General features: G+C 60.7%; 99 protein-coding genes and 2 tRNA genes. 67 read left to right on the top strand and 34 right to left on the bottom strand.

All coding sequences use genetic code 11. The annotated features are described in order from the left end of the window. Nucleotides 1-176 precede the first annotated feature (176 nt). Nucleotides 177-2,171 carry a hypothetical protein gene (locus WC421_05270; protein ID MFA5161635.1) on the bottom strand — a complete coding sequence of 665 codons (1,995 nt, stop codon included), beginning with the start codon at nt 2,169-2,171 and terminating at the stop codon, nt 177-179. 542 nt (nt 2,172-2,713) lie between these two features. Here WC421_05270 and WC421_05265 point away from each other — a divergent pair. From WC421_05265 to lpxI, 12 genes are all read left to right on the top strand, one after another. Next, on the top strand, nt 2,714-4,276 hold the full coding sequence (locus WC421_05265) for a hypothetical protein (GenBank protein ID MFA5161634.1): 1,563 nt from the start codon (nt 2,714-2,716) through the stop codon (nt 4,274-4,276). 104 nt (nt 4,277-4,380) lie between these two features. Then, entirely contained in the window at nt 4,381-4,809 is a 429-nt protein-coding gene (nusB, locus tag WC421_05260) for a transcription antitermination factor NusB (GenBank protein MFA5161633.1), read from the top strand. Then, nucleotides 4,787-6,781, top strand: a complete 1,995-nt coding sequence (ligA, locus tag WC421_05255) for an NAD-dependent DNA ligase LigA (protein MFA5161632.1) — start codon at nt 4,787-4,789, stop codon at nt 6,779-6,781. Before nusB ends, ligA begins: the two co-directional genes overlap by 23 nt. Further along, nucleotides 6,778-8,277, top strand: coding sequence for a hypothetical protein (locus WC421_05250; GenBank protein MFA5161631.1), 1,500 nt, complete (start codon nt 6,778-6,780; stop codon nt 8,275-8,277). Before ligA ends, WC421_05250 begins: the two co-directional genes overlap by 4 nt. Nucleotides 8,278-8,322: 45 nt before the next feature. Beyond that, nucleotides 8,323-9,726, top strand: a complete 1,404-nt coding sequence (gltA, locus tag WC421_05245) for an NADPH-dependent glutamate synthase (GenBank protein ID MFA5161630.1) — start codon at nt 8,323-8,325, stop codon at nt 9,724-9,726. A gap of 128 nt (nt 9,727-9,854) precedes the next feature. Further along, on the top strand, nt 9,855-12,428 hold the full coding sequence (bamA, locus tag WC421_05240; GenBank protein ID MFA5161629.1) for an outer membrane protein assembly factor BamA: 2,574 nt from the start codon (nt 9,855-9,857) through the stop codon (nt 12,426-12,428). A gap of 3 nt (nt 12,429-12,431) precedes the next feature. Next, nucleotides 12,432-13,532, top strand: a complete 1,101-nt coding sequence (locus WC421_05235; GenBank protein MFA5161628.1) for an OmpH family outer membrane protein — start codon at nt 12,432-12,434, stop codon at nt 13,530-13,532. Next, nucleotides 13,529-14,560, top strand: coding sequence for a UDP-3-O-(3-hydroxymyristoyl)glucosamine N-acyltransferase (gene lpxD, locus WC421_05230; GenBank protein ID MFA5161627.1), 1,032 nt, complete (start codon nt 13,529-13,531; stop codon nt 14,558-14,560). Before WC421_05235 ends, lpxD begins: the two co-directional genes overlap by 4 nt. After that, the gene (gene lpxC, locus WC421_05225) at nt 14,557-15,375 is read left to right on the top strand and encodes a UDP-3-O-acyl-N-acetylglucosamine deacetylase (GenBank protein ID MFA5161626.1); all 819 of its coding nucleotides are present in this window, start codon (nt 14,557-14,559) and stop codon (nt 15,373-15,375) included. The genes lpxD and lpxC overlap by 4 nt, the downstream gene beginning before the upstream one ends. Beyond that, a complete protein-coding gene (fabZ, locus tag WC421_05220) occupies nt 15,372-15,857 on the top strand; it encodes a 3-hydroxyacyl-ACP dehydratase FabZ (protein ID MFA5161625.1) in 486 nt (161 codons plus the stop codon). Before lpxC ends, fabZ begins: the two co-directional genes overlap by 4 nt. A gap of 2 nt (nt 15,858-15,859) precedes the next feature. Continuing rightward, entirely contained in the window at nt 15,860-16,681 is an 822-nt protein-coding gene (gene lpxA, locus WC421_05215) for an acyl-ACP--UDP-N-acetylglucosamine O-acyltransferase (GenBank protein ID MFA5161624.1), read from the top strand. Further along, a complete protein-coding gene (lpxI, locus tag WC421_05210) occupies nt 16,674-17,507 on the top strand; it encodes a UDP-2,3-diacylglucosamine diphosphatase LpxI (protein ID MFA5161623.1) in 834 nt (277 codons plus the stop codon). The genes lpxA and lpxI overlap by 8 nt, the downstream gene beginning before the upstream one ends. An 86-nt stretch (nt 17,508-17,593) precedes the next feature. Here lpxI and WC421_05205 read toward each other — a convergent pair whose 3' ends face one another. From WC421_05205 to WC421_05190, 4 genes are all read right to left on the bottom strand, one after another. After that, nucleotides 17,594-18,022, bottom strand: a complete 429-nt coding sequence (locus WC421_05205) for a hypothetical protein (protein MFA5161622.1) — start codon at nt 18,020-18,022, stop codon at nt 17,594-17,596. Between the two features lie 196 nt (nt 18,023-18,218). After that, the gene (locus tag WC421_05200) at nt 18,219-19,973 is read right to left on the bottom strand and encodes a YgiQ family radical SAM protein (GenBank protein ID MFA5161621.1); all 1,755 of its coding nucleotides are present in this window, start codon (nt 19,971-19,973) and stop codon (nt 18,219-18,221) included. A 72-nt stretch (nt 19,974-20,045) separates the two neighbouring features. Further along, a complete protein-coding gene (gene murB / locus WC421_05195) occupies nt 20,046-20,915 on the bottom strand; it encodes a UDP-N-acetylmuramate dehydrogenase (GenBank protein ID MFA5161620.1) in 870 nt (289 codons plus the stop codon). A 52-nt stretch (nt 20,916-20,967) separates the two neighbouring features. Beyond that, nucleotides 20,968-21,369 carry a hypothetical protein gene (locus tag WC421_05190; protein MFA5161619.1) on the bottom strand — a complete coding sequence of 134 codons (402 nt, stop codon included), beginning with the start codon at nt 21,367-21,369 and terminating at the stop codon, nt 20,968-20,970. 258 nt (nt 21,370-21,627) lie between these two features. On the opposite strand from WC421_05190, the gene WC421_05185 reads away from it, so the two are divergent. Then, nucleotides 21,628-21,701 (top strand) — tRNA-Gly (locus WC421_05185). Nucleotides 21,702-22,019: 318 nt separating this feature from the next. Here the strand turns inward: WC421_05185 and thrS are convergent. Then, nucleotides 22,020-23,783 (bottom strand): threonine--tRNA ligase, encoded by a 1,764-nt coding sequence (thrS, locus tag WC421_05180; GenBank protein ID MFA5161618.1) that lies wholly within the window; start codon nt 23,781-23,783, stop codon nt 22,020-22,022. Nucleotides 23,784-23,937: 154 nt separating this feature from the next. Here thrS and WC421_05175 point away from each other — a divergent pair, with 154 nt between their 5' ends. The 5 genes from WC421_05175 to WC421_05155 are packed head-to-tail and all read left to right on the top strand — an operon-like array spanning nt 23,938 to nt 30,188. Beyond that, a complete protein-coding gene (locus WC421_05175) occupies nt 23,938-24,801 on the top strand; it encodes a hypothetical protein (GenBank protein MFA5161617.1) in 864 nt (287 codons plus the stop codon). A 1-nt stretch (nt 24,802) separates the two neighbouring features. Then, nucleotides 24,803-26,410 (top strand): ATP-binding protein, encoded by a 1,608-nt coding sequence (locus WC421_05170; protein MFA5161616.1) that lies wholly within the window; start codon nt 24,803-24,805, stop codon nt 26,408-26,410. A gap of 4 nt (nt 26,411-26,414) precedes the next feature. Beyond that, complete coding sequence (locus tag WC421_05165; protein MFA5161615.1) at nt 26,415-28,106, top strand: FecR domain-containing protein; 1,692 nt, start codon at nt 26,415-26,417, stop codon at nt 28,104-28,106. Then, nucleotides 28,103-28,900 (top strand): hypothetical protein, encoded by a 798-nt coding sequence (locus WC421_05160; protein MFA5161614.1) that lies wholly within the window; start codon nt 28,103-28,105, stop codon nt 28,898-28,900. The genes WC421_05165 and WC421_05160 overlap by 4 nt, the downstream gene beginning before the upstream one ends. Further along, on the top strand, nt 28,887-30,188 hold the full coding sequence (locus tag WC421_05155) for a hypothetical protein (protein MFA5161613.1): 1,302 nt from the start codon (nt 28,887-28,889) through the stop codon (nt 30,186-30,188). The genes WC421_05160 and WC421_05155 overlap by 14 nt, the downstream gene beginning before the upstream one ends. On the opposite strand, the gene WC421_05150 is transcribed toward WC421_05155, so the two are convergent. From WC421_05150 to dnaA, 14 genes are all read right to left on the bottom strand, one after another. Next, nucleotides 30,185-31,306 carry a radical SAM protein gene (locus WC421_05150; protein ID MFA5161612.1) on the bottom strand — a complete coding sequence of 374 codons (1,122 nt, stop codon included), beginning with the start codon at nt 31,304-31,306 and terminating at the stop codon, nt 30,185-30,187. The genes WC421_05155 and WC421_05150 overlap by 4 nt on opposite strands. Continuing rightward, nucleotides 31,269-32,030: a glycosyltransferase family 2 protein gene (locus WC421_05145; protein ID MFA5161611.1), complete on the bottom strand. Its 762-nt coding sequence runs from the start codon at nt 32,028-32,030 to the stop codon at nt 31,269-31,271. The genes WC421_05150 and WC421_05145 overlap by 38 nt, the downstream gene beginning before the upstream one ends. Continuing rightward, nucleotides 32,015-33,058 carry a pyruvate dehydrogenase complex E1 component subunit beta gene (locus WC421_05140; protein MFA5161610.1) on the bottom strand — a complete coding sequence of 348 codons (1,044 nt, stop codon included), beginning with the start codon at nt 33,056-33,058 and terminating at the stop codon, nt 32,015-32,017. Before WC421_05140 ends, WC421_05145 begins: the two co-directional genes overlap by 16 nt. Next, on the bottom strand, nt 33,033-33,995 hold the full coding sequence (locus WC421_05135) for a thiamine pyrophosphate-dependent dehydrogenase E1 component subunit alpha (protein MFA5161609.1): 963 nt from the start codon (nt 33,993-33,995) through the stop codon (nt 33,033-33,035). The genes WC421_05140 and WC421_05135 overlap by 26 nt, the downstream gene beginning before the upstream one ends. Next, complete coding sequence (locus WC421_05130) at nt 33,992-35,056, bottom strand: radical SAM/SPASM domain-containing protein (GenBank protein ID MFA5161608.1); 1,065 nt, start codon at nt 35,054-35,056, stop codon at nt 33,992-33,994. The genes WC421_05135 and WC421_05130 overlap by 4 nt, the downstream gene beginning before the upstream one ends. Beyond that, the gene (locus tag WC421_05125; protein MFA5161607.1) at nt 35,053-36,573 is read right to left on the bottom strand and encodes a PfkB family carbohydrate kinase; all 1,521 of its coding nucleotides are present in this window, start codon (nt 36,571-36,573) and stop codon (nt 35,053-35,055) included. The genes WC421_05130 and WC421_05125 overlap by 4 nt, the downstream gene beginning before the upstream one ends. Before the next feature lie 13 nt (nt 36,574-36,586). Beyond that, nucleotides 36,587-36,979, bottom strand: a complete 393-nt coding sequence (gene queF, locus WC421_05120; protein ID MFA5161606.1) for a preQ(1) synthase — start codon at nt 36,977-36,979, stop codon at nt 36,587-36,589. Beyond that, complete coding sequence (locus WC421_05115; protein ID MFA5161605.1) at nt 36,976-39,162, bottom strand: heavy metal translocating P-type ATPase; 2,187 nt, start codon at nt 39,160-39,162, stop codon at nt 36,976-36,978. The genes queF and WC421_05115 overlap by 4 nt, the downstream gene beginning before the upstream one ends. A 75-nt stretch (nt 39,163-39,237) precedes the next feature. Further along, nucleotides 39,238-40,086, bottom strand: coding sequence for a hypothetical protein (locus WC421_05110; GenBank protein ID MFA5161604.1), 849 nt, complete (start codon nt 40,084-40,086; stop codon nt 39,238-39,240). Nucleotides 40,087-40,229: 143 nt separating this feature from the next. After that, nucleotides 40,230-41,912 (bottom strand): response regulator, encoded by a 1,683-nt coding sequence (locus tag WC421_05105; GenBank protein ID MFA5161603.1) that lies wholly within the window; start codon nt 41,910-41,912, stop codon nt 40,230-40,232. Nucleotides 41,913-42,010: 98 nt separating this feature from the next. Further along, nucleotides 42,011-44,524 (bottom strand): DNA topoisomerase (ATP-hydrolyzing) subunit B, encoded by a 2,514-nt coding sequence (gyrB, locus tag WC421_05100; GenBank protein ID MFA5161602.1) that lies wholly within the window; start codon nt 44,522-44,524, stop codon nt 42,011-42,013. Between the two features lie 18 nt (nt 44,525-44,542). Next, on the bottom strand, nt 44,543-44,911 hold the full coding sequence (locus WC421_05095; protein MFA5161601.1) for a DciA family protein: 369 nt from the start codon (nt 44,909-44,911) through the stop codon (nt 44,543-44,545). Continuing rightward, the gene (gene dnaN / locus WC421_05090) at nt 44,889-45,992 is read right to left on the bottom strand and encodes a DNA polymerase III subunit beta (protein MFA5161600.1); all 1,104 of its coding nucleotides are present in this window, start codon (nt 45,990-45,992) and stop codon (nt 44,889-44,891) included. The genes WC421_05095 and dnaN overlap by 23 nt, the downstream gene beginning before the upstream one ends. Nucleotides 45,993-46,145: 153 nt before the next feature. Then, nucleotides 46,146-47,516 carry a chromosomal replication initiator protein DnaA gene (dnaA, locus tag WC421_05085; protein MFA5161599.1) on the bottom strand — a complete coding sequence of 457 codons (1,371 nt, stop codon included), beginning with the start codon at nt 47,514-47,516 and terminating at the stop codon, nt 46,146-46,148. A 589-nt stretch (nt 47,517-48,105) separates the two neighbouring features. Here dnaA and raiA point away from each other — a divergent pair. The 9 genes from raiA (at nt 48,106) to xerA (ending at nt 55,343) form a co-directional block, all read left to right on the top strand. Next, the gene (gene raiA / locus WC421_05080) at nt 48,106-48,627 is read left to right on the top strand and encodes a ribosome-associated translation inhibitor RaiA (protein ID MFA5161598.1); all 522 of its coding nucleotides are present in this window, start codon (nt 48,106-48,108) and stop codon (nt 48,625-48,627) included. A gap of 11 nt (nt 48,628-48,638) precedes the next feature. Next, on the top strand, nt 48,639-49,604 hold the full coding sequence (gene hprK / locus WC421_05075; GenBank protein ID MFA5161597.1) for an HPr(Ser) kinase/phosphatase: 966 nt from the start codon (nt 48,639-48,641) through the stop codon (nt 49,602-49,604). Then, the gene (rapZ, locus tag WC421_05070) at nt 49,601-50,503 is read left to right on the top strand and encodes an RNase adapter RapZ (GenBank protein ID MFA5161596.1); all 903 of its coding nucleotides are present in this window, start codon (nt 49,601-49,603) and stop codon (nt 50,501-50,503) included. The genes hprK and rapZ overlap by 4 nt, the downstream gene beginning before the upstream one ends. Then, entirely contained in the window at nt 50,451-50,867 is a 417-nt protein-coding gene (locus WC421_05065; protein MFA5161595.1) for a PTS sugar transporter subunit IIA, read from the top strand. The genes rapZ and WC421_05065 overlap by 53 nt, the downstream gene beginning before the upstream one ends. Continuing rightward, a complete protein-coding gene (locus WC421_05060; GenBank protein ID MFA5161594.1) occupies nt 50,864-51,328 on the top strand; it encodes a PTS sugar transporter subunit IIB in 465 nt (154 codons plus the stop codon). The genes WC421_05065 and WC421_05060 overlap by 4 nt, the downstream gene beginning before the upstream one ends. 235 nt (nt 51,329-51,563) lie before the next feature. Then, nucleotides 51,564-53,081, top strand: coding sequence for a hypothetical protein (locus WC421_05055; protein ID MFA5161593.1), 1,518 nt, complete (start codon nt 51,564-51,566; stop codon nt 53,079-53,081). Beyond that, nucleotides 53,082-54,032, top strand: a complete 951-nt coding sequence (locus tag WC421_05050; GenBank protein ID MFA5161592.1) for a hypothetical protein — start codon at nt 53,082-53,084, stop codon at nt 54,030-54,032. After that, entirely contained in the window at nt 54,029-54,487 is a 459-nt protein-coding gene (locus tag WC421_05045; protein MFA5161591.1) for a hypothetical protein, read from the top strand. Before WC421_05050 ends, WC421_05045 begins: the two co-directional genes overlap by 4 nt. Beyond that, nucleotides 54,465-55,343 (top strand): site-specific tyrosine recombinase/integron integrase, encoded by an 879-nt coding sequence (gene xerA / locus WC421_05040; GenBank protein MFA5161590.1) that lies wholly within the window; start codon nt 54,465-54,467, stop codon nt 55,341-55,343. Before WC421_05045 ends, xerA begins: the two co-directional genes overlap by 23 nt. 69 nt (nt 55,344-55,412) lie before the next feature. Here the strand turns inward: xerA and WC421_05035 are convergent, their stop codons facing one another. From WC421_05035 to WC421_05025, 3 genes are all read right to left on the bottom strand, one after another. Further along, a complete protein-coding gene (locus WC421_05035; GenBank protein MFA5161589.1) occupies nt 55,413-56,147 on the bottom strand; it encodes a hypothetical protein in 735 nt (244 codons plus the stop codon). A gap of 167 nt (nt 56,148-56,314) precedes the next feature. Then, the gene (locus WC421_05030; GenBank protein ID MFA5161588.1) at nt 56,315-57,478 is read right to left on the bottom strand and encodes a hypothetical protein; all 1,164 of its coding nucleotides are present in this window, start codon (nt 57,476-57,478) and stop codon (nt 56,315-56,317) included. Nucleotides 57,479-57,491: 13 nt separating this feature from the next. Further along, the gene (locus WC421_05025; protein MFA5161587.1) at nt 57,492-58,700 is read right to left on the bottom strand and encodes a pyridoxal phosphate-dependent aminotransferase family protein; all 1,209 of its coding nucleotides are present in this window, start codon (nt 58,698-58,700) and stop codon (nt 57,492-57,494) included. Between the two features lie 180 nt (nt 58,701-58,880). Here WC421_05025 and WC421_05020 point away from each other — a divergent pair, with 180 nt between their 5' ends. Then, nucleotides 58,881-59,174, top strand: a complete 294-nt coding sequence (locus WC421_05020; GenBank protein ID MFA5161586.1) for a DUF3467 domain-containing protein — start codon at nt 58,881-58,883, stop codon at nt 59,172-59,174. Nucleotides 59,175-59,439: 265 nt separating this feature from the next. On the opposite strand, the gene secA is transcribed toward WC421_05020, so the two are convergent. Beyond that, a complete protein-coding gene (gene secA / locus WC421_05015; protein ID MFA5161585.1) occupies nt 59,440-62,070 on the bottom strand; it encodes a preprotein translocase subunit SecA in 2,631 nt (876 codons plus the stop codon). A 339-nt stretch (nt 62,071-62,409) separates the two neighbouring features. Here secA and WC421_05010 point away from each other — a divergent pair, with 339 nt between their 5' ends. The 32 genes from WC421_05010 (at nt 62,410) to WC421_04855 (ending at nt 93,713) form a co-directional block, all read left to right on the top strand. Then, the gene (locus WC421_05010) at nt 62,410-63,027 is read left to right on the top strand and encodes a ribonuclease domain-containing protein (protein MFA5161584.1); all 618 of its coding nucleotides are present in this window, start codon (nt 62,410-62,412) and stop codon (nt 63,025-63,027) included. Continuing rightward, nucleotides 63,027-63,419 carry a barstar family protein gene (locus tag WC421_05005; protein MFA5161583.1) on the top strand — a complete coding sequence of 131 codons (393 nt, stop codon included), beginning with the start codon at nt 63,027-63,029 and terminating at the stop codon, nt 63,417-63,419. The genes WC421_05010 and WC421_05005 overlap by 1 nt, the downstream gene beginning before the upstream one ends. A gap of 80 nt (nt 63,420-63,499) precedes the next feature. Next, nucleotides 63,500-64,477, top strand: a complete 978-nt coding sequence (gene lepB / locus WC421_05000; GenBank protein MFA5161582.1) for a signal peptidase I — start codon at nt 63,500-63,502, stop codon at nt 64,475-64,477. Between the two features lies 1 nt (nt 64,478). After that, entirely contained in the window at nt 64,479-65,828 is a 1,350-nt protein-coding gene (locus WC421_04995) for a nodulation protein NfeD (protein MFA5161581.1), read from the top strand. Nucleotides 65,829-65,897: 69 nt separating this feature from the next. Further along, entirely contained in the window at nt 65,898-66,734 is an 837-nt protein-coding gene (locus WC421_04990) for an AAA family ATPase (protein ID MFA5161580.1), read from the top strand. Between the two features lie 2 nt (nt 66,735-66,736). After that, on the top strand, nt 66,737-67,606 hold the full coding sequence (locus WC421_04985; GenBank protein MFA5161579.1) for a ParB/RepB/Spo0J family partition protein: 870 nt from the start codon (nt 66,737-66,739) through the stop codon (nt 67,604-67,606). Nucleotides 67,607-67,743: 137 nt separating this feature from the next. Next, nucleotides 67,744-68,730 carry a hypothetical protein gene (locus WC421_04980; GenBank protein MFA5161578.1) on the top strand — a complete coding sequence of 329 codons (987 nt, stop codon included), beginning with the start codon at nt 67,744-67,746 and terminating at the stop codon, nt 68,728-68,730. A 304-nt stretch (nt 68,731-69,034) separates the two neighbouring features. Continuing rightward, nucleotides 69,035-69,715, top strand: a complete 681-nt coding sequence (locus WC421_04975) for an XRE family transcriptional regulator (protein MFA5161577.1) — start codon at nt 69,035-69,037, stop codon at nt 69,713-69,715. Next, nucleotides 69,712-70,518: a phosphoribosyltransferase family protein gene (locus tag WC421_04970; protein ID MFA5161576.1), complete on the top strand. Its 807-nt coding sequence runs from the start codon at nt 69,712-69,714 to the stop codon at nt 70,516-70,518. The genes WC421_04975 and WC421_04970 overlap by 4 nt, the downstream gene beginning before the upstream one ends. A 274-nt stretch (nt 70,519-70,792) precedes the next feature. Continuing rightward, nucleotides 70,793-70,867, top strand: a tRNA-Arg gene (locus WC421_04965). 37 nt (nt 70,868-70,904) lie between these two features. Then, nucleotides 70,905-72,296, top strand: a complete 1,392-nt coding sequence (locus tag WC421_04960) for an MFS transporter (GenBank protein ID MFA5161575.1) — start codon at nt 70,905-70,907, stop codon at nt 72,294-72,296. A gap of 50 nt (nt 72,297-72,346) precedes the next feature. After that, nucleotides 72,347-73,570, top strand: coding sequence for an ornithine--oxo-acid transaminase (gene rocD, locus WC421_04955; GenBank protein MFA5161574.1), 1,224 nt, complete (start codon nt 72,347-72,349; stop codon nt 73,568-73,570). A 209-nt stretch (nt 73,571-73,779) separates the two neighbouring features. After that, complete coding sequence (locus tag WC421_04950) at nt 73,780-74,523, top strand: hypothetical protein (GenBank protein MFA5161573.1); 744 nt, start codon at nt 73,780-73,782, stop codon at nt 74,521-74,523. Between the two features lies 1 nt (nt 74,524). Further along, entirely contained in the window at nt 74,525-75,298 is a 774-nt protein-coding gene (locus WC421_04945; GenBank protein MFA5161572.1) for an ABC transporter permease, read from the top strand. Next, nucleotides 75,295-76,059: an ABC transporter ATP-binding protein gene (locus WC421_04940; protein MFA5161571.1), complete on the top strand. Its 765-nt coding sequence runs from the start codon at nt 75,295-75,297 to the stop codon at nt 76,057-76,059. Before WC421_04945 ends, WC421_04940 begins: the two co-directional genes overlap by 4 nt. A gap of 115 nt (nt 76,060-76,174) precedes the next feature. Beyond that, entirely contained in the window at nt 76,175-76,756 is a 582-nt protein-coding gene (locus tag WC421_04935) for a hypothetical protein (protein ID MFA5161570.1), read from the top strand. A 112-nt stretch (nt 76,757-76,868) separates the two neighbouring features. Beyond that, on the top strand, nt 76,869-77,423 hold the full coding sequence (locus tag WC421_04930; GenBank protein MFA5161569.1) for a hypothetical protein: 555 nt from the start codon (nt 76,869-76,871) through the stop codon (nt 77,421-77,423). Between the two features lie 102 nt (nt 77,424-77,525). Then, complete coding sequence (locus tag WC421_04925) at nt 77,526-77,936, top strand: hypothetical protein (GenBank protein MFA5161568.1); 411 nt, start codon at nt 77,526-77,528, stop codon at nt 77,934-77,936. Nucleotides 77,937-77,965: 29 nt separating this feature from the next. Next, entirely contained in the window at nt 77,966-78,292 is a 327-nt protein-coding gene (locus tag WC421_04920; protein ID MFA5161567.1) for a hypothetical protein, read from the top strand. A gap of 16 nt (nt 78,293-78,308) precedes the next feature. Then, entirely contained in the window at nt 78,309-78,626 is a 318-nt protein-coding gene (locus WC421_04915) for a hypothetical protein (protein ID MFA5161566.1), read from the top strand. A 10-nt stretch (nt 78,627-78,636) separates the two neighbouring features. Further along, nucleotides 78,637-78,882, top strand: coding sequence for a hypothetical protein (locus WC421_04910; GenBank protein MFA5161565.1), 246 nt, complete (start codon nt 78,637-78,639; stop codon nt 78,880-78,882). Nucleotides 78,883-78,897: 15 nt separating this feature from the next. Beyond that, nucleotides 78,898-79,251 carry a hypothetical protein gene (locus WC421_04905; GenBank protein MFA5161564.1) on the top strand — a complete coding sequence of 118 codons (354 nt, stop codon included), beginning with the start codon at nt 78,898-78,900 and terminating at the stop codon, nt 79,249-79,251. Beyond that, the gene (locus WC421_04900) at nt 79,248-79,571 is read left to right on the top strand and encodes a hypothetical protein (protein MFA5161563.1); all 324 of its coding nucleotides are present in this window, start codon (nt 79,248-79,250) and stop codon (nt 79,569-79,571) included. The genes WC421_04905 and WC421_04900 overlap by 4 nt, the downstream gene beginning before the upstream one ends. Then, on the top strand, nt 79,529-79,963 hold the full coding sequence (locus WC421_04895; GenBank protein MFA5161562.1) for a prepilin-type N-terminal cleavage/methylation domain-containing protein: 435 nt from the start codon (nt 79,529-79,531) through the stop codon (nt 79,961-79,963). Before WC421_04900 ends, WC421_04895 begins: the two co-directional genes overlap by 43 nt. Next, nucleotides 79,963-80,784 (top strand): squalene/phytoene synthase family protein, encoded by an 822-nt coding sequence (locus WC421_04890; GenBank protein MFA5161561.1) that lies wholly within the window; start codon nt 79,963-79,965, stop codon nt 80,782-80,784. The genes WC421_04895 and WC421_04890 overlap by 1 nt, the downstream gene beginning before the upstream one ends. Then, the gene (gene dcd, locus WC421_04885) at nt 80,781-81,347 is read left to right on the top strand and encodes a dCTP deaminase (protein ID MFA5161560.1); all 567 of its coding nucleotides are present in this window, start codon (nt 80,781-80,783) and stop codon (nt 81,345-81,347) included. Before WC421_04890 ends, dcd begins: the two co-directional genes overlap by 4 nt. Before the next feature lie 23 nt (nt 81,348-81,370). Continuing rightward, a complete protein-coding gene (locus WC421_04880; protein MFA5161559.1) occupies nt 81,371-83,329 on the top strand; it encodes a tetratricopeptide repeat protein in 1,959 nt (652 codons plus the stop codon). Further along, nucleotides 83,326-85,233 (top strand): tetratricopeptide repeat protein, encoded by a 1,908-nt coding sequence (locus WC421_04875; GenBank protein MFA5161558.1) that lies wholly within the window; start codon nt 83,326-83,328, stop codon nt 85,231-85,233. Before WC421_04880 ends, WC421_04875 begins: the two co-directional genes overlap by 4 nt. After that, a complete protein-coding gene (locus tag WC421_04870; protein MFA5161557.1) occupies nt 85,230-87,143 on the top strand; it encodes a tetratricopeptide repeat protein in 1,914 nt (637 codons plus the stop codon). Before WC421_04875 ends, WC421_04870 begins: the two co-directional genes overlap by 4 nt. After that, the gene (locus WC421_04865) at nt 87,140-89,014 is read left to right on the top strand and encodes a tetratricopeptide repeat protein (GenBank protein MFA5161556.1); all 1,875 of its coding nucleotides are present in this window, start codon (nt 87,140-87,142) and stop codon (nt 89,012-89,014) included. The genes WC421_04870 and WC421_04865 overlap by 4 nt, the downstream gene beginning before the upstream one ends. Beyond that, the gene (locus WC421_04860) at nt 88,956-90,683 is read left to right on the top strand and encodes a tetratricopeptide repeat protein (protein ID MFA5161555.1); all 1,728 of its coding nucleotides are present in this window, start codon (nt 88,956-88,958) and stop codon (nt 90,681-90,683) included. The genes WC421_04865 and WC421_04860 overlap by 59 nt, the downstream gene beginning before the upstream one ends. Nucleotides 90,684-90,803: 120 nt before the next feature. Next, nucleotides 90,804-93,713 (top strand): PAS domain S-box protein, encoded by a 2,910-nt coding sequence (locus tag WC421_04855; GenBank protein ID MFA5161554.1) that lies wholly within the window; start codon nt 90,804-90,806, stop codon nt 93,711-93,713. A gap of 30 nt (nt 93,714-93,743) precedes the next feature. Here WC421_04855 and WC421_04850 read toward each other — a convergent pair whose 3' ends face one another. Both WC421_04850 and WC421_04845 read right to left on the bottom strand, forming a co-directional pair. Next, nucleotides 93,744-95,240 (bottom strand): FGGY family carbohydrate kinase, encoded by a 1,497-nt coding sequence (locus tag WC421_04850; protein MFA5161553.1) that lies wholly within the window; start codon nt 95,238-95,240, stop codon nt 93,744-93,746. Nucleotides 95,241-95,352: 112 nt separating this feature from the next. Beyond that, nucleotides 95,353-96,555 carry a PD-(D/E)XK nuclease family protein gene (locus WC421_04845; GenBank protein MFA5161552.1) on the bottom strand — a complete coding sequence of 401 codons (1,203 nt, stop codon included), beginning with the start codon at nt 96,553-96,555 and terminating at the stop codon, nt 95,353-95,355. 41 nt (nt 96,556-96,596) lie between these two features. Here WC421_04845 and WC421_04840 point away from each other — a divergent pair, with 41 nt between their 5' ends. Together WC421_04840 and WC421_04835 are read left to right on the top strand one after the other, a co-directional pair. Continuing rightward, nucleotides 96,597-97,535 carry a hypothetical protein gene (locus WC421_04840; protein ID MFA5161551.1) on the top strand — a complete coding sequence of 313 codons (939 nt, stop codon included), beginning with the start codon at nt 96,597-96,599 and terminating at the stop codon, nt 97,533-97,535. Between the two features lie 51 nt (nt 97,536-97,586). Beyond that, nucleotides 97,587-98,417: a TatD family hydrolase gene (locus WC421_04835; GenBank protein MFA5161550.1), complete on the top strand. Its 831-nt coding sequence runs from the start codon at nt 97,587-97,589 to the stop codon at nt 98,415-98,417. A gap of 40 nt (nt 98,418-98,457) precedes the next feature. Here the strand turns inward: WC421_04835 and WC421_04830 are convergent, their stop codons facing one another. The 8 genes from WC421_04830 to WC421_04795 form a co-directional block, all read right to left on the bottom strand. Further along, the gene (locus tag WC421_04830; GenBank protein ID MFA5161549.1) at nt 98,458-98,814 is read right to left on the bottom strand and encodes a response regulator; all 357 of its coding nucleotides are present in this window, start codon (nt 98,812-98,814) and stop codon (nt 98,458-98,460) included. Between the two features lie 11 nt (nt 98,815-98,825). Beyond that, nucleotides 98,826-99,446, bottom strand: a complete 621-nt coding sequence (locus WC421_04825; GenBank protein ID MFA5161548.1) for a hypothetical protein — start codon at nt 99,444-99,446, stop codon at nt 98,826-98,828. After that, on the bottom strand, nt 99,446-100,861 hold the full coding sequence (locus tag WC421_04820; protein MFA5161547.1) for a hypothetical protein: 1,416 nt from the start codon (nt 100,859-100,861) through the stop codon (nt 99,446-99,448). Before WC421_04820 ends, WC421_04825 begins: the two co-directional genes overlap by 1 nt. Before the next feature lie 78 nt (nt 100,862-100,939). After that, nucleotides 100,940-103,492, bottom strand: coding sequence for an alpha-glucan family phosphorylase (gene glgP / locus WC421_04815; protein ID MFA5161546.1), 2,553 nt, complete (start codon nt 103,490-103,492; stop codon nt 100,940-100,942). Continuing rightward, on the bottom strand, nt 103,489-103,875 hold the full coding sequence (locus tag WC421_04810; GenBank protein MFA5161545.1) for a hypothetical protein: 387 nt from the start codon (nt 103,873-103,875) through the stop codon (nt 103,489-103,491). Before WC421_04810 ends, glgP begins: the two co-directional genes overlap by 4 nt. Continuing rightward, nucleotides 103,872-104,879, bottom strand: a complete 1,008-nt coding sequence (locus WC421_04805) for a hypothetical protein (protein MFA5161544.1) — start codon at nt 104,877-104,879, stop codon at nt 103,872-103,874. The genes WC421_04810 and WC421_04805 overlap by 4 nt, the downstream gene beginning before the upstream one ends. Further along, complete coding sequence (locus WC421_04800) at nt 104,879-105,415, bottom strand: DUF2148 domain-containing protein (protein ID MFA5161543.1); 537 nt, start codon at nt 105,413-105,415, stop codon at nt 104,879-104,881. The genes WC421_04805 and WC421_04800 overlap by 1 nt, the downstream gene beginning before the upstream one ends. Before the next feature lie 2 nt (nt 105,416-105,417). Beyond that, on the bottom strand, nt 105,418-106,659 hold the full coding sequence (locus tag WC421_04795; protein MFA5161542.1) for an oligosaccharide flippase family protein: 1,242 nt from the start codon (nt 106,657-106,659) through the stop codon (nt 105,418-105,420). 39 nt (nt 106,660-106,698) lie between these two features. Here WC421_04795 and WC421_04790 point away from each other — a divergent pair, with 39 nt between their 5' ends. The 5 genes from WC421_04790 to WC421_04770 are packed head-to-tail and all read left to right on the top strand — an operon-like array spanning nt 106,699 to nt 110,558. Continuing rightward, nucleotides 106,699-107,391, top strand: a complete 693-nt coding sequence (locus tag WC421_04790) for a flavin reductase (protein MFA5161541.1) — start codon at nt 106,699-106,701, stop codon at nt 107,389-107,391. Then, entirely contained in the window at nt 107,388-107,699 is a 312-nt protein-coding gene (locus WC421_04785; GenBank protein MFA5161540.1) for a prepilin-type N-terminal cleavage/methylation domain-containing protein, read from the top strand. Before WC421_04790 ends, WC421_04785 begins: the two co-directional genes overlap by 4 nt. Next, nucleotides 107,696-108,175, top strand: a complete 480-nt coding sequence (locus WC421_04780; protein ID MFA5161539.1) for a hypothetical protein — start codon at nt 107,696-107,698, stop codon at nt 108,173-108,175. The genes WC421_04785 and WC421_04780 overlap by 4 nt, the downstream gene beginning before the upstream one ends. Next, nucleotides 108,172-108,549 carry a hypothetical protein gene (locus WC421_04775; protein ID MFA5161538.1) on the top strand — a complete coding sequence of 126 codons (378 nt, stop codon included), beginning with the start codon at nt 108,172-108,174 and terminating at the stop codon, nt 108,547-108,549. The genes WC421_04780 and WC421_04775 overlap by 4 nt, the downstream gene beginning before the upstream one ends. A 17-nt stretch (nt 108,550-108,566) precedes the next feature. Then, complete coding sequence (locus WC421_04770) at nt 108,567-110,558, top strand: alpha-amylase/4-alpha-glucanotransferase domain-containing protein (protein ID MFA5161537.1); 1,992 nt, start codon at nt 108,567-108,569, stop codon at nt 110,556-110,558. Nucleotides 110,559-110,901 lie beyond the last annotated feature (343 nt).

Below are 110,901 nucleotides of genomic sequence, written 5' to 3'. Positions count from 1 at the left end.
ACGAGTTGGAGTATGCGCCGGAACACGGAGAAAGAAAGAAGCAGTTATTGAGAATGGACGCGGAACAACAGCAGCTTTACAACATTATCCGTCAATAACCACTGGGTGTCCCGTTGGCGAAGTCAGGCTGACCCGCCCTGAAGGGCAGCGGCAAGTTCCGCTGCCGGCGTTGGAAATTACAAAGCGTCCGCTGCGGCGGAGGCGTCATCCACCAGCGGTTTTGCCGAGATGTCCGCGCCCACCGCCGCCCTCATCCACTCGCGCGGGATTATGTTGCCGGTTTTGCACATGCGCTCCATTTCCGCAGCGAGGGGATGCGTCCTGAAATAGCTCTCTATCTGATGGGCCAGTATGTAGCCTATCGGGTAATTGGGCAGATACAGCCCGTAGTTAATCATGTGCGAATACACGGCCAGCAGCGTAACGTCCCTTGTCCCCAGCACCGGCGCGTAATATTGATTCCACACATCCCCCGCCGTTGAAACCACAGCCCTGCGGAACTGCGCGGGCGTCGCGTCCGGGTGAGCGTTCAGCCACCGCCAGGACAGCATTTCCACCAGCGCGACCCCCGCTATTTCGCGCGCGGCCCAGAAGCGGTTCAGCGCGCGCAGCGCGTCGGTTTGTTTATCCGGCTCATCCAGCCCCAGCGCGAACAAATCCCTGGCCTGGAAAATGAAAGCGAAATCCTCCGTGAACCCGCTGCCGGGAACGCCGCGCAGCAGGTAATGATCCATCTTATAAAGCGTGAATGTCTGCTCCACGCCGTGGCCCAGCTCGTGCATCAGGGTGTTGAACCCCTGATAGTTCAGCCCGTCTTTGGTGAATCTGGCGCGGATATGCGCTTTTTCGCCGCGCATCTCGGCCCCCATCGCGTGGCCGGAGCCGCGGGCGTCGTCTATCTCCATGCGCGCGGCCAAAAATTGCGCGGTATCCGCGTCAAAGCCCAGTTTTTGCAATATTGAGGGAATGTCCCGCTGGAAAGCCTCTACCGTCGGATATTTCTCCCTGCACAGCGCGTCCAGCTTTTCCAGCGGCACGGAATTCCGGGCCTTGAACCCGTCGTACCAGATGTCAAACGGCTGCAATTTGCGGCCCAGTCTTTTTTCTATCAGCGCGGCTATTTTTTTGCCGGTTTTTATGTCCAGCAGCTGTTCCAGCAGCGCCTGCGCCTGCTCCTGCGGAATTTCGCGCTCCAGGCCGAAGCTGCGGTCGCTGCGCGTGGGATAGTCGGGATAGTATTTATCCTCCAGCCGGTAGGCGCGGGCCATGTTCAGCCATTTTTCGTAGCGGGTGTCGGGCTCGCGCGGGGCGGGCGCGCCGTTGACGGTATTGTCCGCCGGATTCCAGAAAGCGGCGGAGCTGTTTACCACCTCCGCCGGAATTTCCTGCGCTATGATGCGTTCCATGACCGTCTGAATCAACTGCTGTTTCGGCAGGCCGGCCTCCGGGCCGGAGTAGAGCGTTTCCAGATAATCGCGCAGCCCCCAGTGCGATTGCAGCATCAACCCCTCCGGGAAAGCGGGCTTGCCGTCCGCGCCCAGCACATGGTCCATGTATATGTTATAGGTGTTGACGTACTCATCGGATTCCGCGTTCGCTTTCGCTATCTTCTGCATCACCTCGGCTGGAACGCGGTGCGCCAGGTCTTTTGTAAGCCGGACCTCGGCCCACTGGCGGCGCGTCCAGCCGGGGCCTTCGGAGAGGCACTCGCCAAACGTCCTGACCGGAAAATTCAAAAGCGCGGCGAAGGCCAGCTTTGTCCTGAACAAATCCTCCTGCACATGCGCGCCGGGGGAATAGGCGGCAAACAGCTTGTCCACCGGCAGCAGCGGGCCGGTGTTTTCATCCATCTCGCGGTGAAGCTGCATTGACAGCGCGGCCATATGGCCGTTGATGTATTCGGCCTTGCTTTCCAGGCGCTCAAACAGCGCGTCCGGCTCCGGACCCGCGGCGAAATTGGTGATGCAGAAATCCGAGAATTCGGCGGGGGAGCCGTCGTCCCCGCTCCATACGCGGGCAACCTGGCGCACGCCGGTGTCTATGCGCGCGGCCTCTGCGGGGTACCTGGTTTTCAGCGCGGCGGCGGTCTGGCCGATGGTTTCCGCGGATATATAATTCTGCGCCGCCGCCGGAACAGCGGACAGCAGCATGGCGATAAAGAGTGATTTCATGTCTCACTATACCCATTTTCCGCAGTTGGTTGCGAGAACATTCACCACAACACCACCCGTTTTTTGAAAAGCTGGGGGGTATTGGCAAACGGCAGTGAAAACGGCATCAAACCACGAAACACACGAAAAGGGAACAAAAAAAGTTTCCGGTAGTTGTTCCCGCCTTGTTCCAGAGCCTTTTCGTGTGTTTCGTTCAATGAGGGGCGCCGTTATTTTTGACATTTGTTTCTTTATTCGCGCGGTTGTTTCCGGCAATACGGGACAGCAAAATATGGCATCGTGGGGAAAATGGGCGCTGTTGTGCATTCACGAAAAATTTGACAGTCCATTTGTCAAAAGCTAGACTAAGGATGCCGGAAGATAGGAATGCCGTGCAAATCGGCAGATGCCCGCAACGGTAGATCGCTGCAAAGCGACAAGTCCGGCATATCTTCCGCTCCCGCTTCGGCGCGGGAATATCCTTCTCGGGAAGGGATGGCGCTTTTATGTCTGCCCGTCCCTCCGGAGGATGGGTTTTTATATCCCGCAAAGTGAGTTCTATAATGCCCGACCAACAGTTGCACCACACCCATCCCCGTGTTCAAAATAGCGAGCCCGCGCTTATCTCCGGCGGCATGGGGATATGGGTTTCCAACTGGCGCATGTGCAGGATAGTGTCATTGCTGGGGGGCATGGGGATAGTTTCCGGCACCGCGCTTGAAGTTGTCTATGTCCGCCTGCTGCAACTAGGCGACAAGGGCGGGCATGTCCGCCGCGCGTTCGCTGAGCTGGCGCAACGCGTTCCGTCATTCGCGGAGCCGCTGCGCCGCCTGGTGCAGACATATTTTATCGAAGGCGGAAAAGCGGCGGATGCGCCGTTCAAAGCCGCGCCTGCCGCCGGACTAAACCGGTGCGGCGGGCAGGGCAATGTTTCATTATGGGAACCGGGCCGCGAATATCAGACGCTGACGGTAGCGGCCAATTTCGCGGAAGTCTGGCTCGCCAAAGAAGGCCATGACGGGCTTGTGGGAATAAATTACCTGCGCAAAGCGGAGCGTCCTCTGCCGTGGGGGCTTTACGGCGCGATTCTGGCCGGTGTGGATTATGTGGCGATAGGCGCGGGCAGCCCGGCTGAGATTCCGGAACTGATAGACAAATTGTCCCGGCATGAGGATGCCGCGCTGTCCATGCGCGTTTACGGAACCACCCCGGCGGACGGCGAATTCGCGCTTCACATATCCCCCCGCGCGTTGCGCGGCGCGGCGGCGCCGCTCCCCAAACCGAAGTTCCTTGCGATAGTTTCTTCCTATGCGCTGGCATCGCTGCTTGCGGCAAATCCGCAAACCCGGCCTCACGGCTTTATCGTGGAAGGCTCGGTAGCCGGCGGGCATAACGCGCCGCCCAGCAAAAAAACCTTTGACGCATCCGGCGAACCTACGGTCGTTTACACCAAAGAAGACACTATAGATATCGCCGCCATAGCCGGACTCGGCCTGCCGTTCTGGCTGGCAGGAGCATTCGGCAGCCCGCAGGGATTGCGGCAGGCGCTTGAAATGGGCGCGACCGGAGTGCAGTTCGGCACGGTGGCAGCGCTATCGGCTCAATCCGGGCTGACTGAAGGCGTCCGCACGGCGGCTCTGGAGCTTCTTGCGGCGGGATTGCTTAAAGTCAGAACGGACGCGCTTGCTTCGCCAAGCGGGTTCCCGTTCAAAATCGCGCAACTTGCGGGAACATTGTCCGAAAAATCCGTTTACGAATCACGCCACCGCCGCTGTGATGTGGGGTGTCTGCAATCCACGTATCTTACGCCTCAGGGAAACATCGGTTTCCGCTGTCCCGCGGAAGACATAAACGCTTTCATCCGCAAAGGCGGCAACCTGCGCAATACCAAGGGAAGGGTTTGTCTTTGCAGCGGGTTGCTTGCGGCGGCGGGGCTTGGTCAATACTGGCCCGATACCGCAGAGGAGCCGCCGCTGGTTACGCTGGGAGAGAATCTGGCTGCGGCGCGCGAGCTGCTCCTGGAAAAACTGGCCGCCGGACGGCATTCCTACACTGTCGGCAAGGCTGTTCAGTATATCGCCGCCGGAATGATAATGAAAAACACAATCCCGCCCGGCATGGCATAAACCTGAAACTTTCAGGTTAAATGTGGCGCGTTCTTCGGGGGACACCAATATGGGTCCTGGGCGGCGGGCATGTCAAAACGGCGCGTTTATTGTAGAATTTACACATGGGAACCAGGCGGCTTGCCCGCGAGTACTGTCTTCAGTCTCTGTATCTTGCCGACTGCGGCCTTCCGCAGCCGGACCTGCCGGCTTCGCTGTCGGATTCTCCGGCGGTCAAAGATGCGAAAACGCTTGAGTTCGGCAAAACGCTCTCGGAGGGCGTGCTGTCCTCGCTGCCGGAGCTGGACGCCGTCATAGAAAAAGCAGCCGAAAACTGGCGCATCAGCCGCATGCCCGCCGTGGACCGCGCCATACTGCGCATGGCGGTATACGAGCTGCTCCGCTCCGAAACCCCGCCCCTGGCCGTCATAGACGAGGCCATAGAACTTGCCAAAAACTACTCCACCGACGATTCGGGCGCCTTCGTCAACGGAATACTGGACCGCATACGCAGGGAACACAATCCCTCCGATGAACCCCGAAAACCGGATTGAACAGCTTCGCCGCGAAATCCGCCGCCACGACGCGCTTTACTACGTAAACGACGCGCCGGAAATTTCCGACAATGAATACGACGCGCTTATGCGCGAGCTGCGCGGGCTTGAAGCCGCCAACCCGCATCTGCTGACGCCGGATTCTCCTACGCGGCGGGTGGGCGGGCAGCCCTCGCGCGAGTTCGCGGCGGTAAAACACAACCCGCCCATGCTTTCGCTGGACAACACCTATTCCGAAGGCGAGATACGGACATGGCACGAGCGCGTTAAAAAAGGTCTGGACGGCACTTCCCCCGCGCTGGTGGTGGAGGCGAAAATAGACGGCCTCTCCTGCGCGCTGGTTTACAGAAACGGCCTGCTGGAAACCGCCGCCACCCGCGGCGACGGCGAAACCGGCGAGGATGTAACCGCCAACGTCAAAACCATACGCTCCGTCCCCCTTTCCCTGGACAATGCGCCGGAGCTGGCGGAAATACGCGGCGAGGTGTTCATGGACAAGGCGGATTTCGCCGCGCTTAACCAGAGGCAGGCAATCGCGGGCGCGCCGCCTTTCGCCAATCCGCGCAACGCGGCGGCAGGCTCGCTGCGCCAGAAGGACCCGCAAATCACGGCGGGGCGGGGGCTGCGGTTTTTCGCGCATTCCCATGGCCGGATAAGCGGAATGCCGGAGCCTAAATCCCACTGGGAATTCCTGGCGCGCTGCGGGCAGTGGGGAATTGCCGTCTCAAAACTGCGGAAACACTGCGTCTCCATAGACGAGGCGGTGGAATTTTATAACGATTGCGCCGCAAAACGCGCCGCGCTGGAATACGACATAGACGGCCTGGTGGTAAAGGTGGACGAGCTGCAATGGCAGCGGCTGCTTGGTTTCACCTCCAAAAGCCCACGCTGGGCCGTCGCCTTCAAATACCCGGCGCAGCAGGCGGTTACTGCGCTGAAAAAAGTCGTTTTCTCCGTGGGCAGGACAGGCGTGGTAACCCCCGTGGCGGAGCTGGAGCCGGTCGCCTGCGCCGGAGTGGTCATTTCCAGCGCGACGCTGCACAATTTTGACGAAATCGCCCGGCTGGGAATCAAAGAAGGCGACAAGGTGGTCATAGAGCGCGCCGGCGAGGTTATTCCCAAAATAGTCCGCGCCATGGCGGACGAGCGCACCGGCACGGAGCGCGCTATTGTCCCGCCGAAAGACTGTCCCTCCTGCTCCGCGCCGCTTTACCGCAGCGAGGGCGAGGCCGCGCTGCGCTGCATAAACCCCGCCTGCCCCGCGCAAATCCGCGAGCGCATTCTGCATTTCGCCTCCCGCAACGCGATGGATATAGAAGGCCTTGGCGACGCGGCGGTGGACCAGCTGCTCGCGCGCGGCATGGCCAAAACTCCGGCGGATATTTATTCGCTGAAAAAAGAGGATTTTCTGATACTGGAGCTGTTCGCGGACAAGCGGGCCGCCAACCTCGCCGCCGCCATAGAGAAAAGCAAGGCGCGGGAATTGTCCCGTCTTGTTTTCGCGATCGGGATAGCGCATGTGGGAGAGAAGACCGCGCTTGTGCTGGCGGCGCGCTTTAAAACCATGTCCGCGCTGGCGGCGGCCCCGCTTGAGGAGCTTGAAAAAATACAGGAAGTCGGGCCGGTGGTGGCGCAATCCGTCCACGGTTTTTTTTCCAGCGGGCACGGGCGGGAACTTGTGGCGCAGCTGGAAAAGGCGGGGCTTAATTTCACCGAGCCGGAACAGCAGGCGCCTTCGGGCGCGCTGCCGCTTGCGGGAAAGACATTCGTCTTCACCGGCGAGCTTAAATCCATGACGCGCGCCGAGGCAAAACATAACGTGCGCGCGCTGGGCGGCAAGGATATAGCCTCGGTCTCGGCTAAAACCTCCTTTGTCGTGGCGGGGGAGGATGCCGGCTCCAAACTTAAAAAGGCGCAGTCGCTGGGGGTTAAAATAATCAGCGAGAGCGAGTTTATGGATTTGTTGAAATGAAAACCGCATATTTAAGCGTCTGGAGCAAGAAAGGAATCGCCGAACTGGCCTACGGCCTGCACGCGGCGGGATATGAATTGCTGGCCTCCGGCTCCACTGCGAAAATAATAGCGCAGGCGGAACTGGAGGTAAACGAGGGGCTGGACGAGCCGCCCAGGCCGGAGCAGATTGTGCGCACGCTTGAGGCCGCGCCGGACTGCGCGCGCGAGCTGGAGGACGCCGGCATCCCCCGGCCCGACGTGGTGGTCTGCAATTTCTACCCCGTGGCGGAGATGACGGCGCAGGAGGGGTTTTCCATCGAGGAGCTGGCGCAGTACATGGACATCTGGAACAATGCCGTGCTGCGCGCCGCCGCCCGCGCCTGGGAGACAACCGCCGTCTTGTGCGATTTTTCGGATTACGCCATAACCCTTGCCGCCATAGCCGAGTTCAACGAGATTCCGCCCAGACGCCGCCGCCAGCTGGCGGTGAAGGCCCTCATGCGCTGCGCCTATTACGACGCCACCGCCGCACAGTTCCTGGCCGAGCGCCGCGGCGACATGCTGGGCGACGAGCTTGTGCTTGCGCTAAAGCAGCAGGCCGCGCTGGCCTACGGCGAAAACCCGCAGCAGCAGGCCGCGCTTTACGACATAAGCGGCGCAAGGCCGTGGGGAGTGTCCCAGTCGCGCATCATCCACGGCAGGCCGCTTAGCTTCAACCATTACCTGGACCTGGACTGCGCCTGGGAAACCGCCTGCGAGTTCACCGGCGCGGCCTGCGTTATCGTCAAGCACGGCGCGCCCTGCGGCGCGGCCTGCGCGCACAACACCGCGGAGGCGTTCCGCCTGGCTTTTGACACCGACCGCCAGGGCGCGCCCGGCGGCACGGCGGTATTCAACCGCAGGCTTACCGAAAAGGCCGCGCAACTGCTGGACGGCGAGGTCTTTGAGCTTATAGCCGCCCCGGATTTTGAGGACGGCGCGCTGGACATACTGCGCAGCCGCCGCCGCAACCGGCTGGCGCTGATTCCCTCCATGCTGGCCTCCGCGGGCGAGACGGAAATGCGCAGCATCTCCGGCGGGGTGCTGGTGCAGGAAAAAGATCCCGGCGCGCAGGCGGGGTTTGAGCCGGCCTCCAGGCGCCATCCGGGGCCGGGGGAGGAAATCTCGCTGCGTTTTGCCATGAACGTGGCCAAGCACGCGCGCTCTTATGCCGCCGTTATCGCGCAGGGGGTAAAGACAGTGGCCATAGCCTCCGGCCACCCCTCCCGGCGGGAGAGCGTCAAAATCGCGCTGCTTAAGGCCAGGGAAAAGCATCCCATAGTGGACGCCGCCTCGCCGCTTGTGCTGGCCTGCGACACCGCGCTTCCGCCGGACTGCGTCAAACAGGCCGCCAAAGCCGGCATAGGCGCCATCATACAGCCCGGCGGCGCGCCCGACGACGCGGACTGCGCCGCCGTCGCCGATTCCGCCAATATCGCCATGGCGTTCACCGGCAAAAGATATTTGAGACATTGACGCCGGACAATTCCGCCGTCTTCGCCCGGAGATATAATAAAGATGATGGACAAGCACATTCCCAACCCCAGCCTGCCCAAGCAGCGCGGCGCAAGGCAATCGCCGCTGGAGCGGGTTAAAAATTTCGACCAGGTAGCCGCCGGACTCTCCGCCGAAGAGGCCGCGCTGGAAAGCAACCGCTGCCTCAACTGCAAAAACGCGCCCTGCTCCGCGGCCTGCCCGGTCAACATCAAAATACCCGAATTTATCGCCTGCCTGCGCGTGGGCGACGCGGGGGCCGCAGCCTCCAAAATAATGGAGAGCAGCCTGCTGCCCGCCGTATGCGGCAGGGTATGCCCGCAGGAGAACCACTGCGAGGGCGCCTGCGTGCTGAAGGAAAAATTCGGCCCCGTCTCAATCGGCCTGCTGGAACGCTACGCGGCGGACACCGCCCGCGCTGCGGGCGCGCTGAAACCCCCGCAAATCGCGCCGGAGAGCGGTTTTTCGGTCGCGGTGATAGGCTCCGGCCCGGCGTCGCTGACCGCGGCGGCGGAGCTGCGCCGCGCCGGGCATAAAGTTACGGTTTACGAGGCGCTGCACAAATTCGGCGGGGTGCTGAGCTACGGCATACCGCCCTTCCGCCTGCCGAGAGAGGTAATCGCCTCCGAGGTGGAGACGGTGCGCCGCATGGGCGTGGAATTTGTGGCGGACGCGCTGATAGGCGGCGCCCTAACCATAGCCGAGCTGCGGCAGCGTTTTGACGCGGTTTTTGTGGGCTCCGGCGCGGGGCTGCCCACCATGCCCGGCATTCCCGGCGAGAACCTGGCCGGAGTGATGAGCGCCAACGAATTCCTGACCCGGCTGAACCTAATGGGCGCCTACAAGCCCGGCGCGGACACACCCGTGGACGCCGGCGAACATGTGGTGGTGCTGGGCGGCGGCAATTCCGCAATGGACGCCGCGCGCTGCGCGCTGCGGCTGGGGCCGAAGTCGGTTACGCTGGCGTACCGCCGCTCCCGGCTGGAAATGCCCGCCCGCGCCGAGGAAGCCGAAAACGCGGAGGAGGAGGGCGTCCGGTTTGAATTTCTGGCCGCCCCGCTGGAGTTTATCGGGGACGAAAAGGGCCGGCTGCGCCGGATACGGTTTACGCGCATGGAGCTGGGCGCGCCCGACGGCTCCGGCAGAAGCAGGCCGCAGCCCGTCGCCGGCTCGGAATTTGACATGGAAGCCGACACCGCCATAATCGCCATAGGCCAGAAGCCGAACCCGATAATCAAAAGAACCACGCCGGAGCTGCAAACCGGCAGGAGCGGCGCGATAGCGGTGGACGAAGCGGGCCAAACCTCCGTCCCCGGAGTCTTCGCCGGAGGCGACATCAGCCGCGGCGGCGCGACTGCGCTGCTGGCCATGAAAGACGGCAAACGCGCCGCCGCCGCAATCAACAAATACCTGTCGGGCGGAAAACGGTAGCCCGTGTTGCGGATTGGACAGCGCGGAACGGTTTCCGGGATTGCCTGCCCCCGGCGATATTGATAGTATTTAGGAGTGCAACGGATTTAGGCTATTTTCCGTATTCCTCAACAGACCGGATTTTGCTGATGAAATTTGCTTTTGCCAAATGTTTCCTGACAGCCCTGCTGCTGGGCGCGGCCTGCGCCGGCGCTTCGGCCCAGAATATGCCGCCGGCGGAGGGCGGGCAGCCGGGCGCCGCAATTGCGGCCTCCGGCGCGGAGAATGCCGCCGTTTCAGCCGCGCCGGCGGCGGTTGAGGTTTCCTCCTCCCCTGCGTCCGCGCCGGTTCAGGTTTCAACCGCAGCCGCTGCGGAGCAGGTTCCCGTATCAACCGGGACGGTCGCGGCGGAATCTTCGGCAACGGTGTCGGCGGCGCCGGTTTCCACCGCCGCCGTTTCGGACGAAAACTCCCCCGGCCAGCCGCCCTGGATGATATGCGATACCGGGGTGGAGGGGCTGGTGTCGGTCAAGCCGCGCGTAGTGTCCAAAAACACCATAGCCAAAAAGGGGCATTTGTATCAGCGCGAGGATATAAACAAGGACATACAGTCCCTCATAAAGCTGGGCGATTTTTCCAAGGCGGTGGTGGACATCTCCGCCATGCCGGGGAATATGGAGGACAAGGAAACCGCGCTGCCCTATCCCTGCCGCATGCTTACCTACCGCGTAACGGAGCGTCCGCGCGTTGATTCCGTCTCCTTTGAAGGCCGGCACGAAATATCCAAAGGCGTCCTGCTTGACGAAATGAGCCTTAAAGAGGACGACCCCTACGACGAAGTCAAGCTCCAGGACGACATGCGCAAGCTGAAGGAAAAATACGCGCAGAAGGGTTATATAAACGCGAAGGTTGAGTTTTCGCAGGTTCCCTCCCGCAAAAAAAACGAGGTGTCGGTCAAAATCATAATCAGCGAAGGCGCGCAGTCCCGCGTGAAGACCCAGGAATTCTCCGGCGCGGCGGGATACACCCGGAAAAAACTCTCCAAACAGACGAAAAACCGGCCCGGGAAAATATACAGCCCGGCGGATTTGCCCTCCGACAAAAAAGAGATTGAAAACCTCTATCGCAACGACGGCTATTCGGATTTCACCATAGACGGCCCCACTGTTACCTTCAGCGCCGCGCAGGACGAGGTTTACATCAGCTACAGGGTCAGCGAGGGCGCCAAATCCGTGTTCGGCAACACCACTTTTTCCGGCAACAGCGTCATCAAAAGCACGGACCTGGCGGCGGCGGTGGAATACCGCAAAGGCGACATCTTCAAGCAGGAGCGTTTTGACGGGACGGTGCGCGCCATTCAGGAAAAGTACGCAGACGTGGGCCGCCTCAAGGCCGTGGTCAAGCCCGAAAAAAAGCATAACGAGCGGACCGGCGCGCTGGACATAAACTTTGACGTAACCGAAAATCCGGTGGTCTATGTGGACCATGTGGACGTAGGCGGCAACAAGCAGACAAAAACCTATGTCCTGCGCCGTGAAATAGTGGTCAAAGACGGAGACGTGTTCCGCGCCTCGCGCATACGGAAAAGCTATGAGCGGCTTATGAACCTCGGCTTTCTGGACGACGTCGGGGTGGACACCGTTCCCACCGCCGACCCGGACAAGGTGGACCTGGTCTTTGACGTGGTGGAAGGCAAGGCGGGGATGCTTACGCTGGGCGCGTCGGTCTCCTCGGTTGACGGGCTCTTTGGCGACGTGTCCACGCAGCTGATGAACCTTTTCGGCAAGGCGCAGCGGCTGGCGCTGCGCTGGCAGTTCGGCGCGCGGGTGCTTAATTACACCTTAAGCTGGACCACCCCCTGGGTGAAAGACAAGCCCGTCAGCTTCGGCGTGGATGTTTTCGATACCCGCATGATACGGCCCTACGCCACCTCGCTCTCGGCATACACGGACCACCGCGTGGGCGGCAGGGTGCGCCTGGGCCCGCGTTTTGAGGAGGACAGGTATCAGCTCAACCTGGCCTATTCATACGAGAAGGTGGAGGTTACAAACGTCCAGGATATTTACGCCGACGTGCTGCCCGCCGGCACCAGCACGACATCCAAGATAGCGGCTGAATTCGCCGTTGACACGCGCGACAGCATATGGGACCCCACCCGCGGCATGAGAAACGCCGTCAGCTTCGAGCTGTCCGGCGGGCCGCTGTTCGGCGACGTAAACACTTACAAGACCGGCGCGACCTCCACCTGGAATTACAAGCTGTTTTCAATAGCGGACTATCCCTTTGTGTGGGGCATTTCCAACAGATTCGGCCTGATAGGCCGCTACGGCAGCACCACCGATATTCCGGTCTACGACCGCTACTTCCTCGGCGGGCCCGACACAATACGCGGCTACGACAACAACGGGCAGATAGGCCCGCTCAACGGCGGCTCCGTATTTTATATATTCAACACGGAGGTGCGCTTCCCCATCGCCAGGGAAAGGCGGCGCACCATAGTCCAGGGAGCATTCTTCATGGACATGGGCAACGACTGGAGCAATTTGAGCGACATTCACCTACAAACCGGCCCCGATGTGAACCAGATGAAAATCGGCGCGGGCTTCGGCATACGTTTCACCACCCCGGCCTTCCCGATACGGCTGGACTGGGGCTACGGCTTCAACCACCGCGACGGCGAGCAGCGTGCCCAGCTCTATTTCACCATGGGGAACCTGTTCTGATTTATGAAAACAATCATGATTGCGGCGGCGATTGCGTCCGCGCTGGCGGCCCCCGCCCGCGCGCTGGAGCTTACGCTTGAGGAAAACCGCGGCGAAACCGGCAGCATCGGCTATGTTGATATGGACCGCGTATTCGCCCGGCATCCCGAAACCGCCAAGGCGAAGGAGGAGTTCGTAATCCTCCTCAACGACAAGAAAACGCTGGTGGAGCTTAAAAAAAACGAGATAGCCGCGCTGCGCGCGAAGCTGGGCATTCTTTCCGATAAAAGGCGGGTGCTTGTCGCCAGAATAGAGGCGGAGACGCAGAAAGTGCTTTCCGACGCCGCCCTGGTGGCGGAACTGGCCAGTTCCACCCCGCAGGCGCAGGGGCAGATTTCTCCGGGCGAACTGGCCGCGCCGGAGGCGAACCCGGCGCCGGCAGTGTCCGTTTCCACCGGCGCGATAAAGCTGCACGGCTACGACATGATGGTTTTCCCGGACAATCACATTGAGAAAATAAGCGACTCAACCGGGACGGCTCCCGGCGCGGCGGCGGTTTCAGATGCGCCCGCGCCTCAGGCTGCAATCCCCGTTTCCGCAACAACCGCGTCAACGGCTGCGGTTTATGCGCCGGCCATATCCGGCGGCGCGCTTGCGCTGCCCGCCACCGGACAGGCTTCAGCGCAGTCGGCGCAGCCTCCGGCAACGGACACGCCCGGTTCAGGCGGGCTTCCCGTTTCAACCGCGGCGGCGCAGGTTGCGCCGCTGTCCGTGGTGGTTTCCACCGGAATTGCGGTTTCCACGGCGCCCCCTGTAACCGTGGCCGCGCTGCTGGAGGCGGACAAGACGCTGCTGTTTTCGCTTGAAGCGGAAATAGCCCCGCTTGAAAAGGAACTGGCGCAGAAACGCGGGGACCTCAAGGCCTTGCGCGAAAAAACGGAAAAAGAGCTTGCGGATATGGAAAACCGCCGCTCCGAAATCATACTGGGCAAAATATACGCCGCGCTGCGCCATGTGGCGACGGAGGAGGGGATAAGCGTGGTAGTGGACAAGGGCAGCACGCTTTATGGCCGCAAAACCGTTGACCTGACCGACAAGCTGCTGGAGCATATCAGAAACGAATGAAACTGAAACTTTCCGAAATAGCCGCCATAACCGGCGGCGAGCTTGAGGGCCGCCCGGACGATTTCGTCCGCGGCCCGGCATCAATAGAAAATGCGCCGGAGGGCAGCCTTGTCTATCTGGCGGATTTTTCCAAAAAAGGCAGTCTTGCCGGCTCCAAAGCCGCCTGCGCCATACTGCCCAAAGCCGCAAAAGGCCTGGAGAGGCCGTTTTCCGGCGGCGTGATTTACGCCGAAGACCCGCACTGGGCCTTCACCCTCGTCCTGCGCCATGTCCAGAAGGCGGAGCGGCCCGCTCCCCCCGCCGGAATCCACCCGTCCGCCGTCATAGACCCTTCCGCCTCAATCGGGGCGGGGGTTTATATAGGCGCGCACTGCGTGGTGGAGAAAAACGCCTCCGTGGGCGCGGGCAGCGCGCTGTATCCGAACTGCTATATCGGCGAAAACGCCAGCCTGGGCGAAAACTGCGTTTTCCATCCGGGCGTCGTTTTCCTGAGGGACTGCGTCGCCGGAGACCGCGTCGTCATACACGGCAACGCGGTGATAGGGGCGGACGGTTTCGGCTATATCCGGCGCGGCGTGGTCCAGGAAAAAATCCCGCAGCTCGGCAATGTGGTCATTGAAAATGATGTTGAAATCGGCGCGGCCACAACCATAGACCGCGCCGCCCTGACCCAAACCCGCGTCGGCGCGGGCAGCAAGATAGACAATCTGGTGCAAATCGCCCATAACGTAAACATCGGGCGCAACTGCATAATAGTCAGCCAGGCCGGGGTGGCCGGCTCCTCCCGGCTGGGCGACAATGTGGTCGTGGCCGGCCAGGCCGGGATAGTGGACCATGTCAAAATCGGCAACGGGGCCATTGTTACCGCGGGAACCGGCATAATGTCGGACGTGCCGGACGGCGCGGTGATGTTCGGCAGCCCGGCAAGGCCGCACGCGCAAATGCTCAAAATAGTGGCCATACTGGGCAAGCTGCCGGAGATGTACGCGTTTTTCCGCAAACTCAAAAAGAAATTCGGCGAAGAATGAGGAACACTTTAAGCGAAACCGTCAGGTTTTCCGGCATCGGGCTGCACACCGGCGCGCCGGTTTCGCTTGAGATTCGCCCGTCCTCCGTCTGCGGCGTGCGGTTTTTCGGCGCGGACGGGAAAATGGCCGAGGCTTCGCTTAAAAACGTCAAATCCACGGTTCGCGGCACCAATCTCAGCGCGGACGGGCTGGAAATCTTCACGGCGGAGCATGTGCTGTCCGCTCTGGCGGGCTACGGCGTGGACGACGCCGATATTCACATGACCGGCCCGGAGCCTCCGGCGATGGATGGTTCCGCCCTCGCTTTTGCGGAGGCGGTCATGCGCGCCGGGCTGTCGCCGCGGGAGGCCGCGCCGCCGCCGGAGCTGAAACTGTCAAAACCGGTTGAATACCGCGCGGGGGACGTTTTTTACCGGGCCGAGCCCGCCGCGAAAACCGAATTTGTTTTCACCTACGTTTCGCCGCATCCGCTTATCGGGGAGCAGATGGCGGTTTTTTTTCCGTCGCCGCGGGCGTACCTGGCGGAAATAGCCCCCGCGCGCACCTTCGGCTATGAAGAAGAGGTTGCCGCGCTGCGCAAGGCGGGGCTGGCAAGGGGCGGCTCGCCGCAAAACGCGGTCATCATCACAAAAGACGGTTTTATCGCCGAAGGCGGGCTGCGTTTCAGGGACGAGTTCGCCCGGCATAAGATTCTTGATATGATAGGCGATTTTTCGCTTATGGGCGCGCGGCTCTCCGGCGTGAAGCTGACCGCCGTGCGCGGCGGGCACGGCCATAACGTCAAATTCGCGCAAATGCTGCTGGAGGCGATATGAGCGAAACGGAACACAAGGAGCTGCGTTCGCTGCTGGACGCCGCTCCCGTCCAGACGCTGGACACCAAAGAAATAATGGCCCGCATACCGCACCGCTATCCCATGCTGCTGGTGGACCGGGTGGATATAATAGAGATGGGCAGATACCTCGTCGGCATAAAGGCGGTTACGGCCAACGAGCAGTTTTTCGCCGGGCATTTTCCGGGGAACCCCGTCATGCCCGGCGTGCTGATGCTGGAGGCGATGGCGCAGACCGCCGCCGCCATGACAATGGGCATGGAGCCGTTCAAAAACAAGCTCGGCTTTTTCATGGGGCTGGACAAGGTGAAATTCCGCCAGCAGGTTACGCCGGGAACGCTGCTTAAAATGCCTATTGAGATATTGCGGCTAGGCCGCGCAGGCAAGGGCCGCGGCGAGGTCTATGCGGACGGCAAGCTGGCCGCGCAGGCCGAAATGTCTTTTATACTCGTGGACAGGAGCTGATTATGAAAGCCGACATTCATTCCTCCGCCGTAATTCATCCCTCGGCAAAGATAGCCGATGGCGCGCGCATAGGCCCCTTCGTTGTAATCGGGGAGGATGTTACAGTGGGCGAAGGCACATATATAGGCCCGCACTGCCTGGTGGAATTTGCGGAAATAGGCAAAAACAACCGCATGGAGGGCGGGGCCTATATCGGGCTGCCGGCGCAGGATTTCGGCTATTACAAGACCGGCGGCAAGACCAAAATCGTCATAGGCGATAACAATATAATACGGGAGGGCGTCTCTCTTCACCGCGCCAGCAGCCCGGAACTGCTGACCAAAATCGGCAGCAACTGCATGTTCATGGCCAATTCCCATGTGGGACATGACGGCATAGTGGGCGACGGCGTGGTGATTGTGAACGGTTCCGCCCTGGCCGGCCATTGCGAGGTGGAGGACAACGCCCTGATTTCCGCTTTCGTGGGCGTGCATCAATTCGCCAGAATTGGCCGGCTGGCAATGGCGACGGGAGGGGCCAAGGTCGCGCTGGATTTGCCGCCTTTCTGCCGCGCGCAGGGCGACAGGGCCAAGCTTGTGGGCCTCAACCTCGTGGGAATGCGCCGCGCCGGGATAGCGCGGGAGAATATCTCCTCCGTCAAGCAGGCGTACAAGACGCTTTTTTTCTCCGGCATGAGGCTGGAGGAGGCGCTGGCCAAACTGAAAGAAACCCGGCTTACGCCGGAGGCGGCGCACTTTGTCGCCTTCTGCGAAAAATCAAAGCGCGGCGTGATGCGCCCCAGAATGCGCGCCCTGAAAGTTCTTGAAACGGAAAGCGATGAATAAAATCGGTCTTATAGCCGGCGCGGGGAAGTTCCCTGAAGTGTTTGCGCGGGAGGCCGCCGGCAACGGCTGCGAGGTTTTCGTGGCCGGGATAAAAGACGTAACCTCGCCGGAGCTTGAGAAGCTGGCGCATGTGGAGTATTTCCGGCTGGGCCAGCTTTCGGCGCCGGCGCGGTTTTTCGTCAAAAACGGCGTAAAGCGGGTGGCGATGGCGGGGCTGGTGCGGCACAATTCCATATTCGGCGGCGTGCTGCCGGATTTGCGCGCCGCGAAACTGCTGGCCTCGCTGCCCGACATGCGCGCGGAAACCATACTGCGCGCCGTCGCCGCCGCGCTGGCCGAAGACGGGCTGGAGCTGGTAAGCTCCGCCACATTTCTGGAAAATCTGCTTGCAAAGCCCGGCAATATCACAAAATCCGCGCCGGACAAAATACAGCTTAAAAATATCGCGCTGGGCTGGAAAATAGCCAAGGAACTGGCCCGGCTGGACGCCGGGCTTGCGGTGGTGATGGCGGATATGTCCGTTGTCGCGCTTGAGGCCATGGAAGGCACCGACAAGTGCATACTGCGCGCAGGCGAAATCCACCGCGCCGCCTCAGGCGGCAAAAGCGGCCTTGTCGTGGTGAAAGTCGGAAGGGAAAAGCAGGATTTCCGGTTTGACCTGCCGGTGATAGGCATGGGAACCATTGAATCCATGCGCGCAGCCGGCGCGCGCGTTCTGGCGGTGGAGGCCGGCAAAACCCTTATTATAGACGGCGCCGCCGCGCTGGACGCCGCCGAAAAGCACGGCATTTGCGTCTGCGCCTTCGCAGCCCCGCCCGCTGCGTAACAAAAAAACCGCCGGGCTCTGCCGCCCGGCGGGACTGCCTTTTCCGAAAAAATCCGTTATCCCATTCTTCGCAGCTGCGAGAAGCGTTATCCCTCCCGGACCGCCAGTATCGTGAAACCGTATTCGCGGGACATCTTGCCGGATGACCTGGCAAACACTCCGCTGTCGTACATGACCGAGTATCCGGCATAAGACAACTCGCTCCGGCAATCGTCGTGCGCCTTAAGCGCGCCATCGTTGTCTGCCGGTTCGGATGAGTAGTTGATTGTCTTGACGTCTTTAACCAGGGATACCTGCGACAGGGAGAACCGGATTTCAAAGCTGTTGCCGCCGGTTTCGGCGGATACGATATCCACGCCCTTGTTGGTCAGCGCCGTTACCAGCTTGTCCTTGACCTGTCCGCTGGAGCCGCTCCACCTGTCAGTCAGGGTGCCGCGGAAGACATACTCGCCAGAAAGCCCGGCAGAACAGGCCGGCAGGGCCGCTATCAGAACCATCGCCATTATCTTTCTCATAACCCCTCCTGCCTTGCCGCCGTCTTCCCCGGCTGGCGCTTCCGCTTCGCTGTTCCTGGGTGTACCCTATACCCTGTTTGCGTTTTTCGCAAGGGCCTTTAGGGCCCAGGTCCCGGATGCGCGCCGCGGCGTATTTCTCCGTCGGAGAACGGGGCCTTTTGCGATTTGATTTTTGGAAGATTGTGAAAATCGGCTGTTATGAAAGCAGAAATTTGGCCGCATCCATGCGGCGCGCTTTTTTAAGCGCGGCCAGCACAAGCGGCCTGTTTTCGGGCTTGAAATACTGGAGCAGGGCGCGCTGGAGTTTGCGCTCGGTCTCGGTTGTGGCGACATGGACCGGTTTGCCGGTCGCGGGGTCAAGGCCGGTATGGTACATCGCGCTGGCCCATTCCATCGGCGCGGGGATGAAATCGTTCACCTGGCGCGGACGCAGCCCGTTTTTCTTCAGAAACAGCGCAAGCTCCACCATGTCGTTGAGATCCGAGCCGGGAAAAGCGGAAATGAAGTAAGGCACTATGTACTGCTCCAGCCCGGCCTTTTGGCTTGCGCGGAAAAATTCCTCGGCGAAAGCGCAAAACACCTCCGACGGCGGCTTGCGCATCAGCGCAAGCACGTTGGGGCACACATGCTCCGGCGCGACGCTTAGCTGCCCGCCGGTATGCCGCGCCGCCAGGCGGGCGATATAGCCGCGCTGGCGCAACGCCAAATCCATCCTGACGCCGCTGGAAATGACCACTTTCTTCACCCCTTTTGCCTGCGCTGCGCGCTCCAGCATTCGCAGCGCGGCGGAGCAGTCCGCCTCCAGATTGGCGCATATTTCCGGGTGGAGGCAGCTCGGGCGGCGGCATTTTTGCCGGGCGTCGCTGTTTTTGCAGCCGGTGCCGTACATGTTGGCCGACGGGCCGCCTATATCGGATACGGTTCCGCGAAAACCCGGCACGGCGGCGAGCTTTTGCGCCTCGGCGGCAATGGAATCCTCCGAGCGGCTTTGTATTATTTTTCCCTGATGCAGCGCCAGCGAGCAGAAGCTGCAGCCGCCGTAACAGCCGCGGTGGGAGGTGATGGAGTCCCGTATCATCTCCCAGGCGGGGATTTTCTCGCGGTATGACGGGTGCGGCGCGCGCTTGAACGGCAGGGCATAGAGCCTGTCCATTTCCGCCGAGGCAAGCGGCAGACGCGGCGGGTTCTGGACTATGAAGCGGTCCCCGTGTTTCTGCGCCAGCGGCGCGGCGTTGTAGGGATTAAGATTGTCCGCGGTAATTGTTGCCGCGCGCAGGAACGCGGCCTTGTCCGCGCGGACCTCCTCGCAGGACGGGAGCAGGACGGCGCCCGGCGGCGGCGCGCCGGCGGAAACCGTGCCGCGCAAATTTGCCGGCACATGCCCGTCTTGCGCCGCGCGGGCGATTTCAACAATGGCTTCCTCGCCCATGCCGTATACCAGCAAATCCGCCTTCGCGTCCAGCAGGACGGAGCGTTTGACGGTGTCGCTCCAGTAATCGTAATGCGCCAGCCGCCGCATTGAAGCTTCCACTCCGCCCAGAATTACCGGAATTCCCGGAAAGGCTTCCTTCGCGCGCTGGCTGTAGACCATGGAGGCGCGGTCGGGCCTCAGCCCGGCCCTGCCGCCGGGCGAATAATCGTCGTTGCCGCGGATTTTGCGGTTGGCGGTGTAGCGGTTTATCATTGAATCCACATTGCCGGCCCCGACGGCGAAAAAAAGCCTCGGCCTGCCGAATTGCCGCCACGGCGCGCAGGAGCGCCAGTCCGGCTGGGCAAGCACCGCCACGCGGAAACCAGCCGCCTCAAGCGCGCGGGAAATCATCGCCGCCGCAAAACTGGGATGGTCCACATACGCGTCGCCGGAAACGAACACGATGTCCACCCCGTCCCAGCCGCGCGCGGCGGCTTCGCCCGCGTTTACCGGAAGAAAATCGTTTTTCGGTGCAATCATTTTTTGATAATCCCAGCGTTCCGCTTCCGCCGCCGTTTTTGCGCCGGGCGCTTGCGCCCGCCGCACCCCCGGTCAGAATTCGCCCAGGGGGATTTGCTCAAGCTCCAGTTCAATGCCGGTGGCGGCCTTGACCCGCCGCCTCACCGTTTCAATCAGTTTCATAATGTCCGCCGCGGCTGCGTTGCCGGTGTTGACAATAAACCCGGCATGTTTTTCCGACACCTGGGCCCCGCCCTCGCGCAAGCCTTTAAGCCCGGCCTCTTCAATCAGCTTTGACGCGAAATTGCCCGGCGGACGCTTGAACACGCTCCCGGCGGACGGATACTCCAGCGGCTGCTTTTGCGCGCGCGCGGCCAGAATTTCGCGCCGCGTGTTTTCCAGCGCGGCCCTGTCCGACGGGACAAGCTCCCACTCGGCGGAAAGTATAATCAGCCCCTCCGGCAGGCCGCTTTTCCGGTAGCCGAATGATAAATCCTTTTTTTGCAGCGAGACTGGCGCTGATTGCGCGTCCAGCCCGCGCAGCCGGACAAAACAGTCCCCCGTTTCCTGGCCGAAGGCTCCGGCGTTCATCCCGAGCGCCCCGCCGGCGCTGCCCGGTATGCCGGAGAGCTTTTCCATCCCGCCCAGCCCGGCGGAAACCGCCGCGCGGACGGCATCATCAAGCAATGCCCCCGCCCCGGCGCGGATTGTCCTGCCGGAAACCGAAACTCCGCATAACCCGGATGTTTCGCAGACAATGCCGCGAATGCCCTTGTCTGCAACAATTACGTTGGAACCGCGCCCCAGAATGGTAAGCGCGATATGGTTGCTCCGCGCGAAAACCACGGCGCGCGCGAACTCCTCTTCCGTTGCCGGCGAGGCGAAAACATCCGCCGGTCCGCCCGTGCGGAAGCTGGTGTGCGCCGACAGCGGCTCGTAGAACCGGCACTTTCCCGCAAGCAAGCGGAGAATTTCAGCTTTCCAGTCAGACCGCAATGTTATTCCGCTCCTATGGTCAAAGCCGATTATTTTTCTGGCAGCGATATTGCAAGTTTACCCGATTCTCCGCAGTCGGCTTGCGGAATTCGGCGGTGGCCGCCGGGGCATTCCTGCGCATAAGTTTCCCTGCATACCCCGCGGGGATGCCCGTCAAATTCCGTTTCGAACCGTCCGCGCCGTCCGGCACTGTGTGCGCCTCATGAGAAACCCGCTGTTCGGGATATGAAGTCTCACGTGCCAATCCTACAGGGAATCCCGGCATATTGTCAACCTGAATATTCCACGACATCACCCATTTTTTACACAGCGCCATATTTTGCTGTTCCGTATTGCCGGAAACTTTTTCATTCCCTTTTCGTGTGTTTCGTGGTTTGATTCCGTTTTCACTGCCGTTTGCCAATACACCCCAGCTTTTCAAAAAACGGGTGATGTCGTGGAATATTTCATCTTGCCTGCGGAATCCGGCGGCGGGAAACGTGGCATTCCGTGCAGAAGTTTTCCTGCATACCGGACGATATGCCCGCCAAATTCCGCTTCAGACTGTCCCCGCCGGCTGCCGCCCCGGTTCCCGCCGCAGACTGCAATTCCCGGATGAAACCGCGAGGGCGCGGCGCAGGTATCACGGGTTCAGGACGCATTGCAACCGGCTTTGTTTTTGCTATAATAAGGCGAGAGCGCGGGCGTGGTTCAATGGTAGAACACGACCTTGCCAAGGTTGAGACGTGGGTTCGATTCCCATCGCCCGCTCCAGATTATCAGGCAGCCCTTGCGGGCTGCTTTTTTATTTCACGGAACACACACCCACCGCCGGGTTTTGCGGCGGGACACGGTTGCCGGACCCGGGAATTTCGCCTCAAAACTGATAGACGGGGCGGGCCTGAAAGGTTTGCGCGAGGGCGGCGCGCAGGTGTCGGAAAAGCACGCGGGACACAGGCGACGCAACTGCCGCCGGCATCATGAAGCTCATTGAGACGGTGCGGCACAAGGTCAAAGCCGCCTCCGGCGTTGAACTGGAGCAACTCCCCCTGGGCGAATTCTGATTTTCCCGCGGTTACCAGCATGCGGAAATTACGCGAATGAGGGCGCGGATTTCCTTTCGCGGATTTCCTGAGTGAGCGCGGTTACCACCGCTTCCGGCGAAAGATTGTTGACGTTCTTGCCGCCGCGCAGCCTTAATGTGAGCGTGCGGCTCTGCGCCTCTTTACCCCCGATTACAACCATATACGGCACGCGGCGGGCATGGCCCTCGCGTATCTTCATGCCGATTTTGTCGGAGCGCAAATCCGTCTCAACGCGGATTCCGGCGGCGCGCAGCAGCGCGGCTATTTCCTTCGCGTAGGTTTCCTCGCCGGAGGTGATGGATAAAATCAAAACCTGCACCGGCGCCAGCCAGAGCGGGAATATGCCCGCGTAATGCTCCAGCAGGAAGCCGATGAACCGCTCGTGCGTGGAAAGCGGGGCGCGGTGTATGCAGAGCGGGGTTTCGTCCCGGCCCTCGCGGCTGGTATAGGCCAGCCCGAAGCGCGCAGGCACCGCAAAATCCACCTGATTGGTGGCAAGCGTGAACTCGCGCCCGATGGCGCTCCATATCTGCACGTCTATTTTCGGGCCGTAGAAGGCGGCCTCGTTGGGAACGCGGACGTAGTTGAGCTCGCCGGTTTTCAGCGCGTTTTCGCACATGGCTTCGGTTTTCAGCCAGAGGTCTTTCTGGTCCACGTATTTTTTGCCCAGGCCTTCGTCGCTGTGCGTGGAAAAGCGCATGACGTATCTTTCTATGCCGAAAATCTTGAAATATTCCTCGTACATTCGGCAGACGGCCAGGAATTCCTCTTCAAACCGTTCCGGCGGGCAGTAGATGTGCGCGTCGTTCATCTGCATGGAGCGCACCCGCATTATCCCGAACAGCTCGCCCGATTGCTCGTAGCGGTAGCAGGTACCGTATTCGGCCAGCCGCAGCGGCAGGTCGCGGTAGCTGCGCGGGCGGGCGGCGAAAATCTTGTGGTGGTGCGGGCAGTTCATGGGCTTGAGGTAATACTTCTGCCCGTCTATGTCCATGGGGGGGAACATGCTGTCCGCGTAATAGGGCAGATGGCCGCTGGTGAGATACATTTTCTCCTTGGCCAGATGCGGCGTGCGCACCCGCTGGTAGCCGGCGGCAAGCTCGGTCTGCTTGGCGAGGGTTTCCAGCTCCTCCATAATCGCCGCGCCGTTGGGCAGCCACAGCGGCAGGCCGGGGCCGGTATCCTCGTCAAAAAAGAAAATATCCAGCTCTTTGCCCAGCTTGCGGTGGTCGCGCTTGGCGGCTTCTTCCTGCTGCTTTATATAGGCGTCCAGTTCCTCTTTCGTTTCAAACGCCAGGCCGTAAATGCGCTGGAGCATGGGCCGCTTCTCGTCGCCGCGCCAATAGGCGCCGGCTATGGAGGCAAGCTTGAAATGCTTTATCTCGCCGGTATGCTCCAGATGCGGGCCTTTGCACAAATCGGTGAACGGGCCGTTGACGTAGAAGCTGATGGTCCCGTCCTGCAAAGCGGAGACAAGCTCTGTTTTATAAACCTCGCCGCGCGAGTTGAAAAACTCCTCCGCCTCCGGCTTGGGCTTGTCCGACCGGACAAAAGGCTGTTTTGCCGCGATGATGGCGCGCATTTTTTCCTCAATACGCGGCAAATCCTCCGGCACGAAGCGGTGGGTAGTGTCAAAATCGTAATAAAATCCGTTTTCTATGGACGGGCCGATGCCGAGTTTGGCTCCCGGAAACAATTCCAGCACGGCCTGCGCCAGCACATGGGCGCAGGAGTGGCGCATTTTTTCTATGAAACCGTCGTCGTTGGGCATGAACACATTATATCAAAATCGGGAGGAGCGCCGTTTTGCGGCGCCAATGCCGCCGGCCCCCGGGCGCAGGCAGCCTGCGTGAAAATGCGGAAAAAGGGAAAAACCGCCGTTCAGGGTTCTAATCATATCAATAAACGGGTATAATCAGGTGGACATGAGAAAACTCTTTTTTGTTCTGGCCGCTCTGGCCGTGGCGCGGCCCGCACACGCGGCCTACTGGGCGAAGGCCGAGGGCGGCTTCGGGGCGGACGGCTACAATTACCAGACGCTGGCTTTCTACGGCGCGGTTTCCACCGCCGCCGTGGCGGGGCTGGAGATGAATTTCGTCAAAAACCCCTGGCTGTCCGACGAGGCGTACTCCGCGCGGCTGCCATGGTACCGCGTTTCGGACTCCGGCATAACGGTGCTGCGGCCTTTTTATTATCACGGAACCAGCCTGGTCCCCACCTCCGCCGCAGGGCTGTATACGCAGCGTCTGTGGAATCTGCCAAGCAGCGATAAAGACATCAAGCTCCGCTGGGCGCTCGGGCTTGGGGCGGCGTCGCAGACCACCGCTTTTAATTTTTCCGACGGCTCGTTTTCCAGGAAAACCCTGCCGCAGCTGGTTTATGAGGCGCAGTTCCAGGAGGAATGCTTCAAGCAGTTCTTCCTGGCGGCGACAGCCTCCGTGTTCCAGTATTTCCGGGGAATCCGCAATGTCTCGCTGCCGGAACTGGCGATGGACCAGAACAACGTCGCCTTCCTGGGGACGTTGTGGTCTGTAACCGCGCCGCCGCTGTGGAGCGCGGGGTTTGAATACACCCGCTCAATGCCGGAGGACGAGCAGTCTTTTGTCAAAATCGGCTACCATTACATAGAGTACGCCGTGAACACGCCCTGCGCGCATTCGCTTACCGGAGGAATACGCGCGAAGATAACCGACAATGCGAATCTGGACGTAAACTACAACTGGGTCGCCCCGAACGCTGGCAGCGGCGCGCTCAACTACTACGGGGCGGCGTTCAACGTGAGGTTCTGATATGCTGGACGAGACCACAAGACGCCAGGCCGACAGCCTTGAGATGCTGGTAACCACCGGCAGGCTGCTGTCGTCCAAGCTGGAACTGGGCGACCTGCTTAACGACATCATCCGCATCGCCGCCCGGCTGGCGGGGGCGGAGCGCGCCTCGCTTTACCTGCTGGACGAGAAAGCCGGGGAACTTTATTTCGACATCGCGCTGGGCCTGCCGCCGCAGGTGCAGGCCATGCGCCTCAAACTGGGCGAGGGCTATGCCGGGCTGTGCGCCCAGCAGGAAAAGACCATTCTCGCCAACGACGCCGCGTCGGATTCGCGGCACAGCGGCAAGGTGGACGAGAAATCGGGGTTTGTGACCCGCTCCACCCTGTCGGCGCCGATGATAATGAAAGGCCGCGTCATAGGCGTGCTTCAGGCGGTAAACCACGCCGACGGACCGTTCACAGACAGGGACGTGCGCGCTTTTGAGGCGCTGGCCTCCCAGGCCGCGGTGGCGATAGAAAATGCGCGGCTGTTTTCCTCGCTGCGGGAGGAAAAGCGCCGCCTGCACATAGTGTTTGCCACCACCAGCGAAGGCGCGATAATGACGGATCCCGCCGGCAGGGTGCTGCTGGCCAACGACGCGGCCAGGCAGTATTTCCCGCAGCGGGACGAGGCGCTTGGCGTAAAAGACATCTTTTCCGGCATGACGATGAAGCCCCCGCTGGAAATCGCGCTTTCCGCGCCGGGCAATGTCGTAACTTTTGAAATGGAACGCCAAAGCCCGAAAAAACTTTTTCTGGAAGGCTCGGCCATACGGCTTGTCTCGCACGGGGAAAAGGACGCAAAATTCTGCGAGGGCTGGCTGTGGCTGTTCCGCGATGTAACCGCGCGCAGGACGGAGCAGCTGCTGGCGCGCAATTTCCTCTCGCTGGTGTCGCACAAGCTGCGCACACCGCTTTCGGTGATAACCGGCTATTCGCAGACCATGGCCGAGGAGATGCCGGAAGGCAGCCCGCCTTTTTTGAAAAAATCGGCGGACACCATCAACATGCAGGGCCGCAAGCTGGCCGTTCTGGTAGACCAGATACTCAATTTCGTGGCCATAGACGACATGGACGCGGCCTCCCTCAGTAAAACCGCTATCGCCCCCGCCGAACTGCTGGAGGAGGCGGCTGTGTTTTTCTCGCGCGACTGCGCCGCAGCCGGCGTGAATTTCGAGACAAAAGACCCTCTTCCGGCACCGCGCGTCATGTTCTCGCTTTCCTGCCAGAAGGGGCTGCCACAAATTCAGGGCGACGGCCGGCTGCTGCGCAAGGCCGTGGAATGCCTGCTGGACAACGCGCGCAAATTCAACCCCGCGCCGGACAAGCATGTGAAACTCTCCGCCCGCGCGGAGGAAAGCCGCCTGCTTATAGAGGTTGAAGACGACGGCGCCGGAATACCGCCGGAGGAGCAGGCGAAGATTTTCGACAAATTCTACCAGGTGGAAAGCTCTTTTTCCGGCCAGGTGGAGGGCTGGGGAATCGGGCTGGCCTTTGTCAAAAAAACCGCGGAGGCGCACGGGGGGGCGGTGTCGGTCAAATCCGAACCGGGAAAGGGCGCGGTATTCACCCTGTCGCTGCCGCTGTGAATTTATGAGACGAGCCTGTTTTCTTGCCGTCTGCCTTGCGGCCCCGCCCGCTTTCGCCGACCCGGCGCAGATTCTGACCGTCGGCGGCAAGGTGGAGCGCAGGCTGCTGGAAATGGACGCCTGGCAACCGGCAAGGAACAGTTCCTATCTTTCCGAAAACGGCAAGCTGCGCGCCGGCGCGGATGGCTCCGCCCAGTTGGAATTTGAGAGCGGCGCGACGGTATGGGTAAGACCCAATTCGCTGCTGGAGCTGGAGCAGAATCAGGAGCTGGCGACCAGAATCATGCTTTATCACGGCAAGGTGAAGGTCCGCCTGCCGCATCTGGACAGCGCCACGGTCTTTGAAATGCGGATGGAGAACACCGTCGTGCGCGGCTCCGGCGCGGAATTCGTGATAAACGCCGACGACATAGGCCGGATGATGCTTTATGTGGTTTCCGGCGACGTGATACTATCCTACCGCGTGCCGCCGCGCACGGGCAAAAGCAGTTTCCGCGTCTCGCAGGGGCTGAGCTACGAAATATCCAAGCCAGTCCAGCAGGGCAGGCTGGAAATGCTCACGGACGAGCAGATGCGCGGCCTGCTCCAGGACTGGGAACCCAACCTGACCAGCTCGCAGCGCATGTCCGATTTCGGGATGAAGGCCGTGGAGCGAAGAAGGATGCGCGCCTATGCCGCCGCATTGTCGGCAAACGAGGCGGCGGTGCGCTCGTCGGTTTCCATACTCAAAGAGCGCGATATGGCCGAGGGCCGCGTGATGACAGACATCCACGGCAATCTGACGCGGGTGGAACAGCAGATGTTCCGCCCGTCGCGGGATTCCATGCAGGTCATCAGCCTGGTCCAGAGGCCGGATTACGCGGATTTCACGGGCAACTGCTTCGCCTACAATAACAACGGAAACGAAACAGCAAACCGGCTGGACTCGCTTTCAATGTACATGACATTCAACAAAGAACTGCCCCAGAACCTGTCGGACTGGGGGATGGCGTTCAGGGACAGTTCGCTTCACGCGGTGTCGGCCACGGTGCTGGCCGCCAACCAGACCGGCATAAGCGAAAGATTTGTGGTGGGCGGAAGTTATAATTACGACGCCGCCACGGGCCGGCTGGAAGACAGCGGCAACCTGATTTTCGGCACCTTAAGCTGGGACAACGGGATGAATCTTTTCGCCAATTACGCCGCGGCGGCCAAAAATAACCTCACTTTCAACTCCGGCGTTTCGGACAAAGGCACGGTATCCTCCGGCGGCAGCGTCATACGCGACCTGGTCTGGGCGCAGAAAAGCGGAACCGCCAATCCGGCCAATATTGAAGACCCGTCCGCTTTCTACTCGTATCAGGCGCAGCAGTACTGCATAGGCGCGGACTGCTCCGCCAACGGCAACATCCTCTGGCTGGGCACGGAAAGCTATCTTATAAACAGCAAAGGTTCGCTGCTGCATTCGGGGGATATGCTCTCGGGACAGAGCCTGACCGGTCTCTACGGCGACTCCGCGCTGGAAACCCTGGTTTACGTAAAGGCCAACGTAAGCGGCCAGTCCGGCTGGAGCGCCGTGGACACACAGGACAAGACCGGCTGGTCCGGCTACAACCTCAATTCCGGACACCGCAACATAGACCTTGTGATAATACCCGACATCGCCGCAGCCGCCTACGCGCAAATGCAGCCGGCGTTCGAGAACGTGCTGAAATGACACAGGAACCGCGCACACGCAATCTGCCCCGCCCGATTTTCTCATGCCGCGCGGCGGAGCGGCTGCTGCGCGTTTTTGCGGCAGCCTCGGCTTTTGCCTGCGCGCCCGCCGCCGCCATAGACTGGAACGCCGCGGGGCGGCAGATAGCGGCGCAGGCGCTGTCGGACCCCGGGGCTTTCATGGCCGAATTCCAGCAGGACCTGGAAGCCACCACCCCGCTTCCCACCGGCCAGCCCGCCGCGCTGCAAGCCGGGCTTGCCCCCTCGCTTTTCCCGGCGGGGATGGCGAACCTGTCGGTGAAAAGGCGGCTGTGCCCGGAAAGCTATCTGTTTGAAAATTCGCCGCAGATCGAGGCGTTCGCAGGCGGCTGGATAATGCCGTTGCCGCAAATGACGGCAAGCTGGCGCAAGGACGATATGGACAGCGCCTTTTTCGGCGGCTACTACGCGGGGCTGATGGGGGCCAGCTCCATGTCGCCCAGGGTGCGGATGTTTTACGGCCTCAAGTATTCGCGGCTGCGCGCCCGGCTGGAGCTGAAAAAGCAGCGCAGCATTTTCGGCGTCCCCGTCAGCAGTTTTGACTCGGATTTCGCGGACGGATTCTTCATTGTCGGGCTGGAGCAGATAGACTCTTCCGAGCATCGCTGGAGCATGCAGCTCAATTTCGGCGTGGCCACAAACACCGTGGCGGCCAAGATAAGCTGGTACGGCGAGCATTGGGAGGCCGGCGCCAACATTTATCCGGAAGGCGCGATTCCGATACATCCGGTGGTCAATTACCATGTCGCGTTTTAGGGGCTGTCTGAAATTTTTGCATTCCGCCGCAGCCGCCCGCTGCGGCGGGCGCGCCGCGTTCGCCTGCCTTGTCCTGGCCGCGCTTGCCTCGTTTTGGATGCCGGCCTCCGCGCAGGAGACCCGCCCAAACACCTTCATCCCCTGGTTCAACATGACGCTGGGCGAGGGCGTCTATCTGCCCAGCCAGGGCAACATGTTCAGCGGCGGCAACATAGACGCGCAAATAGGCCTTCTGACGCGGTTCAGCGGCAGCAAAACCCTTTTCGGGCTTTACGACTTTGATTACAACGGCCCCTCTTTCCCGCAGCGCGACGCGGCGCGGTTCCAGGAGCGCGGCATAAACCACGCATTTTCGCTGGAATACCGCACCGCGATAACCGAGCGCTGGTCGCTGCGCCCCGGCCTGACGCTTACCAGAGGCCATTCCCGCCAGGGAGCCAACGAATCCTGGGACAACGGACTCTACAACATGAATTCCTTCGGCGGGCATATCGCGGCGGACTGCCGCTTCGGCTGGTTTGAAAACGCCGGCACCTTCACCGCGCAGCTGCTGTACCGGCAACTGAGATTTCCCAACTACACCGACCTGATGACGCAGTTTGTTTCGGCGGCGTCCAGCGCGGCCTACACCGGCGGGCTGGAGGACCAGAATTTGTACCAGCTTTCGGCCCGGGCAAACTGGCGCGGAATGTTCGGCGGAATTGTCTACAGCAGGATGAGCTACCTCAACCAGGAGGTAATCGGCGCGGACGGGCAGTATTCGGCGGACATGCAGCGGGATTACAGCCTAGCCTTCAGCCTGGGCAGGCGGCAGCGGCTGCGCACCGCGGAATTTGCGCCGGCGCTGACATACACCATGTACCGCTCCAACCAGTCCTTCATGCGCTACAAGTATTTCGGCGCGTACTCGCCGGATATTTTCAACCCCGCCTCGGATATAACGCTTGTGCAGAACGCCTACAGCTACAATGAATGGAACCTGAACCTTCCCGCGGACAAGCAAATGGGCGACGACCTGGACTGGAACCTGTTCGGCGGAGCCTCGCTGCTGCTGCGCACTTACTCGGACCGCCCCCCGCGCGACGAGCTGAACAATTTCCTCTCCGGCACGCAAAAGGACCTGCTGGCCCGGTTCAGCCTGGGAATGCGCCGCCCCGTCAACGAAATCGCCGACGTGCGCGTGGTCTACGCTTTTGTGGTGGCTTCGTCAAACAACCATTACGAGATGTACCTGCCCTGCAATTACACGGGCCACAGCATCTCCGTCGCCTACAACCTTACATTTTAGATGAAGTTTACGTGCGCGGGCGGCGGGCCGGGCGGCCCCTCCGGCGGAATATTCATTTCTTTTACAAGCCGCAGGTATTTATTGACGCTGTGTTGCAGGCACAGGGTGCCGCACATGGTTTTGGCGTCAAACTCCGGCGAGGAAATAAGCCGTATCACTTCCCAGTACCGCTCTGATTGCCATAATTGCTTGAACGGCGTCTCCGCGATATTGCCGATATGGTACTTGGAGTATTTGGAATTAAATAACATCCCGCACGGCGCCACCAGCCCGGAGCCGGACATTTGCAGTATGAAAGGCGGCCCGAAACAGCGCGAATAGCAACGCAGCCCGCCGCTTAATATCTTGGACCATTTCACTTTCACCAGATAATCCGGGGCGCTCATGGCCTCGGCCTGGCGCAGCAGCTCCTCCAGCCCGGCGTATTTTGAATAATCCACGCCCAGCGCGCCGTTCTCGTCGTCGCTGCAATGCTTGATAACCAGATAATCCGCCCCCAGTTCCCGCCCCAGCCGGGCCAGCGGCAGCACCTGCGGCGCGAATTCCGGCATAAGCACCATTTGCAGGCCGATGGTAACGCCCAGTTTTTTCGCGCGCTTTATTTCAACGCATTTTCGGATTATGGAGGTTACTTTCTCAAACCCGTCTTCGGGCGCGCCCATGATTTGCCGGTAGGCCTGCGGCTCGCCCGCGGAAATATTAAAGCGCAGATACGTCAGGCAGGGCAGAATTTCCTCCAGCCTGTCCCCGCGCAGCAGGTAGCCGTTGGTCCCCAGCGCCATATCCAGCCCGTTGGCTTTGCCGCGCAGTATCGCGTCATACAAATGCGGCGAGCAGGTGGACTCGCCGTCGCTTACAAAACTCACGGCCTTGACGCCTATTTCCGCCGCATCGTCCAGAAAGCGGAAAATGACGTCTTTTGTCATCCGTTTTTCGTCGTTAGCCTGAAGCTGGCCGTAGCAGTAGACGCATTTATAGCCGCAGGCGCGGGTGAGGGCGCAGTCTATGGTAACAGGGGCGATGCGCTCGCCGCGCAGCCAGGCTTCCACGCGATCCTTGTGCCAGGCCAGCTTGTGGCCGTCAAGAATCAGAGCGCCGTTTAAGGGTTTGGGAATCATCGGGATAATGCTCCGCCGGGTGTTTGTGGAAATATTGGTCCCGCGCCAGCCGCCGGTAACCTTTTATCACCTGCATCAGCGACGGGAATGTTACGGCTTTTGAAACGCCCTCTTTCCTCATCCCCAGCCGGTAGGGAACTTCCGCGAACAGATACCCCGCCCGCACCAGCCGGACCAGAATATCAGTCTGAAAGAAAAATCCGGTGCTGTGGAAATCCAACGTGTCCAGCACGGATTTGCGGTACAGCACGGTGCCGTTTGTGTAGTTGAAGTTCACCAGAAAAGTCGTGTTGATTATGAAGCGGTAGGCGAATGAAAGCCCGTTGCGGAACAGCGAGCGCGCCTGCTTGTTGAAAATGAAAGGTATCACTATATCCACCTGCTCCAGCACGCGGTGATAGCGGAAAATCTCGGAGGGGTCGTTCTCGTTGTCGCCGGGCAGCATGACCACGGCGGAGCCGCGCGCGGCGGCCTCGCCGTCCCAGAAGGAGGCGCCTATGCCGCGCGGCGTTTCATGCCGCAGCAGCCGCACCCTGGCGTCTTTTTCCGCCAACCGGCGGACTATTTCGCCGGTGCCGTCGCGGCTGCCATCGTCAATGACGATTATTTCGCCCTCAAGCCCGAATTCGGCGAAAGCGGCCAGCGAATTTCCTACGGCAAGCTCAATATTTTTTGCCTCGTTGAGCGCGGGCATTATGACGGAGACGTCTATTTTGTCCGGCATAGTTTTTTTGCGGCCTCCGCTATTTCCGGCGCGCCGGGGTAGTAGATTTTCTCAAGCGCGGGACTGGCGGGCGCCGGCGCGTCCGGCAGGCCGATTCTGGCAACCGGCGCGCGCAGCAGGTCAAAACCCTTTTCGGCGACCACAGCCGCTATCTCGCCGGAGACGCCGCCGGTTTTGACGCCGGTGTCGGCGATGACGAGCCTGCCGGTTTTTTTGACCGATTCCAGTATGGCGGCCTCGTCCAGCGGTTTTATGGTGCGCGGATCTATGATTTCGGCTTCAATGCCCTCGGCTTCAAGGATTTTAGCGGCGCGCACCGCCTCGCAGACCATAAGCGAAAGCGCGACGATTGTTACATCTTTGCCCTTGCGCCGCACAACCGCCTTGCCGAAGGGGACCGTATAGCTCTCCGCCGGCACGTAGCCGGCAAGCTCGTAGAGCCAGCGGTGCTCGCAGAACAAAACCGGGTTGCCGTCGTAAACGGACGAAATCAAAAGCCCTTTCGCGTCGTAAGGCGTGGCGGGCAGCGCGATTTTAAGCCCCGGGATGTTGTTGAACATCCCGTGCAAAACCTGCGAATGCTGCGCCGCCGAGCCCCATCCCCGCCCGACGATGCTGCGGATGACAAGCGGCGCATTGGCATGTCCGCCGGTCATGTAATTCCATTTGGCGGCATGGTTTGCAATCTGGTCCATGCACATGGGCAGAAAATCCATGCGCATGTGTATGAAAACAGGCCGCATTCCGCAAATGGCCGCGCCAACCGCTACGCCCGTCATCCCGTTTTCGGCGATGGGGCAGTCCAGCACCCTGTCCTTGCCGAATTTTTCCGCCAGCCCCAGCGTGGAGCCAAAGACCCCGCCCGCGTCGTCTATCCCCTCGCCGATTAAAAACACCGCCTTGTCCGCCTCCAGTAATTGCGACTGCGCCTCCAGCAAAGCCCCGCGGTAGCTCAGGCCGCGCAGCCCGGCTTTGGTGATGGCCGTCTCAAAATCGGCCTTGTCAAGAAGGACTTTTGTCCAGGGCATAGACGTCCTTTAATAAAGTTTCGGGCGCGGGATAAGGCGCGCTTTCCGCAAACTCCCACGCGGCGGAGATTTTTTCGTTTATCCGGGCTTCCAACCGCCCAATCTCGTCCCGGCTGAAATTGCGCCGGTAAGCGGCCACCGGGCAGCGTTTTAGCCATTTATCCAGCTCCGCCTTCGGGCGGCAGCCTTTCTGATAATCGCAGTCCGGGCCGACATGCCCTTTCCACCGGTAAGTGTCGCATTGCAGGAAATACGGCCCCTTTCCGGCGCGGATATGCTTTACGGCGCGCTTTGCGGCCATATGCACCGCCTCAACAGCGTTGCCGTCCGGCTTTTCCGCCGGGATGCCCAATGCGCGGGCGCGGGGGCAAATATCCGCGCCCGGCTGCCGGGCCTTCTGATGCGAATTGGTGGCGTAAAAATTATTCTCGCAGACACACAGGACGGGCAGCTTTTTCAGCGCGGCGAAATTGAGCGATTCCTGAAAAATCCCCTCGTCCGCCGCCCCGTCGCCGAAAAACGCAACCGCAAGCCGCTTTTCCCCGCGCATTTTAGCGGCAAGGGCCGCCCCCGCCGCCAAAGCTATCGCCCCGCCCACAATGGCGCTTGCGCCGGGGCAGTTGGCCGCAAAATCCGCCAGATGCATGGAGCCGCCCTTGCCGCCGCAGCAGCCGGACGCCTTGCCGTAAAGCTCGGCCACAATGGCCTTCATATCCGCGCCTTTGGCAAGCAGATGGCCGTGGTTGCGGTGAGTGGTGAAGACATAATCCTCCGCCGCCAGATTGGCGCAAACTCCGGCGGCGATGGCCTCCTGCCCCACATAAAGATGCACCGGCGTTTTCATGTCCTGCCGGGGATAGGCGGAGATTATTTTCTCCTCAAACAGCCGTATTTCCAGCATCTTTTCCAGCAGGGCCAGCCGGATTTCCTTTCTCATATGAAATTCACATGCTCCGGCGGGGTTTTGAGATTCCAGAGGTAGCGGTTGATTTCGTCCATCCGGCAGTTGACACGGCAATGCCGGGCGTCCAGCTTGCCCGCCGCATAAGCCAGCGATTTTTTCCGCTCCGCGCCTTTCCATATTTTTGAAAAAGAACTTTCGTTTATGTTGCCGTAATAAAACTCTTTTTTGCCCAGAAACATGCTGCAGCCCCACACATTGCCGCCGGAATCTATGTATGTCCAGAACGGCAGCGCGAGGCAGCGGCAGTACGGCTTTTCGGCGGCATCCCATTTCTCCATCGCGCGGCTGCGGAAAATAACCGAAAATTCCGCCGAGGCGATTTTTTCCAGAGCCGCCGCCAGCTTCTGTCCGCCGGAGTATTTCACGTCCGCGTATCGGCGTGTTCTGCTCTGCGGATGCTGCGAATACGGCTTTATGACCAGATAATTCATCCCCGCGGCTTTGGCCTTTTTCGCCAGCAGGACGGCCTCGCCCTCGTTTTCCGGCAGCAGAATCATTTGCATTCCCAGCGCGCAGCGATAGCCGCGCCTCCGTTTTAACTCCGCCGCATAGGCCATGTTGGAAAACGCCTTCTCAAAATCCTCCGGCTTTGTCCGGTGAATGGCGGCATAAGTTTTTGCCGTGCCGCCGTTGACGCTGGCTTTTATCCAGGAGGTTACCGGCAGAATGCGCTCTGTTATATCGCGGCGCAGCGGCACGGCGTTTGTGGTGAAAGCCGCGTCCACGCCGGATTTGACGCAATGCTCGGTTATCTCCGCCATGCGGGGGTGCAGGAAAGGCTCCCCCTCGCCCGCGAACATCGCGCTTTTAAGCCCCAGCCGCCCCATCTCGGACAATCGTTTTTTAAGAATGTCCGCGTCAATCATGCGCGGCTTGTATTCCATGAAATCCAGCGCGCAGTAGACGCAGCGGTGATTGCAGGCCCCGGAGGGCGAAATTTCCGCGTATATCGGGAAAATGTCTTTTCCCGCGCGCCATGCCGCCACCCGTTCCGGGTGAAAAGCCAGCTTGTGAGAATCTATTCCGTAGTTCATTTAAGCAGGGTGTTTATGAACTTGCACAGCGAGACAGGGTTCACCGGCTCCCGGTTGCAGACAATGCCCACCTTGATTGCCGCCGCCGCGCTGCCGATGAAAGCCAGCATGTCCGCTGGCGCGCCGGAGGCGGCCAGCGGCGCGGTGAAAGCCAGAAAAGAATCCCCCGCCCCCACCCGGTCCACTATGTTTTTGGCGAAAGCGGGAACTTCCGCAAAGCCTGTTTTCGCGTCCCGCGCAAGCGCGCCGTTATGGCCGCGCGTTATGCAGACACGGCGGCATTTCATGCCGCGCGAGATGCTTTTGACGATATTTTTCAGGTCGCCGTAGCGGTCGCGCGCGGCCAGGCGGATTTCAGGCTCGTCCACGCAGATATAATCGGCGCGGCGGTATTTTGTCACAAGATTGTAGCCCGCATTTGCGGAATTGGTCTGCGCGTTGAGCGCGAGAAACTTCGCCCGCTCCAGAATTTTCAGCAGTTGCGGCGATATAAGCCCGTGCCCGAAATCCGAGACCAGCACCAAATCGTAGCCGCCGATTATTTTGGATAAATGCCTAGCTATCGCGTCGTCGGTTTTCGGCGGAAGGGGGGTATCGTCAATAATCTCTATCTCAAAGAGTTTGGAGAGGAAGGCCTCGTCCACGAAACGCCGTTTTATCGTGGTGCGCCCGTTTTCGCGCCGGAAAAATACCGGGCGCACGTTGCGCGCCAGTTTCGCGCGCGCGAAATCCTCGCACGAATCGCGCGCGCCCAGGCAGGTCAGCAGATCCACCCGCCCGCAAATCCCGGCCAGATGGTTGGCGCAGGCCAGCGCGCCGCCGGCGAAACGCTCCTCCCGGATGAACTTGGCCGAGATGATATTGTCTTTCGGCGGCTTGCCAAGGCCCCGGCAGTAGTGGTATTCGTCTATAATCGCGTCGCCCACCACCAGCGCCTTCATGCCGCGCGCGCCCTGAATCATCGCTATGGCGTCCTGCGCCGAGTATTTGCGCCGGAAGCCGTTCAGGAAAGCCTCCTCCTCCGGCGAGAATACCCCGAAAAATTTATTCAGCAGCTCCGTGGAGCTGAATGTTATCTCGCCGGTGTAGCGGATTTCGGCTCCGCAGGAACGGGCCGCCGCCTCCTCTTTTGCGATTCCGCCGGTGATGTCGCGCCCGTGGTCGGCGTATTCGGAGCCTTTGAAATAAAAATCCGGTTTTATGGCGGCGATTGTCTCCACCGCGGTGGGCCATTCGTTGACGGCCACATAGCTGACCGGCTCCAGCGCGGCAAGCGACTGCGCGCGCAGCTGCTGGCTGAAAACCGGCCTCCCCGGGCCTTTGTTGACATGCCGGTCCGGCGTTACGGTGACAAAAAGCGCGTCCGCCTGCCGCCGGGCGGCCTCCAGATGCTTGATATGCCCCGGATGCACGAGGTCAAACACCCCGTGGCAGAGCGCGACCTTTTTTCCCTTCGCGCCCAGCGCCGCGCGCAATTGCGCCAGTTGGCGGATGGTTTTCAGCTTGTTTGCCGGCATGGTATCAATATACTTATTTTTCCCATCTGGCGGTTATGACCGAGCGCAACCCGCCGCGCGGCGTGAACTCGCCCGTAACCACGGCGCGTTTGGGCGCGGCGGCTTTGACAATATCATCCAGAATCCGGTTGGCGATGTTTTCCATGAAAATGCCCGTATCCCGGTAGGCCAGCAGGTAATACTTGAGCGATTTAAGCTCCAGGCACAGCTTGTCCGGCACATAGTCTATGGTGATGACGCCGAAATCCGGCAGCCCGGTTTTCGGGCAGACGGAGGTGAACTCCGGGTTGACGATTTTGATGTCGTAGTCGCGCCGGTACTGGTTTTCCCATGTTTCCAGCGGGGGAAGCGAATTTTTTCTGCCTTTCGCGGCATGTTTGTCGGTATAGCCGTAGATGTTTTTCATATTTTGATGTTCCTCAGCCTCAGGGAATTAAACACCACCGTAAGCGAGCTTAAAGCCATCGCCGCGCCCGCGGACGAAGGCGGCAGCAGAATGCCGAAATGCGGATAAAACGCGCCCGCCGCCAGCGGCACCAGCAGGGCGTTATAGCCGAAAGCCCAGGCGATGTTTTGCAGCATCACCCGGCGCACCGCGCGGCTTAAAACCAGCGCATCGCAGACGGCGGCAAGGCTGGGGCGCATGATTGTTATGTCCGCCGCCTCCATCGCCACGTCGGTGCCGGTGGAAAGGGCTATGCCTATGTCGGCGCGGGAAAGCGCGGGCGCGTCGTTGAACCCGTCGCCCACCATGGCGACCCGCCGCCCGCGCGACTGCAACTCCGCTATCGCCGCCGCCTTCCCCTCCGGCAGCACGCCCGCGTAATACTGCTCTATGCCGGCCTGCCGCGCCGCGGCTGCCACGGCGCCGTGCCTGTCGCCGGATATCAGAACAACCTCCAGTCCCAGGCCTTTCAATTTTTCCACCGCGGGCCGGGCCGAGGGACGCAGCGCATCGCCCAGCGCTATCAGCCCCAGAAATTTTCCGCCCCTGGCGACGGCAAGCTCCGAATTATCGGCGGGGGCAAGCGTGTCGTGCGGGATTTGCACGCCGTTTTGCGCCAGCCAGTCCGGCCTGCCGGCCAGTATTTCCTCGGAGCCGAAGCGCGCCTTTATGCCGCTGCCGGGAAAAGACTGCGCCGAGTCCGGCTTTTGCGTCAAAACGCCCAGTTTTTGCGCGTGCGCGCGCACCGCGGCGGCGAACGGATGTTCGGAGGCGGATTCGGCTATCAGCGCGCTGCTCAGCAGAAACTCCCCGTCGCAGCCGGAGGGCAGCAGCTTTTCCACCGTTATGTCGCCGGAGGTGAGCGTGCCCGTCTTGTCTATGGCGACCACATCCAGCGAATGCGCCGTTTCCGCCGCCCGGTGGCTGCGTATCAGAATGCCCATTCCGGCGGCGCGGTCCAGCCCCACGGCCAGGGCCATGGGCACCGCCAGCCCCAGCGCGCAGGGGCAGGCCACCGCCAGCACCGCGACGAAAACGGACACCCCTTTGGAAAACGCGAAATCCCCGCCGAATTTGACCCACAAAAGCCCCGCCGCCACCGCCGCCACAAACACCGCCGGCACGAACCAGCGCGCGGCTGCGTCGGCGGCGCGGCGCGCGGGCGGCCTGGCGTTCTGCGCCTGGCGCACCGCCGTTACTATGCGCGAAAGCGCGGTATCCGCCCCGGAGGAGGCGGCGCGGTATTCCAGATAGCCGTGCCTGTTGAGCGTCCCCCCGAAAACGCGCGAGCCGGGCAGCTTGTCCGCCGGCAGGCTTTCCCCGGTAAGAAGCGATTCGTCGGCGGAGGAGACGCCTTTTTCAACGGTCCCGTCCGCGGCGAACTGCTCTCCGGGGCCGGCGGCCAGCAACTGGCCGGGGCGCACCTCGGCGGCGCGGACGGTTATTTCCCTGCCGTTTTCAATAACCCGCGCGAATTTGGGCGACATGCGCAGCAGCCGCGCCACCGCCGCCCCCGCGCCGCCGCGGGCGCGGCTTTCCAGCCATCTGCCGAAATTGATGAACGCGATAAGCAGCGCCATCTCCCCCCACAGCGGCGCGCTGCCGCGCGCGAACCAGTCCGGGAACAGCGTCAGCGCCGCGCTGTAGAAATACGCCGCGCCGGAGCTCATGCTCACCAGCATGTCCATGTCCGGCGCAAAGGCCTTTGACGCGCGCGCAAACCCGGCATGGAAATGCGCGCCGCTCCAGGCCCAGACGGCGGTGGCAATAAGCCATACCGTATATTGCGACAGCGAAAAATATCCCGCAGACAGTATAGCCGCCGCGCCGCAGGCCGCCGCCAGAAATCTCAGGCCGTAGGAGGCGGTCTCGCGCGCCAGGGCCGCTTCCGCCGCGCCCTCCCCCTGGCCGGAGGGGACTTTGTAGCCCAGCTTTTCCACCGCCGCGCGCAATACTTCGGGGGAGACTGTTTCGGGACGGTAGGCGACGTAAACGCGGCGGTTGGGCAGATTGACGGAGGCTTCCTCCACCCCGGGCAGCGCGCCAAGCGCGCTTTCTATGCGCGAGGCGCAGGCGGAGCAATGCATCCCCTCCACCGGCAGCGCGGCGCGCCGCGTCCCGGGCGGGGCGGTTTCCGGCATCATGGCGCAATCTCCGTCAACAAGCGGGATAAAGATATATCCATAATAAAAATAGCGCGGACGCGCGCCAGGGAAAAATCAAATTATTCCGAGATATTTTTTCCAGCCGTCAAAGACGCCGCGCAGCCCCTGCCATTTGCCGCGCCAGGCGTCGTTTACCGCCGCGTCGGCATCCGCGCCGTCCCGGATTCTGGTCAGGAAAACCGAGAACTGGAAACGCCCGCCTTCCTCTATCATAAACCGCGCCGTGCTTTCGCACTGCATATACCAGGTGTCAACCAGCCGGGCCGTGTCGTCCTGCGCCGGAACATAGCCGGAGAGCATGTTCATATCCATGCACGAAGACTTCATCGCGGAAAGCGAGCGGTTCCTGTAATCGCGCACGGAGGCATCGTCCATGGAGAGCGTCTCGGTGTAGACGGCAAGCCCCTCGTTTAGCCAGCGCAAATCCGGGCGGGGGCGGCGCATGAATTCGTTGAATATGAGATGCGTCATCTCGTGCGCCAGCACGCGGGGGGCCTGCTCGCCGTCGTATACGGCGACGGCGTTGCGCAAAGTCATCCCGGCGGACCAGGCGGGCTGGCCGGTTTTGTCCAGATACTCCTGCCTGGAGCCGTAGACCACTATCTCGTACTGCGTCTGCGGCATGAATGAATAGAGGCCGGTGGCGCTCATTATGTTCTCGTAATCCTGCTCGGCATATTTGCCGTAGCGCTCCGCATCCGCCGCGGAGGGGGCGCGTATGACGAAATGGACGGTTTCGCTTTGCGCCAGCCCCGGCGGGGCCATGCCTAAATCCCGCAGCCGCGCGGCGCGCGGCGCGGGCGCGGCGGCCTCCTGAACCGGAACGTCCACGCAGCCGCAAAGCAGCACGCAAACCGCGATGGAAAAAAGTAGACTTGCTCCCGAATAAGGTTTATGAGGCAAAAAGACAGGATTTTGGCCTGCAACGCAGCGGACAGAGGCGAGCACACTCCGGCGGGGTGTGTAAGCCGGTGGCCGCGAAGTTGCAGGCCAAAAACCGTGATTTTTGCCCAAAAAATTATTCGGGAGCAAGTCTAGTATTTTTGTCATGCGCCTGCGGGCCTGTTGTCGGAGCGGCGGTCCACCGCGTAGGAGCTGCCGGAATTGCGCTTGGCGTAATGCTTGAGCTCGGTGCCGATACTGCTTATCTGGCCCAGCGAGGTCAGCCTGCGCAGCCGGTTATGTGCAATCCCTATCGCCAGCGACACGAAGGGAAACCGCTGCTCCCGCCCCAGCCGGTCCGTGGATTCTATGTACCCGCGCGCGCGGTCGGCATCGTTGTAAAAAGAGGGGGCCGCAGCGTCAAAATCCGACAGGACGCCTTGTGCCAGCTCCTCGGCGCAGTCCAGCGCGGTTACGGCTATGAAATCGTCCCCGCCGATATGGCCTATGAAGCCGCCGCCGTCGCAGCGTTTGACGCGGCTGACCAGAATGTCGGCGACAGCTTTTATAACCCTGTCGCCCGCGTCAAAGCCGTAGCTGTCGTTATACGGCTTGAACTGGTTGATGTCGGCATACAGCACCGCGAAAGCGCCGCCGCCGGCTATGGCGCGCTCTATGCGCGCGGCGATGGAGGGGTTCCCCGGCAGCCGGGTCAGCGGATTGGCGTCCAGCACCTGCCGGGTGCGGCGCAGTATCATGCGCAGGCGGGCGGTAAACTCGTCGGTGTCTATGGGCTTGGGCATGAAATCGTCCGCGCCGAGATTTAAGGCTTTGAGCTTTAGCTGCTTTTCCTTTGCCGCGCTGAGCAGCATCACCGGCAGGTTTGCCAGCAGCGAATCGTCTTTGAGCGCGGCTATCACCGCCAGCCCGTCCAGGACCGGCATGTCATAATCCAGCGCGGCGATATCCGGCGGGGATTTGCGGATTTTCTCCAGCGCCTCGCCGCCGTCGCAGGCGGTGGCGGCGTCAAACCCGGCGGAATCCAGCACCTCGCGCATCAGGGAAAGCAGCACGGGGTCGTCTTCCGCTAGAAGCACGCGCGGCCTCTGCCCGGAGGCCGCCGCCGGCGCGGCCAGCGCCCCGGCCACGGCGGAAAGCGCAAGCTCCTCCGGCAGTTCCGCCGCCACCAGCTCCGGCCCGCCGGTAAGCAGGCCCTTTTTATGGAATTCTCCCAGCCGCAGCGCGGTTTCTATTATCACCGGCGGCAGCGGCGCGCCGGACTCGCGCAGCCCGCGCAGCAGTTCAAAGCCGCTGGCATCCGGCAGAAGCGGGTCCATTATAATTGCGGCGGGGGGCTGCTCCTTCAGCGCGGCCAGCACGGCCTCCGCCGAAGGCGCAAGGACGGGGCGGTAATACCCCGTTTCAAGATACATTTTTATTATGCCGGAGCTTTTAGGGTCCGCGTCCGCCAGCAGGACGGGGATGCGGTTGCCGGGCCCCGCCGCGCCGGCGCATTTGAGCAGCAGCGGCTTAAGCTGCGAAAATTCCACCGGCTTTTGCAGCCAACCCTGCGCCAGCGCCGGCTGCGCCGAAGGCTGGCAGGAAAGGACAAGGGTTTTGACCGGACGCATGGCGGCGGCGCTTGAGGCCGAGGCCAGAAATTCCAGCGGGGACAGGGTGCGGCAGAAAATATTGACTATCACCAGGTCCGGCTTCCAGACATAAAGCGCGGTTTCCGCGTCCATTTTGACGGAGGCGGTTTCCACGTTGTAGCCATTGGCGGACAGCAGCCTTCCCAGCGGCCCCGCGCCCGCCGGAGAATCCGCTATCAGTATTTTCGGCTTCATTATCCCGAAATGATAGCTTATTTGAGCCTGAAATGAGGAGACAAAACGCCGCGCGGGCGCAATACGCGCCCGCGCGGCGTTTCGCAAAGACAGCAGCGTCAGATGTCCAGATTTCTCACTTCCAGAGCATGGGATTCTATGAACTGCCGGCGCGGCTCCACGCTGTCGCCCATGAGGGTGGTGAATATCCGGTCCGCCTCGGCGGCGTCCTCCACGGCGACATGCAGCAGCTTCCGGCGCGACGGGTCCATGGTGGTTTCCCAGAGCTGCTCCGGGTTCATTTCGCCAAGACCTTTGTAGCGCTGGATGTTCGCCCCCGCCGCCCCGGCCTCGCGCACCGCCTTGAGCAGACCGCGGAGGTCCCGCGCGGAGATAATGGTTTTTTCCGCGCTGACGCGGAACATCGGCGGCGCGGGGGGCTGCTCTTTTCCGGCTTTGGGCTTGAAAGCGCTGTCGTCTTCTTTCGCGCTGTAATCGTCCGCGAAGGAATAGCCCAGCTTTTTGAGCTTTTCGGACGCGGCCATCAGCTTGCCCAGCTCCCACAGGGTCTGATGCTCGGGGCGCAAATCCTCGTCTTCAATCTCCAGCGGCTGGCCGGCGGCTTCCCGGAGCAATTCCTCGCGCCGGGTCTTGATATAGACGGCCTCGTAGTCGCGGTATTCTTTTTCGCTCATGAAATAGCGGAAACCGTCCCCGCTTTCGGGAACGCGGTACACAGGCAGCTGGCCCTTGCCGATAAAGGCGAAAAAATCCTCAACGAAAAGGTTTTTTCCCTCCATCCGGCGCAGAAGGTCCTCTATTTCTATAAGGGCAACCAGCAACTCGCCCAGCTCGCGGGCTTCCAGTTTTTTGCCGCCGCGCTCCACGGCAACGGAACCTATGCCTTCTTTGAGCAGCCAGCTTTGCAGTTTTTCCTCGGTCTCTATGTACATCTCGGTGCGGCCTTTTTTGAGCTTGTAGAGCGGCGGCTGGGCGATATAAATATGCCCGCCGTCCACCAGCGGGCGGAACTGGCGGTAGAAAAACGTAAGCAGCAGCGTGCGGATATGCTGGCCGTCCACGTCGGCGTCGGCCATGATGATGATTTTGTGGTAGCGCAGATTGCCCAGGTCAAAGCCGCCGTCGCCCTCGCCGAAACCGGTTCCCATGGCGGCGATAAGCGTGCGGATTTCCTCGTTGGAGAGCATTTTAAGCTGCTGCGCTTTTTCAACGTTTAGTATTTTGCCGCGCAGCGGAAGAATGGCCTGGAAAACGCGGTCCCGCCCCTGCTTGGCGGAGCCGCCGGCGCTGTCGCCTTCCACTATGAACAGCTCGCAGTTGGCGGCGTTGCGCTCCTGGCAGTCGGCCAGCTTGCCGGGCAGGCCCGAATCCGACAGGGCGCCCTTGCGGCGCGCCAGCTCGCGCGCTTTGCGGGCGGCTTCGCGCGCCTTGGCGGCGCTTATGCATTTGATGCAGATGAGCTTGGCGGTGTTGGGGTTTTCCTCGAAAAACGTCGCCATCGTGTCGCCGACGATGGAGCGGACGATGCCCTCCACCTCGGAATTGCCCAGCTTGGTTTTGGTCTGCCCCTCGAACTGCGGATGCGGTATCTTGATAGAGACAACGGCGGCAAGCCCCTCTTTGGCATCCTCGCCGGAGAGGGAGAACTCCTTGTCTTTTGCCAGGTCGTATTTCTTGACGTAGTCGTTGATGACGCGGGTCAGCGCGGAACGAAATCCGCTTAAATGCGTGCCGCCCTCTATGGTGTTGATGTTGTTGACGAAGGAATAGACGTTTTCCGAATATCCGTCGTTGTACTGTATGGCGAAATCCACCATCGCGTCGCCGGACTGGCGGGTGATGTGTATGGGGTCGGCATTGAGATTTTTCTTGTTGGCGTTGATGTGCTTGATGAACTGGGAGATGCCGCCTTCGTAGTGGAAGATATGCTGCTTATCGTCGCGCTCGTCGGTGAGGTTGATTTTGACGCCGGCGTTGAGGAATGCCAGCTCGCGCAGCCGGTTTGAGATTACGTCGTATGAAAACTGGTTGTCGCCGAACATCTGGCCGTCCGGCTTGAAGCGCACCTTGGTGCCGTGCTGATTCGTTTTGGCGCGCGCCTCCACCGTCCCGCGCGGCTTGCCGCGGTCGTAGGCCTGGAACCAGGTTTTGCCGTCGCGGTAGACCTCCACCTCCAGCCAGTCGGACAGCGCGTTCACAACCGAAACGCCCACGCCGTGCAGCCCGCCGGAAATCTTGTACGCGCCCGAATCAAATTTGCCGCCGGCGTGCAGCACCGTCATCACCACCTCAAGCGCGGATTTGCCTTTGAGCTTGGGGTCTTTTACGTCGGTCATCGGGTCCACGGGGATGCCGCGCCCGTCGTCTTCCACGGAGCAGATGTTGCCCGGCTCTATCACCACGTCTATGGTTGTGGCGCCGCCGGCCAGTATTTCGTCCACGGAGTTGTCCACCACCTCGTAGACCAGGTGATGCAGCCCCATCGCGCCGGTGGAGCCTATGTACATCGCGGGCCGCTTGCGCACCGCCTCCAGCCCTTCAAGAACCTGTATTTTGGATGAATCGTAGCCGCCTATGGCGTCTTTTTCCATAACTTCCTTGTCAGCAGTCATGTTGTCTCCCGTGTTAAATTATCTGCGCGTCCGTTTGTCTGTCGGGGCCTGCTCCGGGCGCTGCGCTTTGCAGGCCGCCTCTCCGCGCGACGCAAGCCTTATTTCGGCTATCCACGGCCTGTCGAAATATTTATTCAGGCTCCGTATCAGCGCCGGCGCCCTCAGCGAAAGCTCCTGCCGGGCCGCGGCGCTGGAGACTTTCACGAAAATCACTTTTCTGGCGGCGTCCGCGCCGTAAAGCTCCCAATGCGCGGCCATGGCGCCGGCCTCTTTCCCCCATACCGAACCCAGCAGCATCATCCTGCTGAGCTTTATGGGCAGATTTTTAAATCTGTCCGCGCAGACGGCCAGCGGGCTCCAGCCTTTACCGGACCGGCATGACGACATATTTGCAGTCCGTCTCCCCCGCCGGCTCCAGCAGCACGGGGTTGGAGGAGTTGGTCATGCTGATGGCCACTTTTTCGGCGGACATGTTTTTAAGCACGTCGGCGATATACTGCGGAGTGAAGGAGACGTGGAAATCCGCGCCGCTGTAGGCGGTCTTGACCTCGTCCTGAAATTCCATTTTCTGCGAGACGGCGCTCACCGCCAGCACGCCGGATTTCATCTCGTATTTGACCGAGCCGCGGTCGCCCGCGCAAAGCGCGGCGCGTTTGGTTACTTCCAGAAGCGGGGCGGCGTCCGCCTCCCAGGAAATTTCTTTCTTGCCGGGTATCACCTGCTCGTAATTCGGGAAATTCCCCTCCACCAGCCGGGAAATCATCGTTGTCTGGCGCATCTGGAAGCCTATCTGGTTGGCGGCTATGCCGACGTTTATCATCTCTTTTTCGGAAGGCTCGTTGAGGCCCAGGAAGCGCAGCAGCTCGTGCAGCACTTTCGCCGGCACTATTATCTTGAACTCCTTCCCCGCGGACACGCCTTTGCGCCAGCACATGGCCAGCCGCCTGCCGTCTGTAGCCACGACTTCGAATTTATCCTTGGAGCTTTTCCACAGCAGGCCGTTAAGCACATACCGCGTCTCCTGGTTGGAAACCGCGAATATAGTTTTCTGCACCAGCCGGCGCAGTTCGGCGGCGGGCATTTCAAACATTTCGGACTTGCTCATGTCCGGCACAAGCGGATATTCGTCCTTGGGCGCGCCGGAAAGCTGGAATTTGGCCTTATCGCAGGTTATCCGGATTCTGTTGTTGGAATCAGAGGAGAGTTCTATCTCCGCACCCTGGGGCAACAGATGCAGTATATCCGAAAATTCCTTCGCCGGTATGGTGATGCTGCCTGGCTCCACCACCTCCGCGGACAGGAAATGAGTGGTAGCCATTTCAAGATCTGTGCGGATTATTTTTATCCGGCCTTCCGCCGCTTCCAGGAGGAAATTATGAAGTATGGCGAGCGTGGTCCGCGATGAAACCGCGGACTGAATTATCTGCATCCCCTCCAGCAAACTCTCTCTATTACTAACTATTTTCATTGTTGTCCTCTTTATTGCGCTGTTGATTGTGTTGATTGTGTTGACCGCAGGAGCCGGAAAACCATCCACATCCCGGCCATTTGCGCGGCGGTGTTGCCAACAGCATCAACAAAAAACCCGTTTTACCGGAACGCCAACAGCTTTTCCACAGGGCTATTTGCGCGCGCTTCCCTCCGCTATTTCAGATTTCATCTGGTTTATCTCCGCGGAGAAAAACGGATCAGACTCCAGTTTCCTTTTCACCTGGTCCCTGGCGTGAACCACGGTGGAGTGGTCCCGGTCAAAGGCCCGGCCTATCTCCGGCAGGGAGCATTCCGTAAGCTCGTGCGCGAGGTACATCGCTATCTGCCGCGGCCAGGAAATGGAATGCGATTTTTTCTTGGAGTTGAAATCCTCCACGTCCAGCTTGTACTGCCTGGCGACGGAGTTTTTTATCGTGTCTATATCCACAGAAACCCGCTTTTCCCCGTCTATAAGCGCGCCCAGCAGCTCTTTTGCCACGGAAACCGTGGGCGCGGAGTTGTGAATAGCGCAATAGCTGTTGAGCTGGTAGAGCGCGCCCTCCATCTCGCGGACGCTGGCGGTGATGCTGGCGCCCAGAAAATTTATAACCTCATCCGGTATGGCGAAACGGTTCTTGTCGCGCTTTTTGCGGAGAATGGCGATGCGCGTCTCCTCGTCCGGAGGTTTTATCTCCGCCACAATCCCGGCCAGCAGGCGGGAGCTGAGCCTCTGGTCTATGGACAATTCGTTTGGCATTCTGTCCGAGGTTAGCACTATTTGTTTCTTGGATTCCACAAGGGCGTTGAAGGTGTAGAAAAACTCCTTCTCGCTGGCTTCTTTTCCGGCGACAAACTGTATGTCGTCCACCAGAAAACAGTCCAGCGAGCGGTATTTCTTCCTGAAGGAATCCGAAGTTTTGTTCTGGAGGGATTCTATGTACTCGTACACGAATTCCTCGCCCGAAAGGTAAAGCACCTTCGCGCCGGCGGAGTTTTTTATAATCTCGTTGCCTATGGCGTGGAGGATATGCGTCTTGCCCAGCCCCGGCTTGCTGAAAATGACGAAGGGATTGCTTGTCTTGTCGCCCACTTTTTTAGCCACGGCGCGTCCCACCCCGCAGGCGAAACGGTTGGAGGGGCCTTCCACGAATTCGTCAAAAATATAATTGGGATTCAGCCTGTTGGGAAAAGCCGCCTGCGAATGCCGGTGTTCCGGCTGGCGGGGCTGAATATGCTCCGGCGCGGACAGCGGCGCGGGGGAACTGGAACCCATCGGAATGCTGTATTCCACAATTGCTTCCGCGCCGGTTATGTCGCGCAATGCGGCCATTATGTTTTTCTCGTACCGCTCGCGCAGCGTCTGATAAAACACCTGGTTTGGCACTTCCAGTTTAAGCGAATTATGGTCAAAAACCAGCGCCTTGACAGGCTTCAGCCACATTTCGGCGGCGTCCGCGCTTATATCATGCGCTATTTTGGCGGTTACAGCAGTCCAGAGGTTCTTTGCGTCAGTGTTTTCCACAACTTATCCACAAGGTGTTGATAACCTGTTTCTCCCAATACAAACCGCCCGTTTTATTATCGGTAGCGGGACGAAACATCCGGTGAAGCCTTTCCCGCCGTTCCGGGGCTGTTTATAATTGCCATCCGGCGCGAAACCGCCGTCGGCAAGCCAAATTCTAGCACTTATACCCGCCCCGGTCAATCGGGTAGCCGGCCATGACATCACCCATTTTTTCCACAATGCCATGGTTTGCTGTCCCGTATTGCGGAAACGACCGCGCGAGTAAAAAACAAATGCCAAGAATAACGGTGTCCATCATTGAACGGAACACACGAAAAGGCTCTGGAACAAGGCAGGAACAACTCCCGGAAACTTTTTTGTTCCCCTCTCATGTGTTTTGTGTGTTTCGTGGTTTGATTCCGTTTTCGTTGTCGTTTGCCAACACACCACAGCATTTCAAAAAACGGGTGATGTCGCGGGTAGCCGGCGCAATCCGGCGGCGGGGTTGAAAAGGCCGGAGGGCGCTTTTCTTGACAGGGCGCGGAATAAATGTTTGAATGAGTTTGCCTTCCAGCAAGGCAATTTCGCGGCGGCAGCACGGAGGATTATGACAGTACAAATAGTGGCCAGGCATGTAAAACTTACCAAGTCGCTTAAGGATTATATCCGGGAAAGGCTGGACAAGCTTCAGCATTACTTTGACCAGATAGTGTGGGTGCAGGTGATTCTCACCATGGAAAAGAAAGTCTGCCGGGCCGAGATAGTGGCCCACGCCGCGCGCCAGACCTTCAAAGCCGGGGCCGAGACGGTGGATATGTATGCCTCCGTTGACGAAGCATCCGACAAGATAGACACGCAGGTTAAAAAATACAAGGCCCGGATGAAAGACCACCGCGCCGACGAAAATCCTCTTGCCCAGTCCGCCGAGGCCATGCCTGCCGCGGATATACGGTTTTCCGTTACCAAGCAGGTGCCGGTCATGCCCATGAGCCCGGACGACGCCGCTTTTGAAATGGAGCGGCTGGGCTATAACTTCTGGGTTTTCCTTGACGAGGACTCCAAGCAGCTCAACGTCGTCTTCAAGCGGCAGGACAACACCTACGGGCTGCTTCAGCCGGTGAAGAAATAACCGGGGGCGCGATGGCCGCCGGAACGGTTCCCGCCAAATTCATTTCCGTCCGGGAGCTGCTGGACGACAAGGGCGCCGCGCTTGGCCTGTCGGTGGCCTGCGGCGCCAAATTCCTTGACCGGCGCATAACAGTGAGCGAGGTGAACCGCCCCGGCCTGGCGCTGGACGGCCACCTTGAAAACTACCGTCCCGAGCGCATTCAGATAATAGGCCGCGGCGAGCACGCCTTCTGCGAGCGGGAATCCTCCAAAAAACTGGCGGCGACACTGGAGAAGATGTTCTCCGCCCCGGAAACGCCCTGCGTTATTGTAACCGGCGGACTCAGGCCGATGCCGGTGCTGAAAACCGCCTGCCTGCGGGCGAAACTGCCGGTATTTTCCTCCAGCATGGATACCTCGCAGCTGGTAAGCGGCCTCACCGCTTTTCTGGAAGACAGGCTGGCCCCCGTAACCCGGCTGCACGGCGTGCTGGTGGACGTCTACGGGCTTGGCGTGCTGATACAGGGCGGGCCGGGAATCGGCAAGTCCGAATGCGCGCTGGAGCTGGTCAAGCGCGGCCACATACTGGTCGCCGACGATATAGTGGAAATACAGCGCCGCCGGGGAGACGCGCTCAACGGCAGCTGCCCCGCCATGCTCAAGCATTACATGGAAGTGCGCGGGCTGGGAATTATAGACGTGGAGCTGCTTTTCGGGGTCGGTTCCGTCATGGACCAGACCCGTGTGGAGATGGAGGTGCGCCTGACCTCCGCCTCCAGCTTGACCTCCTGCGACAGGACGGGGCTGGAAGCCAACACGTCCGAGATACTGGGGGTTACGATTCCGTCGCTGTGCATCCCGGTTACCCCGGGGCGCAACCTGGCCGTGCTTATAGAAGTGGCCGCGCTGAACCAGCGGCTGAAAGGGCAGGGCATTTTCCCCGCCCGCGAATTCAACGAAAGGCTTATCCGCCAGATGAAATCCCCGGCGGGCAGATGAAAAACAAGCGCAGAATTTTCGTCATAACCGGCATGTCCGGCGCGGGCAAGAGCCAGGCGCTGAAGTGGTTTGAGGATTTCGGCTTCTACTGCGTGGACAACCTTCCGGTCGCGCTGCTGGAGGAGTTTGCCGCCTTCGTCCGCGGGCGGCGCGACCTGGGGGATGTGGCCCTGGGCATAGATATAAGAGAGGGCAAGTCGCTGGAGAGCCTGCCGCGCACGCTCTCCAGCCTGCGCGGAAGCGGTTTTGATTTCAAGGTGCTGTACCTGGATTCTTCGGACAGCGCGCTAATCCGCCGGTTTTCCGAGACGCGGCACCGCCATCCGCTGGGCAGCAACGTGGAGCAGTCCATCCGGCTGGAGCGGCGGCTTATAGACGGCCTCCGGGCCGGCGCGTGGAAGATAATAGACACCACCGCCATGACGCTGGGCGAGCTTAAGGAAGCCATAGCCCGCATCCTGGACATAAAACGCTCCGCGCGGCTGCGGGTTACCGTCATGTCCTTCGGTTACAAATACGGCCTGCCGCTGGACGCCGACATAGTCATGGACGTGCGGTTTCTGGCAAACCCCAACTATGTGCCGGAGCTGAAAGCCAAGACCGGACACGACAAGGCCGTGGCCCGCCATATTATGCGCGACCCGAAGGCGCGCGGGTTTCTGGAAAGGTTCTGCGCGCTGGCGCGCTACCTGCTGCCGCTTTACGGCAGGGAAGGCAAATCTCATCTGACTATCGCCATAGGCTGCACCGGCGGCAGGCACAGAAGCGTTTTCATGGCCGCGGAGACGGCGCGCAGGCTTTCTTCAGCGGGATACGGCGTTTACAGCCTGGACAGGGATATAGGGCATGACAAGCCTCATAATAATAACGCACGGCGAGTTCGGCGCGTATCTGCTTGAAGCCGCCGAGATGATAGCCGGCGCCCAGCCCGACGGGATGGAGTTCATTTCCGTCTCCCCGCGCGCGCCGGTGGAGGAAGCGCGCCGCAGGCTCTGCGCCGCGCTGGAGCGCGGGCTGGCGCAGGGCGGGGTCATAATATTTACCGACATGCTGGGCGGTTCGCCCGCCAATATCGCGTTTCCGCCGGCGCAGCAGTCCGCATCGGCGGCGGTGATAACCGGCGTCAACCTTAACATGGTGCTTTCCGCCATCAGCTACCGCAACAGGCTGGAGTTTGACGACCTGGTGCGCAAGGTCGTGGAGGACGGCAAAAAATCCGTCTGCGACCTGAAGGCGCTTTTCAACGCCGCTAAAAACAAATGATATTCACCAGAATAGACGACAGGCTGGTTCACGGGCAGGTGGTGCAGGGCTGGCTGCCTTTTCTCGGAAGCGATGAGGTGGTGGTGGTCTCCGACGACGCCGCCGCGGACGAGACGCGCAAGATTCTGATGCGCATATCGCTTCAGGAGGAAATCGCGCTGAAGGTGCTGACCGTAGGCGAGGCGGCACAGTATCTGAAAGCCGGGGCGGGCGGCGGCGAAACGTTGGTGCTGACCCCGGGGCCCGCGGAAGTGGCCCGGCTGGCGGAACTGGGAGTCGGTTTTGAAAGCGTCAATGTCGGCGGAATGCATCATGCCGTGGGCAAGGCGCAGATAGGGCGCGCCATTTTTTTAAGCGAGGCCGACAAGGCCGCGCTGAAAGCCATATCCGCGCGCGGCATAAAGCTGGAAGGCCGCGCCGTCCCAGGCGACGCGCCGGAGGATATCGCCAGGGCGCTCTGAACGCCTGTTAACCTGAAAGTTTCAGTTGGTGCGAGGACCGGGGCGAAAAAGCGCGAGATAATGCCGGACAAAATTATCCGCGCGTGCTTCACAGCGCGAAAGGATAATTTTGTGAAGGCAGTATGAAGCGGTTTTTCGCCGAATCCCGCAGCCAACTGAAACTTTCAGGTTAAAAATCCCGCTTGCCGCCAAGCCGGCGGCTGCGGCGAAACACGGGAATTTTAGATGGGCTCCGATGGCTAAACTGTCTTTTCGCGACGCGCTGGCCAAATTCCACCGCGGGGTCGGAATTTACATTGACGGCGGGGAAATCTTCGTCTGCCGCGTGGCCGCCGAATTCCGCGGGATAAAGGTCATATCCAGCTTCAGCGGCCCGCTTGGCGACAAGCCGCTGCAAGCGTATCTGCGCGAGATTTTTCCGGCCACTGCGGAAGCCGCCGATATGTCCAGCCTGCCGGAGTACGGCAAACGCTCTCTTCCGGCCAAACTGGGCGGCTGGTTCCTGTCGCTGCCGGAGCTGGCTTCGGCGGGGGTCAAAGACGCGGCGGTGTTTTATTACGCGTTTGCCACCTCCTTCAGGCCGGGCAAGCATCTGGAAATAGACGCCCTGGTGTCCGACAATCCGCGCGCGGAATTCCTGCATTCGGCGGCAATGGCCAGGGACTGGACCGCCTGCCAGATAAACGAGCAGAATTATGTTCTGATGTGCGCGGCCAAGAAAACGGTGCTTTCCCCGATTACCGAGGCTTTTGACAAGCTGGGCATCAGGATTGTCCGGGTTGAGGCCGGCGCCATGTCGGCGCTGCGCGCGTCGTGGCACCAGTTGCCGCCTTCCGCCGGAAAGCTGCCCGAGATACGGATAATAAGCGGGCCGGAAAAAACGCTGGTCGCTCTGGCGCTGGGGACGGTTCCGCTGGCCTGGCAGCTGGTTCCGTCCGGGAAAAAAGACAGCGCAGCGGCGCTGTTCCCGGTGGCGCAGAGTTTTATCACCTACGCGCAGAAGCAATTCTCCTTTTCCGGAATCAGCCATATAGCGGTTCAGGGCGCGGCAGCCGATTCCATCGCCCCCGCGCTGGCGGAAATGACAGCCCTGCCCTGCCGCGGCTCCGCCGGGATGCCGTATGACGGCAGCACCATAGCTTTCGGGTTGGCGCTTGGCGCTATTGACACGGACACCGTGGTGATGGATATGGCGCGCGGCGGGCATAAACCCGTTTCAGTGGCGATGACATTCCCGTATCTTGAGGCTTTAATCACCACAATCATAGTGCTTAGCACGTTGCTTTTCATGTACGGTCATACGCTGCAGATAGAAAAAAACGTGCGCCTGCAGCAGGCGGTGAATAACCAGGATCCCCAGCTGGCCGGCCTGTCCGTGGGCGAGATGGCCTCAAACAACAGCAATCTGCGCGCGCAGATTGCCCCCATGAGCGAGCTGTTCACCGGCAGGGTCCAGTGGTGCGCCATGATGGAAAACATAGGCAAGCTCCTTACCCCCGACGTGCGCATAGTAAACTTTGTCGGCAAGGACGAGGTCTGGACCAAAAAACGCACCCCCCCTTCCGTAAGCCTTCTCATAGCCGCCAGAAGCAGCGGCAAAAACAAGCCGGAGGACGAGGTTGAGATTTTCCTGAACCGCCTGCGGGAATCGCCGGAACTGTCCAGGACATTCCGCAAAATAGCGGTCAACTCCATACAGCTTATAAAGAGCGGAGAGGAGATACAGGCGTCCATCTCCCTGACGGCAAAATAAATGGACAAAAAAACAAGTCCGGTGCTTGAACAGATAGGCGGCCAGGTGCTGCCGTTGCTTCAGAAAACGACGGTTTTCAGGCCGCTGGTGGTTCTCCTTATAGCCGCCGCCGGGCTTGGCGGCGCCGGGCTGCCGCTGTATTTCAGGGTGGAGGAATTGAACAGTAAATATATCCAGGAAAAATCCAAATACGACCTGCTGCGCGCCAATGCCGCCATACGGGAAACTTTGAAGGTGTATCAGGAGCGCATGTCCGGCAAGACGGAGTTTCTGCAATGGGTCTCCGATTTGCGCGAGCTTGCCGAGCGCAACGGCGTCGCCATCAGCGGCATTTCGCCCTCGCTGAGCGGAAACCCGGACAAAAATCTGCAGAAGCTTTCCATCAAGGCCACGATTTCCGGCAGATTCACGGACATACAGCGGCTGGTGGGCGTGATGCAGAACCGGCGGGAGAAAGTCCACATATCCGATATCGGCGTCAATTGCGGCGCCCTGAACGGCTGCGTGATGACGCTTGACATGGCCATGCTGCTGCTGGTCCCGGCGGAGAAGAAAAAGCAGGGCTCCTCCAGGGCCGCGCACGCTCCTCCGGAGCCGCAGAAACCAGCCGCGCAGGCTCCGGCCCCGGACGCAAAGAGCGCGGTTGTTAAATCCACCGCGGCGGTTTCTCCGCCCGCCGGACCCGCCGGCAGCCGCCCCGCGCGCGGAAAAGCGGAAATTGCCAGGCCCGCGCCGGTTGCGGCGCCCGCCGCCGCGCCCGGCAAAGCGCTGCCCGCTAAATTCGCCGAGGATATTCAGCCGGTGTCCGAAAAAAATCCCTCCGCAGGGGCGGGATCTGGCGGGGGAAACGCGGTTCCGGCCAAATTCGCCGCGGACGAGCCGGCTGTCGTGCGCGGCAGCGCCCCCGCTTCCGGCAGGCGGGTAATCGTTGACGAGGAGGGCGGGCGATGAATATTGCCGCAGTGCAGCGGATAATTCCGCTGGCCGCAGTCCTCGCGCTGGGGGCGGCCATGGTTTACTTTTCCCGCCCGATAACCGATACGGGCGAGGCCGCCGCCATTGAAAAAATAGAGGAGCCGCCGGAAGTGAGGGACTATCAGCTGCCGCCGGGAATGCGCAATATTTTTGAGTATATGGTTGTGGAAGTGGAGATTTCCACCGCGACCCGGCAGGCCAAGATCGTAAAAAACGAGCTTGCCGGCCTTTCCGTAAACGGCATTGTGTGGTCCAGGACCAGCCCCATGGTCAGCATAAACGGCGTGCTTTTGACCGAGGGCAGGGTTTTCAAGAATTTGAAGGTGCTCAAGATATATCCCGACAGGGTGCGCCTGGACCTCAACGGAAAAATCATAGAGCGCAGAATGCCGCGCAAGGCGGTCCCCGGTGAACAGCGCCCTGCTGAATGATTTCAGGCGGCATCTCGCGCTGGAGCGGGCTTATTCGCCGAATACGATAGACGCCTACCGGCGCGACGCGCGCGATTTCCTGCTCTGGTGCGGCGACAGCGACCCCGCCTCCCTTTCCCCCCGCCGGCTGGAAGAATACCTGTGGCAGCTGCGCTCGCGCGGGCGGCTGTCGGCGCGGAGCGTGTTCCGCAAAATGGAATCAATCAGGGCCTTCTACCGCTATCTGGCCGTGGAGGGAAAAATCGTCAGGGACCCTACGGGCAGGTTCAAAATGCCGCATTTGCCCGCCACCATCCCGCACTGGCTGACGCGCGGGGAGATGCAGAAGCTGTTATCGTTCCCGGCAGACGATTTCCATTCGCTGCGCACGCGCGCCATAGTGGAATTGTTTTACGCCGGCGGCGCGCGCATATCCGAGCTTATAAACCTGCCGCTTGAATCGCTGGACGCGGAGCGCGGCTGGATTCTGCTGCGCGGCAAAGGCGGCAAGGAGCGAATGGTGCCGGTGCACGCGCGCGCGCTGGCGGCGGTTGCGGCTTATCTGCGCGCGCGGGCCGAGCGTTTTTCCGGCAAAAGCTGCGGTTCCGAGATATTTCTGAATAAATCCGGGCGAAAATTAAGCCGGGTGCAGGTGTGGAAGGATATTGCCGCGCTGGGCCGCGCCGCCGGCTTGGAAAAGAAAATCCATCCCCACCTGTTCCGGCACACTTTTGCCACGCATTTGCTGGAAGGGGGGGCGGATTTGCGTTCGCTTCAGGAAATGCTGGGGCACAGCAGCCTGTCCACCACCCAGATTTACACTCATCTTGACCGTTCCGATCTCAAGCGCCTGCGCGACAAATACCATCCCCGCTGACCCGGTTCCCCCCGGAAAAGCGAAAAACCCCTCCGGGAAAAGGGGTTTTCCGCCTGGACGCAGCCGGTCTTATTGGGAGCCGCACTGCTGGACGTAGCCGTTTTCAAACGGGGTTTTGCCCACGGAGCGCATGGCTTTGCGCTCTATCTTGGTGGCAAGGCATTCGTTGCTGTGGCCCACGACATGCACGGCCTCGTGTATCAAAATCTGCTGCTTGTCCTTTTCGGATTTGGCAAGCGCTGTGTTGCACATGAATATCTTCGGCTGGCCCACTATGGTGAAGGCCAGCGCGCCCTGCTTCTGGCACATCCCCCCACCCTCACCGCCTTTGGGTTTGGTGACGGTTACCCCTTTTTTCCATGCGCTGAGCATCTTTTTAAAAAGACTCTTGTCCTGGCCGCCGCTGTTGGCGTTTTTTTCCAGGATTTTCATTACGGCCTGCTTGAGATTGCCCCCCGCTCCGTCGCCGCCACCGCCACCGCCTCCTCCGGAATCAAATGCTGCCGCGACTCCTCCGCCACCGCCTCCCCCGCCACCGCCGCCACCGCCGTCGCCGCCCTGCCCGCCTCCTCCGCCTCCGAAGAAATCAGCGCCTTCGCCGAAATCCTTGGTGAATTTCTCGGCATCCTCGCTTTTTATGGTATCCTCGCCGGTGATGGAAACCGCGGAATCATCCCATGTCGGGTTTGCGGGGTCCGGAACATCCTGGGCGGAGGCTGTTCCCGCCGCTATCAACGCCATAACCGCGGAGCAAGCCGCACTCGGCAGCCACAACCGCAAAGCCGTCCTCAAATTCATGGTCATACGCTCTCCCGGTGATAATCCGCGTTTGTTTCCCGTGTGCGCCGTCTGCGTCCTGCGCGGATTCTCACCGATAGTATAGCGGCGGGGGAGTTTCTGTCATGGGCCAAAGGTCCTATGCGGGGCGGTTGCGGGGGAATGAGGAAAACACGAATTTTTGCGGGGGTTTTTCAGAAAAACTGCGACGACGATATTTCCGGGCGCAGCATGGGGGGCTGTTCGTAGAACTCTTTTGAGTAAATCCGGTATTTTTTGTAAAGCCTGCCGCCGATTTCCTCTATGACGGAGATGATTTTATAATTGTCTTCCAGTATCCAGGAAAGCTCGCCGTGCAGCCAGCCGCACTCGCGCGCGGTGTTTATGGCGTGTTTTATGAGAATCAGCTCAAAGCCCCGGCTGCGGAATTCTTTTCTGACCCCCAGCATCAGCAGCCGGCTTTGCCTGATGCGGCGCATTTCCACAAGCAGTTTTATGAAATTCAGCGGGTTAAGCTCGCCGCGCAGCGGGCGCAGCGCCTGGTTGATGTCCGGCAAGACTATGCTGAAGGCGGCGGGCCTGTTGTCCACTTCTATGATGCAGCCGTATTTGGGTTTTAACACGGGGCGCAGTTCTTTTGCGGCGAAGGCCATTTCCTCGCGCGAAATAGGCACGAATCCCCAGTTCTCGCTCCAGGCGTCGTTGTAGATTTCGCGCACGGTTTCCAGTTCGCGGCCCAAGTCGGACAGGCGGATCTCTCTCGCGCGCCAGTCCTTGCGCGTCTGTATGCGGGAGATTATCTTCTCTATCCGCTCGGAAAGCGGCTGCTCGGAAAACCGGATATAGGCGTGCAGGTCTTTTATTTTGGACAGGCCGCAGCCCTCCAGCATTTCCCCGTAATAAGGCGGGTTGTAAGGCATCATCACCTTAGGATACGAGTCAAAGCCGGAAATGAGCAGCCCGCACATGTCGTTTGTGGACGGGTTCACGGGGCCGCGCATCCTGTCCATTCCGCTTTCCTTCAGCCAGCCTTCCGCCTTGAGGACCAGCGCGCGGGCGGCTTCGGCGTCGTTTGCCGTCTCAAAAAAGCCGAAAAAGCCGGTTTTTTCATTGTGAAAATCGTTATGGGTCTGGTTGATTATGGCGGCTATGCGGGCAACCGGGCGGCCCTGGCGGCACGCCAGCCACAGTTTGCGCTCGGCATGTTTCCAGAAGGGGTGGGAGAGGGATAACAGCGCCCGGACCGAGCTTTTGAGGTCGCCTATCCAGTACGGGTCGTTTTTGTAAAGCTCATACTGGAAATCCACGAACGCGGATATTTCGCGCTCCTGAATCTCCCGTATTTCAATGTCGGGCATCGCCTCTCCCGGTTTACTTGCGCGCTCCGGCGGCGGGCCGCAGCCCGATATGTTCCGCGCATTCCGCGAAGGTGCGCACAATGGCCTTTATGTGCCCGGTGGTGTGGGTGGCCATGGGGGTAACGCGCATCAGCGCGCGCCCCGGCGGCACCGCCGGGCAGACCACCGGGTTGGAGAATATCCCGGCCTCGTAAAGCGCGCGCCACATCATGAAGCATTTCGCATCCTCGCCGATGATGACGGGGATTATGGGCGTCTCCGTGGGGCCGATGGTGAAACCGGCGTCCTCCAGCCCTTTCTTGAGCATCTTCGCGTTGTCCCAGAGTTTTTTGCGGCGCTGCGGCTCGGATTCTATTATGTCTATCGCGGTGGAGATGGTGGCCACGCAGGAAACCGGCAGCGCCGCCGAGAATATCATGGAGCGGGAGTTGTGCTGTATGTAATGTATGATGTCCTTGTCGCCCGCCACAAAGCCGCCCACCGAGGCGAAAGACTTGGAGCAGGTTCCCACAATCAGGTCCACCTCGTCGTGTTCCAGTCCGAAATGCTCGCAGGTGCCGCGCCCGTGTTCGCCCAGCACGCCGGTGCCGTGCGCATCGTCCACGATAAGCCGCGCGCCGTATTTTTTGGCGATGCGCGCTATCTCCGGCAGGGGGCAGATGTCGCCCTCCATGCTGAAGACGCCGTCCACGATGACCAGCTTGCCGCGCGAGGGCGGTATGGCCGCCAGAATGCGCTCCAGATTTGCGGGGTCGTTGTGGCGGAAACGTTTCATCTCCGCCCCGGAAAATTTAACGCCGTCCAGAATGCTGGCATGGTCCAGCTTGTCCACCACGGCCACGTCGTCTTTCCCCAGCAGGCAGGAGACGACGCCTATGTTCATCTGGTAGCCGGTGGCGTAGATAAGCGCCGCGCCGCGCTTTTTGAAGCGCGCCAACTTCTGCTCCAGCTGGTTATGGAAAATCGTGTTGCCGTTCAGAAAGCGCGAGCCGGCGCAGCCGGTGCCGTATTTGGTTATGGCTTCAACGGCGGCTTTTTTCATGCGCGGGTCGTCGGCGAGGCCCAGGTAGTTGTTGGTGCCGGCCATTATCATTTTCCTGCCTTCCACCACCACTTCCGGCCCCTGCGCGGATTCAAGAGGCTTGAAGTAACCGTAAACGCCGCGCCTGACCAGCTCTTTCGCCGTTTTGAATTCCCTGCACTTGGTGAATATGTCAGCCATTTGTCTCCATATCCTTGCGGCGTAAAGCACAAACCGCGCCCGGCGCGTTGAGACGCCGGGCCCGCCACCGCTGCCGGAAGTATTTGTCCAGTTATTTTATATAAAAACAGGCGCGCGGCACAATTGATGTTCGGAAAAAGCCGAATCAAAAGTGCTAACATCTAATCAAACGGAGGTTTTATGGCAGACACAAAAGCGCAGCAGCCGATGCAGCTTGAAATAGACGCGGACGACCAGATTTCCCAGGGCGCGTACGCGAATTTGGCGGGAGTGGCGCACACCGAAACCGAATTCATCATGGATTTCCTGTTCCTCCAGCCGACGAAGCCGAAGGCGAAGCTGCGCTCGCGCATCATATCCAGCCCGGCGCACGCCAAACGCTTTATGATGGCGCTGGCGGATAATATCCGCAAATACGAGGAACGTTTCGGCATGATAGTGGACAAATCCGCCGCGCCGCAGGGCAGGGGCTGATGTTTTGCGCCGCCGCTACGCTTGAAAGTTTCAGTTGACGCGAGGACCGAGGCGAAAAAGCGCAAAATAATGCCGAACAAAATTATCCGCGCGTGCTCCACGGCGCGAAAGGATAATTTTGTGAAGGCAGTATGAAGCGATTTTTTGCCGAATCCCGCAGGCAACTGAAATTTTCAGGTTAAGCCGTCGCCGCGTCCGCGCAGCATGAAAAAATGCCGCCGGCTTCTGAAGCGCAAGAAACAAAATCCGCCGGGGAAGTTATCCGCTACTGTCCGCAGCACTTTTTGTATTTTTTGCCGCTGCCGCAGGGGCAGGGATCGTTTCTGCCGGTTTTGGGGGCCTCCGGCGCGGATTTCGCGGCGGGTTTCCGTTCCGGCCTTGCCGCGGGTCGCGGCGCGCGGGGCTGCGGCGCGTTTTCCGGGGGCGGGGTTTCCTCCGCCGGGCGCGGCTTGGGAGGCGGCTGGATTTTGAACAGATAATCCACCATCTGGTCGCGCACCCGCGCCATCATGGACTGGTACATCCCGAACGATTCCTTCTGATACTCTATAAGCGGGTCCTTCTGGCCGTAGGCGCGCAGGCCTATGCTTTTCTGCAGCTGGTCCAGCTCGTAGAGATGGCTTTTCCACGAATGGTCTATAAGCTGCAATAGCAGCATCCGCTCCACATGGTGAAAATCCAGCCCGTTTTCGGCAAACACCTGAATGCGCTTCTGATAGACCTGCTCCACCTTGGCGCGCAAATCCGTTATGAGGGTTTCGCGCGGGCATTTGGCCATGTCCTCGGCGGAATACGGCAGCTCCATGCCGAAGAGGCGGCGGAAAAACGCCGTCAGGCTTTCCATGTCCCAGAGCTGGACATGCGTGTTCTCCGCGGCCCATTTGGAAAGCGATTCTTCCAGAACCTCGTCTATCATCGCGGCGGCCATGCCGCTTATGTCGCCGCCGTCCAGGATTTTGTTGCGCAGATTGTATATCGCCGTGCGCTGCTGGTTCATCACCTTGTCGTAATCCAGCAGGTGCTTGCGTATGTCAAAGTTGTGCGCCTCCACGCGGCGCTGCGCGCCTTCTATCTGCTTTGAGAGGATGGGATGCTCTATCGGCTCGTCCTCCTCGGCGCCGAGGGTCTGCATGACGGACGTCAGCCGGTCGGAGCCGAACAGCCGCATCAGTTCGTCGTCCAGCCCGAGGTAGAATCTGGAGCTGCCGGGGTCGCCCTGGCGGGCGCAGCGGCCTCTTAACTGGTTGTCTATGCGCCGGGCCTCGTGCCGCTCGGTCCCCAGCACGTGCAGTCCGCCGTTTTCCACCACGTATTTCTGCTCCTCCGGGTTTGCGGGGCTGCCGCCCAGCACGATGTCGGTGCCGCGGCCCGCCATGTTGGTGGCGATTGTAACGCCCCCCTTCCTGCCGGCCTGGGCGATAATCTGGGCCTCCATCTCGTGATACTTGGCGTTGAGGACCTGATGCGGAATTCCCCTGCCGCGCAGCATGGCGGCCAGTTTTTCGGATTTTTCTATGGAGCGCGTGCCCACAAGCACGGGCTGGCCTTTTTTCCAGAGCTGCTCTATCTCTACGCAGATGGCGTTGAACTTGGCCTTTTCGTTGAGATAAATGGAGTCCGCATAATCTATCCGCACGCACTTTTTATTGGGCGGAATTTCCACGACGTCCAGTTTGTAAATTTCCCAGAATTCGCTGGATTCCGTCATGGCGGTGCCGGTCATGCCGGAGATTTTGGTGTAGAGCTTGAAGAAATTCTGGAAGGTGATGGTGGCCAGCGTCTGGTTTTCCTCTTTTATGGCCAGCCCTTCCTTGGCCTCCACCGCCTGATGCAGCCCGTCGGACCAGCGGCGGCCCGGCATGAGCCTGCCGGTGAACTCGTCCACGATTATGACCTCGCCGTCTTTTACCACGTAATCCACGTCCCGCTCGTAAAGGTGGTGCGCGCGCAGCGACTGCGTCAGGTGATGCGCCCATTCGGACTGCACGTCGTCGTAGATATTGGACACGCCCAGAAATTTCTCGGCCTTGGAGACGCCGTCGTCGGTGAGGGTAACGGTGTGGGCCTTTTCGTCTATGATGGCGTCGTAGCCCTTGGTCAGATCCTCGCCGGAGTATTTGGCGGCGACCTCTTCCTTGTCGGTTATCTTGCGGATTTTAAGGTTGGGCGTAACGCGGTTTACTATATGGTACTTGTCCGTCGTCTCTTCCGACGGGCCGGATATTATCAGCGGGGTGCGCGCCTCGTCTACGAGTATGGAGTCCACCTCGTCTATAACGGCGAAATGCAGCGGGCGCAGCACGCGCTCGGCCTTGTCTATGACCATGTTGTCGCGCAGGTAGTCAAAGCCGATTTCGTTATTGGTTACATAGGTTATGTCGCAGCGGTACATGCGCTGCCGTTCGTCGTTGCGCATGTCGTGAAGTATGAAGCCGACGGTAAGCCCCAGGAATTCGAATACCGGCCCCATCCACGCGCGGTCGCGCTTGGCCAGGTAATCGTTGACGGTTACTACATGCGCGCCCTTGCCCGAGAGCGCGTTAAGATAGGCGGGCAGCGTGGCCACGAGGGTTTTGCCCTCGCCGGTGCGCATCTCGGAAATTTTACCCTGGTGCAGCACCATGCCGCCCAGCATCTGCACGTCGAAATGGCGCAGGCCTATGGCGCGGCGCGCCGCCTCGCGCACGACGGCGAATGCCTCCGGCAGCAGGTCCTCCACCGTTTCTCCGGCGGAAAGCCGCTCCCTGAACTCGGCGGTTTTGGCGCGGAGCTGCTCGTCGGAAAGGGGCTTTATTTCAGCCTCCAGCGCGTTTATCCTGTCCAGCGCGGGCAGGAGCTTTTTGAGGTCCCGCTCTGATTTGGTCCCGAAAAACGATTCCACGACCCGTTGTATCATAAGAAGCTGTCTCCGAAAAAATTAGCGGCGGCGGGCGGCTGTCCCGCTCACCCGTATTTTAGCATATACTCCGCGCCGCGTTCCGGTCATTTGAATTAAATCCGTTTCGTGGTATAATTACCGCGGCGTAGCAGGCGGCCCGCCAGGCCCATTACCCGCAGCTGGCAGCGAGAATTTCGGCGGTGGATGGCGCGGACAGTCCGCCGCGGAATTTGACGAGCATACCCGTACGGTATGTAAGGAAAATTCCGCACAGGAATGTCCCGCCAGCCGCCGCCGAATTCCGTTGCCAACTGCGGGTAATGGGCAGGGGCTTCATTCCTCCGGTTCGGAGCGTATATGAAAAAGCTGTTCCTCCTTCTGTCCGCCGCAATCGCGTTTTCGCTTCCCGCTTATTCCGGGCAGGATATATCGGCGGACGGCGCGCTGTCGGGCCTGCTAAGCCTGTCCGACGCGTCCTCCGGCGCGAAAATCCCCGCAATCCCGGCCACCGGGCGGGCGCATGTCCGGGCCGAGAGGCAGAAAGCCGGAATCCCGCCCGTGGGCCACGACGCGCCCTATAACAGCACCTGCGTCCCGTCGCAGGACATCGCGCCGGGAGCCGGGTTTTCCCCGGAGGTGCAGGACCAGCCGCGCAACGGCGCCATAACAACCCTGCTGGGCCGGATTGCGACCTGCGACATACTGCCATTCAAGCAGGACGGCACTGTGTTCACAAACCGGGAAGGCCGCCTTCCGAAGGAGCAAACCGGCTGGTACCATGAATACACGCTTATAGTCCCCGGCAGGGAAGTGGGCGACGGGCCGGTTCCGATTCAGATAGGCGGAAAAACCTATATGACCGGCACCATGATGAGCAAGCGCGGCTCGGAGCGGGTTATCATCGGCGGCGGCAAGCGCATTTTCTACACGCCGGACCATTACAACACCTTCATAGAGCTGAAAGTTGTCCGCTGATGGCATTCCCGGAAGACCAGCCCGACGTGCTTGAGGCGCCGCCGCCAGAAGCTGCGGCGCTAAAGCGCGCCGCGCTGGAAAGCGGCTTTGCCGTGCTGGAGCTTGACGGCGCGAAAATGCGCGGCAAGGCGGAACTGCTGGAGCATATGGCCGCCGCGCTGAAATTCCCGGCGGATTTCGGGGCGAACTGGGACGCCGCGGTGGATTACCTGTCGGATTTACCGTCCTTCCATCCGTCGGAGAAATTCCTGGTTGTTATCGGAAACCGCGCCGAAATCCGGCGCGACCCCGCGCTTTACGGGGAGCTTTTCCAGACGCTTGAATTCGCCGCGCAGCGCGCCCGCCGGATGCAGGGCTGCCCCGCCCTTAAATTCATCCTGTCCGGCGAGTGAACTCCATATTTCGCCCAACCGCCTTAAAAGGTATAATGGACCGGAGCGCCGTTCGCTGAACGCGCGCCACTGGAGATTTTATGGAAGAAAAGCTTTTTCTCGTCGGGTTGCTCATGGGCGCGTACTGGCTTTGGTTCCGGCGGATGCATAAGCTGAACCGCCTCGGCCTGCATTGGGGCGCGCTGGTACACGGCCTGTTCGCCGCCTGGCTGGCGCATCTGGGGATGATGCTGCTTTCCATAAGCATGGAAAGCCGCGTCAATTCCGCCTCGCCGTACAGCCTCACAAAGGAGCAGTTGATTCTCTGGTCCGCGGCCATAGCAATCGCCTTCATCTGGAATTTCGTCCGCTATCTGAAATCCGGCGATGCGGACAGGGCCGAAGCCATGAAAAGCGATCTGGAGTGGACGGAAACCATCTCCTCCGCGCTGCTGCTGGCGTCGGTGGTGATGTTTTTTCTGGTGCAGGCGTTCAGAATTCCGTCGGGCTCCATGCGCCAGACGCTGATAGAGGGCGACAGGATTTTCGTCAACAAAATCAGCTACGGGCTGAAGCTCCCATTCACGGACAAGCGTATTTTGCGGCTGAGGCCGATAAAACAGGGCGATGTCATAGTTTTCCGTTTCCCCAGCGACGACCCGCGTGATATTCAGTGCGGCGGCTATCAGTATGACAAGGACTTCATAAAGCGGCTCATCGGCCTGCCCGGCGATACGGTGGAGCTGCATAACGGCGCAGTCTCGGTGAACGGGCAGTTGCTGACCGGCGAGAAATACGCGGTTTACAGCGACACCATGCGCCAGTCCAGGCCGGAGGGCGTCAATCCGGATGATTATCAAAAGCTCTGGCAGGGCCGCGACCTGGGCCGCGCCATAGGCGAGCAGGCGCGCGACAATTTCGGCCCCGTAAAAGTCCCGCCCGGCAGCTATTTTGCCATGGGCGACAACCGCGACCATTCATGCGACTCCCGTTTCTGGGGGCCGGTGCCGGAAAAAAACATAAAAGGCCGCGCGTGGTTCATCTACTGGCCGCCCAACAGGGTGGAAATGGTGCATTGATATGAAAAAACTGTTTTTTACGCTGATTTTGGCAGCCCTCCCCGCCGTATGCGCGGCGGCGGGCAAAGTCCCGGCGGCGCGCGCGGAAAGCGCGCCGCTTCCCGCCTATCCGGCGGGGGAGGCCAGGCCCCGCTTTCTGGTGGCCTCTTTTTCCGGCGTCATAAGCCCCGTCGCCGCCGAGTATCTGGCGGAAGCCGTAGGCCGGGCGAATGCCGGCGCGGACGCGCTGGTGATCCGGCTGGACACTCCGGGCGGGCTGGACCTTGCCATGCGCGATATAATAAAAGAAATGATGGCGGCAAAAGTGCCGGTCATCGTATACGTGTCGCCTTCCGGGGCGCGGGCGGCCTCCGCGGGGGTTTTCATCGGAATGGCGGCCAATGTGCTGGCCATGGCGCCGGGAACCAATATAGGCGCGGCACATCCGGTAATGCTGGGCGCGTCAGGCGTTTCCGAAAGCAAGGACGACAAGAAAGACCCCATGGAAAGCAAAGTCCTCAACGACGCTTCCGCCTATCTCAAGTCCATAAGCGCGCAGCGGGGCCGCAATGCGGACTGGGCGCTTAAAGCCGTCTCCAAAAGCGATTCCGTAACGGCGGACGAGGCGGTGAAGCTCAATGTGGCCGATTTTGTCGCCTCCGATATGGACGATTTGCTGGCCAGACTTGATGGACGGGAAATAGCCGGTTTCGGCAGCTTCAGGGCCAAAGGCGCCGCGCTGGAATTTTTTGAGCAGACACGCCGCCAGAAATTCCTTTCCACCATAAGCGACCCCAATGTGGCCATGATATTGATGAGCGTCGGCGCGGCGGGTATTCTGATAGAACTGTACAATCCGGGATTGATATTGCCGGGAATTGCGGGCGCGCTGTCGCTGATAACGGCGTTTTACTCTTTCCACACGCTTTCGGCCAATTTCGCAGGGGTGCTGTTCATTCTGCTTGGAATCATACTGTTTTTTGCCGAGTGGCATGTGGCCAGCTACGGATTGCTGACCACCGGCGGCATTATATCGTTGGTTATGGGCGTTATGATGCTGTTCAAAGGGGTGCCGACTATGGGAATTGGGGTAACGTTGTCGGTTCTTTTGTCCACCGTGGGCGGATTGCTGCTCATTGCGTTGCTGATAGGTATTGTCGTGCTGCGCGCGCAGTTAAGAAAAGTGGAAACCGGCGCGGAATCGCTTATCGGCCAGAAAGGCAAAGCGAAAACCGCCATATCCGCCTCCGGCAAGGTTTTCATTCAGGGCGAGCTGTGGGACGCCGTGTCATCTTCCGGCGAGATAGCGGAAGGCTCCTCTGTTAAAGTGGAGAGCATGGCCGGCCTTGTTCTGACCGTTTCAAAACTGTAGCTGCCGGAGATTGCGCGGGTTCCGGGTTTTTGTTAAGATGTTTTCACATGAAAACTAACCGGGGGTGCGATGACGGAGATAATATCTCTTGCCAATCAGAAGGGCGGGGTGGGCAAAACCACCACGACGGTAAATCTTGCCTACGCGCTGGCCTGCCTTGACAAGGAAGTTCTTGTAATTGACATGGACCCGCAGAGCAATGCCTCCTCCGGGCTGGGCATTGCGCCGGAAAAATCCGTAAAATCCATTTACGACGTGATGTCCGGCAAAGTTTCGGCCCATGACGCGATATGCCAGACGGATATGGAATGGCTGGATGTAATTCCCGCCAGCCATGACCTGGCGGGGGCGGAAGTGGAGCTTGCCGGAATGCAGCACCGGGAAAATGTTCTTAAAACCGCGCTGGCCCCGCTGCGCGGAATGTATAAATACATCTTTATAGACTGCCCGCCTTCGCTGGGATTGCTGACGGTGAACGCGCTGGCCGCATCGGACAGCGTCATAACCCCGATACAATGCGAGTATTATGCCATGGAAGGGCTGGCATATTTCACCGACACGGTGGCAAAGGTCAAAACCTTCCTCAATCCCGCCCTTAAAATAGATGGCGGGGTGCTGACCATGTACGACGCGCGCATAAACCTGTCCAATCAGGTGAAGGATGAGATTTTCCGCTATTACGGCGAGCGGGTTTATAAAACCCCGGTTCCGCGCAATGTCCGCCTTGCAGAGGCCCCCAGTTTCGGGCAGAGCATATTCACCTATGACCCCGCCTGCCGCGGCGCGATAGCGTATTTTGACCTTGCGGTGGAATTTCTGCTGCGCCGCGGCGCGAATCCGAAGCAATTTGAGGGGCTCAAGCCCTATATCGGCGACGACGGCGACGATTTTGATTACGGAGGGTAGATATGAGACAGGCTTTGGGCAAGGGGCTTGACGCCCTTTTCAGGCAGACTCAGACCGGCACTCCAGAGAATGCCGGCAATGCGGCGGCCAAAATACCGATAAACAAAATCAAGCCGAACCGTTTCCAGCCGCGCCAGAATTTCAGCGACCAATCCATAGCCGAGCTGGCCGAATCAATAAAGCTGCACGGCCTGGCGCAGCCGGTGGTGGTGGTCTACGACCGCGAAACCGGGGAGTACGAGCTTGTCGCCGGCGAGCGCCGCCTGCGCGCCTGCAAACTGGCCGGGCTGGAGGAGATAGACGCCGTCGTCCGCCCCCCCCAGTCCGACGAGAAAATGCTGGCGCTCTCCCTTGTGGAAAACATCCAGCGCGAGGATTTGAACCCCGTGGACACCGCCCTGGCATACAGCGGGCTGGTGGAGAAATTCGGCGTCTCCCAGTCCGACCTTGCCCGCTATTGCGGCAAAAGCCGGGCGGCAGTCTCCAACAGCCTGCGCATTCTGGAGCTGGAGCCGGAAATCCGCAAATCCATCCAGACGGGCCTGATAACCGAAGGCCATGCCCGCGCGCTGCTGACGGCGCATCCCAGAACGCGGCTGCGCCTGTTCGGCGAGATTGTGGAGCGCAAATACACCGTCCGCCAGGCGGAAGACACCTGCCGCCGCGCCGCGGACGGCGGCGCCTCCGGAAAACGCCCCCCCGCCTGCAAAGCGGCGGACACCGCCGCCGCGGAGCAGCGCATAAGCCGCGCCCTCGGCGAGAAAACAGAGATACGCCCCGCCCGCAAGGCCGGGACGGGGACGCTGGTCATACGGTATTCTTCCACAGACAGCCTCAACGCCATTTACCGCCGGCTGACCGGAGAGCTGTGAGATTAGACTTGCTCCCGAATAATTTTTTGGGCAAAAATCACGGCTTTTGGCCTGCAACTTCGCGGCCATCGGCTTACACACCCCGCCGGAGTGTGCTCGCCTCTGTCCGCTGCGTTGCAGGCCAAAATCCTGTCTTTTTGCCTCATAAACCTTATTCGGGAGCAAGTCTATTATTCGCCGCCCTTTGCTGCGCGCTGCCGCTGTTTATCACGCCGCCCGCCCGCGCGCAGGCGCGGACGGACATTCCGGTATACGATTCCGCCGTCGCCGACATCAACCGGTACTATATGTATGCGGACGCCGGCTGGGACGGCAACTGGTACGTGGGCTATAACAACTGCTGGATAATAAAACTGCCGCCCGCCGCGCGGGGGATTTATGCCAAGGCTTTCATCGGCGCGAAACTTGGCCGCGCCAAATCCGCCACGGCGGAGAACAGGCCCTGGGTCAAAATTCCGCTGCCGGGCAAGATATTCATGGGGCTGGCTTTGTCCCCTGTCTTTAATTCCCAGCAAACCTATTTCCTGACCGAAAACAAGGACATTCCCCGCGAGGCGCTCCCCGACGAAACCGTGGAGGGCGCGGGCGCGGCCCGCTGGTTCTGGGCGCAGGTGCCGCTTTCCGAAATCTCCTTTGAGAACCCCAATTATCTGGCCCTCTGGTCCGACAACGAGCCGTTTTCCGGCCCGCAGTCGTCGCCCATCATCGCCGGCGCGCCGGCGGCGGGTGTTGTGGCCTGGGTGAACGGCTCGGTCAAGGGCGCGCCGCCGCGCGACTCTTCCCAACCGCCGGGAACGCCGCTGGGCATGGCGCCGGCCATGGTCATAAAACTGATTCCGCGCAATACCCAGCGCCCGGAGGTCAGCCCCGTGCATGCGCTTGCCGACGGGCAGAACGTAGTGTTTACATTTACCGCGCAGGGGCGGGACGTGCGCGCCGCCTGGCTGGAGCTTTCGCATGACCGGTTTGACTGGCAGCGCATCACCCCCCGCCTGTACGGCCCGCCCTATGTGTTTTCCGTCCCCAGAAGCGGGCTGCCCTCTCTGGATATTTACTTCGTGCGCGCCGCCGCCGCGGACTGGCTGGAAAACACCGGCTACAGCAAAGAACTCTCCATGCGCTGACCCGCGCGCGCGGTCTGCCGCCCTCAACCGATTAGCCTATTGACTTGCGCGCGCCCAAAATTAGAATATTATTAGGCTGATACAACATGATAAGTTCTGTTGAAATAGTGCCGCCCGCGGGGTTGCAAGCCTGGGGAGCCGCGCCCGCGGGCGGACATGCGAAGGAAGGGATTCGTCTGGGAACTCCTTCCCCGCGCAATCCTGCGAGGCGGAAGGCGCCGCCGCGCATGTATCAAGTATGATACGATTGTATCATATATAAAACAAGCCGTCAACCGCGGCCCCGCCGCCGCATGGAGGGGTTATGAAGCTGGGAGCCAAAATCGCGCTGCTGCTCAAAGAGCGCGCGATGACCAAGATAGAGCTTGCAAAACGGCTGGGACTGCGCGATTCCAGCGTGGTATCACACTGGGTGCGCGATCGTTTCCACCCCGACGCGGGCAACCGGCGCAAGCTGGCGGATGTTTTTGAAAAGCCGCTTTCGTATTTTGACGACGACCCCGCCGTTTCCTATACCTCCGGCGGGCCCGCGGCGGATGCCGCGGAGGCCTCGCAGCGGCGGCTGTGCGAGATAATATCCGCCCTGGAGACCGAGGAGCCGCGCCGCACAATCCATGTGGGCGTCATCGGCAGCGTCTCCGGCGAGAATTTCAATTTCGGGCTGGAAAACCCGCCCACCGAATACCTGCCCGTCCTGGTGGAAGCCGCGCCGGGCAAAAAGGTGTTCGCGCTCAAGGCGCGCGGCTCCTGGCTGGAACCCGCCGCGCGGGAGGGGGATTACATCGTGATTTCCCAGTGCGACTGGGTGGACGAGGGCCGGCTGGCGGTGGTGCGGCTGGGCATGGAATTCACGATAAAGCGCATTTTCCGCAAAAACCGCCGTGTGGAACTGCGGCCCGACAACCCGTCGCTGAAAACCGTCAAGCTCGCCCCGCACGAGCTTAACGTGGTGGGGCAGGTGCTGGCAGTCATCAGAAAGCCGTGAGCGGAACCGGCAGCGGAGGGCTGCGCGCCGCCGCCGCGCTGGCGCTGGACATACTGTTTCCGCGCGCCTGCCTGCACTGCAAAAGGGATCTGCCGCTTTCGCTGCGGCGCAGCTGCGGCGGGGGAACAGCCGCCGCGCGCATACTGCGCCGGACGGAGGAAACGCCGCCCGCGCCGCTCTGTTCGGACTGCCTGTCCCGGCTGGAGCCGCTGCCGGAACTGATATGCCAAAGCTGCGGCATCCCCCTGCCGGACGGCGGCGCGCATTGCCGCCGCTGCCGGGGCTGGAAGGCCCGGCGCAGAAAATGCGCGCTTATCCGCGCCGCGCTGGTTTTCAACCCGCAGGCCCGGTCGCTGATACACCATCTCAAATACAAGGGAAAATCCTCCGTCGCGGAATTTCTGTCCGGCTACATGGCCTCCGCGTTGGAGCGCTACGGCGAGCTTGCTCCGTTTCATTATCTGGCGGCGGTGCCGGTGTCAAAAACCCGGCAGGCGGAGCGCGGCTACAACCAGTCGCTGGAGCTGGCGCGCGCGCTGGCGGGGCGCACCGGCCTCCCGCTGCTGGAGCCCGCGCTTGAAAAACCGCGCGACACCCCCCGCCAGGCGCTGCTGGACCGCGCGGCGCGGCTGGAAAACCTCAGAAGCGCGTTTTGCGCCGCCCCCGGCGCGGACCTGCGCCGCAAAACGGTGCTGCTGATTGACGATGTGGCCACCACCGGCGCAACGTTGGAGTCATGCGCCGCCGCGCTCAAAGCCGCGGGCGCGCTGCGCGTGGCCGCCCTCGCCGCCGCGCGGGAATAATAGACTTGTCCCCCAATAGGCTTTACCCGGAAATTGCAGTTGGATTGCGGAATTCGGCGGTGGCTGGCGGGACATTCCTGTGCAGAATTTTCCTTACATACCCTGTGGGTATGCTCGTCAAATTCTGCGTCGGACTGTCCGCGCCATCCGCCGAATTCCGCAATCCAACTGAAACATTCAGGTAAATGCTATTGGGGGACAAGTCTAATACCGGATGAATTCGGGAACCGCCTGCCTCGCGCGGGGCGGGGGAAAATGGGTATAATGCGTTCAGGCCCCCATAGCTCAATGGATAGAGCACCAGCCTTCTAAGCTGGGAATCTAAGTTCGATTCTTAGTGGGGGCGCCAGTTTTTTTGCGGCAACTGCGGGAAAAGGGGAAAATCCATGACGGATGCGGAAGAAAAGCGGGAACTGTCCTTTGCAGAAAACATCAAAATACTCACGGGCGCCTCGCGCGGGTTCTGGCTGTCCAACCTGGCCAATTTCGGCGACGGCATTGCCTATTTCGGCATACTCACTCTGCTGACCCGGTTCCTGGGAACCCGCGTGGGCATGGACGACCGCATGACGGGGCTGAGCGTTTCCATGTTCACGGGACTGGTAACGTTGTTCATGCTCGGCTGCGGATTTCTGACCGACCGGCTGGGCGTGCGCCGCGCGCTGACCTTCGCGCTGGCCTTCCTGCTGGGCGGAAGAATTCTCATCACCCTGGCGCCGTCGCTGTCGGCGGGGACTTCGGCTGCGTTTATGACGGCCTGGGCGGGGCTTATACTGATGGCCTTCGGCTCCGGCGTGCTTCAGCCTACGGTATACGCCGGCCCCAAGGAGTACGCGGACCCGCGCACCGCCGCCATCGGCTACAGCCTGGTGTATGCAATCATGAATCTGGGCATAGTATTCGCCAATTTCCTCTCGCCATATGTTCGGACGAGCGATACTTTCATAAAAATCGGCTCCCTGAAAATCAACGGCCTGGGCTGGGACATAGACGGCGTTTTCATGGTCTGCACGGTGGTAACGGCGGTGATGCTGATAACCAATATGCTGCTGTTCACAAAGACAGTGGAGCAGACCCAACGCATTTGCCCGGCGGACCACAAACCGGACCACCGCCCCTGGACCGAAAAAATAAAAGAGCTGCCCTTCATGGACGCCAGATTCATGGCGTTTATTTTCGTGCTGCTGCCGGTGCGGACGCTGTTCGCCCATCAATGGCTTACCATGCCCGATTATGTTTTCCGCGCCTATCCGGCTGAAGTTGGCGCAAAATTTGAATGGATAAGCGGCCTCAACCCGCTTATCATCGTCGTTTTCGTTCCGCTCATAACCGCGTTTACCCGCAAGGCCCGCATTATCAACATGATGATAATCGGCACCGCAATCTCGGCGCTGACAACGTTTATCCTGTCGCCCGGCCCCAACCTGGCCGCGCTGATAGCCTATACCATCCTGTTTTCGCTGGGCGAGGCGGTCTGGTCGTCCCGGTTCCTTGAATATGTGGCAAGCATCGCGCCTTTCGGCAAGGTGGGCGCGTACATGGGGCTGGCCGGCATTCCGTGGTTTCTGGCGAAATTCACCACCGGGCTGTATTCCGGCTCCATGCTGGAGATTTTCGTGCCGGCGCACGGCTACCAGAGCACCGGCGCGATGTGGACGATATACGGCTTTTTCGCCTGCGTCTCGCCCGTCGGGCTTATACTGCTGCGCAACTGGCTTATGCCAAAACACGCCCCCGCCTGCCCCGCGCCGGGGCAAAAAACGCCGGTTGAGGCTTAATCTGTTTTCAGGCCCCAGAATTTGCCAGAATGGGCCATCAGGAGGAAATTATGGACACAGCAACGCAGGACACGGCGGCAAAATCCGCCGCTCTTATCTCCCTTGCCGAAACCTACGGCGCCAACAACTACCATCCGCTGCCGATAGTGATAAGCTCGGCCAAAGGGATATGGGTCAAAAGCCCCGAGGGCAAAAAATATCTGGACATGCTAAGCGCGTATTCCGCGCTTAACCATGGCCACCGGCATCCGCGCATAATCGCCGCGCTGGTTAAACAGGCAAAGCAGGTTACGCTGACCTCGCGCGCTTTCAACAACGACCAGCTGGGCCCCTGGCTTAAAGAGCTGTGTGAGTTCACCGGCTACGAAATGGCGCTGCCCATGAACACCGGCGGCGAAGCGGTTGAAACCGCCATCAAAGTCATACGCAAATGGGCGTATAAAGTCAAAAAAACCGCGCAGGACAAGGCCGAAATCATAGTCTGCGCCAACAACTTCCACGGCAGGACCACCACCATAGTCGGGTTCTCCACCGAGGCGCAGTACAAAGACGGCTTCGGCCCGTTCACGCCGGGATTCAAGGTCGTAACCTACGGCAACATAGACGAGTTGCGCGCCGCATTCAACGAAAATACCGCCGCGTTTTTGTTTGAGCCGATACAGGGCGAGGCCGGCATACTGGTCCCGCCGGACGGCTACCTCAAGGCCGCGCGCGAGCTGTGCACGCAGCACAACGCGCTTTTCGTGGCCGACGAGATTCAGACTGGCTTTGGCCGCACCGGCAAAAACTTCTGCTGGCAGCACGAGGGCGCGCGCCCTGACATGATGGCGCTGGGAAAAGCCCTCGGCGGCGGGGTGATGCCGATTTCGGCTGTGGTCTCCTCCAAAGAGGTGCTGGGAGTGCTCAACCCCGGCGACCATGGCAGCACATTCGGCGGTAACCCGCTGGCCTGCGCCGTCTCGCGCGAGGCGCTCAAAATTCTCGCCGAGGACAGGCTGGCCGAAAAAGCCGACGAGCTGGGCCGCTATTTCATGCAGAAGCTGCGCGAAATTAAATCACCCCATATCAAGGAAGTGCGCGGCAAGGGGCTGTTAATCGGCCTGGAACTCAAGGCCGAAGCCGGCGGCGCGCGCCGCTTCTGCGAGGCGATGATGAACGCGGGGCTTCTCTGCAAGGAAACGCATGAGAATGTCATACGGTTTGCCCCGCCGCTTATCATCACCCAAAAGGAGATTGACTGGGCGCTCAAGCGCATAGCCAAAGCGCTGAAATAATCCCGGAATCGCAGCCGGGCGGCGGAATTCGGCGGCGGACGGCGGGACATTCCTGCGCGTAATTTTTCCGGCAAACCCTGCGGGTATGCCAGCCTGAAACTTTCAGGCAAATTTTGCGCCGGGCTGTCCTCGCCGTCCGCCGCCACGGTTTCCGCTGCCAACTGCAATTTCCGGGGCGATGATTCCCGCGCTTTCTGGTATAATAAGGCATGAAATTACCGCAATTGGAGGGGCGCGACAGGATTGTTGCCTGGGTTGCCGCCGGAATGGTCCTGGCCGTGGCCGGGACGTGGTGGGGGCTTTTCCGCCAGGACAGCCCGCCGCCGGTGGAGATGGGCAATATGCTGCGCGCGGGCTCCGTCCCGGAGCCGCCGGCCAGGAAAATCTCCCAGGCCGCCATAATGCTGCCCGGAGAGGCCGCCCGCGGGCATATCTCCGTTCGGCAGGAGCGCGATTTTGTGGGCGCGATGATGCCCCCCAAGCCGGTATCCGAGGTGCTGGCCGAAATGGCCGCCGCCAAAAAGATACCCGCCGTGAGCATGAAGGAAAGCGACCTTTCCCGCCATGTGTCCGCGCCCGGGACGCCGTCCAAAAACGCGCATTTGTCGCTGCGCGGCGCGCCGCCCGGCCAGGCGAAAAGCAAGTCCCTGCCTTCCGCGCCGGTGTCCGCCAAGGTTTTCCGCGACCAGTTCAATTATTCCGAATTCGGCAAGACGCATCCCGCCACCCCGCTGCCCAAAGCCGATTTCTCGCGGCAGATTGCGGTGATGCTGGTTTCCATCTCGGAATTCCCGAGCAAAATATTTGAGCCCGTGGGCGCTTCCGAGCGCGGCGGGGCCGTAACCGTTACCTACCGCGTCAACCCGCTTGCCGCCACGGACGACGGCAACTCCTATCCGGTCCTGGTGGTCAACAGCCGGGCCGCCTCGGTGAAGCTGGAGCAGGTCCCTTAAAATGAAATTTATCGGGGAGCGGATTATAGCCGCCGCCGTGGAATTCGGCAGGGCGGCTCTGCTGGTTCGCTCCTGCCTGTTCTGGGCGGTAAAGGCGAAAATAGAATGGAGACAGGCCTTCATTCAGGCCGCGCGCATAGGCGTGGATTCTCTGGCGGTTACGGCGCTGACCAGCTTTTTCACCGGCATGGTGCTGGCGCTTCAGGCCGGAACCACCACCAAGAATATTTTCAACGAGCCGATTTATATAGGCGCGCTGGTCGGCTTCTCGCTGGTAAAGGAACTGGGGCCCGTGCTTACGGCCATAGTCGTTGCGGGACGGGCCGGCGCGGCCATGGCGGCGGAGCTGGGCACCATGTGCGTTACCGAGCAGATAGACGCGCTCTACACCCTGGGCACCAATCCGGCGCGCTATCTGGCGATACCGCGCTATATCGCCTGCCTTGCCATGCTGCCGCTGCTTACCGTGTTTGCCGATTTTTCCGGCATAATGGGCGGGTTTTTTGTAAGCGTGTTCAAGCTGGATGTTCCCTCCTCCACCTACCGGCACGATATACTGACTTTCATGCAGGTAAGGGATTTCATGCACGGGTTTTCCAAGTCTTTTCTGTTCGCTTTCATGATAGCGACGGTTTGCTGTTACAAGGGGTTGTCCACCCGCGGCGGCGCGGAAGGCGTGGGCCGCTCCACCACCGGCGCGGTGGTTGCCAGCATGGTGCTGGTGCTGGTGCTGGATTATTTCGCCACGGCGGTGCTGGTGGCGCTGGGAATATGATAGAGATTCGCGGCCTTAAAAAACATTTCGGCCCCAAAGCCGTGCTTAAGGGGCTGGATATAGACATCCCCTCCGGCCAGACGCTTTGCGTGGTGGGCGGATCGGGAACGGGGAAAAGCACTTTCATAAAATGCGTTATTCGGCTTATAAAGCCGGACGCCGGCAGCATAAAAGTGGACGGGCGGGAAATAGCCGACACCAACGACGAATACCGGCTTGCGCAGCTGCGGCGCGGCTTTGGCTATCTGTTCCAGGAGGGCGCGCTTTTTGACTCGCTTTCCGTGTGGGAGAATGTCAGCTTCGGGCTGAAGTATTTAAGCGACGTGCCCCCCTCGCATTACCGGACGGTGGCAAAGGAGATGCTGGCGCTGGTGGGCCTTGCCAATGCCGAGGATTTGCGCCCCTCCGAGCTTTCCGGCGGCATGAAAAAGCGCGTCGCGCTGGCGCGCGCCATAGCCGCCGGCCCGCAGTATATTCTCTATGACGAGCCGACCTCCGGCCTTGACCCCATAATGTCCGACATCATCAACGATTTGATACTGGACCTCAAGCGCAAGCTGAAGGTTACGGCCATAGTCATCACCCATGACATGAAGTCCGCCTATAAAATCGCCGACAAAATCGCCATGCTGCACGAAGGAAATTTCATTTTCTCCGGCTCGCCGGAGGAGTTCCGCAAAACGGACAACCCTTATGTGCGCCAGTTCGCGGAAGGCTCCGGCTCCGGCCCCATACAGATGAAGCTGCGCGATTTGGATTGACGCCGCGCGCTTTCCCGGCGGTTGATGGCGCCTGTGAAATTATGATACACCTGTAAGAGTGGAGAGGGTGTTATTTTATCGCATGCGACAAAATAATTTCCGCGGCGGAAAGGGTGTGAAGCGCCGCATGAAGGGGTTCATGCTGGCGGAGGTTCTGGTGGCTACGGCCATTCTGGCTACCGCCGTGGGCGCGTATATGGCTTTTTACTCCACGATGAAGCACAACCTTAAGGTGTCCGACTACGATTACGTCGCCATAAATCTGTGCCGTGAGGTGATGGAATGGCGCGAATCCACACATGCGCTTCACCAATTTGCCATTAAGTACTATTACCCCCCCGCGACCGGATTTACTCTCACTATGCAGCCGGGGGCTGGGTCCGGCACTTCGTCTGCGATAGGCTACGGCTGGAAAGAATGGATTTTGTACGGCGCCGACGACGGCTCCAACATGCCCATTGAAATGAATTTGCTGACAAAAAATCTCGTGCCGCCGGGCGCGCCGCAAAGCGTTATAATCGCCTTTTACAACTATACCAACGGCCCCGGCGGCTGCCACAACGCTTACGCCTCGGTGGAATGGCGCGACACCCCCGACGGGCCGCTGCGAAAGCGCGAATTGGGCACATTGCCGATGTCGGAAGTCAATGACCAGTTGCAGTTGAGAGAGGCCTCTTTCACCTGGGAGGACAAATGACGCGCCTTGTCCCTGCCCGGCGCGGCGCAATAAAAGCCGCCATGGTTTCGTTCATTTTTGAGGGCGGGCGCGCCGGCGGCTGCCGTGCGCGCCGCGCATTGCGGAGGAGTTGATGGATTTATGCCGAGGAGCCGCGGTCCGTCCGCTGGCGCGCCGCCTGCCGGCAAAGGCGGTTTCGGGCTTCATGCTGGCGGAGGTCATAGTGGCCACGGCCATTCTGGCGACCGCAGTGGGCGCGTATATGGCCTTTTATCTTACGACCCGGCGCAATTTGCGGGTGTCGGATTACAATTACGTGGCCATAAATCTCCTGCGGGAGCAGATGGAATGGCGCTGCGCCAACAACGCGGTTCACCATTTTTCCGGCGTATACGCCTACACCGGATCGGGATACGCCGAAACGCGCTCCGAAATGGGCAACCCCGGGCCTTTCGGCAACATGGATATAAAAAGCATGGGCCTTGTGCCCGCCGCCGCGCCCAACAGCGTTGTGATGACTTACGAAAACACGCCCTCGGACCTGGGGTTTGATTTCCAGGCGTCCATATCCTGGCAGGACACCACGGACGGGCCGCGCAAATACTATTATCTGGGCACGGCGCCCATGGCTGCGGCCAATGACCAGCTTCAATTGAGAGAAGGGGATTTCACCTGGGAGAATAAATAGGAGTAATTTTCCGTGCTCCGGCGCAGTTGACAACAAACGCGCTTTATGGTTAGATTTTAGCCTGACGGCGCCGTGGAAATGCGCCGGCGCGCAGGGATATTTATGGCGGACTTGCGGGGAAACAGAAAGGGCTTTGCGCTTATGGTGGTGTTTGGCATAGTGCTGCTTATATCGTCCATTATCGCCGCCACGATGGTGCTTATGAATGCCAAAATGACCGACCTCACCCTTACGCTGGACAGAATAACGGCGCGGTATGTCTGCGAGGCCGGCGCCACCGCTGCCATTCTTGACATCTCCAACGGCACTGTTTCTTCCGGGAGCAAAAGCATAAAATACGCCATTAACAAAAGGGTGTATAATCCGGAATACACCGTGAAAAAAGTAAGCGGCCAGTGGTACATAGATGTCACGGTGGATTCTCCAATGAATTTCAGTATAGTGTATAAGCTGCACATAGGCGGCACGCGGGCGTTCCCGTTCTTCATTAAGGGCCCCGGCTCGCTTATGTAGCGGCTGTCTCGGACAAGCGAGGTGCTTGAATGGAAAAGACGAACAGGATGTTTTATGTGCTTCTGGCGGCGCTGGGCCTGATGGCGGGGTTGTTTGTCGCCTCGCGCCGGGCTCAGGCAAGCGACCCCACGGAAAAATCCGGCGGCGAGTCAAAAGCCAGCGTGGTCTGGGACGACAAGTGGACGGCCATCGGCGCCTATGTGTCCGCCGACGGCAAATATGTGGAGTTTTTGAAGGATACCGGACTCAGCGGCGATACCGCTGTCGCGGCCAAAATAGAAAGCGGCCATGTCTCGCTGTGCCCGAAGATGATTGTCACAAGATGGCGCGTGCACGGCCACATGCATTTCCTGTGATATGGGGAAATCCGTCATGACAAAAAACGGCAGAATATTGTGTTTGCTGATGCTTGCGGCGGGGCTGGCGGCGGGACTGCTGGCGGGCGCGGCGCGGGCGGAGGATCCGGCGCTGATGTCCGACGGCGACATACGCGCCATCTGGGACGAGCATTGGACCGCCCTAGAGGCCTATGCCTCTTCCGTGGCCGACGGGGTTCAGAAACTGGACATGTCGTCCGGGACGCCCGCCACCAAGGAGGCGGCGAAAATAACCGGCTCCAGCGTGTCCGTGCACCCCAGAATGATTGTTACCCGGTGGAAAATTCACGGGCATATCCACTTCCGTCAGTAACCGAGGGACAATGGCGGACCAGAGCGCGGACCGGAAAAAACTGGTGATGGCGGCAAAAGCGGCGGCTCTCCTGCTTGCGGGATTTGCCGCCGGATACGCAGCGCGCAAAGCCTGGCAGCACCGCCACGACGCGGAGAAGGACCAGCGGGTAACGGTAACTCTGCTGCGCCACAGAGCCATAAACGGGGCGCTGGGAAGAGGGGCGACGACCTATTCGTTCACCACCGACTTTGCGCCCCCGCTGGGACAGAATTGAAGGAGGCCGAAAACCATGAGAAAAATCTTTGCGCTTGCCGCATTGTCCGCCGCGCTTGCGGGGCTGCGCGCCTTGTATCCCGCCAGCCTGGCCGCGGATAATGTGAACAGCACGCCCAGCGGCGAGCAGTCGGGCACCATCGGCTGCTGGTACGACAAGCTGTGGGCGGTGACTGCGGCATACCGGCTTACTCCGTCCGCTGCGGGGGCGTCTTTTGTCTATGCGCGAGTTGCCGGAGTTCCGGCGGTGGACAAGGCTGATGTGGACAAGTACAAAAGCGGCGATGTCGGCGTTCCCGTTGATTTCGTGATAACGGAGTGGTATTCCACAGGGCACATGCACTTTACGTCAAGCGGAGGAGGCATATGAAAAACAGGATATTACTGGCTGTGATGGGACTGCTGATCGGGGCTGCGGCCTATTTCCCGCTGCGGCTTCTGGCGGACGATGTTACGGCCACGCCTAGCACCATTTCGATCAATGCCAAATGCAATTATAACGACGAGTTCTGGCAGGCGACGGATTTTTACCAGCTCACCGGCAGCGGCTCGTCTTATGTCTATTCCCACAAGAATCCCCCTGACCTCAGCAAGGTTGTCTACTGCGACGGCGATGCCTGCATTCCCGCCGATATAGTGATAACCGGATGGAATGTCACCGGCCATATGCACTTTGCCGCGGGATCATGACAATGCCGCGCGTTTCCCTCCCGCCGGCGCGCCGCCGGCGCCTGTCCGGCGGGGGGTTTTCCATGGTGGAGCTGATAATTGTGGTCATTATCATCGCCGTGTTGTCGTCTGTGGTTATTTCCGGCATGAGGGACCCTGAAAAAGCCGCCTTCGCCGTCGGCAAAAAACACGCCGAGGCTATATGGATGGCTGAAACCAAGTATTATGCCAACACCCATCTGTTCACCACCAGCTGGGCCTCCATGGGCATGGAAGACCCCAACAAAACCAACATGCCATATACCGTCAAGTTCAATCCCACCATGCCGAACAAGTTTCAGCTTGTGTTTACCAGGAAGGGCGGCACCAAAGGCTTCACGTTTGACAACAACAAAAACATCACGACATTCTGATGAACGGAAACGCCGGCCCCGAACGCCCCTCCAGCTTCGCGCCGGCGTTCTTTTTTCTGCCGCCGCGCAAGCGGGAGGCGCTGGCGGCGGTGTATGGTTTCTGCCGCGCGGTTGACGACGCCGTGGACGAGCCCGGCTCCTCCGACCCGCGCGAATCCATAAATTTCTGGCGGCAGGAATTGGACAGATTGTATTCCGGCGCGCCCTCCCATCCCGTAACAAAACGCCTTGCCGGGCCGGTAACGCAATTCGGGCTGGAAAAGGAGAATTTCGCGCTTCTTATAGAAGGCATGGAGCATGACATCGGCCCCGTCCGCTGCAAAACCTTCGCGGAGTTGGAATGGTACATGTTCCGCGCCGCCTCGGCCCCGGGGCTTTTATGCGCGCGCATTTTCGGCTACAGGCACGCGGAACGCGCGCGGGAATACGCCCGGCTGCTGGGTTACGCCGTGCAGCTCACCAACATCATCCGCGACGTCGCCGAGGACGCCCGCCTGGACCGCATTTACCTCCCGCTTGAGGATTTGGGCGGATTCGGCCTTTCGGAAAATGATATTCTTAATGGGACCCGGCGGGAACGGCTGGCCGCCGCGCTGGAGCGGGAAGCCGCGCGCGCGCGGGAGTTTTACTCGCTTGCCGCAGCCGCGCTTGACCCGCAAGACAGGGCGTCCATGCTGCCCGCCGCCGTGATGGGCGGCATTTACGGCGCGCTGCTGGATAAAATTTCCAGGCGCGGTTTTAACGTGCTTGAGGGGAAAATCCGGCTCAACCCGGCGGAGAAGGCCTTCGCCGTGCTGGGCGCTATCAGGAGAGCGTTATGATTAAATCGGACTCATGGATAAAGAGAATGTCGCTGGAGCGGAAAATGATAGAGCCGTACGAGGAGAACCTCAATTGCGAGGGCAAAATCTCCTACGGCCCGTCCTCCTACGGCTACGACATACGGATAGCCGACGAGTTCAAAATTTTCACCAACGTCTACATGGCCGTCATAGACCCCAAAAATTTTGACCCCAAGGCCTTCGTGGATTACAAAGGCCAGTGCTGCGTTGTGCCGCCGAACTCTTTCGCGCTGGGCCGCTCGGTGGAGTATTTCCGCATTCCCCGCGACGTGCTGGGAATCTGCCTGGGCAAAAGCACCTACGCGCGCTGCGGCATAGTGGTCAACATCACCCCGCTGGAAGCGGAGTGGGAAGGCCACCTCACCATAGAGATTTCCAACACCACCCCGCTGCCGGCCAAAATCTACGCCAACGAGGGGATAGCGCAGCTCCTGTTCCTGGGCTCCGACGAGGTTTGCAAAACCTCCTACAAGGACCGCAAAGGCAAATACCAGGCGCAGACCGGCGTAACCCTGCCCAGAATTCTGGCCTGCTCCAAATAGCCCGCGCGGGCGGGCCGCCGGTTATGACTTCGTCAGGGAATCCGCCCGCCGCGCCTGTCCCGGCCAAACCGGGATTCCGGGCGGATATTGCCCGGCCTGTTCTGGCCGCCGCCGCGCTGGCCGCGGTTGCGGCGGTTTACTGGCCTGCGGCGGGCGCGGGGTTTTTCACCTGGGACGATGCCGGCTATGTCACCAACAACCCCGCTGTAACCGGTCGCGGCTGGGGAGCGGTGTTTTCCACCTCGCCCTTCGGCGGGTTTTACCATCCGCTTGCATTTCTGGTTTACAAGGTTTTATATTCCGCCTTCGGGCCGCAGCCGGCGGCTTTCCATTTAACCAATATCTCGCTTCATCTGCTCAACTGCGCGCTGTTTTACCGGCTTGCTCTGGCTTTGGGGCTGGAATTTGCGGGCGCGGTTTTCGCCGCCGCGCTGTTTGCGCTGCATCCCATGCGCGCCGAATCCGTCGCCTGGATTTCCGGCATGAAGGACCCGCTGTGCTGCGCGTTTTTTCTGGGCGCGCTGCTGGTTTATCTGCGGTATCTCAAATCGCTGAATTGGCGGCTGCTGGCGGCTTCCGCCGCGTTATACGCGGCTGCGGTGTTTGCAAAACCCACCATAGGCGCCGGGGCGTTGGTGTTTCCGCTGCTGGACTGGCGGCAGCGGCGCGGCTGGAGCGGCAAAATCATCGCGGAAAAAATCCCGTTTTTTCTGGCTCCGGCGGCGGCTGCGCTGCTGTCGTTTGCGATAGGCGGCTTTCTGCTTGCCGCGCCGCAGTCCGTTGGCGATATGGGCTTCAATGCCGGCGGCAGAATCGCGCTGTGCGGCTGGGGCATACTGTTCTATCTGAAAAAGCTGCTTTTTCCGCTTCATTTGTCCGCGCTGTATCCGCTTGTGGTGCCGCCGGAGGGGTTTTTCGCCGCATACTGGCCGCTGGCGGCTTTTATTGCGCTGCTGGCATGGCTTTTCCGCGCGGAAAAGCGGCAATATGCCTTCGGGCTTGCGTTTTTTGCGCTGGCGATACTTCCCGCGCTGCCGTTTTTTGAGGTATTTCCGGCGGACAGGTACACCTATATCCCCGCGGCGGGCATTTTCCTGATTGCCGGCATTTGGTTCGGGCGGGCCTGTGAAAAGCGGAAAATCGCCGCCGCCATCTGCGCTGCGGTTTTGTTCCTGACGCTGGGCCAATTCTGCGCCCGGCGCGCCGCGTTGTGGGGCCGCCCGCTGGATTTGTGGAACGATGTCCTGGCCAAGAACCTGCCCCCCTCCGGCGGCGCGCCGCTGAAATATTACAAACTGGCTTTCCTGCCCAATGCCCTGCTGAACAGGGGCAACGCATATCTGGCCATGAAGAAATATCCCGAAGCATTGAACGATTATTCCGCCGCGCTGCAACTAAATCCCAATCAGGGCCGGGCGGGCATTGTAAACAACATGGGCAATATCCGCAACGTGTCCGGCGATTATGCGGCGGCCCTGGCCGATTACAGCGAGGCGATACGGCTGGGCTATAACGAGGCGTATATAAACCGGGGCATTGTCTATTACAATCTGAGGCAATACGATTCCGCATTGTCCGATTTCGGCAGGATAATTGAGTTGCAGCCTTTGCGCGCGGAAGGTTTTTTCAGGCGGGCGGGCGTGTGTCTGGCGCTGGGCCGCCACGAGGATGCTGCCGCCGATTACAGCCGCGCGCTTGCGCTGGACCCGAATCAGCCGGAGGCATACACCAACCGGGGCGCCGCATACACGGCATTGAACCGTTACGCGGAGGCTTTGTCCGATTACAATGCGGTTGTGCGGCTTTCGCCCGGCTCTGCGGCGGCTTATGCCAACCGGGGCATAGCATACGGCAGAAGCGGGAAGCACGCGCCCGCGCTGGAGGATTTTAATAAAGCGCTCTCGCTTGAGCCGGGCAATGCGCTTGCGCTGGCGGGCCGCAAGGTCGCCATAGACAGCCTGTCCCGCGCGGGGGCCAAATGAGCATCGCATCAGCCCTGCGCCGGCCCGGCGCGGCAAAACATGTTATTGCCTCCGCCCTGATTGCCGGGCTGACAGTGGCGACGTTCTGGCCAGTCTTCAACGCCGGATTCATCAATGGTGATGACCAGCAGTATGTAACCGCAAATCCGTTGCTGCCAAACCGGAACTGGGGAAGCATTTTCACAAAATCCCATCTGGGCTACTACCATCCACTGACATTGTTAACCTATAAAATTGAGTATTCTCTGGCTGGTTTGAATCCCGCGGTATTTCACACGACCAATATTATGCTGCACATTGCAAATTGCTGGCTGGCTTATTATTTTGCGCTGGCGGTGTGCGCAAACAGCGGTTCCGCGCTGTTTGCGGCGTTGCTTTTTGCGGCCAATCCAGCAGGGGTGGAATCCGTAGCCGGCGTCTGCGGCAGAAAAGACGTTCTGTGCTGCCTGTTCTTTCTGGGAATGCTGCTGATGTACATGCGCTATTTAAAAAGCCGCAATGTCGGCTGGCTGATCGGCTCGTCCGTTCTGTTCGCGCTTGCACTGCTTTCAAAACCAACCATATTTATGGGTGTTTTCACACTTTTTGCGATAGACTGGCATGAACACAGGGGCTGGAAGCCGAATATTTTCGCGGAAAAAGTTCCGCATCTTGCCGCAGCTGCCGCAGTTCTGGCGATGTCGCTGCGCGCGGGCGGTTTTTTTATGGAAAATACCATTTCCGAACAGTCTTTCACCGCGGCGATGGGAAAAGCGGCTCTTGCCGCCGCGGGAGCGCTGGCTTTTTTGCATCGGCTGCTAATGCCGATTAAATTGTCGGTGCTGTATCCTTATCTGACACCACCGCGCGGTGCCGCGGCGATTTTTCTGCCGGTGGCGCTTTGCGCGGCGGTGATATGGCTGTTCCGGCGCAAGAAAAGGGCATACGGTCTCGGGATATCGTTATTTCTGCTGACGCTGATGCCTGTGCTGCCGTTTATGGGGGCGCTGCCTCCTTCGGACAGGTATTTGTACATCCCAGCGCTGGGCGTTTTCCTGATGGCAGGCGCGGGGCTGACCCATTTAAGCGACAATATTTGCCGATGGAGGGCGGGGCATTCCTGCGGGAACTTATATGCCGGAGGGGCCTATTCCGCGCCTGATAACATGGAGCGTTCCCTGCGCTGGTTCTCGCCGGCGAAACTGGTTCCGAAAGTCTTTCTGCCGGTTGCGGCCGCCTGCGCGGTGATTGCCGCGGCGGGCTTGACAGCCGCCGGGCGCGCCAGACTGTGGACGGATAATCTTGCCATATGGAACGATGCCATCGCAAAATATCCTCTGATAGTGCCGCTGGCTTATAATAACCGGGGCGTGGTCTATTATGCGCGCGGGCAATATGCGCAGGCGGTGGCGGATTACACGCGCGCGCTGGAATTGTCGCCTCCCGGGCAGGTGCTGTATCTGCTTTACGGCAACCGCGCGACTGCTTACATGGCGCTGAATTATTTCATCCGCGCGGAAGCGGATTTCACCAAAGCGGTTGAGCTAAAACCTGATTACAATTATGTCTATCCCAGGCGTGCGTTGGCTTACGCCGCCATGGGCTACCATGACAGGGCCATAGCCGATTTCACCAGAGCTCTTGATATGGAGCGTAATGCGGCTGTTTACATCGCGCGCGCGGATGCGTATATAGCCACACTGAGATATGAAAAAGCCATTAAGGATTATAATGAAGCTGTCCGCATGGCTCCTGCCTTGGCGCGAGTTTATGCCAACCGGGGCATAGCATACGGCAGAAGCGGGAAGCACGCGCCCGCGCTGGAGGATTTTAATAAAGCGCTCTCGCTTGAGCCGGGCAATGCGCTGGCGCAGGCCGGCAGAAAGGTCGCCATGGACAGCCTGTCCCGCGCGGGGGCTAAATGAACATCGCATCAGCCCTGCGCCGGCCCGGCGCGGCAAAACATGTTATTGCCTCTGCCCTGATTGCCCTGCTGACGCTGGCGGCGTTCTGGCCCGCGCTGCGCGCGGGGTTCATCAACTGGGACGACCCGGATTATCTGCACAACAACCCTGCCGTCGTAGCTCCGGGGTGGGGGAAGGTGTTCGCGCCGGTTTCGGCGGCGAATTCGCTTGTGCTGTACCAGCCGCTCACATTTTTATCCTACAGGCTGGAATACATGGCGGCGGGGCTCAAACCGGCGGTGTATCACGCGGATAATGTTGCGCTGCATATAATCAACGGAATTGCGTTTTACTGGCTTGCGCTGGAACTGGGGCTGGCGTTTCCGGCGGCGGCTTTTGCCGCCGCGCTGTTTGCCGTCCATCCGGCGCATGCCGAATCCGTGTCGTGGATTTCCGGCAGGAAGGATTTGCTGTGCAGTTTCTTTTTCCTGTTTTCGCTGCTGGCGTATCTGCGCGGGCGGTTGGCGGCGTCGGCGGTTTTATACGCGGCGGCAATGCTTTCAAAGCCGACAATAGCGGGCGGAGCTTTCATTTTTCCGCTGCTGGACTGGCACAGGGGCCGCGCGCCGGACCGGAAAATGTTTCTGGAAAAACTTCCGTTTTTTCTGGCCGCCGCGGCGGCGATACTGCTTACTTTCAAGACGGGCGGGGGGCTGATTTCGCGCGCGGCGCACAGCGGCGGCGCGGGCCTTGCGGACAGATTCGCGCTTTGCGGACACGGATTGCTGTTTTATCTGGGAAAACTGCTGTTTCCGGCGAAATTGTCGGCGATATACCCGCTGGTATGGCTGCCGGACAATATTTTCCTGAAATATCTGCCTTCCGCCGCTTTTATCGGCGCGGCGTTTTGTTTTTTCAGGCTGCAAGTTCTGCGGCCTTATGCCTTCGGGCTTGGATTTTTTGCGCTGGCGGTTTCGCAAATGCTGCCTTTCGGCGAGGTGTTCCCGGCGGACCGCTACATTTACATAGCGGCGGCGGGGGTTTTCCTGGCGGCGGGAGTTTTGTTCGGGCAGGCTTATGCCAAAGCGAAAATTCCCGCCGCCGTCTGCGCCGCCGCGCTGATTCTTGCCTGCGGCTGGCTGTGCTTTGACCGGGCGAAACTATGGGGCGACCCGCCCGCGCTGTGGAGCGACGCGTTGCGCCAGAAACCCGTATGGAGCGGCAGCGTCAAACTTTTCCGCGCCACATTCCTGCCCTATGTTCTTTATAACAGGGGAAACACATATCTGGAAAGGAAAGAATACATGCCGGCGCAGAACGATTTCACCGCCGCGCTGGAACTGAACCCGTATCAGGCGGCGGAGGGGTTATATAACAACAGGGGCATGACATACGCCGCCATGGGCCGCCACGACCTTGCCGCCGCCGATTTCACCAAAGCCATAGCCGCCGGGGATTCCAGCGTGTACCACGCCTATCTCAACAGGGGGCTGGCGTACTGCAATCTGAAACGTTACAGCGAGGCTATGGCGGATTTCAACAAGGCGGCGGAATTACAGCCCGTTTCCATGGCCTGGGATTTGCGCGGGCAGCTCTATCTTTTCGTGCTTATGCGCTATGACAAGGCGGCGGAAGATTTTGAAAAAGCGGTAAAGCTGGAGCCGCAAAATCCGCAGACGCAAAACCATCTGGGCGTGGCCTATCTGGCATTGAATCGCTATGACGCGGCGGCGCAGGCTTTCGGTGCGGCATTGGCTGTTGCGCCGGATTTCGCGCAGGCATACGTCAACCGCGGCATCGCATACGGCAGAGGCGGCAAACACGCGCAGGCATTGGAGGATTTCAACAAAGCCTTGTCGCTTGAGCCGGGCAACCCCGCCGCGCTGGCGGGCAGGCGGATGGCGGAATCCAGTCTGGGGGCAAAGCGATGAAAAACCTCAAGGCCCGCGCGCTGATTGTCGTGCTTACGTTTGCGGCGGCTGCGATGTCGCCCGCGCTGAAGGCGGATTTCATGCGCAACTGGGATGACGGCGCATACGTTGTCTCCAATCCGGCGATAACGCGGCTGTCGCCGCAGTCCGCCGGGGAGATGTTCTCCTCGCTGCACAGGGGGTTATACAAGCCGCTTACAATGCTTTCCTTCGCGGTTGAATACCGGCTGGCGGGATTAAAGCCCTGGCTCTATCACGCGGACAATCTGGCGCTTCATCTGGCGAACTGCGCCCTTGTGCTGTTTATCGGCATTGAACTGGGGATGGGATTGGCGGGGGCGTTCTGGCTGGCGCTTTTCTTCGGCGTCCATCCGATGAACGTGGAATCCGTGGCATGGATTTCCGAGCGAAAAGAATTACTGCACGGTTTGTTTTTTCTGGCTTCCATTTACACGTATCTGCGCTGGCGCGGCGGCGGGGGGCGGGCGTTCATCATATGGTCGCCGGTTTTATTCGCGACCGGGCTGCTGGCAAAGCCGCAGGGGGTGGCGCTGCCAATCGCGCTGATGCTTATGGACTGGGCGGCGTTTCGGAAAATAACGCTACGCGACAAGCTGGCGCATTTCGCGGCGGCGGCGTTTTTCGGCGGGCTGGCGCTGTTTACCACCAGCGCGGACCGGGTTTTGGCTGTTGCCGCCGGCCAGGCCGCGTCCGGGCCGTGGCGCGGGCTTTGCATCGCCGCGCATTCACTGTGCGGCTATCTGCTGCGGTTTGCGCTGCCGGTCAAACTCTCCGCCATATATCCCGCGCCGGGGACGCCGTTGCCGCTTGAATTCGTTCTCGCGCCTTTTGCCGCCGTGCTGGCCGCAGGCGCGCTGATTTACGCGGCCCGCCGGGACAGGCGCGCGCTGGCCGGACTGGCGTTTTTCCTTGCGGCAATTTTGCCGCTTGTGTCCATGCTGCCGCCGGGGCCGTCGGTGGCTTTTGACCATTACGCCTATCTGCCGTATCTGGGATTGGGCTGCGCCGCCATTGCCGGCGCGGACAATCTGCTGAAACTGCGTCCGCAATGGAAAAAAGGGATGTTCGCGGCGGCGGGCGCGGCGGCGCTGGTGTTTGCGGTATTGTCATTGGCCCGCGCGCGGACCTGGCAAAGCGCGGAATCAATGTGGAGCGATGTGATAGCCAAGAACCCGCGTTTCGTGCCGGGGTATCTGACGCGCGGCACCGTTTACCAGTCCGGTGGTTTTTTCGACAAGGCCCTGGCGGATTTCAGCGCAGCGGCGGAGATAGACCCGGATTATGTTTTTTCCTACGGCAAGCGGGCCTCGCTTTATTGCGCGGCAGGCAATTACGCCGCCGCCATTGCGGATTTTGACAAAGCCCTCGCGCTGGACCCGGCCTACGGTTACTGCTGGCGCTGGCGCGGCTGGGCGCGGATGAAGCTGGGCCGTTACGGCGGGGCCGCCTCCGATTTTTCCCGCGCGGCGGAGCTGGACCCCTCCGGCTGGGAGCCGTATTCGCTGCGCGCGGACGCGGAGCTTTCGCTTGGCCGCCCGGAGCTTGCGCTGGCGGATTATTCCAAATCAATAGAATTAAATCCGAATCAGCCGCTGGCATGGCATAACAGGGCCGCCATATATTCGGCGATGGGACGGTTTCAGGACGCCATAGCCGGGGACAGCGAGGCGATACGTCTGGCCCCCGGCTTTGCGCAGGCATACGCAAACCGGGGCATAGCCTGCGGCAGAAGCGGGGAACACAGGCGGGCGCTGGAGGATTTTGACAAAGCCCTTTCGCTGGAGCCGGGCAATGCGTACGCGCTGGAGGGGCGGCGTGCCGCGCTGGGGAACCTGCATGGGCAAAAATAAGAAAAAGTTTTCCGACGCGCCCGCGCCGGATTTAGCGCCGGCTGTTCTTCGCCGCGCATGGCTTGCGGACGCGCTGATAATACTGGCCGCGCTGGCGGTTTTCTGGCCCGCCGCCGGCGGCGGTTTTGTCAACTGGGACGACCCGGATTATGTAACCGGCAACCCCTCCATAGTAAATCCGGGATGGGGCGGGGTTTTTTCCGCCGCGTCAACGGCAAGCGCCATTGTGCTGTATCATCCGCTGACGCTTGCGCTTTACAAGCTGATTTACATGGCGGCGGGGCCCGCGCCGTCGGCTTTTCATTGCGCGGGCATCGCGCTGCATCTGGTTTGCTGCGTCCTGTTCCGCAGGTTCGCGCTGGCTTTGGGGCTGGATTTTTACGGCGCGCTGTTTGCGGGGCTGCTTTTTGCGGTTCATCCGCTGCGGGCGGAATCCGTCGCGTGGATTTCTGGCATGAAGGATCCGCTGTGCGGGGCTTTCTTTTTCGGCTCGCTGCTGCTGTATCTGAAACGGACCCGGACGGGGCTTGCGGCATCAGCCGCGCTGTTTGCGGCGGCGCTGCTGTCCAAGCCGGCCATTGCGGGCGGGGTATTTATTTTCCCGCTTCTGGACTGGCACGAGAAACGCGGGCTGCGGCTGCCGGAAAAAACGCCGTATTTCATCGCCGCCGCCGCTGTTACCGCGCTGACTTTCAGGACCGGCTCATTTTTCCTGCCGCGTCAGGCGGCGGCATCCTCGGCGGCGGGGATGCTGGCGGCTTTCGGCCCCGGCGCGTTGTTTTACCTGAAAAAGATACTGTTGCCGTCCGGGCTTTGCGCCGTCTACCCGCTGGCCGCCTCCGGCGCGGGGGCGACTGCCGCGCTGGCAGCCTTTGGCGCGCTGCTGCTGAGGCTTAAAGAGCGGCTGTATGCTTTCGGCTTCGCGTTTTTCTGCCTTGCGCTTGCGCCCGCGCTGGCGTTTTATCACGTGGCGCCGGCTGACAGATATTCCTACATCCCGGCGGCGGGGATATTCCTGATGGCGGGGGCGGCATTTGCGCGGTTTTACGGCTGTGCGCGCAAACCCGCCCTGGCCTGCGCCGCGGCGGCTGCGCTGGCGCTGGGCTGGCAGTCGGCGGACAGGGTGAAAGCCTGGAACAGCAGCCTGTCGCTGTGGAACGACGCCGCGCGGACATGCGCGGAAAGCGGCGACGCGCGGCTTTATTCGGTCATATACTCCAACCGAGGCGCGGCAAATCTGGACGCCGGCAACCGGGAGGCCGCCGCGGAGGATTTCACCGCCGCGCTGCAATTCGCGCGCGACGGCGGCATCCGCGCCGAAATTTTCCGCCGCAGGGGGCGCGCGCTGCTGGCATCGGGCCGCGCTGAAGAGGCGGCGGGGGATTTCACGCGGTCGCTGGAACTGAAACCCGGACAGCCGGCGGTTTGCAACGACAGGGGCGCGGTTTACACCGCGCTGGGCCGCTACAATCAGGCTATTGACGATTACAGCCGCGCCATAGCGCAGGCTCCCGGCTTTGCGGACGCCTACGCCAACCGCGGCATAGCATACGGCAAAAGCGGGCGGCATGCGCAGGCTCTGGAGGATTTCAATAAAGCCCTGTCCCTGTCGCCGGATAATGCGCTGGCGCGGGCGGGGTTGAACGCCGCCCGCCGGCATTTGCAATAAAGCCCGTTTCCAAAACCATGCGCGCGCTTGTTGGATAGTATTGTAAACTCGTTATGCTATGAAAATCTCCATCCTGTCCGCGCCGCATACGGAAGCGGGCGCGCCGGAGGCGTCCTGCAAATGAGCATCTCAAGGAAGATCACGCTGCTTTTCGTGTCGCTGCTGGCCGCGTTGAGCGCGGTTTTTGCGGTCTACACCGTGCGCTGCGAGAAGGCGGCGCTGCGCCATGAATTTGACAATCAGGCCGGGTTGCTGCTTAATTGGCTTGCCATGGGCAGCGAATATCCCGTTCTGGCCGGCAACACCGAAATGCTGCGCCATGCCGGCAGGGAAATGCTGCGCCGGGAGAATGTGGTTTACTGCGAGGTGGCGGACAAATCGGGGCGGATACTGTATTCCGGCGGGCGCAGGGGCGGCGCGGACGAGAATGAATACTCCGCCCCGGTAAAAATTGAAAAAGCCGGAAAGGATTCCGGCGGGGGAACGGCTTCGGGCGGCAACGGCGAAAGCGGGGTGATAGGCCGGGCGACGCTGGTTCTTTCGCACAGGGACGTCTCGGAGCGCGGCGCCAGATTTGCCCGGACGGTGTGGCTGCTGGCTGCCGGCGGCTGCCTGGCGGCGTTCGCGCTTGTTTCGCTGTTGATGTCCATCCTGCTTGGCAAGCCGGTGCAAATGCTGCTTCGGGGCATAGCCGGGATTGCGGACGGCAATGCGGGCAGCCGGGGCGCGGCGCGTTCCCCGGATGAGCTGGGCAGGCTGGCCGCCGCGTTCAACGCGATGAGCCGCGAGCTAAAGAGCGTAACCGTGTCGCGCGAGGAACTGGCTGCGGAAATCTCCGGGCGCAGGCAGGCGCAGGATGCGCTTTCCGAAGAACGAAAGCGGCTTGAGGTTACCCTGCGCAGCATAGGCGACGCCGTCATTGCGACGGACCGCGTTGGAAAAATCCAGCTGATGAACAAGGTGGCAGAGGAACTTACCGGCTGGAGCGAGGCGCAGGCCCTGGGCCGCCCGCTGCCGGAGGTTTTTAGCATTGTCAGCGAAAAGACCGGCATGATCTGCGAAAGCCCTGTTGACAAGGTGCTGCGCAACGGGAAAGTGTCGGAACCGGCCAACCATACCGCGCTGATAAGACGCGACGGAACCCGCTGCTCCATAGCCGACAGCGGCGCGCCCATAAAAGACGAAGCGGGCGAAATTTCCGGCGTCATACTGGTGTTCCGGGACGTTTCCTGGGAACACCGGACCGCGGAACGGCTGCTGGCGCTGGAAAACGCGATGCAATCCTCCCGGACCGGGGTGATACTCACTGACACGGAGACGAAAATCGTATACCTCAACCCGGCTTTCCTCATGATGTGGGGCTACGAAAATCATGCCGACGAATTGCTGGGCAGGAAAGTGCTGGACGCATTCAAAAACAAGCCGGTTATGGCGGAGATAGCCGCTTCCCGGACGGACATCGGCAAATGGGAGGGCGAAACAATTGCCAACCGGCGCGACGGCTCCCGGTTTGACGTGTTTCTGTCCACCAGCTCGGTTTACGACGCGGAGCATAACCTGCTGGGCATAATAGGCACGGCTATGGATATAACCGAGCGCAAGCGCAAGGACAATCTGTTGCGCGTTTTCACCGAAAACCTGATGTATCTCAACAAGGCCTCCAACTCTATCGTCAGGATAAAGGGCCGCCGGAAACTTTTTGAGGAATTGTGCGAAAAGGCGCTGTCTTTGTCCGCCGGCAGCAGCGGCAGCGACGATTTTCTGGCGCAGGACGCGGAGGCGCCCGGCACCTGCTGGCTGGCGCAGCGGGACGAAAACGGGGGTTTATCCGTGGTCGCCGCCGCCGGCGCGCCGGCGGCCTGCCTGGAGATGCTCAACAGAGAAATCCCGGGGCTGGGCGGCGACAGCCTGCTTTCCCGCGCGGTGAAGGAGAAAATACCGCATTTTCTCAACCGCATAGACTCCGCCGCCGGGCGCGACGCGCTTGTGCGCTGCGCCGCCTCCAGCGGTTACAAATCCTGCGCCTATTTCCCCATACTCTGCCGGAACGAGGTTGCGGCGGTGCTGTCGCTGTGCAGCAGGAACGCGGATTATTTCTCTTCCGAGCGGATGGAGATTTTTCAGATATTTGTCAACCAGGCATCCGTGGCCTACGAGAATGCGATGCTGCTTGATTCGCTGGAGCAGACGGTGGCCCGGCGCACCGCGGAACTGAATGACCAGAAACAGGTCGCCGAACACGCCCGCGCGCTGGCGGAAAACGCCAATGCCGCAAAGTCCGCTTTTCTCGCCAACATGAGCCACGAACTGAGAACGCCGCTGAACGTCATCATAGTCTCCGGCACGATGATGGAAAGTGAAATGCTGGGCGCGCTAAACGAGAAACAGCATGAGTACGCCGGATACGTCATCAAAAGCGGCAAGCATCTGCTGAATCTGATAAACGACATCCTGGACCTTTCCAAGGTGGAGGCGGGCCGGATGGAACTGTCGCCCTCCGTGTTCGCTCCGAAGGAAATTCTGGACACGACGCTTGGCATGGTGGGCGAGCAGTCCGTCCAGGCGCAGGTGTCGCTGACGGGAGAGGCCGCTTTTCCCGCGGACATGAAAATCGTCGCGGACGAGCGCAAGTTCAAACAGATAATTTTCAACCTGCTGAGCAATGCCGTCAAGTTCACCCCGGCCGGAGGCGCGGTAACGTTGAAGGCGCGCCGCGTGACCGTGGCGGAACTGCGCGCCGCCGCGCCTGTTCCGGCGCGCGAGCTGGAGGCGGTTAACGGCGGAGCGGAGTATATTCTGGTCAGCGTGGCCGACACCGGCATCGGCATCTCGCAGGAGGACAGGGGCAAGCTGTTCAAGCCTTTCTCCCAGGCCGACAGCTCCCACAGCCGCAGCTACGAAGGCACGGGGCTGGGGCTGGTTCTGGTAAAACGTTTTGTGGAAATGCACAACGGCGGAATCTGGATGGAAAGCGAGGCGGGCAAGGGCAGCATATTCTCCTTCGCCCTGCCGATACGGGAAAAAATATGACAGCCTGCCAACCGCGGTTTCCGGGCAGGGTTATCCCCTGACGGCGCGGTAGAACGACTCCCAGCGGGAAAGTATTTCCCCTGCGCGCTGCTGCGGAAAAGGCGGAACGAATGTTTTTCCCGGCGAAAACCAGCCGGAGACGTCCTCTCCCTGCGCCCGCGCGGCCAGGCAGGCCGCGCCCAGGGCGGTGGTTTCCTCCTGCGCGGCGCGCTCCACCGGCAGCTGCAAAAGCCCGCTCTGGAATTCCAGCAGATAGTCGGAGCGCGAGAACCCGCCCGAGGCGATGATTTTCCCGAACTTCGCGCCCGCGCGCCGCGCGGCCAGCGCGGCCTGCGCCGTCAGAATCGCCACGCCCTCCACCGCGCCGCGCACGATATCGCATTTTTCAGTGCGCGCGCCCAGATTGGTTATGGCGGCGGGGGTGCTGTAATCCCAGTACGGGCTGCCCAGCCCGCCAAGCGAGCATAGCATCAGCGCTGGATTTTCCGAGCGGCGGCACAATTCGTCCACATCCCGCGCGGAAAATTCAATACCCAGCCGGTTCAGCCAGTCCAGCGACGAGGAGGCGGCGTTCACCGTGCCTTCCAGCAAATGCCGCCCGCTCTCCCATCCCGCCGATTCCAGCAGCCCCGCCGCCTGCGGCGCGGGCCCGTCCGCATGGGCCAGAAAAAACGCGCCGGTGCCGTAATTGACAAGCGCCGTGTCCGCGGAAAGCGCGCCCGCCCCGGCCATGGCGGCCTGCTGGTCCCCGGCGAGGGCCAGTATTCGTATCGGGCCGCGCTTTGACCGGAAAACCCCGTAATCCGCCGCGCTGGGGCGGATTTGCGGCAGGCTTTGCGGCGGCACGGAAAACACGGCGGCCAGCTTTTCGCTCCAGTTCCATGCGCGCAGGTCAAACAAAAGCGTGCGCTGGGCAAGCGTGGGGTCCGTCGCAAACACCTCCCCCCCCGTCATCAGCCAGACCAGATACGACGCCACGGGGCCGATTGCCAGCGTTCCCTCCCGCGCGGCTTTGGCCGCGGCGGGATAATTGCGCAGGCACCATAGTATTTTCGGCGCGGAGTAATAGGGGGTTTTGTAAAGCCCGGTAATGGCGCGGATTTGCCCGTGGTCCAGCGGGATTTCGTCCAGCAGCGCGGCGGCGCGCCCGTCCTGCCAGCTTGGCGCGGGGCAAAGCGGCGCGCCGGTATTCCTGTCCCATAAAACCACGGTGGAACGTTGCGAGGCCACTGCCAGCCCCGCTATTTCCGACTCCGGCGGCAGCAGGTCCAGCAGCTCGTCCAGCGCGTCAAGCTGGCCGCGGGCAAGTTCGGCGGCGTCATATTCGGCTATCGCGCCGTCATGGCGGCAGCGCAGCGGCCTGCGGGACTGGAAAGCCAGCCGCCCGTCCACGCCGAACGCGACCGCGCGGGAAGAGGAACTGCCCTGGTCAAGCGAAATATAGTATTTCATCTGCTTTGCTCCGGCAGCCTGTGCTAGCCTGAATGTTTCAGTTGGATTGCGGGATTCGGCTAAAAATCGCTTCATACTGCCTTCACAAAATTATCCTTTCGCGCAGTGAGGCGCGCGCGGATAATTTTGTTCGGCATTATTTCGCGCTTTTTCTCCTCGGTCCTCGCAACCAACTGAAGCATTCAGGCTAGTCCTTTATTTTGTTCAGCCCGAGATTGAGATTTTCGCCGCGTCTGACGCAGCTTTCCAGCCGGGCGCGCTGGTCCGGCGGGAGGTCGGGCGCGGAAAGCAGGTTTTCCACCGCTTTTTTTGTGGGCAGCAGCGCGCGGTTGAGCAGCCCTGTTTCGCGCAGGGCGGAAAGCATGGCTTTTTCGTCCGGGATTTCCAGCCGGGGCGATTTTTCCAGCGCGGCCTTGTATTTCGCGCCGAAATGGAGGTTAAGCCCCTTCTCGCGCATCAGGGCGGTGATTTCCCGGCCTAAAGCGTCGGCCTCCTCGCGCAGGCGCCCGCATTTGTCTATCTTCTCGCCCAGAATGTCGCCGGCGGGCTTTGCGGGAAGCGAAAATGCGGCCTCCTCCGGCGCGGTCTGCGCGGAGCCGGCCTGGCAACGCTCGCGGTAATCGCAGAAGCGGCACTTGGTCTCGCCGGGAGAGGGCAGAAATTCCCGCGCCCTGATTTTGGCGGCAACGTCCAGAGCCTTGTTCCACACCGCGCCCAATTCCTGGTCCCCTGCGCGGTCAAAGGCCGCCTCCTCAAGCGAGGGCACATGGCAGAAAACCATTTTCCCGACGGAAAAAGGCCCGTCCTCGCCGGTCTTGGCGGCGGCCAGCTTCTGGAAATCCGGCGAAATGTCCAGCAGCTTCTGGTACATGTAAAGCTGGTCCGGCGCGCGTTCCACGTTTTTGCCGGTCTTGTAGTCCACAACGGCGATTTTGCCGTTGCCCAGATAGTCCAGACGGTCGGCTATCATTATAACGTTGAGGCCGTCCACCTCGACCTTGGCCCTGAACTCCACGGCAAGCGGGATATGCAGGACGTCCCGGTGCTTGCGGTAATACGCGCCCAGCATCACAAGCCCGTCGTCAAAATCCTGCTTGTGCTTTCCCTGCTGCAGTTGGCGGGCGGAATATCCCTTGGCCTCCGGCGAGGTTTTTTCCCACTCGTCGCGGAAGCGCTGCAAAACCGCCTCCATGGACGGGAAGGGCGGCGCCTGCACGGCGTAGAGGTATTCCAGCGCGTCATGCACGCCCTGGCCCAGCGCGAAATAGGGTTTCGGCTTTTCCGGCAGGCGCTGGATATATCGGAACTCGTATTTTCTGGGGCATTCAAGATACATGCCCATGCGGGAATAGGAAAAATCCAGCGCGGCGGAGGAGACGGGTTTTCTCATAAGCCGATTTTACCATTTTGCAATTTGTTATCATCTGGGGAATGAGACCGCGCGAGGCAGCCGCATGGATATTCCACGCCGTTACCGGGCATGAGCTGCCCGGCGGCGCGTCGTTTGCGGCTGCGGCGAGGATGGCGGCGGGTTCGCCCCGGGCCGTCGCCGGCGCCGTGTGCGCAGCGGTGGCGCTGTTTTTCGTCTGGCAGACCGCGCTGCTGATTCTAAGCCCGCATTCGCGCTGGCTGCTGCAGCCCAGGCCCGGACTGGACGAAAGGCTAAAAAACAAATTCTCCGCGCCCCCCGCTCCGCCTCTTGCGCCGAGCCTGTCGCTTGAATACGCCGCCGCGGCGGGAAAGGACGCGCAGATAAGCAAGGCGTTCAACCCCGAGGACGCGGTGGAGGCCCCTCCCCCCGCAAACGCCAGGCCGGTAAAGCCGGCAAAAATCTCCGACAGGCGCGCCGCAGGCAGGGGCGAAACGCCCGGCACTGTGGTTCCGCTGCTGCGCGTGGCGGACGGCTCGTTTTCAATTCCGGCGGAACGGCTGCAGCCGCCGCGCCCGGCGGCCCGTGGCGCCGCGCAAAAACCGCCTCAGCCTGCCGCTACCACGGACGGTCTGGCCGCCGGCGCGCCGCTGGAGAAGGCTCCGCAAATTCCCAGGCCGGCTCCGCCGCTGCCCCCAGGCCACTCCGGGATGTGGATGGAAACGCTGGTGCTGGCTTTGGCCCCGTTCGCGCTGTCTTTGGCTGCGGAACTGGTAAAAAACGCGCTGGCGGCGGAACTGCTGGCCAGAGGCGCGTTCATCACCTCCATCGCGCTGGCGGCGGCGGGGCTGATGGAGCTTGCCAACGGAAGCAGAATCTGGGAAGGGCTGCTGGCGGCGGCAATCGGCGCATGGCAGGTGTGGATGACGGGAAAGCGGATGACGCGCCGCTTCGGCTTCACCCCGGACACTCTTGCCGGCAAACTGGTAAACCGCCGTTGACGTGTTCAGCAAAACCCGGATATTGCCGCTTGATAATCAGGAGCAATTCTAATGATTTGCGACAGCCACGCCCATTTGTGCAATGAGGCGTTTTCCGAAGACAGGGAGGACGCGCTGTCCCGCGCCCGCGCCGCCGGCGTGCGCCTTGTTGTGGAAATCGCCTGCGGCCCCGGCGAATGGGATGCCGCCGCCGCGTTTTCCGAAAGGCACGGAGGGTTTGTCTTTCACGCGCTGGGGTTTCATCCGCATGAATGCGGCTCTGTTTCGGATGAAAGCATGGCCCGGCTGGAGCGGCTGCTTCCGGGCGCCTGCGCGCTGGGGGAGATAGGGCTGGATTATGCGCGCAGCCAGCAGCCGCGCGCGCGGCAGCTGGAAGTGTTGGAGCGCATGCTGGAATTGGGCGGGCGGCTGGGGCTGCCGCTGGTTCTGCATTGCCGCAACGGCGCGGACGCCTCTGCAAATGCCTATGCGGACATGCTGGACATGCTTGAAGCCTCGCCGCGCGCGGCAGGCAAAGTCGCGGGGATAGCGCATTGCTTTTCCGGCTCGCCGCAGGATGCGCGCCGGCTTATGGACATGGGGTTTCTGCTGGGAGTAAACGGCACTCTCACCTATCCGAAAAATTCGGAGCTGCGCGGAATTCTGGGGGCCGCCGGGCCGGGCCGCCTGGTTCTGGAAACAGACTGCCCGTATCTGCCGCCGCAGTCAAGGCGCGGCAAGCGCAGCGAGCCGGCGGACCTGCCGGAAATATGCGGCGCGCTGGCCAGAATTATCGGGTTGACGCCGGAGGAAACCGCGCGGGCGGCTTTTGACAACTGCCTGGCAGTGTTCGGGCTGGAGGGCGAGGGGGAAGGTTTCCGTTTTGCAAAACCGCGCGCATGACGCCGCCCGCAGGGCGGAATCATGCGCGCGTGGAGGGGGGTTACTTTGAAACTTCGGTTATCGCCGTAGTAAGCTCGGACGGGTCGAACGGCTTGTAGAGAATTCCGCGCGCGCCGAGCTGCTTGGCCTCGTCGTTGACCGCTTCCTGGTTCACCGCGGTTACGATAAGCACGTTGGCGGTATTGTCGGTCATTTTCAGCTTGCGCAGGATGTCCAGGCCGGATTCGCCGGGCAGCAATATGTCCAGCAGCACCAGTTCCGGCCTTTCCTTCTGGTAAAGGGCAAAGGCTTCATCCGCGTTGCCGGCCTCGCCGGTGATGTGGTGGCCGGCCCTCTCCAGCACGGCGCGTATGGTGCTGCGCAGGATGGGCGAGTCGTCTACAATCAGTATTTTCATGGCTTATCCTCCTAAAAAATCCTCCGGCGGCGCACGGTGCATGCGGGGCAGTCGTCTATCAGCCCCAGTATTCTGGAAAATGATTCCTCGTCCAGCAGCATGCAGAAATCAGCGGACATGGCCAGGTATTCCGATTCCATTTTGAGCCGGGTGCGCAGCAGGCGTCCTTTCCCCATATTCCCGCTTATCCGGGCCAGCAATTCCCCGCGCGGGCCGGACACCGGCGATATCTCCGCCGCCAGGAACCTGGCCTTGAGCGTGTTTGCCAGTACGTTAAGGAAAGCGTTGGAGAGGATATTGGAAACTTCCGTTACCGCCATGGCCTGCACTTCAGCCGTGTTGGGGATGCTCAGCCCGGAGGTGAAAAACTTGGTCAGCGTAAGCGCGCTTTCCTGCGGGAACAGGAAAAGCAGATGCGCGTCCACCGCGCCTTCCAGCCGCAGGTCGCAGCCGATGCGGGCAGGCTCGTTTTCCGGGAAGATACCAAGCGCCTCGTCCAGCAGGTGCAGCGTCATGCGCTGGGGGAATATGCACCACTGCCGGTTGGACATCTTGGCCAGGGCGCGCAAAGTTTCCAGCAGGCCGGTTTCGGCCAGGTCCTGGAAAGCTTCGTGCTCCCGGTGCGTAAGCATCAGATATGCGCCGCTCCCAGTTTGGCGCTGTACTCTATCAGTTCTTCGGTGGATTTGGGGGAATCGGTTTCCGCGTAAATGCGCATCAGCGGCTCCGTGCCGGAGGGGCGCAACAGCGCCCACCAGTCGTTTTCCAGTATTATTTTCAGGCCGTCGGTTGTCTCCGCCTGGGCTATGCTTTTGCCCAGCAGTTTTTTGGGCAGCCGTTTTTTGAGCTTCTCGGCGAAAACGGCCTTGTCGGCCACGATTTTCTGGATGCGGCGGTCGCGCCGCTCAAAAACGGATTTGCCGTGTTTCTTTTCCAGTTCGCCCAGCAGGACGGAGGGCTTTTTGCCGGTTTTGACCAGCATTTCCAGCGCCAGCAGCGCGCACAGCGAGCCGTCGCGCTCCGGCGGGCAGCCCTTCCAGGCGAAACCGCCGGATTCCTCGCCTGCCAGCAGGACGCCGCCTTTTTCCAGCCGCTCGGCCAGATACTTGAAGCCGACGGGCGTTTCCTCTAAAGGCAGGCCGTTGGCCCTGGCTATCCGCTTGCTGAGAAACCCCTGCGAGACGGACTGCACCACAGTCCCTTTTAATTTTTTCACCTCGGCCAGATACCACAGGAAAAGCGCCATCATCTGCGGCGGGGTGATAAAGCGTCCGGCCTCGTCCACCATGCCTATGCGGTCGCCGTCGCCGTCCAGAGCCAGGCCGGCTATCGCCTTGTTGTCGGCCACCGCCTTGCAGAGCGCGCCCAGATGCTTGGCGACAGGCTCCGGGTGCGTGTTGGAAAACATCGGGTCGTGCGCGGCGCGTATGGCGATAAGTTTTTTGGTCTTTACCAGGTTCTCCACTATCCCGGCGGCGGAGCCGTGCATGTAATCTATCACCACCGGGGCTTTGAGGCCCTGCGCCACGGCCTTGCCGTCCACCCGCGCCGCAAGCGATGCCTCGTACAAATTCCTGAAAGACCGTTCCGGCAGCGGCGAGTGCCCCTTCGTCTGCGGCGCGATTTTGCCCAGCTGCGCCTCCACCGCCTTTGTAAGCGCCTCCGGCGCGGAATGGCCGGCTATTTTCAGCTTGATGCCGTTGTAATGGAACGGGTTGTGGCTGGCCGTAACCATGACGCCCAGCCAGAATTTCTTCAGCGTCAGAAAGCTTATTTCCGGCGAGGGGGACGGGGCGTCCAGCAACGTTACCCCCAGCTTGTTGGCGCTTATGACGCGCGCTATCTCCCGCGCGAACTGCTCCGACAGGAATCTCCTGTCGTATCCCACCACAATCAGGTTCTGCGATTCAAGAGGCACCGGGCTTGAGGCGCGGGCGTAATCCGCTATGGCCTGCGCGGCCCTCCGCACGTTGTCAAAAGTGAAATCCCACGCGATTATGCCGCGCCAGCCGTCCGTTCCGAATTTGATGTCAGCGGGACCGCTCATATATAAAACCCCTCCGGGAAACCGATTCGCAATATACTAGCAAATTCCACGGCACGGGCGCGGCGCGCCCTGCGCGCGCTATTCCTCCCACCGTATGAAATGCGGCATGAACGGGTGCGGGATGTTGCTGTTTCTGGGAACCACGCGCAGCGCATAGTCCTGCCTGCCGCCGCGGGCGGGGGCGGCCTCCAGCTCGTATAAATGCGCGTCGCCTTCCATGCCTTTGGGATTCATGGCGATGATGGTCTGCGGCTCCAGCTCGCCGTCGGGGTCCATTCTGCCCAGGCACACCTCCACCGACACATCCTCCGGGGAAAGCGCGCCCAGCCAGACTTTAGCCGCCAGCCGGAATTTGCCGTCCATCCTGATTTCGTGGTCCTGAAGCGGGGAGGCGTCGGTTACGCGCACCTTGCCCCAGTTGTCGCGCACGCGCGCCCGCCACTGCGACACCGCCGGGGCCGTGCCGTCGGAGGCGAGCCTGCTCCCGAAGCGGTGGGCGGGGGCATAGAACCGCTCGTAATACTCGCGCACCATGCGGTGCGTGTTGAAAACCGGCACTATGGCGGCCACGGAGCGTTTCATCATCGCTATCCATCTGCGCGGCAGGCCGCCTTCCGCGCGGTCGTAATAAAGCGGCGCGATTTCCTTGGCAAGCAGGTTGCAGATGGCCTCGGCTTCCACGTTGTCGCGTTCGGCGTCGTCGTTGTAATGCTCGGCGCCGCCTATGGACCAGCCTATGTCGGGGCGGCTGGCCTCGCACCACCAGCCGTCCAGCACCGACAGGCTCAGCGCCCCGTTGATGGCCGCCTTCATGCCGCTGGTGCCGGAGGCTTCCATCGGGCGCGCCGGATTGTTGAGCCAGACGTCCACGCCCTGCACCAGATAGCGGGCCACGTTCATGTTGTAGTCTTCCACGAAAATCAGCTTTCCGGCAAAGCGCTTGTCCGCCATCAGCCGCACTATGTGCTTGACGAATTCCTTGCCCTGGGTGTCGGCCTGATGCGCCTTTCCGGCGAAAATAAGCTGCACGGGCATGGCGGGATTGTTGAGTATCGCGGCCAGCCGGTCCGGGTCGCGGAAAATAAGCGTGGCGCGCTTGTAGGTGGCAAATCTCCGCGCAAACCCTATGGTCAGCGCTTTGGGGTCCAGCAGCTTGTCCGTCTGCTCCAGGACGGTTACGTCGGCGCCCTGCCGGGCGAGCTGCTTTTTGTAGCGCGCGCGCACCACGGCCACCAGCTTTTCCTTGCGGATTTCATGCGCCTGCCAGAATTCCTCGTCCGGGATTTGGGCGGTTTTGCTCCAGTCGCAGCAGTCGGACGGGTTGGAGACGCAGCAGTTCTGCCCGCCGCCCAGATGCCTGGCGTAAAGTTTAAGATGCTCGTGGCTTATCCAGGAGGCGGTGTGGACGCCGTTTGTGATGGCGGTGATGGGCAGCTCGCTCTTGGGCAGCCCCGGCCAGACGCCGCGCCACATCGCGCGCGACACCTCGCCGTGCAGCTTGGACACGCCGTTGATATACGCCGCCAGCCGCAGCGCCGCCACTGTCATGCAGAAGGTGGGGGAATGCGGGTTTTCCCTGCCTATATTGAGGAACTCGTCCCACGAAATACCCAGCTCGCGCGAGTACGGCTCCAGAAAGCGGCGCACCAGGTCCGGCTCGAAATGCTCGTTGCCGGCGATGACGGGGGTGTGCGTGGTGAACACCGAGCTTGCCCACACCAACTCGCGCGCCTGCGCGAAAGAAAGGTGGCGCGCGCGCATGGCCAGCCGTATCCGCTCAAAAAGCAGGAAGGCGGAATGCCCCTCGTTTATATGGTAGACGGTGGGCTTTATATTCATGGCCTCCAGCGCGCGCACGCCGCCAAGTCCCAGCACTATCTCCTGCTTGATGCGGTTGGCGCGGTCGCCGCCGTAGAGCTGTTCTGTTATAAGGCGGTGGTGGTGCGGGTTTTCGGGCAGATTGGTGTCCAGCAGGTAAAGCGAGGTCCTGCCCACCGGAACGCGCCAGACGCCCACCTTGACGCTTTCCTCGCCCAGCGGGACGGTTACCGCAAGCGGCTCGCCTGAGGCGGAGCGCACCTTTTCCACCGGCATGTTGGCCCAGTCGTTTTCGGGGAAACGCTCCACCTGCCAGCCGTCGCGGTTGAGCGTCTGGGAGATATAGCCGCGCTGGTAGAACAAACCCACGCCCACAAGCGGCAGCCCCAGGTCGCTGGAGCTTTTAAGATGGTCGCCGGAAAGCATGCCCAGGCCGCCCGAATACATGGGCAGCCCCTCGCCTATGCCGAACTCCATGGAGAAATAGGCGGCCAGGAAACCGTTTTCCTCCGGCTTGCGGTTTTCGTCGTGCCAGGTTTTGCGGGTCATGTAATCCTGGAAGTCGCGGCGGGTTTTTTCCAGCAGCTCCAGGAATTTGCCGTCGCGGGAAAGCTCCTCAAACCGCTTCCTGTCCATGTTGCCCAGCATCCATTTCGGGTTGCGGTGGGATTTGTGCCACAGCTCGTCGTCCATGGCGACAAACATCATTATCGCCTCCCAGTTCCACGCGAACCACATGTTGCGCGACAGCTCCGAGAGGCCCTGTAAATTATCCGGCAAATCTGGCAGTACGTTGAACGAGTTGATTTTCATGGTTTGCGTCCTCTCTTTTTATGTTTCCGTTTCGCGCCGGGTTTGCCGGCGGCGGTTTCCGCCAGTTTTGTTATGCTGCCGGCCACAAGAACATCATCAAGCCTGAGCGGGCCCACCAGCAGCGCGCTCTTGAACACGCCGCAGGCGATTATGCCGCCTGTTGCCGCTTCGGCGCTGGGGGCCACGGCTTCTATTTCCGCCGCGCCGGAGCGTATGGTAAAAACGTCGTAGCTGCCGTCCGGCGCGGAAATGCGGCGCACATCCGCGGCCCTGCCGCGCACGCATAAAGGCTTATCATAATATTTAGCGGGCGCGGACGCCAGATTTTTCACCGGCGTCTCGGCGGCGCAGGCCAGCGCGGCCGCAAGCAGCAGGAGCTTCATCTTTTCCCCGCCTTTTTGCAGTCCCGCGCGGAGCCGAGCCTGCACGCCTCCTCGTAATCCTGGCGGGCGAACAGCCTGTCGCCCCGGCGCTCGTAAATGCGCGCGCGGAGGCGGTGGCAGAGCGCCATGTCGTAGGCCGAATCCGCGTCCTCCAGCGGGGGTTTGGGGGCGGCCTCCGCCTTGATGGCGGCGCGCAGCCCGGCGGAGAAATCGTCAAGCGCGCGGGCGGTGTCGCCCGCTTCCAGCCGGATTTCGCCGCGGCGGCAGCGCGCTTCCGCCAGCCGGGGATGCGCTTTTCCGGCGGAGGCTATGAAAGCCGAATAGTCCTCCAGCGCCTTGTCGTTTTTGCGCTGCCGCTGGCGGCATTTGCCCAGTTCCAGCATATCCTCGCGCGGGCCGGATTGCGGAATGCGCCGCGCGCCGGCCAGGTCCGCCTCGCCCTGCGCGAAGTCGCCGCGGCGGCATTTTATCGCGCCGCTGCGGATGAGGCTTTTGCGCGCCGCCCCGTTCTGCCCTGTCTGCCTTGCCACGGCGACGGCGGAGGCCAGATCGTCCAGCGCGGCGGGGTCGTTTCTGGCGCAGTTGGAATTGACGGCCCCGCGTCGGAAATACAGCGCCGCCCGCTGCGACGACGGCGCCAGCGCGAGGGCGGCGTCGGTCTCTTTCAGCGCGCCGGCGCAGTTGCCCTGCATCAGCAGCACCTGGGACATGGTTATATGCGCCCCCGCCGAGGCCGAATCCAGCGCGAGGGCGAAATTCATCTGGTTCTGCGCCTCGCCGGCGCGGCCCAGGGCCAGATAGCACACTGCCAGCCGCTCGTGCGCCACGGCTTTGCGGGACTTGGAATCCCTGCCGTCCTTCCAGCTTTCCAGCGCGCGTTTGTAGTAATCCGCCTTGATTTTGTAATTGCCGGATTTGTCCGCCCCGGCAAGCAGTTGTTCAAAGCCCTGCTCCGCCGCCAGAGCGGCGGCGCAGAGCGCGGTCAGTATAGCCAGAATGCGCATCACGCCCTGTCAAAAAACGGGTTTTTTCCGGTTGCCGACAGCGGAATGCCGTATATTATTTTCGCCTCCGGTCCCAGCAGCCCCAGCTCCGCGGCGGCGCGGCCCGCGCTTAGCATGATGCGGTTGTCGGCCCGGAAGTCGGCTGCGGCGCAGGCGGCGGAACCCACCGCTATCCCCAGATCCCCGGTGTTGAAGGCGCAGGGCGCGGCGGGATGCGTTTCCTTTTCCGCGCAGGTGGGCCAGCCGCAAAAACCGCAGTCAAGGCCCAGCGGCGCGATTTTGCTGCCTATCAGCACAACGGCGCCGGCGTGCCGGCGGATGTTGGAGGCGTCGCGCAGCATGAACTGCCGGTTCTGCCGGCGGCCCAGCTCCTCCATCTTGTCCGCGAGGCGGGCGATGTCGGGGCCGTCAATCACGGCGCATATTATGTTGTCTGTCCCGCGGGCCTTGGGCGCGGTGCGCGCGGCAAGCAGCATTTTCTGCGCCGCCAGCTTCAGCGTCTGCTCCCTGAGGTGCTCTTCCGTTATGACAGCCATTTTCACGCCTCCAGCGATTTCTTTACATCGCGCCAGCACAGCGCGGCGAAAACCGCAAACCCCGCCGACAGCGACATAGCCGCGCCCAGCCCGCCCAGGCGCGGGGCAAGAACCGCCAGCATGGCCGCGTCTATGCCCAGGGCGACGGTTATGTTGAACGCTATCCGCCACGCCTTGCCCTGATATTCAAGGAAATTCACAAGGAATGTCGCATAGGACGCCGCCAGCAGGAAAACCGACAGCATTCTGAAAGCCGGCGCGGCGGGCAGGCATTTCGCGCCGTAAAGAATAAGCAGTATTTTATCGCCGAAAAGCGCAATTACCAGCGCCACCGTGCCGATTACCGCCGTGTTAAGCAGCATAAGCTGGTTGAACAGCCGCCGCATCTCGTCCCGGTTGTGCGCGGCCAGCCGGGCGAAAGCCGGCATCACCCCCATCCCGATGGCCACGGCTATATGCGGCCCCTTGGCCACTATCTGCTTGGCGGCGTTGTAGAGCCCCGCCGCCTCCGCGCCCTTCAGCGCGCCCAGAATGAGGGTATCCGCCTCCAGCATGGCGGTCACAAGCGCGCTGTAGATGAAAAGCGGCAGCGCATAGCGCATCAGCCGGCCTTCCATTTTGGGAGGCAGCCCGTCCGCGGAGGGGTGTTCCACCGCCCGTTCCATGAAAAATCCCGCCGTGGCGGCCACGGCCAAAGCCGCGGTGAAAGAGCCTGCCAGCCCCAGGGGGAGCTTCACCGCCATATACACCGCTGCCGCGCCCAGCGCCAGCTTGGCGCCATGCTCCGCGGCGTTAAGCCAGAAATTGAGGTTAATCCGCCTCATGCCGATGAACACGGACTTGTAATATTCCACAATTCCCGCCAGAAACAGCATGGGGCCCGCCACCCGGAACAGCGGCGCCAGTTCCTCATGGCCCAGCAGCGCGGCCAGCGGATGCGCGGCCAGAGCAATCGCCGCGCCGAATATCGCGCTGGCGGCCAGCCTCAGCCTGAACGAGGCGGACATGACGGCTCCGGCGCAGCCGGTTTCGGCGTGTTCGGCTATATACTTGCGGGCGGACGAGTTGATTCCGCATTCCGAAATGAAAAGCGACACTATGAATGCCGAATAAAACAGGCTCCACACCCCGTAGACGCTTACCGGAAGTTTTCTCACCAGGAAAATCTGCAACGCGTAAAACAGCAGGAATGTGATGCCCTTGGTGGCAAACCCCCAGCCTATTGCGGAAACGTGCTTTTTCATTGACGTAATATGATAGCAAAGTTTTTGTAGAATGGGTTTATGGCTGACATGCTGCCGGCCGCGCTGGCCGATATTTCATACGGGCTGTATATAGTCTCCTCCGCGCATGAAGGCAGGCGGGGCGGCCAGCTGACAAACACGGTTTTTCAGACCACGGCGGAGCCGCCGCGCGTCGCCGCCTGCGTCAACAAGGGCAATTTCACCCACGGGCTTATAGCGAAAAGCGGGGTGTTCGCCGTTTCCGTTCTGGCAGAGGACACGCCCATGTCCTATATCGGGCTGTTCGGCTTCCGTTCCTGCCGGGACACGGATAAGTTCGCGCAGGCCAAATGCCGGGACGGTGTTACCGGCGCGCCGCTCGCGCCGGAACACGCGCTGTCCGTATTTGAGGTCCGGGTAAGCCATACCCTGGATTTGGGGACGCATACGCTTTTCGCCGGCGAAGCGGTTGCCGGCGAAAAGCTGGGAGAGGGCAGGCCGCTGACATACGACTACTACCGGCGCGTCCTGCGCGGAAAAACGCCGCGCGCGGCCACGACATGGCATGTCCCCGCGCCGGAAAAGGAGAGCCATATGGAAAAATACGTCTGCAAAGTGTGCGGATACATTTACGATCCCGCAGAGGGGGACCCGGAGCATAATATAGCGCCCGGCACGGCTTTTTCCAAACTGCCGGAGGACTGGGTCTGCCCCGTCTGCGGTGTCGGCAAAGGCGAATTCGAGCCTCAATGAGAGCGGCTGGCTTCACGCTGGTGGAGGTGGAGGTTGCCATCACCCTGATATTCATCGCCATAGCGGGGCTTGGAGTCATCACCGTCAACGGCGTGAAGCAATTGCATTGGGTGGAAAGTTCCAGCCAGCAGGTGGTGCTGGTCCCGGAAAGCAATGACACGGCGGTTACGGCGGTGATATACTCTTCGCAGCATCCCAGGCCGGATAAATGCCGGGCCGCCATAACTTCCGCGGAAACATACCCCTCCTCCGCCTCTGTGCACATAACGTTGGACCCGCTTCCCGGCAGCACGGACCCCTGCCAATGAAAGGGATGACCACGTTGGAAATGCTGGTGGCCGGCGCGCTGTTCATGGTGTTTGCGTCCAGCTTCAGCAGCGCGTGGATAACCTCGCGCAAGCAGACCGCGTATATGCTGGAACGCTCGCGCACTCTGCGCGAAAGCCTGGCCGCGCGCGCCTGGCTGGCGCGCGATATGAAGGCGGCCACGGATGTGGAAAGCCATGACGAAAGCGGCTATTTCGTCATAAACCCCTCCGGCGGGCACAGTATAACATACACTTTGGAGCTTCAGGAGGGCGCCACCACGGGCCGGTTGCTGCGTTATGAGGAAATCTCAGCCACCACCATGACGGTGGCAAATCAGGTGGGCTCTTTTTCCTGCTCGCCTGTGATAGACAACTCCAAATTCACCGCGAACTATGAATTGCGCTCGCAGGGGGTGGCCTCCTCCACCAACCCTGTGGTGAATTTGGAAGTCTTCTGGAGCAGGGTGGCGCCATGATGAACCGCAGGGGCAGCGCCTTTGTGCTGGCAATGACTTTCGTGCTGGCGTCGTTGTGGGCGCTGGCGGTGTTCCATTCGCATATAAGGGCCGCCGCAGCCGTCCGTGAGGGAGAAAAATCCCTGTTCGCCGCCGGGCCGATTCAGGCCGGCCTGGCAAAAGCCGTGGCCCTGCTGGAAACGGGCGCGCCGGCCAGCGGCTACACCTGCAAGACCGGCGCTACTCCGGTTGCGCTGGTATTTACAAATACCGCGCCGCTTGAATGGGACCTGGTCTCGTCCACCGAGGATTTCCGCGTGGACGCGGCCACATGCGCCTGTCCGTCCGTTTTCTACTCGTCCAGCGCGGCGCATTTATGGGATAATTGCTCCTGATTGAGCCTCATATAAATATGGTCAAACTCATCATCGGAATACATAATCACCAGCCGGTGGGCAATTTCGGCTTCGTGCTGGAGCAGGCCTACCAGAGCGCGTACCTCCCCTTTGTGGACGTGCTGCGCCGCCATCCGAAAATCAAAACCTCCATGCACTTTTCCGGCATACTCTACGACTGGCTGGAAACCGCCCATCCCGACTATCTGGACAAACTGCGCGAAATGGCGCAGCCGGGGCAGATAGAGATTCTCTCCGGCGGGTATTACGAGCCGGTGCTTGCGCTGCTGCCGGACGCGGATGCGCGCGGCCAGGTGGGCAAGATGAGCGAATATGTAAGCCGCCGCTTCGGCATCGCCCCCAAAGGCGTCTGGCTGGCCGAGCGCGTGTGGGAGCCCCAGCTTGCCGGGCAGCTGCATGACTGCGGCGTGGAATACACCGTGCTGGACGACATACACTTTTTCTCCGCCGGGATAGGGGAGGACAAACTCTCCGGCTATTACATCACAGAATATCAGGGGAAGCCGCTGCGCGTTTTCCCCATCAGCAGCCGGCTCAGATACCTCATGCCTTTTGCGGACCCGGAAAAGACGATAGAATTCCTTTCAAAATACCGCGGGACGGACTGCGCTTTCGTCATGGCCGACGACGGCGAGAAATTCGGCCTCTGGCCCGGAACAGGGGACCTCGTTTACAAGAGGGGCTGGCTGGACCGGATGTTCTCGCTGATAGAGAACAATTCCCAGTGGCTGGAAACGGAAACATTTTCCGGACGGCTGGCTTCGTCCGCGCCGCTGGGCGCGGCGTATCTGCCCACCACTTCCTATCACGAGCTTTCGCAATGGGCGCTGCCGCCGGACCCGTCCGCCGAGCTGGAGCGGCTTTACAAATCCATGCCGGAAAAAGACAGGGCTTTCCTGCGCGGCGGCTATTTCCGCAATTTCCTGTCAAAATATCCCGAATCCAACCGGATGTACCGCAAAACACTGCGGGTAAGCCGCCGCGTTCACGAGTCGGACGCGCCGGGCAAGGCGCAGGCGCTGGACCGGCTGTGGATGAGCCAGTGCAACTGCGGCTACTGGCACGGCGTTTTCGGCGGGCTCTACCTGCCGCATATCCGCGCCGAGAATTACCGCAACATGATAAAAGCCGAAAAAGCGCTGGAAACCGGCGGCCCGCCGCGCATTTTCCGCCAGGACTGGGACAATGCCGGCAAAGAGCAGCTTTTCGTGGAATCGCGCGGCGGGAACTGGAATTTCTCGCCGGCGCGCGGCGGCGCGCTGTGGCAGTGGGACTGGAAGGAGGGCGAGGCCAACTGGTGCAACGTCCTCTCCCGCAGGCCGGAGCCCTACCACCGCGCGGTCAAAACCCATTCCGGCAAAAACGCGGCGCGCCAGCGCCAGCTGGCGGACATGCTCTGCTACGACTGGCATTTAAGGCAGTGCCTGCTGGACCATTTCATACATCCCGAAACCGCGCTTGACGGTTTTGCCAAAGCCGCCTATGGCGAGCAGGGCGATTTCGTGCTGGGGGAGTATCAGGCGGAGGTTGCGGAAGAGGACGGTTTTGTAACCGTAACCATGTCGCGCAAAGGCGCGGTATGGGTGGGCGACGCGCATTCGCCGGTGGAGGTGGGGAAAGTTATACGGCTCAACTGCGCCGACGGAAGCTGGAGCGCGGATTACCGCATCACCAATCTGGCGGATGCGCCGCGCAAACTGCATTTCGGGGCGGAGCTGTGCTTTGCCTTCTCCTCCGCGGAAATCTGCCCCAAAGGCCGGCGCGAGGCCGTTACGGAGGCGGAGTTCCGCGACCCGGTTTGCGGGAACCTCTCGCTAAAATGCGCCGCCGGGATGGAGCTGTGGTCTTTTCCGCTGGAGACGGTCTCGCTTTCCGAAAACGGGGCGGAGCGCACTTATCAGGGCAGCGCGCTGCTGTGCCTGCGCAGGCCGGAGCTGGCGCCGGGCGCCTCGGACACATTCAAACTTGAGTTGAAGGCCTTCAAATAGACTTGCTCCCGGATAAGATTTGCCTGAATGTTTCAGCCGGATTGCGGGGATTTTGCAAAAAACCGCCTTATGCCGCCTTCACAAAATTATCCTTTCGCGCCGTGGAGCACACGCGGATAATTTTGTTCGGCATTATTTTGCGCTTTTTCGCCTCGGTCCTCGCGCCAACTGAAACTTTCCGGCTAGTTTGGCGGAATCAAAGATTTTCCTGCACAGCTCCTGACTTGTGCGGAGGGGTTAAATTTCAGACCCACTCCGACGAGAGCTGCTTGAATTTTGGGTGTCCCGCTGGTAAAATTGGGGATGTTTATACGAAAAAAACGCAACAAAAGCGGTTCAATCA

Source organism: Elusimicrobiales bacterium (genome assembly GCA_041651175.1).
GTDB lineage: Bacteria > Elusimicrobiota > Elusimicrobia > Elusimicrobiales > Elusimicrobiaceae > JAQTYB01.
This window is presented reverse-complemented; position numbering and strand designations above follow the sequence as displayed.

Bases quoted from the DNA above. Each gene is read 5' to 3' on its own strand.
- WC421_05270 (MFA5161635.1), bottom strand. From the start codon at position 2,171: ATGAAATCACTCTTTATCGCCATGCTGCTGTCCGCTGTTCCGGCGGCG.
- WC421_05265 (MFA5161634.1), top strand. From the start codon at position 2,714: ATGCCCGACCAACAGTTGCACCACACCCATCCCCGTGTTCAAAATAGC.
- nusB (MFA5161633.1), top strand. From the start codon at position 4,381: ATGGGAACCAGGCGGCTTGCCCGCGAGTACTGTCTTCAGTCTCTGTAT.
- ligA (MFA5161632.1), top strand. From the start codon at position 4,787: ATGAACCCCGAAAACCGGATTGAACAGCTTCGCCGCGAAATCCGCCGC.
- WC421_05250 (MFA5161631.1), top strand. From the start codon at position 6,778: ATGAAAACCGCATATTTAAGCGTCTGGAGCAAGAAAGGAATCGCCGAA.
- gltA (MFA5161630.1), top strand. From the start codon at position 8,323: ATGGACAAGCACATTCCCAACCCCAGCCTGCCCAAGCAGCGCGGCGCA.
- bamA (MFA5161629.1), top strand. From the start codon at position 9,855: ATGAAATTTGCTTTTGCCAAATGTTTCCTGACAGCCCTGCTGCTGGGC.
- WC421_05235 (MFA5161628.1), top strand. From the start codon at position 12,432: ATGAAAACAATCATGATTGCGGCGGCGATTGCGTCCGCGCTGGCGGCC.
- lpxD (MFA5161627.1), top strand. From the start codon at position 13,529: ATGAAACTGAAACTTTCCGAAATAGCCGCCATAACCGGCGGCGAGCTT.
- lpxC (MFA5161626.1), top strand. From the start codon at position 14,557: ATGAGGAACACTTTAAGCGAAACCGTCAGGTTTTCCGGCATCGGGCTG.
- fabZ (MFA5161625.1), top strand. From the start codon at position 15,372: ATGAGCGAAACGGAACACAAGGAGCTGCGTTCGCTGCTGGACGCCGCT.
- lpxA (MFA5161624.1), top strand. From the start codon at position 15,860: ATGAAAGCCGACATTCATTCCTCCGCCGTAATTCATCCCTCGGCAAAG.
- lpxI (MFA5161623.1), top strand. From the start codon at position 16,674: ATGAATAAAATCGGTCTTATAGCCGGCGCGGGGAAGTTCCCTGAAGTG.
- WC421_05205 (MFA5161622.1), bottom strand. From the start codon at position 18,022: ATGAGAAAGATAATGGCGATGGTTCTGATAGCGGCCCTGCCGGCCTGT.
- WC421_05200 (MFA5161621.1), bottom strand. From the start codon at position 19,973: ATGATTGCACCGAAAAACGATTTTCTTCCGGTAAACGCGGGCGAAGCC.
- thrS (MFA5161618.1), bottom strand. From the start codon at position 23,783: ATGCCCAACGACGACGGTTTCATAGAAAAAATGCGCCACTCCTGCGCC.
- WC421_05175 (MFA5161617.1), top strand. From the start codon at position 23,938: ATGAGAAAACTCTTTTTTGTTCTGGCCGCTCTGGCCGTGGCGCGGCCC.
- WC421_05170 (MFA5161616.1), top strand. From the start codon at position 24,803: ATGCTGGACGAGACCACAAGACGCCAGGCCGACAGCCTTGAGATGCTG.
- WC421_05165 (MFA5161615.1), top strand. From the start codon at position 26,415: ATGAGACGAGCCTGTTTTCTTGCCGTCTGCCTTGCGGCCCCGCCCGCT.
- WC421_05160 (MFA5161614.1), top strand. From the start codon at position 28,103: ATGACACAGGAACCGCGCACACGCAATCTGCCCCGCCCGATTTTCTCA.
- WC421_05155 (MFA5161613.1), top strand. From the start codon at position 28,887: ATGTCGCGTTTTAGGGGCTGTCTGAAATTTTTGCATTCCGCCGCAGCC.
- WC421_05150 (MFA5161612.1), bottom strand. From the start codon at position 31,306: ATGATTCCCAAACCCTTAAACGGCGCTCTGATTCTTGACGGCCACAAG.
- WC421_05145 (MFA5161611.1), bottom strand. From the start codon at position 32,030: ATGCCGGACAAAATAGACGTCTCCGTCATAATGCCCGCGCTCAACGAG.
- WC421_05140 (MFA5161610.1), bottom strand. From the start codon at position 33,058: ATGCCCTGGACAAAAGTCCTTCTTGACAAGGCCGATTTTGAGACGGCC.
- WC421_05135 (MFA5161609.1), bottom strand. From the start codon at position 33,995: ATGAGAAAGGAAATCCGGCTGGCCCTGCTGGAAAAGATGCTGGAAATA.
- WC421_05130 (MFA5161608.1), bottom strand. From the start codon at position 35,056: ATGAACTACGGAATAGATTCTCACAAGCTGGCTTTTCACCCGGAACGG.
- WC421_05125 (MFA5161607.1), bottom strand. From the start codon at position 36,573: ATGCCGGCAAACAAGCTGAAAACCATCCGCCAACTGGCGCAATTGCGC.
- queF (MFA5161606.1), bottom strand. From the start codon at position 36,979: ATGAAAAACATCTACGGCTATACCGACAAACATGCCGCGAAAGGCAGA.
- WC421_05115 (MFA5161605.1), bottom strand. From the start codon at position 39,162: ATGATGCCGGAAACCGCCCCGCCCGGGACGCGGCGCGCCGCGCTGCCG.
- WC421_05105 (MFA5161603.1), bottom strand. From the start codon at position 41,912: ATGAAGCCGAAAATACTGATAGCGGATTCTCCGGCGGGCGCGGGGCCG.
- gyrB (MFA5161602.1), bottom strand. From the start codon at position 44,524: ATGACTGCTGACAAGGAAGTTATGGAAAAAGACGCCATAGGCGGCTAC.
- WC421_05095 (MFA5161601.1), bottom strand. From the start codon at position 44,911: ATGTCGTCATGCCGGTCCGGTAAAGGCTGGAGCCCGCTGGCCGTCTGC.
- dnaN (MFA5161600.1), bottom strand. From the start codon at position 45,992: ATGAAAATAGTTAGTAATAGAGAGAGTTTGCTGGAGGGGATGCAGATA.
- raiA (MFA5161598.1), top strand. From the start codon at position 48,106: ATGACAGTACAAATAGTGGCCAGGCATGTAAAACTTACCAAGTCGCTT.
- hprK (MFA5161597.1), top strand. From the start codon at position 48,639: ATGGCCGCCGGAACGGTTCCCGCCAAATTCATTTCCGTCCGGGAGCTG.
- rapZ (MFA5161596.1), top strand. From the start codon at position 49,601: ATGAAAAACAAGCGCAGAATTTTCGTCATAACCGGCATGTCCGGCGCG.
- WC421_05065 (MFA5161595.1), top strand. From the start codon at position 50,451: ATGACAAGCCTCATAATAATAACGCACGGCGAGTTCGGCGCGTATCTG.
- WC421_05060 (MFA5161594.1), top strand. From the start codon at position 50,864: ATGATATTCACCAGAATAGACGACAGGCTGGTTCACGGGCAGGTGGTG.
- WC421_05055 (MFA5161593.1), top strand. From the start codon at position 51,564: ATGGCTAAACTGTCTTTTCGCGACGCGCTGGCCAAATTCCACCGCGGG.
- WC421_05050 (MFA5161592.1), top strand. From the start codon at position 53,082: ATGGACAAAAAAACAAGTCCGGTGCTTGAACAGATAGGCGGCCAGGTG.
- WC421_05045 (MFA5161591.1), top strand. From the start codon at position 54,029: ATGAATATTGCCGCAGTGCAGCGGATAATTCCGCTGGCCGCAGTCCTC.
- WC421_05035 (MFA5161589.1), bottom strand. From the start codon at position 56,147: ATGACCATGAATTTGAGGACGGCTTTGCGGTTGTGGCTGCCGAGTGCG.
- WC421_05030 (MFA5161588.1), bottom strand. From the start codon at position 57,478: ATGCCCGACATTGAAATACGGGAGATTCAGGAGCGCGAAATATCCGCG.
- WC421_05025 (MFA5161587.1), bottom strand. From the start codon at position 58,700: ATGGCTGACATATTCACCAAGTGCAGGGAATTCAAAACGGCGAAAGAG.
- WC421_05020 (MFA5161586.1), top strand. From the start codon at position 58,881: ATGGCAGACACAAAAGCGCAGCAGCCGATGCAGCTTGAAATAGACGCG.
- secA (MFA5161585.1), bottom strand. From the start codon at position 62,070: ATGATACAACGGGTCGTGGAATCGTTTTTCGGGACCAAATCAGAGCGG.
- WC421_05010 (MFA5161584.1), top strand. From the start codon at position 62,410: ATGAAAAAGCTGTTCCTCCTTCTGTCCGCCGCAATCGCGTTTTCGCTT.
- WC421_05005 (MFA5161583.1), top strand. From the start codon at position 63,027: ATGGCATTCCCGGAAGACCAGCCCGACGTGCTTGAGGCGCCGCCGCCA.
- lepB (MFA5161582.1), top strand. From the start codon at position 63,500: ATGGAAGAAAAGCTTTTTCTCGTCGGGTTGCTCATGGGCGCGTACTGG.
- WC421_04995 (MFA5161581.1), top strand. From the start codon at position 64,479: ATGAAAAAACTGTTTTTTACGCTGATTTTGGCAGCCCTCCCCGCCGTA.
- WC421_04990 (MFA5161580.1), top strand. From the start codon at position 65,898: ATGACGGAGATAATATCTCTTGCCAATCAGAAGGGCGGGGTGGGCAAA.
- WC421_04985 (MFA5161579.1), top strand. From the start codon at position 66,737: ATGAGACAGGCTTTGGGCAAGGGGCTTGACGCCCTTTTCAGGCAGACT.
- WC421_04975 (MFA5161577.1), top strand. From the start codon at position 69,035: ATGAAGCTGGGAGCCAAAATCGCGCTGCTGCTCAAAGAGCGCGCGATG.
- WC421_04960 (MFA5161575.1), top strand. From the start codon at position 70,905: ATGACGGATGCGGAAGAAAAGCGGGAACTGTCCTTTGCAGAAAACATC.
- rocD (MFA5161574.1), top strand. From the start codon at position 72,347: ATGGACACAGCAACGCAGGACACGGCGGCAAAATCCGCCGCTCTTATC.
- WC421_04950 (MFA5161573.1), top strand. From the start codon at position 73,780: ATGAAATTACCGCAATTGGAGGGGCGCGACAGGATTGTTGCCTGGGTT.
- WC421_04945 (MFA5161572.1), top strand. From the start codon at position 74,525: ATGAAATTTATCGGGGAGCGGATTATAGCCGCCGCCGTGGAATTCGGC.
- WC421_04940 (MFA5161571.1), top strand. From the start codon at position 75,295: ATGATAGAGATTCGCGGCCTTAAAAAACATTTCGGCCCCAAAGCCGTG.
- WC421_04930 (MFA5161569.1), top strand. From the start codon at position 76,869: ATGGATTTATGCCGAGGAGCCGCGGTCCGTCCGCTGGCGCGCCGCCTG.
- WC421_04925 (MFA5161568.1), top strand. From the start codon at position 77,526: ATGGCGGACTTGCGGGGAAACAGAAAGGGCTTTGCGCTTATGGTGGTG.
- WC421_04920 (MFA5161567.1), top strand. From the start codon at position 77,966: ATGGAAAAGACGAACAGGATGTTTTATGTGCTTCTGGCGGCGCTGGGC.
- WC421_04915 (MFA5161566.1), top strand. From the start codon at position 78,309: ATGACAAAAAACGGCAGAATATTGTGTTTGCTGATGCTTGCGGCGGGG.
- WC421_04910 (MFA5161565.1), top strand. From the start codon at position 78,637: ATGGCGGACCAGAGCGCGGACCGGAAAAAACTGGTGATGGCGGCAAAA.
- WC421_04905 (MFA5161564.1), top strand. From the start codon at position 78,898: ATGAGAAAAATCTTTGCGCTTGCCGCATTGTCCGCCGCGCTTGCGGGG.
- WC421_04900 (MFA5161563.1), top strand. From the start codon at position 79,248: ATGAAAAACAGGATATTACTGGCTGTGATGGGACTGCTGATCGGGGCT.
- WC421_04895 (MFA5161562.1), top strand. From the start codon at position 79,529: ATGGAATGTCACCGGCCATATGCACTTTGCCGCGGGATCATGACAATG.
- WC421_04890 (MFA5161561.1), top strand. From the start codon at position 79,963: ATGAACGGAAACGCCGGCCCCGAACGCCCCTCCAGCTTCGCGCCGGCG.
- dcd (MFA5161560.1), top strand. From the start codon at position 80,781: ATGATTAAATCGGACTCATGGATAAAGAGAATGTCGCTGGAGCGGAAA.
- WC421_04880 (MFA5161559.1), top strand. From the start codon at position 81,371: ATGACTTCGTCAGGGAATCCGCCCGCCGCGCCTGTCCCGGCCAAACCG.
- WC421_04875 (MFA5161558.1), top strand. From the start codon at position 83,326: ATGAGCATCGCATCAGCCCTGCGCCGGCCCGGCGCGGCAAAACATGTT.
- WC421_04870 (MFA5161557.1), top strand. From the start codon at position 85,230: ATGAACATCGCATCAGCCCTGCGCCGGCCCGGCGCGGCAAAACATGTT.
- WC421_04865 (MFA5161556.1), top strand. From the start codon at position 87,140: ATGAAAAACCTCAAGGCCCGCGCGCTGATTGTCGTGCTTACGTTTGCG.
- WC421_04860 (MFA5161555.1), top strand. From the start codon at position 88,956: ATGCGTACGCGCTGGAGGGGCGGCGTGCCGCGCTGGGGAACCTGCATG.
- WC421_04855 (MFA5161554.1), top strand. From the start codon at position 90,804: ATGAGCATCTCAAGGAAGATCACGCTGCTTTTCGTGTCGCTGCTGGCC.
- WC421_04850 (MFA5161553.1), bottom strand. From the start codon at position 95,240: ATGAAGCGATTTTTAGCCGAATCCCGCAATCCAACTGAAACATTCAGG.
- WC421_04845 (MFA5161552.1), bottom strand. From the start codon at position 96,555: ATGAGAAAACCCGTCTCCTCCGCCGCGCTGGATTTTTCCTATTCCCGC.
- WC421_04840 (MFA5161551.1), top strand. From the start codon at position 96,597: ATGAGACCGCGCGAGGCAGCCGCATGGATATTCCACGCCGTTACCGGG.
- WC421_04835 (MFA5161550.1), top strand. From the start codon at position 97,587: ATGATTTGCGACAGCCACGCCCATTTGTGCAATGAGGCGTTTTCCGAA.
- WC421_04830 (MFA5161549.1), bottom strand. From the start codon at position 98,814: ATGAAAATACTGATTGTAGACGACTCGCCCATCCTGCGCAGCACCATA.
- WC421_04825 (MFA5161548.1), bottom strand. From the start codon at position 99,446: ATGCTTACGCACCGGGAGCACGAAGCTTTCCAGGACCTGGCCGAAACC.
- WC421_04820 (MFA5161547.1), bottom strand. From the start codon at position 100,861: ATGAGCGGTCCCGCTGACATCAAATTCGGAACGGACGGCTGGCGCGGC.
- glgP (MFA5161546.1), bottom strand. From the start codon at position 103,492: ATGAAAATCAACTCGTTCAACGTACTGCCAGATTTGCCGGATAATTTA.
- WC421_04810 (MFA5161545.1), bottom strand. From the start codon at position 103,875: ATGAAGCTCCTGCTGCTTGCGGCCGCGCTGGCCTGCGCCGCCGAGACG.
- WC421_04805 (MFA5161544.1), bottom strand. From the start codon at position 104,879: ATGCGCATTCTGGCTATACTGACCGCGCTCTGCGCCGCCGCTCTGGCG.
- WC421_04800 (MFA5161543.1), bottom strand. From the start codon at position 105,415: ATGGCTGTCATAACGGAAGAGCACCTCAGGGAGCAGACGCTGAAGCTG.
- WC421_04795 (MFA5161542.1), bottom strand. From the start codon at position 106,659: ATGAAAAAGCACGTTTCCGCAATAGGCTGGGGGTTTGCCACCAAGGGC.
- WC421_04790 (MFA5161541.1), top strand. From the start codon at position 106,699: ATGGCTGACATGCTGCCGGCCGCGCTGGCCGATATTTCATACGGGCTG.
- WC421_04785 (MFA5161540.1), top strand. From the start codon at position 107,388: ATGAGAGCGGCTGGCTTCACGCTGGTGGAGGTGGAGGTTGCCATCACC.
- WC421_04780 (MFA5161539.1), top strand. From the start codon at position 107,696: ATGAAAGGGATGACCACGTTGGAAATGCTGGTGGCCGGCGCGCTGTTC.
- WC421_04775 (MFA5161538.1), top strand. From the start codon at position 108,172: ATGATGAACCGCAGGGGCAGCGCCTTTGTGCTGGCAATGACTTTCGTG.
- WC421_04770 (MFA5161537.1), top strand. From the start codon at position 108,567: ATGGTCAAACTCATCATCGGAATACATAATCACCAGCCGGTGGGCAAT.